This window comes from Microvirga mediterraneensis, from assembly GCF_013520865.1.
Classification (GTDB): domain Bacteria; phylum Pseudomonadota; class Alphaproteobacteria; order Rhizobiales; family Beijerinckiaceae; genus Microvirga; species Microvirga mediterraneensis.
The window spans coordinates 172193-256001 of the sequence record NZ_JACDXJ010000003.1 but is presented as its reverse complement, the minus strand read 5'-3'; the positions used below and the strand labels follow the sequence as shown (position 1 = coordinate 256001).

Sequence of the window (83809 nt, the reverse complement as noted above, 5' to 3'; positions counted from 1 at the left end):
TCTTTTCGGCTACATTGAGGGCTACTACAATCGGCAGCGCATTCACTCGGCCCTCGGGTATCTCACACCCGAAGAAGCTGAGAGAAAAGCGAGCTAACCCGGTGTCCACTCAATCGCGGGAAGATCACCTTTCCAAGCCGGAACACGATGTTATTTGAAGAGTTGAAAAAGCTTAACGATAGTCCAAGGTTCATTTCGTGAATGATGAAAGCTTGCTCTCGGCAGCGACTGAACGGGATCAATCCGCAGAAATCGCTGCCGTAGTGGCCAAACATGCGGCAGATGCTATCTTCCTCATGGATGCCGCCGGAAGGATCACGTTCGCGAACCCCGCTGCCGAACGGATGTTTGGCTGGACGCAAAGCGAGCTCCTTGAGCGAAATCTTCATGATGCACTTCACCATCACTACCCTGACGGACGGCCTTACCCCAAGGAAGAGTGCCCGGTAGCCCAAAGCTATAGAGCCGGGGAACCCCTCACAGGGCATGAAGACGTGTTCTTCCGCAAGGATGGCTCCCCGATCGATGTCTCCTGCTCCAACGCACCTATCGTGCGGAATGGAGTCGTTACCGGAAGCGTTCTGACGATCCAGGATATCTCCGCGCGGAAAGCGGCCGAGGAAGCTCTCGCTGAATCCGAAGCTCGCTTTCGTGCTTTGGCTGAGGTGATCCCGCAGTTGGTCTGGTCCACGCGACCCGATGGTTATTGCGATTACCTCAACGCCAAATGGGCTGAATACACCGGAGTGCCCGTAGAGCGTCATTATGGGACAGGATGGCTCGACGTGGTCCACCCTGCTGACCGGGATCCGACGTCTAAAGCCTGGGCTTTGTTCGTCCAAGGGTCTGCGCCCTATGACATCGAGTACCGGCTTCGGAGCAAAGATGGTGATTACCAGTGGTTCCAGGCGCGTGCGTCGGCCCAACGGAACGAAGAGGGCGAGATTGTCCGCATCTTTGGGACAAGTACCAACATCTCAGACCTGAAAGCCGCAGAAGAACGTCAACATCTGATGACGCGGGAGCTTCACCATCGGGTGAAGAACACCCTCGCCACGGTGCAGGCCATCATTGGCTCGACCGCCAGGCAGGCGACCAGCATTGAGGAGTTCTACCACCGCGTGACCGACCGTATCGTTTCCTTGGCCCGAACGCATACCATGCTCGTGAACAACGAGTGGGGTGGAGCGACAGTCGAAGACCTGTTCCGCGCGGAGCTGGCGGCCTACGATGAGGCTCCCAAAGGGAGGGTCCAGCTGGAGGGGCCGCGGGTCAAGCTGTCCGCAGAAGTTGCGCTTGCTCTGGGTATGGCGGCCCACGAGCTGACGACCAATGCGGTGAAGTACGGTGCGTTGTCAACGCCCTACGGCAGGGTGAAGGTCAGATGGTCCCTTAAGGAGGGGCACGATCATTGCTTGGTCCTGGAGTGGATTGAAAGCGGCGGACCTCCCGTGCACGAGCCCGCGCGCAAAGGCTTTGGGACCTTGCTACTGGAGCGGGTGCTTGGACGTCAGCTCAATGGTCACGTTAAGATAGACTACGCTCCGGAAGGCGTGCATGTCTGGGTCGAGGCCCCGCTATTGTCAGGCCCGTCCCCTGAGCCAGACGCAGCGAGCTCCCGTCGGCGCGTTCGTGACGTCTAGCCTGTCTCTCTGGTCGGAGCTCCCCACCTATCGACGTCTCGGCGGACCAGCGAACTCTTGCCGTTTCGCGCCTTGCAGCGCCTGTGGTGGCTTTTTTCCGACGCAAGCAGTCAGGAGCATTGATCCGGACTGGTTCAGGACGCTTCTCACCCAAGCTTGCCTCTGGCAGCTTTTGCTCCCTGCCTCTGACGAATTCGCCTAGACGAAGGCGATACCGACCGATGGCCAACGGTGCTGGGTGGCCTCGGTTGCGAAGCTGAACCTGTTCAGCTTCTCGGCTCCCGGCTTCTAGGTTAGCGTTTCAGAAGGCGCGGAACCCGGCACCTCAGGAGTTGGTTTACTGCCCACCCTCCGTGGAGCCGTGTGATGGACCTCTGGCAGTTGATCACCAACGACCACGCCAACGTTGCCGACCTGTGCAGCGCTATCCTCCGTGCCCTGCCGAACGGCAGCGTCAGAAGCCGCGACAGGCTAGTCGACGAGCTCGACAGCGAACTCCGGCGGCACTTCGAGGCTGAGGAGGAAAGCCTGTTCGACGCCCTCGAAGACCATGACAGAACCCGCCGCCTGATCGATGAGCTGGAAGACGAGCACGAGGAGATCGAGCGCCGGCTCGCCGAGCTTGTCCGCGTGCCGGACAAGGGCTCCCAGAACTGGACCCTTGATTTCCGCAGCTTGGCGACCTTGCTCGAGGAGCATTTCCGACGGGAGGAGGACGAACTCCTGCCCGACGCGCGCGAGATCCTGAGTGAGGAGCAGGTTTGGGAACTCCGGCATGAGTTCGCCGAGGAGAAGATCGAGCATTTGCGCAGGCACCATCGCCAGGGGAGTGCCGCCTCATCCGGCCTGCTGCTGGGGGTTCTGGTCGGCGCGGCAGCCGGCGCGCTCGCCTTCGCGGCCTGGCGCTCCGGCTTCACCAGGGCATCTGAAAGAAGCCCTGTGGAGCGGCAGCGTCACTTGTCGTGGTACTCGAATGTGAAGCTTCGGTCACGCATGAATCGCGCCGAGCGGCTCCGTAACCCGGCTCTCAAATGAGACGTGCCGCGACGGATGCTCGCCTTCTGCACCCGCGGAGGTCTGACAGTCCCTGCAACCGATAGGTAACGCACATCCTGCCGCGGGAACGAAGCTTGTTTGCGGGGGTATGCTGCGGGCAGGTCTCTAATACGGCTGGCCTGAGTACGTTGCTCGTTTTCGGGAGATGTAGTGGTGACGAACGGAGAACCTCGAGATGAGCGAAACAGCGGTTGTGACAAACTTGTTCATTCCATGGGGAGCGGCTAGTGGCGTGATGCCTCCCGTAGCCTCAAGCCCGCACCTCAAGTCTTGACATAGATCGCGTATCTCCTCTGTCTCGAAATCAGCTTTCAGACTTTTAGAAAACTCGTCTCTAATTCTGCCGATGGTGTCACAGTCTTCATATTCTTCTTTTGAAATCAGGCCCAGAGCATAGGCCAGGCTCGCTCTGGCCGAGAATGTTGCGAGCGGCCCCCTTGGATCATCAGTGAGCCCGTTTGCGACCGCATCTTCGATGAGAAAGGCCTTCAGGCAGGTGGCGAGCTGGTCGTGAAGGATGTTAGCAGCGAAGAATACTTTGCCTCGCGGACTCTCCCCATTTACCGCCGTTAGATAGGCGTTGCGGTTGGCGAGATAGAGCCTGTCCAAGTTCATGGCGTCCATCTTCAGAGTTGTCTGGCTGTCGTCGTTGCGTCAGCGCGATGTCCATCGCAACTTGTCTGCACAGCCATGTTTCCCTTCTGGAACAGATGCACGATGGCCCCGAGCCCGTCCTGATGAAACCTGACGCCAGACGATAATGAAAAGCGGCGCGTCAGGTGTGGAGTTCCTCATTTTTGCCAGGGGCTCTCCGCATTCCCGCAGGGCCGCACCAGTTGCCGTACAACCCGCCGCCAAGATGCCAGGTGCAGCCCAGACGGTTACGTCGCGTCCGAGGAGCTTCTAGGGTGAGGTTGAGCTGGGAACCCGCAGCCAACGTCCAAGTTTGGTTGTCATGGTTACGAGAGGACCCGCTGCGCTCTTCCCTGACTGAACCGTAAGGATCCTGGGGGGGTGCCCTCCGCGCACTTCAGTTGTGGCCTTCCGCAGCCTGATTGGCGACCTGGCTTGATCTGTTTGACCGAGAGGGGAGACGGTGGCAATGGATGTCCAGCAGCAGCGTGCGCATCCGAACCCCTACACGGACTTCGAAACGCTCCCTCTCGGCGGCATGTGGCGCAAGGGCCGATCCGAAACGGTCAACCGGGACCTGAACCCCTATACAGGCGGCGTGCTGGCGGAGATCCCACAGGCCAGCCCGGACGATCTCGACATCGCTTATTTCGGGGCCGCCAAGGCGCAGGTCGACTGGGCCGCCCGCCTGCCGGCCGAACGGGCCGAGGTGATGCGGCGGGCCGCCCGGGGGATGGAGGCCCGCCGAGAGGAGATCGTCTCCTGGCTCATCCGGGAGTCGGGCAGCACCCGGATCAAGGCCACCCTCGAATGGGAGGCGGTGCATGCCGGCATGCTCGAGGCCGCCTCGGTACCCTACCTCGTCGAGGGCCGGATCCTTCCCGCCGACGTGCCTGGCAAGGAGAGCCGGGTCTACCGCAAGCCGGTTGGCGTCGTAGCCGTGATCAGCCCGTGGAACTGGCCGATGCAGCTGACGAACCGTTCTCTCGCGCCCGCCCTGGCGGTCGGTAATGCCGTCGTGGTCAAGCCGGCGAGCGACACGCCGGTGACAGGCGGTCTGCTTCTGGCCAGGATCTTTGAGGAGGCCGGTCTTCCTGAAGGGGTGCTCAGTGTGGTCGTGGGCGCCGGGAGTGAGATCGGAGATGCCTTCGTCCAACACTCTGTGCCGCGCGTCATCTCGTTCACGGGCTCCACGCCCGTGGGCCGGAGCATCATGCGCCTCGCGGCCGAAGCCCCGATCCTCAAGCGGCTTGATCTCGAGTTGGGCGGCAACAGCCCCTTCGTCGTGCTGGACGATGCCGATCTCGACCAAGCCGTCGAGGCGGCGGTGTTCGGCAAGTTCCTGCATCAGGGCCAGATCTGCATGATCGCCAACCGCTTCATCGTGGACGAGCTTGTCTATGAGGAGTTTCTGGACCGCTTCGTGGAGCGGGTGAAGGGGCTTCGCGTCGGCGATCCGGACCAGCCGGACACGATGATCGGACCAATCATCAACCAGCGCCAGCTCGAAGGCCTGCAGGATCGCATCGTAGAAGCACGGGCGTCAGGTGTCCGCCAGGTGATGGGAGGCAAGCCCGACGGGCTTCTCATGCCGCCGCATGTCTTTGCCGATGTCGCGAGCGAGATGCCGGTCGCCCAGGAGGAACTGTTCGGGCCCATCGCGCCAGTCATTCAGGCGCAAGGGGAGAGGGATGCCCTCCTGATCGCAAACGATACGGACTACGGGTTGTCAAGCTGCGTCTTCACGCGGGATGTCGAGCGCGGGGTGCGTTTCGCCCAGCGGATGCAGACGGGCATGGCCCACGTCAACGATCAGCCCGTGAACGATTTGCCGTTCAACCCGTTCGGCGGCGAGAAGAACTCCGGCATCGGCCGCTTCAACGGGAGGTGGGCTGTTGAGGCGTTCACCACGGATCATTGGATCACCGTCCAGCATGCGCCACGGCCTTTCCCGTCCGATGCCCAAGCGATCAAGGGGCCTTGGGCCGGAGGGTGATGGTCCGGGCAGCCCTCCAAACGCCGTCCCCGCGGTTCACGTCCCATTCGGCGACCGGCGCCCGTGTGAGCTTGAGTCTAGGCGGAGGGGCTGGGACACGCTTGGGTGAGTGACATAACCGGTGCGCAGGAGAGATGGATCGTGACACCTGAATGGGTCTCCGCCTGGGCAAATCTTATGATGGGCCTGTCGGCCGTCGTGGCGGGTTGGGCTGGCATCCGGGGGCTTAATGCCTGGCGCGCGGAAACGGTCGGTCGACGCAAGACCGAGCTTGCCGAGGAGGTGCTGGCGCAGTTCTATCGCGCCAGGGACGTCCTGACATGGGCGCGCTTTCCCGCATCCGAGGACGATGAGGATGAGGGGCGGGATGAGGTTCGCGCCGGCTCGGGAGCCGATGACGACGAGCTTGAACGGAGCGAGATCTTCACCCCCGTCGACCGGCTGACGAAGGAGAGCCAAGTGTTCTCCGAGCTTCAGGCCAGCCGCTACCGTTTCATGGCCTATTTCGGGGAGGAGGCCGCACGGCCCTTCGAGGAGATCAGGGCCATCCACACCGAGGTCATCGACTCGGCCCACAATCTGATCCGCACCTACGGCGAGGATCCGACGGGCTCGGAAGAGGCAGAACGCGGCCGATGGGAAGCAGCCATCGGCTGGGGCGAAGGGGAGGGGGATCCGCTCAAGAAACGGCTCGACTCGGCCGTGAAGGCCATCGAGCAGACATGCCGTCCCCTGATCGAGGAGCGCCACAAGAAGCGCCGCAACGGCCTGTTTTGACGGTTTCACAACGTGCCCGGGCCCGGTTCGGGTTTGGACCTAATCCCAGTCGAGGCCCTGCTATAAGGCGCCGGCGTCCCCAACCGTCAGGGCAAGGGCGGCCGATCAGGGGACCCATTTCACGCATGTCCCCTGGATCCGGTCGGCCACAGCCCTCATGGCGGCGTCGAGATCGGGATACGGGCCCTCGTTGACCCCGGTCAGCGGATCAGTCGCCGCATCGATGTAGAGCAGCTGGTTGTCCTCCTGTTCAATCGTGCCGAGGAGCAGGTCCTTCGGATCGCGGGCGTAGATGTCCCATCGTCCAATGGTGCCCCGGCTCACGAAGACGAGCGCGTCCATCCTTTTCCTCCGCTTCGAGCTGGCAACATGGTGCCAACCTGAACCTTACCAAAAGCAGGTCCCATTGTAGCCGCCCCTTAGGAGCCAACCCTGTGATCCTTGGCCTAAGAACTGGCGTCGCCCAAGGGTAATGCCGCCTGGAACCGTCGGCCGCCGTCCGTGGTTGGATCGCCTGCCAAGCTCTTCGCGAGCGGCTTTTCGACTCAAGGATTTCGCTTGCCATGACCGCCATCACTCCACCACCCCAGGGGCGCCCGAATGGACAAGGCCCATCCATGTTGTCGACGGTCGGAGCCGCCGTTCTGGGCTGGGCGCTGATCAGGCTTGTCATCGGCGGATCGCCCGGAAACCGAGCGACAGCCAAGCCCCTAGCGCGGCAGGCTGAGCGCACGTCCGAAGGACAGGCAGCCGGGTTCGGGGGCAAGGCCCATGCTCCTAGGGAGGCTGCGGACGAGAAGGGGCGCGGTCGCGAGGCCAACACCCCGACCCAGATCCCGAGCCTCGGCTGGAAGGACATCCTGTGGCGGACCTACGAGGAGTTCAGCCAAGACAGGATCATGTCGGTCGCTGCTGGCGTGACCTACTACGCCCTGCTGGCCATTTTCCCCGCCATTGCCGCGCTGGTGTCGATCTACGGCCTGTTTGCTGACCCAGTGACCATCCAGGACCATCTCAATGCCCTCTCGGGCGTGCTGCCGGGCGGCGCCATGGAGATCATCGGCGAGCAGGTGAAGCGCATCGCCTCGGCGGGCGGAGGCAAGCTGGGGCTCAGCTTCATCATCGGCCTCGTAATCTCACTCTGGAGTGCCAATGCCGGCATGAAGGCGGTCTTCGACGCCCTCAACATCGTCTACGACGAGGAGGAGAAACGCAGCTTCCTGTGGTTGAATGCCCAGTCCCTCACGTTCACGCTCGCCGCCATCGCGTTCGTGCTTGTCGCACTGGCCGGCATTGTCGTGCTGCCGGTCGTGCTCGACTTCGTCGGCTTGGGCGCGGCCGTTGAGTGGCTTCTCTCCCTGGCCCGCTGGCCAATCCTCCTGGCCGTGGTGGTTGCGGGATTGGCGGTGCTCTACCGCTATGGGCCAAGCCGCGACAAGGCCGAGTGGAAATGGGTGACGCCCGGCGGCATCGTGGCGGCGGTGCTATGGCTTGCCGGCTCGATGCTGTTCTCGTGGTATGTCTCGAACTTCGGCAGCTACAACGAGACCTACGGCTCGCTCGGCGCCGCCATCGGCTTCATGACCTGGATCTGGCTGTCGAGCGTCATCGTGCTGCTGGGCGCCGAGATCAACGCCGAGATGGAGCACCAGACGGCGCAGGACACGACGGAGGGTCCGCCCCAGCCGCTGGGCACCCGCGGAGCCCAGATGGCCGACAACATCGGACCCGCCAAGGCTTAGAGGTAGCGTAACCGAAGCCGCGAGGGCGAGGGCACACGAAGCCCGTCTCGGTGTTTATTCGTGGTGCTCCGGGAGGCCGGTTTGGAATTCCGTGTTCATTACAGGCCACCCGGCAGCTGCCGCACCTTGTCGGTGATCGTCGATGCCGACACGCGCGAAGAGGCCGAGTATGTGGCCGCCATCCAGTATGAGTTCCCGTCCGGCACCAAGGTGATCGAGGCCAATCCCTACAATGTCCATGGCCTCGTCAGGACAGAGCCGAAGCTTGATCTCTATTCGGAGGTTCGGCGTCGGATCAACGATGGCTACTACGATGAGTGGCCTCTGACACTCGACGAACGGTCCCGTCGAAGGCACCAGTTCTCCAACGAGGTGGCTGCGATCTTTGGCACTAGGAAAGGCCATGACCACCTGTTCGAGACAGCCGAACGGCTGGCGCGCCAGTTCCTGGCGCGCGGCGATCAGGCTGGAAGTTCCTCTGATCCAGATCGTCGCGCAATAAGTTCCGGCTGACCGGCAAGACCACCATTGCAGGACACGTCGTGGACCAGCATGCCCGGCTCAACTTGCTTGACTGGTATCAGCAGCTGAAGCTCGTCGCTGATCACGTCGTGGCGGCACCGGTTCACGGGGATCCAATGGAGATCGTGCGGCCGATCGATAACCGGGTGGGTGCGCGCATCCGGCGGCAGGCCAGGCGCGACGCGGCGGCCAAAGCTCTGTTCGACGCGATGCTGCATCGGCTGTTGGACTGGGAGGGGCGGCCCGTCGCACCGGATTGGGCAATGCAGCCCGAGGCCATCAAGGACGTGTTCAGGCGGAAAGTGCAGGCTACCCATGGACATTGAAACGATCCAGACCAGCATTGTCGAGTTCGTGCGGCAGAACCAGTCCTGGGCGCCTTTCATCGTCGCTGCGCTGGCGTTCGGCGAGTCGGTCGCCTTCCTGTCGCTGTTTGTGCCCGCCACTGTAATCCTGATTGCGATCAGCGCCTTCATTGGGGTGGCCGACCTGGAGTTCTGGCCGCTCTGGCTCGGCGCGGCCATTGGGGCAGCCACCGGCGACGTGGTGTCCTATACGCTCGGCCGGCGCTTCAAGACGTCCATCTACAGGATCTGGCCGCTCTCAACCCACCCGCAGCTTGTTGGCAAGGGTGAGCGCTTTTTCTGCCGACACGGCATTTGGGGCGTGTTCATCGGCCGCTTCTTCGGTCCGGCGCGGGCTGTGGTTCCCCTGGTCGCGGGCGTTTTCGGCATGCAGTTGCCGCTGTTCATGGCAGTGAACGTCGCCTCGGCCCTCATCTGGGCGTTCGCTCTCCTTGCACCGGGAGCAGGGCTGTCGGAGTATCTCGGTTGGTGACCAGACCCGAAGCCAACGGAGGTGACTTATTCTGCCGCTGTGCCTTCATGCTCCCTAACCGCGGCGTCCTTCCGGTCCTGGTCGCGCACAAGCCAGTGCACTGAGCCCAGCGCCAGGATGGCCGCGGCCAAGCCGATGATGGTGAGCGGCTCGGTCTTGGTCGCGTCCAGGATGATGAACTTGCGCACGAGCGCCAACAAGGCGATCAGCACCACCGTGCGCACCTGCACGATGCTTTCCTTGCGGTGCAGGACGCCGATGATCGAGTGGTTGAACTCCAGGGCGATCAGCACGGTGAAGATCATGCCGAAGATCGCCTGGAACACGCCGGTCTCGGCCGGGTCGAGCAGCCCGAACAGCACCAACATGAGGATGCGGAACGTCAGGTTCACGAGCGCCGCCGCGATCACAAGGCTGATCAGGCCGGTCAGGACGAGCGAGACGACCTGCTCGAAGCGCTCGTAGGTGCTCAGGCCCGGCCACGCCTCACGGGTTTCGCGCAGGGCGTGGTCCACGGCCGCGGCGGCCCGGCCGGTGCCCATCGGCGAGCGGGGATCGGTCCCGTTGGTGCTGGGGTGATCCCCCTCTTCAGATGGTTGCATAATGCGCGGTCCGTCTGCTCAGGTGCTGGCGCCGCCCGGGGTGTTGTCCGGCGTTCCGCCACCCTGTCCACCCTGACCGCTCCCGCCTTCTGTGGGGCCATGCCCACCTTGGGCGCTCTGGCCTCCGGCCCCGCGGGCCTGAACCTGAATGCGGCGGGAGCGCTCCTGCTGGGCCGTCTTCGGCAGGGTCACGGTGAGCACCCCGTTCTCGAAGTGCGCCTGCACCTGTTCCGGGTTGATCGGGAAGGGCAGGCGCACGGAGCGTTGGAAGGTGCCGTAGGAGCGCTCGACGAAATGGAAGTTCTCCTTTTCGTTCTTCTGCTCGAACTTCTTCTCGCCCCGGATGGTGAGCACGTCGTCGTCGAGGCTCACATCGATGTCCTGTTCGGTGACGCCGGGCAGTTCCGCGGTGATGCGGATCTCGTTCTCGGTTTCCGACACATTCATGCTGGCGTTGACGAAGTTGCCGACACCGCCTTGGCTTTGCCCTCCGGCGGCAGGCAACCCCGTACCGCGCAGCACGTCGTCGAACAGGCGGTTCATTTCGCGGTGAAGCGACAGGAAGGGATCGTTCCCGCCCAGCAAGCCAAACCCGGTGCGGGAGGGTGTGAGGGGATTGCGGGCCATTCTCGTATCCTCCTTTCAGAGATGGATCACGCCGTCACGGCGACGAAGAGATACTGACCATCGCGCTTCACGCGCAGCAGGACCGGTTTCTTGTCTTTCTGCGCTTGCGACCAGGCTTGCGCAACATCCGCCGGCCGGGTCACGTCACGGTTGTTGACCGAGACTATCACGTCGCCTGGACGGATGCCGTTCTCGGCCGCCGGGCTGTTAGGCGCCACCTGCTGGACAAGCACTCCTGTGGCGTCTGAGCCCAATCGGCGACGTGCCTCTTCGTCGATCGGGGCTAAAGCGACGCCAAGCCGCTTGCCCTCCGCCTCCGAGCCTTGCTGAGCGTCCCCCTGGGCCGCTTGCTCTTCCTGACGCTGGCCCACGGCCACCGTGATCTCCTGCGTGTTGCCGCCCCGCACCACCGTCAGGCGCGCCTGCGTGCCGGGCTTCAGGCCGGCAACCGTGCGTGTGAGATCCCGACCGCTCTCGACGGCCTGGTCTCCGATGCGGGTGATCACGTCGCCGGACTTGATCCCGGCTTTCTCAGCAGGACCGCCCGGTTCCACGGAGGCAACCAGCACGCCCTTGTCGTCCGGCCGCCCGAGCGCCTGGGCAATCGCAGGGGTGATCTCCTGCAGCCGCAGGCCGACATAGCCGCGCTCGACGCGGCCCGTGCGGATGAGTTGCTCGGCCACAGTCTGCGCCGTTCTGGAGGGCACGGCAAAGCCGATGCCGATGTTGGCCCCCACGGGCGAGAAGATGGCGGTGTTGACGCCGATCACCTCGCCGCGGGCGTTGAACAGCGGCCCGCCCGAGTTGCCGCGGTTGATGGCGGCATCGGTCTGGATGTAGTCGTCCAAGGGACCGGACTGGATGTCACGCGAGCGGGCCGACACGACGCCCACCGTGACGGTGCCGCCCAAGCCGAAGGGGCTGCCGATGGCGATCACCCACGAGCCAGGCTCGGCCGCGTCCGAGTTGCCCCAGGTGGTCACGGCCATGTTGGGCTGAGGCTCGATCTTCAGCACGGCGATGTCGGTGGCCGGATCCCGCCCCACCAGCTTTGCGGGAACCGGGCTGTTCTCACCGAACGCGACATGGATGTCGTCGGCATCCTCGATGACGTGGTTGTTGGTCACGATGTAGCCATCCGCACTGATCACGAACCCTGACCCGAGGCCCTGTCTAGGTTGCTGCCGCTCAGGGCTGGAGCGCTCCTCGAAAAAGCGGCGGAAAAGCTCAGGCAGATCCTGATCGTCTGGTGTGGATTGCGCCCGCTGCTGCCGCTCTTCCACTCGCTGCTTCGTCGTGACCGCGACGACCGAAGGCATCTTCTGTTTGACAATGGCGGTGAAATCCGTCGGCACCTGCTGTGCGAGGGCAGGGACGGGAGCGGCGGAAGCGAGGAGAAGCAGAGCTCCTCCGATCACATTGGCCCGGAGGCGGACGGGCAATCTGCTGTCATGCGTCATGGAAACCTCGTGGCGGTCGGGTTGGCCTGCATCGGCGTTGAAGGCTCGGAGTGAATGCCGTGTCAGGCATCCGGTTCCTCCTCTCCCTCCTGGAGTAGGATCGCGGTCTCCCGGACCCGGATTGCGTTGATCTGAACCTGCGTGCTCTGCGCCCCTTCCTTGAAGACGACTTGCGCTGACGAAGCCTCTCGCAGCGTAGCCGTGATCGTTGCAGGAGCGGCTCGAACGTCCGCAGATCCATCTGTTGCCTTCCTGTGGATCTCATCGGAAACGGCATCTCTCGGGGAATCGGGACGGCTGATTCGGTCGGACGCCGGCGCGGAGGAACGTCCTGGCCCTAAGCCTTCAAAGCCCTCCAAGACATCCAGCAGATCATTAAGCGCCGCATCTGAGATGAGTTCATCGTCGTCCACTCGGATCCCCTCGGCCGCAGAAGTGCGGTCCATCGGGGTGATCTCAGGTCCGAACCATTGCGGCGGAGCAAAGTGTCCGGCCTGATCCTCATTGTCGAACTCGATGACGATACGACCCGGCTCCGACGCGGTTCCAACCCTGTCAATCAGGATCTCGCGTCCGGCGACGACCATCCGCGAGCGCTCGTAGGCGATCCTTCCCTCAGCCACATCCAGGAGCGCGTCCGCGTGCCCGGGCGGCACCGGGCTGCGGTTCACTCTCGGCCATGGCTGGGCTACGCCATGAACCAGATCAAGACGACCAACGTCATTCTCCACCTGCACGCTCAGAATCTGGCCCGACCGCGTGCGGAAGGATCCTTCCACCACGCGGGCCGTCCCGCGCTCCCGATGGATCAACCGTGCCAGCGAAGACGCGAGCAGGTAACACCGAATGATCATGGCTCACCATGTCCCGTCTGCCATCGACGGGATCAAGTCCCGGCCGGGTAAAAGGTTCATCCACTCGAGATAGCCAGTTTCGAGGCCGGAACCGGGGCTCGCATCCTTCCGTTGATCCTCGCCTTCAGACCGAGGAGCGACGCAATGGAGTTCTGGCACCTGATCGCGAACGATCATGCCAATATCGTGAGCCTTCATAAGGATATCCTCCGCGCGATCCCGGGCGCTGGTGTCAGGAGCCGCGACCGACTGTTCGATGAACTCGACGGCGAGCTCCGGCGACATATCGAGGCTGAGGAGGACAGCCTCTATGACGCTCTCGAGGATGATAAGCGGGCGAAGCGCCTGATCGATGAGCTCGAAGATGAGCACAAGCAGATTAAGAAGCAGCTCAGGCACCTTTCCCGGATCGGTGACAAGAGCAGCCGAGAATGGACCCAGCAGTTCGAGGATTTCACCTACCTGCTTGATCGCCATTTTCATCGGGAGCAGCACGAGCTGCAGCCGTTGGCACGCGAGGTCCTGAACCCGGAAGCGATCCGAGCGATACGCCATGTATTCGCGGAGGAGAAGATCGAGGAGTTTCGCAAGAGACGGCATGGCGCCTTAGGCGATCTCCCATCCGGCCTGATGGTGGGGGCGCTTGCCAGCGCAGCTGCCGGAGCGCTCGCATTCATAGCGTGGCGCAGCGGCTCCTTGCAGAGGCTCCCCGCGGCTCGTCCAGCGCAGCGTCTCCTGTCCCGCCTGCCGGTGACGAACCGGCTCTCGGGCCTCTTCAGTCGCGGGGGGCGAGCTGTCCGGATCCATGGCCCCGATGTGTTGAGGGATGTCGCACGACGCACGCGCACGCCCGTTCAGGATATCTCGTCGCGCCTGCAGCTTCCTCTTGGGACAACCTACTCGCTCGTGGCGGCCCTTGAACGCCAAGGCTTGGTGCGCGTGTTCAGACCCGAAGAGACCGGACGTGGCCGTATTGTTGAAATCACCACTCAGGGGCGCGAGCGAGCTGCGCGCTCGCGCCAGAGCTCCTGGTGAGACCCATGCATCCAAGCCGAACGTCACATCACGAACAAGCTCCAAGTACGTTTCGCTCGGCTGCAGCCGACCAGCAGATTTCCGTGGCCCTGCTTGGAGGACCTTGCTGTCGTTACAGGCGCGACGGGACGGCTGCCACCATCCATCCATTAGGTGTCGGATCATATTGGGATCGGACGAACTTCAGCGTTGCCGGAAGGAGGAGTGATGATTGATCTCGGCAGAGGCACAATCTCAGGGCTTGTTGCCGCAGGTGTCGTGTCCGCGGTCATCGTGCTTGGTTGGACGGTCGGCGTCTTCCCTGAGCCGGACCCGCTCCTCATCACCAATGGAATTGTCATTCAGCCCATCGGGTTGAGTTGGGTCATCCACTTCGGGGTGGGAACATTTCTCTGGGGCATGTTGTTTGCGCTTTTAAGCCCTATCCTCCCTGGTCCCTCTTGGGGCAAGGGTGCACTGTTTGGAGCCATCATTTGGTGCGTGGGCTTAGCTGGGGCTTGGTACGTCGAGCCGAGTGCGTATGCTCCGATCAACATAGGTTCCCTTGCGCTTCACCTGCTTTTCGGCGTTGTGCTCGGGAGGACATATGGGGCTCTTTATGACCCGAGCAGTCGGCGTGCTCCGGATGTCCTGACCTATTGATCGATCTGCCGCCCCGCTTCCCATGAACCCCATCTGAAGTTTCCCTACACATCTGGTAGCCTCGTCGGGCAACTTTGATGCCTCTGTGATTTCGCAAGACACGCCGGGATCCGGTGAATCCATACGTGGTGGTCGCAGCGTTTGTTAGTTCTGACCATGAGCTCGGTGATGTGATGATGGCCTCGAACGTTCTCATTGCTGTTGGTGCCAGCGCGGCTGCCGGCGCCGCTACCGGGCTCGGGGCCCTGCCTCTGCTGCTGGTCAAGCGCATCTCCCCGAGAACCGAGGACGCTATGCTCGGCTTCGCGGCTGGCGTGATGACAGCGGCTGCGTTCTTCTCGCTGCTCCTGCCCGGGCTTGATGCCGCCCGCGCCCAGATCGAGGGACAAGTCGCCCCTGTCGCAAGCGTTGCGGCAGCGCTTCTCGCGGGCGCGGTGGTGATCGGACTGATTGAATGGTACGCACCGCACGAGCACTTCATTCATGGGCGTCAGGGCCGGTCAACTGCCGATCTCAAGCGCGTCTGGCTGTTTGTCATCGCGATTACGCTCCACAACGTGCCTGAGGGGCTCGCGGTCGGCGTCGGCTTCGGCGGGAACGATATGGCCCAGGCTGCCTCGCTCGCCATCGCGATCAGAACTCAAAACCTGCCCGAGGGACTGGCCGTGGCAGGATCACTGCTGACCTTGGGCTATTCGCGGCTGGCATCTGTAGCCCTTGCGCTTGGAACCGGCCTCGTCGAACCTCTCGGCGGGCTTTTGGGCGTGACTGCCGTTACCTTTGCCGGGCCGATTCTGCCCTGGGGGATGGGTTTCTCGGCTGGTGCGATGCTGTTCGTCATCAGCCATGAGATCATTCCCGAAACCCATCGACGTGGGCACGAGAGACTTGCAACAGGCGGCTTTATGCTGGGGCTTCCGACCATGATGATCCTGGACGTCGCCTTCGCGTGAGCCAGCACTGACATAAACTCCTGTCTCTCACCAAGGCCGTTCCAGATTGAAGGCCAGACCATTCGCCTGATCCTCAAGCATTGGACTTGAAAGTGGATCCATTTGTGGGACGAACGCTCCCTCGTCAAGGAGCACATCCTTCAGGGCGGCCCTTCCGGTCCGCACGAAGCGCCAGGTGGCCCGAAGGCCGTCGCGGGAAAGCCCCGCCACACGGCGGAGCATTTCTTTTGGCTTTAGGCAAAGCCGCCGATCAGTAGCAGGTGGTCACCCGGCGGACGATCCACCCCTCACTTTCCACGAACAGGCGTTTGCGGGAAATGTCGCAGGACGCATCGTCAGGCGATTTCGTCTCGATTGACGATGTGGTCTCCACATCCGAAGCTGCGACCACGGTTGCGGGCTCCTTGCCGGGCTTGGCCGCCACGCGGTGCCCCGCATCAACAGCATCCGTGCGTTCCGCAGCCAGACCGAAGCCGATCGCAACAGCTAGAACAGCCATGATCCTGAGAGCGCCGCCGAGCGGCGAAATTCGTCTACGAGCAGAAGCCCCTGAGGCCTTCATCACACCCACTCCATGATCAGGTTTCCCTACCAATTCCGAGGTCAGAGGTTGGTTTCGGTGGGCCAAGACACATAAATTTTCACAGGTGTGTGGAACTCGCGTCCACCTTACGGACTGCTACCTGCTTCGCCCAAACAGTTGAAAGCAGGCCCTTGGAGTCCACAAAGACGCCGCCAACAGGATGCCTGAAATGTGCGCGACTACATTGGTCCCCGTGATCCCAAGCAGGCGAGTGGGTCAATAAACGAGAAGCAGGGCCAGATAGGTCGCTCCAAGGCAGCCTGCCGGCATGGCGAGCACAGTGACGGCTCTGACGATATCGGCTCCGGCCTGTCCCATCAGGAGCACGATGGCCGTCATGCTGCCAGGCCCTGCGATGGGCGGTATGCCGAGCGGAAAGACGGCGACGTCCCCGGGCTGCTTGGCTTCCTGCCTCTCGCCGGCTGTAATCGAGGCCAGGCCTGATGGATGCGCAAAGACCAGATCGACGGACAGGAGCATGAGCAAGGCTCCTCCGGGGATCCGGAACGCTGGAAGGGAGACGTGGAGCCAATCGAGCAGACCGTTTCCAAGAAGAGCAAAGATCAGCAGGACGAAACCTGCAACCAGCACCCCGCTCAAGGAAAGACGTCGCCTTTCCGGGGCCGGACACCCGCAGTAAGCACAGCGAAGACCGCTGCAATCTCAACCGGACCGATCGTCACGAACAGAAGCACAAGGGCCGAGGCGGCAGTGTCCAACATTGCATGATCCTTCCAAGCTGACACATTGGAGAAGGAGGATTTGGCCGTGCGCTTACGTGGACCACGCGAGCAGTATGCTGGCGCAGGTGTCTGCCCAAAGGACACGTCTGTCGCGACTGCATCAGTGCGTGCGAAATCACATGTGTTGAGCCTCACCCTGTTTTTCGGGCCTGCCGGACAGATCGGCCGCCGGCGTGGCTCTGGGTTGCGACCTGCTGCCCGGCACCCAGCCAGTGGGCAGCCTGACCTCGTCTTCGGGCTTGCGCGCGCGTGCGCAAGAGAGATAGGGCGATTGCGCCGCCAATCAGGATGGCCGTGACGAGCAGCGCGGCCTCTGTAGGAATGACCTTGCCGCCGTAGAGATGATTGACCGTCATCTTGGCGCCGACCAGCACGAGGATGAGCGACAGCGCGTATTTAAGATAAACGAACCGCTTCACGATCCCGGCGAGCGCGAAGTAGAGCGCCCGCAGCCCGAGGATCGCCATCACATTGGATGTGTAGACGATGAACGGGTCCTGCGTGATCGCCAGGATCGCCGGGATGGGGTCGACCGCGAACACCAAGTCGGTGAACTCGACCATCACCAGCACGAGGAACAGCGGCGTCACATAGAGCGCGCCGTCGCGCCGGACCAGAAAGGTGGCTCCTTCGTAGTCCTCGGTGACCGGCAAACGGCGGAGAAGCTTGAGGACCGTGTTGTTGTGGAGGTCCGGCGTCCCCTCGGCCGCGAACAGCATTCGGATCCCGGTGATGACCAGAAAGGCGCCGAAAACAAGCGTCATCCAGGCGAACGCATGGAGGAGCTGAACGCCGACGAAGACGAGCACGGCGCGGAGCGCCAGAGCGCCGAGCACGCCCCAGAACAGCACCCGGTGCTGGTAGGCGGCGGGAACCCCGAAGTTGGAGAAGATCAGGACGAAGACGAAGATGTTGTCGATGGAGAGCGACTTCTCGATGAAGTAGCCGGTCAGGAACTCGACGCTAGCCTGCCCGCCGAGGAACCAGTACACCCCGCCGGCAAACAGGAGAGCGAGGACGAGGTAGCCGAGGCTCAGCCACAGGGCCTCCCCGACACCGATGGCGCGCGCCTCCCAGTGCAGGACGCCGAGGTCGAGCACGAGAAGCGCTACCACGAGAACAGCGAATGCGCTTCATAACCAAAGGTCCGCACCCGGCATTGACTCCTCCGCCACTCGCGATCCAATCACGGGCTGCTCAGGATGCTTAACGACCAAGCGGAGGCCAGGTTCGGCTCCTTGTTCAGGGCAGAGGGCGGGCGGTCCGAGAGCGGATTGCGGCGTATTCGGCCGGAAGCTCCAAGCCGATTTATGCGTTCTCCAGCGCGATCGCCGCCGGGAACTGCCCGTGACGGGTGCCCGTTGGTACTCGCATCAGTTCGACGGAACAGTCGGATGGAGCTTTGGCAGCTGAGCACGAGCGACCATGCCGACGTTGCCGACCCGTGCGGCGCCATCCTCCGTGCCTTGCCGAACGGCAGCGTCAGAAGCCGCGACATGCTAGTCGACCAGCTCGCCGGCGCGGTCCGGCGGCGTTTTGAGGCGCTCGAGGACCATGACAGGACTCTCCTCCTAATCGACAAGCTCGAAGAACGCCGGACCCCGCCGGAAGGAAATTCCTTCCCGTGGAACGATCACCCTGGTGTTGGCTCAAAGTCCAGGAGATGCCAATGACCGCCACCCAAACGACCACCCAGGATTGGCAGAAGATCAAGGCCGGAGACAAGGACGCGTTCCGGCGCCTTGTCGAGCCATACCTTGCCGAACTCCGCAAGGCCGCCGAACACGAGATCACCTATCACGTCTGCGTCGGTGATCTGGGCACCGGATCAGTCAGCCCCGACGACCTCGTGGCCGAGGTCCTGCTCAAGGCTTGGGACGAGCGACAGCGCAAACCCGAAACCCTCGACCTCAAGGCTTGGCTGTTTGGGCTGTTGCATCGGACCGCTGACAGGTTGGTGAGCGAGCAAAAGGGCACGGGAGATCTGGTGCGCGTTTCGCTGGACGCGCCTCCCAGTGATGGTGGTGCCGCACCCGGATGGCGGCAGCCCGACGACTTCGAGAGCTGGGAGGACGTTATCCCCGATCCGCGCACATCCGCGGACGAGATGATCGCCGCTGTCGAGGGGCAGCCCGGCTCCCTGTCAGAGCCGGCGCGCCGCATCTTGGTCATGCACGATCGCCACGGCATCTCGATCCAACAGGTGGCTTTCGTCACAGGCACTTCGGTTGCCAGGGCGCAGGAGTTTCTTCTCGAGGCAAGGCACAAGATCCAGGGTTGACGATCCTCGCAGCTCGCAGAGGAACCTATCGCGAAAGGAGGCTCCCAGGCCGAGCCGCAACTATCACGGCCCATCAAATGTCCTCAAGACGAAGGACAATCTTGTGTTCAATAGTCTCCGGGTCGACAGCCGACAGAACATGTTCGATTTGCCCGATCCGTGCCGAAATGCCGGTTGCCGCGAACCCGGCAATGGGATCGATGTGCACGATGTCCCCCTTGTTCATGGCAGCGAATGGGGTTGCCGCGTCAACCGTGAACAACGCGCCCCCGTCGGACCCATAGACGTCGAGAACGAACCTTACCTCTCGCATCGAGTTTTCCCTTCCCGGTCATATTTTCGCATGGCCTCACAGGATGAGGGACGGGCATGGCGAACAGAAGTCGGACAATGGAAGCGACCCTGATCCCAGGCGATGGCATCGGCCCCGAGATCACTGAAGCCGTCCTGCAGGTCCTGGAGGCTCTCGGGGCCCCGTTCGTGTGGGACGTGCAGCAGGCTGGCACGACTGCCGTCGAGGCAGGCCTCGACCCCTTGCCCGACGCCACGCTGGAGAGCATCCGGCGAACGGGACTTGCCCTCAAGGGGCCCCTGACGACCCCTTCGAGCGGCGGCTATCGCTCGGTCACGGTGCGGATGCGCGAGGCATTCGACCTTTACGCCAACGTCCGTCCGGGCAAGACCATCATACCCGGCCGGTACGACAACGTCGACATCATCCTGGTGCGGGAGAACCTGGAAGGTCTCTATGTCGGGCGCGAGCACTACATCGGCGTCGGCGCCGACCCCCACGCGGTTGGCGTGGGCATTGGCATCAACACGAAGGAAGAAGCCCACCGGGTCATCCGGTACGCTTTCGATCTCGCCGTCCGTCTCGGGCGTAAGCGGGTCACTGTCGTCCACAAGGCCAACATCCTCAAGATCCTGTCGGGCGTCTTCCTCGAGGCGGCGCAGGAGGTCGCCCGGGACTATCACGGCCGGGTGACCCTCGACGAGAGCATCGTGGACGCCTGCGCCATGCAGCTCGTCATGGCGCCGGAGCGCTTCGACGTGATCGTCACCACCAACCTGTTTGGCGACATCCTCTCGGACCTGATCGCCGGCCTTGTCGGCGGACTGGGGCTGGCGCCAGGAGCCAACATCGGCGACAAGGCGGCGATCTTCGAGGCGGTCCACGGATCGGCGCCGGACATCGCTGGCAAGGGAGTCGCCAACCCGACGGCGCTCCTGATGGCGGTCGGCATGATGCTGGATCATGTCGGAGAAACCGCAAAGGCGAACCACCTTCGCGCTGCCATCCTGGCCACCCTGCAGGCGGGAGAAAAGACGCGCGATCTGGGAGGCTCGCTCCGCACGCCCGAATTCGCGCAGGCAATCATACGGAGTCTTCAGAAGCCGCGACGTTGCCAGGGATGATGGGGCTCAGGAAGCAGTGCTCGGAAAGGAGCGGTGTCCCGTCATGTGAAGGGTTGAGGACTGGCCTATGAGCGATAGGACGATCGCAGCGCTGTTCGATGAGTTCGAAACCGCGGCTGCTGCGGTGAGACACCTCGAGCGGAACGGTCCGCGCCAAATCGAGGTCAGCATCATCGCGAACAATCAGGATGAGCGCTCCTCACAGGCGATGACACGCTTAGCGAACAGCAGCGACGACAAGGACGATGTCGGGACTACCGTCGGCGCCATTCTGGGTGGAAGTGCCGGCCTCTTGGCTGGATTGGCGCTGATGTTGCTTCCTGGGGTAGGCCCTGTACTCGGAGCAGGTGCCGTCCTGACTCCTCTCATCGGAGGCGGCGCTGGCGCTGCCTTCGGTGCTCTTGCTGGCTCGCTCGTGGATGCAGGCATCGGTGTGGATTGGGCAAAGGCCTATGAGGAAGGCGTCCGGCGCGGCGGCACCCTGGTTGTGGTGCGGACCAGCGAGGACAACGTCGAGGAGGTCGTCCAACTCTTGGATCAAGCTGGTGCCATCGACATGGATGAGCGGATCGCTGTCTGGCGAGGGATGGGCTGGACTGGTGCACCGGCAGAGGAGAGGTCGCGCGAGCGTGGACCCGAGTAGCCGAGTTTGCCAGCCTCCCGTTTTCCTCCTTCTGGCCGGATGCGGATTAGCCGTAAAGGAACAATCTCGAACCTGAACGTTTGGTCCAGGATCAGCCCAGACTGCGCCGGCTTGTGTAAATCTGTGTTCCTGTTTTCCGGGGTGATGAACAGGTATTCCGGAGTGCAGGCCGCGGCCTTCTGGAGCCTCGCCAGCGATCAAGGCTACACTTGCAGGCGTCAGCGTGCTGATGCTACGATCCATTGAGCTCGTAACCAGCGCGCTCAAGTCACACAGGTCGCCCGGGATGATGAAGTCGATGACTTGGCGCTTGCTGGAGGATCCCTCAAGCAATGAAATGTGCCAGCGTAGTTGGGACAAACGCCTCTGCAGTGACTTATTCCATGCCACGGCACCGCGAACCTACTCGTCTGCCGATGGTCCGCAACAGCCCGTTCCGTGAAGTCCGGTTCGTGGAGACAGTGCAATCAGGAACGGAGAAGAGGGGCAGATAGATCTTTAGCTGTTAGTGCCACGAGGGCCTTCAGCAAGTCTTCACGCCTTGTCGGCTTTTCAAGCCAGGGCACGCCCCGGAGTTCACAGGGCATGTCATGCCTGCGCGGGTACCCGGAATAGATGAGGAAGGGAATCTCACGTCGGTTCAGCTCCCCTGCCAGCTCTGTGGCAGGGCCGTCCTTGAGAATGTAATCGAGAATGGCGATGTCCGCCATACCGGCATCTAACCAGGTGCGTGCCTCGGCCATAGAGCCCACTGTCTGGACGACCATGCCGGTATCCGCAAGGTAGGTCTCAATCGACATAGCAATGAGCGCTTGGTCTTCGATGATGAGGCAGCAGGGCTGATCTGCCGTTTCTTGGCTCATGATCTCACCGCAATAGCAGGGGAGAGGGGTTGGCGTTCACCTACGCTGACCTGAGCCGTTTTTGGGGTGGCCAGTAAGGACTCTCCCACCGGCGGTGACCGGTGAGGGAGCTCTTCACCATAAGATCAGGCGTTTAGGCATAGTTGGGCTGCGGATTGATGCCGAGAGATTTGAAAAGAACCAACCCACAATTGTGACAATGCTCCTTTCGCAGGGCTGCAGCCTTCACTCAGGTTAAACGAGGCAGGAATTTCTGGCTGCCTCACGCCAAGGGCCACAATAACGCCGACCATACCCTCGCGCCCAATGATGCCGATCTGAAACTTGCCGTCATTGGCATTGGTGCCGACGGACGGGTAGCCCACTTCCGGGAAGTAGACACTCTCGATGAGTTCGTTGGGCTCGATCAGCACACGGCGCAGCTCAAACTCGACCCGCTCCAGATGCGGCTGAAACGCCACAAAGTCCTCGCGCGGGAGAGCGGCGAGCAACTGATTGCGAACGGAGGATTGCTGAGGAGCGGACACGGCTCTCTCCCGCTTGGAGCGGGAGCACAGTCGTGTCTCGCAGCCGTCTACGCCCGATCAAATCGGGAGACGATAACCATTGTCCGGGAACGACAAGGGGCATTGATGATAGGTACCGTTGTTCGATGTGATCCGTGCGTCATCTCCTTCTTCAATTGGCAAGCTAAGGCATTCAATCCGTTCACGACGATCCGCTTCCAGATCGCTCAGCTTCGATGGCAGCGGTGAGCGGCTCCAATTCGGCGGGGCCCTCGTATCCAAGGCCGTTGATGAAGAACGTCGGCGTGCTGGTCACGCCGCTCCGCAAGCCCCCGGTGAAGTCAGTGTGGATTTTGACGGCGAAGCGCTTCCCGATCAGCGCCTCCTGGATCTCGTTCTCGGGCAGAGCCAATTGGCGCGCCAGAGTGACCGGGAGCAATCCGGTCAAATGCTCCTGATTGGCGTACAGGAGGTCATGCATTTCCCAGAACCGGCCATGCGCCGCAGCAAGTTCCGCGACTTCCGCCGCCCGCTCGGCATTCGGATAGCCCTCGAGAAGGGCGAAGTGCCGGTACACAAAGACGATCTCCGGTCCGAAATGCTCTAAGATCGCCTTGACGATGGGGTGGGCCGCCCCGCAACGCCGGCACTCGTAGTTGCCGTATTCCACGAGCTTGAGCGGGGCGCCCTCGCGACCCTGGAGATGATCCTCACCCGTGATGGGAATAGCCAATGCGGCCATAGCGTCTCCTTTCCCTTCACAGTTGCTCCGGCTCGTCGGCCATCGACGGCGTGCGGGCTGGGAGGCCTCGGGCGAAGCCTTCCAGCCGCAGGCGCTTAGAAGTCCATGCCGCCCATGCCGCCGCCCGGCATGGCGGGAGCCGCTTCCTTCTTCGGCAGCTCGGCCACCATGGCCTCCGTTGTGATGAGAAGACCCGCCACCGACGACGCATCCTGCAGCGCCGTCCGGACCACCTTCGCCGGATCGATGATGCCGGCCCGGACGAGATCGCCGTACTCCTCGGCCTGCGCGTCAAACCCGAAGGTCGGCGAATCGTTGTCGGTGATCTTGCCGACCACGATCGAGCCCTCGACGCCGGCGTTCTCGGCGATCTGGCGGATCGGGGCCTCCAGCGCCCGCAACACGATGTTGATGCCAGCTTGCACGTCGGCGTTGTCGCTGGTGAGCTTGGCAACCGCGGCCTTGGCGCGCAGGAGAGCCGTGCCGCCGCCCGGCACGATGCCTTCCTCGACAGCCGCCTTGGTGGCGTGCATGGCGTCGTCCACGCGATCCTTCTTCTCCTTGACCTCGACCTCGGTCGCGCCGCCGACGCGGATCACCGCAACGCCGCCTGCGAGCTTGGCGAGACGCTCCTGCAGCTTCTCACGGTCGTAGTCCGAGGTGGTCTCCTCGATCTGCGCCTTGATTTGCTGGATCCGTGCCTCGATGTCCTTCTTCGAACCGGCGCCGTCGATGATTGTGGTGTTCTCCTTCTCGACCCGTACGCGCTTGGCGCGGCCGAGCATTGGCAGGGTGACGTTCTCGAGCTTGATGCCGAGGTCTTCGGAGATCACCTGGCCGGCGGTTACGACGGCGATGTCCTCGAGCATGGCCTTGCGACGGTCGCCGAAGCCCGGAGCCTTCACGGCCGCGACCTTGAGACCGCCCCGCAGTTTGTTGACCACGAGGGTGGCGAGCGCCTCGCCCTCAATGTCCTCGGCGATGATGAGCAACGGACGGCCACTCTGCACCACCGCCTCGAGGATCGGCAGCATGGCTTGCAATGAAGAGAGCTTCTTCTCGTGGATGAGGATGTAGGGATCCTCGAGCTCCGCGATCATCTTTTCGGCGTTGGTGACGAAGTACGGCGAGAGATAACCGCGGTCGAACTGCATGCCTTCCACGACGCTCAGTTCGGTCTCGGCGGTCTTGGCCTCCTCAACCGTGATCACACCCTCGTTGCCGACCCGCTGCATGGCCTCCGCCAGCATGCGGCCGACCTCGGCGTCGCCGTTGGCCGAGATGGTGCCGATCTGGGCTACCTCGTCCGTTGACTTGATCTTCTTGGCGCGGGCTTGGATGTCCTTGATGGCCTCGGAAACAGCGAGATCGACCCCACGCTTGATGTCCATGGGGTTCATGCCGGCGGCCACAGCCTTGGCGCCCTCGCGGACGATGGCCTGGGCGAGAACGGTGGCCGTGGTGGTGCCATCCCCGGCCACGTCGTTGGTCTTGCTCGCTACTTCACGCACCATCTGGGCGCCCATGTTCTCGAACTTGTCGGCGAGCTCGATCTCCTTGGCGACGGTGACGCCGTCCTTGGTGATGCGCGGAGCCCCGAAGCTCTTCTCGATCACCACGTTGCGGCCCTTCGGACCCAGCGTGACCTTCACCGCATCGGCCAGAATGTCGACGCCCCGCAGCATCTTTTCACGCGCACTCGCCGCAAATTTTACCTCTTTGGCAGCCATGGACAGTGCCTCCTCAAATTTAGAGAAACAGCATTCGGGGGGCGAGGATCATCCGACCACGCCTAGGATGTCGGACTCCTTCATGATGAGGAGGTCCTCGCCATCGATGCGCACCTCGGTGCCGGACCACTTGCCGAACAGGACGCGATCGCCGGCCTTGACGTCGAGGGGGGCAACCTTGCCGCTCTCGTCGCGGGCGCCTGGGCCAACGGCGACGACCTCTCCCTGCTGGGGCTTTTCCTTGGCAGTGTCCGGGATGATGATGCCGCCGGCCGTCTTCTCCTCAGCCTCGACACGACGGATCACGACACGGTCATGGAGCGGTCTGAACCTCATGATGCGGCTCCTTGGACAGGGGTGGCGCTTGTGTCACTGGACGTCGGATTGGTGGTTTCAGGCGCGGTGCTGGTGCTGCCGGGCATCGACACGTTGGAGCCTGACAGGGCAGCCTGTAGCCGGGCCTCCTGATCAGGCGAGAGTGAGGAGCGCAGAACCCGTCCGCGGAATCGCTTCAGCTCCTCCAGCACCTTCTCCGGCTGCACCTTGCGGAGGAGGACGAACAGTGCCGAGCTGTTGGGCTGGAGGGTTTCGCCAATCGAGCGGATGAACTCGTCGTCGATGCCGTAGTCGGCGAGCTTGCCAGACAGCGCTCCGGCTCCGGCCCCCAAGGCGGCCCCGGTCGCCATCCCGAGCAGGGGGTTCAAGAACAGCAGGCCGACGAGCGAGCCCCACATGGCGCCCCAGAGGCTGCCTGAGGCGGCGCCGACACCCACCAAGTCGACGCTCTGCTTCAGCCGCAGCTTGCCGTCGGGACCGCGGATCGCCACCACCGCGTCCTCCAGGTCGACGAGGTATTCTTTCTGCAGGCGCGCCAGTTCGGTCAGGGCGCGATCCGCTTCGTTCGGATCGTCGAAGCCAACCACAATCAGTTCTGCCATGGGTATCCTCCTCTCAAAATGCCGGCATGGCGCCAGCGTCAGCGGCTCTGGGTGCTCTCAAACTTGAACTCGGGGGCGGGATGGACCGTCTCGGGCTGGCGTTGATTTATGGCGGCGTGATAGGGCCGGGGCGCTTGTCTCATGCACCGCTCTGACCACCTTGGCCGCTCTCGCCTCCTGCGCCACCGGTGCTGCCGGAAGCGTCCTGACCTCCTTGGGCGCTCTGGCCTCCGGCCCCGCGGGCCTGAACCTGAATGCGGCGGGAGCGCTCCTGCTGGGCCGTCTTCGGCAGGGGCACGGGGAGCACCCCGTTCTCGAAGTGCGCCTGCACCTGTTCCGGGTTGATCGGGAAGGGCAGGCGCACGGAGCGTTGGAAGGTGCCGTAGGAGCGCTCGACGAAATGGAAGTTCTCCTTTTCGTTCTTCTGCTCGAACTTCTTCTCGCCCCGGATGGTGAGCACGTCGTCGTCGAGGCTCACATCGATGTCCTGTTCGGTGACGCCGGGCAGTTCCGCGGTGATGCGGATCTCGTTCTCGGTTTCCGACACATTCATGCTGGCGTTGACGAAGTTGCCGACACCGCCTTGGCTTTGCCCTCCGGCGGCAGGCAACCCCGTACCGCGCAGCACGTCGTCGAACAGGCGGTTCATTTCGCGGTGAAGCGACAGGAAGGGATCGTTCCCGCCCAGCAAGCCAAACCCGGTGCGGGAGGGCGTTAGCGGATTACGGGCCATGATCAGTTCCTCTTGCTTTGAAAGATGGATGCTTGGTTCCTATCGGATGGCGGCTCCCGTCCATACGGGCGGATCTGAAGCGGGAAACGATTCGAGCAATGCCTCCTCAACGAGGTCGATGGCGTCGTTGTCGCTCTCCGCGTCTCCTCCGCTTGAGTTCAGCTGCGGCCGGTTCTCACCGTCCCGGCCCTGACTGCCTCCCGCCATTTCGTCGATCCGCGCTCGGGCGGCTTCGGTCACCGCCGGCCCGGCATAGGGTGCAGCCCGCTGGACCGCCTCAGCGAGGTCGTATCGGAACCGGTCGGCATAGGACTTGAGCATCAGCCGCCGCGGTGGCGGCTCCTCGACCCGGTATCGCCAACCATGCCGCTCGGCGAACCCGATGGCGCTCTGCAGGTCCGGGAAGGTCAGCCGGATTGTGGCGAAGGGATCATCGCCTGCGGTCCAGCCCATCAGGGGCTCGATGGTGGGAGCCGAGCTGCGCTCGAACTCCAGCACCCATCCCTTGCGGGGTGGACCCGACGACGTCGCGGAGCGTCCGGGCTGATGGATGCGCGCAAGTGGAAGCTCCCCGCCCGCGGGCGACGACGTGCCGGGAAGGATCGGCGCTGCCCGCGAGAGATTGTGATCCCGACTGATGGATGCCTCAGCCATGGGTGCTCACTCCAGAGTTCGCTGTCCTAATGCTCGTCCGGTGCCTTACTCAGCGGCCGTCCGACTTTCATCGTCGGCCCCGCGCTGGGCCTCACGCTCCACCTCGGCAGCATTGCTATGGCCGGCTGTGGCCTCGCTGTCGGCCTGTGCTTCACCTTCCACCTTCGGCTGCGGCTCCAGCGTGACCTTCTGCTCGTGGTTGTCCCACCGCGCGATCACCCGGTCGCCCTCGTGCACCTCGTTCGCCAGCATGGCGCGGGCGAGCTGGGTCTCCAGCTCCGAGCGGATCAGGCGCCGCAACTCGCGGGCGCCGAATTCCGGCCGGAAGCCCGCCGCCGCCAGGTGGTCGACAAGACTGCCGTCGATGACGAGCTCGACGCCCTGGCCGTGCGCCGTGCGCTTCACCCGCTCCAGCTGCAGCTCCACAATGGACCGGATCTCGCCGCGGGCGAGGGCATGGAAGACGATGATTTCGTCGATGCGGTTGATGAACTCCGGCCGGAAATGGCCGCGCAGCACGTCCATCAGCTCGCGCTTGAGGCGGGCCTGATCGTCTTCCGCGGTGCCGCGCACGTTCAGGTGGCGCTGGATGATGTCGGAGCCGAGGTTCGACGTGGCGATCAGGATCGTGTTGGTGAAATCAACCACACGCCCTTTGCCGTCGGTGAGACGCCCATCGTCGAACACCTGCAGCAGCACGTTGTAGACGTCCGGGTGCGCCTTCTCGATCTCGTCCAGCAGCACCACCGAGTACGGCCGCCGGCGCACACGCTCGGTGAGCTGCCCGCCTTCCTCGTAGCCCACATAGCCGGGAGGCGCGCCGATCAGCCGGGCCACCGCATGGCGCTCCATGTACTCGGACATGTCGAGGCGGATCATGGCGTCCTCCTCGCCGAACACTGTCTCGGCAAGCGCCTTGGCCAGCTCCGTCTTGCCGACGCCTGTGGGGCCGAGGAACAGGAAGGTCGCGATGGGGCGGCGGCCTTCGCGCAAGCCAGCCCGGGCGAGGCGCACGGCGTCGCTCACGGCCCTGACGGCCTCCTCCTGACCGATCACCCGCTGGTGCAGTCGCTCCTCCATCTTCACGAGGCGCTGGCGCTCCTCGGTGGTGAGCTCGTTGACCGGCACGCCCGTGAGCTTGGACACCACCTGCGCGATGTGCTCGGTGGTGACCTCCGCCGAAGCAGAACCGCGCTCGCGCCGCCAGCGTTCGGTTGCCTCTTGCAGCTCTTTGTTGCGGGCATCGTGCTCGGCCTGGATCTGCGAGGCCCGGTCGAACTGCTTGCGCGAGGCGGCGTAGTCTTGCTCGCGCTTGAGCTGGCGCACCTCCGCCTCCAGCTCCTGCACGTCGACCGGCCGGGCGGTGGTCGAGATCTTCACCCGTGCCGCTGCCTGGTCGATCAGGTCGATAGCCTTGTCGGGCAGGAAGCGGCCGGTGATGTAGCGGTCGGACAGTTCGGCCGCCGCGATGATCGCCTCGTCAGTGATGGTGACCTTGTGGTGCGCCTCCAGGGTGTCGCGCAGGCCGCGCAGGATCATGATCGTCTGAGAAACCGTTGGTTCCGGCACGAACACCGGCTGGAAGCGGCGTTCCAGGGCCGCGTCCTTCTCGATGTGCTTCTGGTATTCGTTGAGGGTGGTGGCGCCGATCAGGTTGAGCTCGCCGCGCGCGAGCGCCGGCTTGAACACATTGGCGATGTCGAGCCCGCCTTCGCCGCCGCCCTGGCCGGCGCCGACGATGGTGTGGATCTCGTCGATGAACAGGATCAGCTCGTCCTCGCGCTCGGTGACCTCCTTCAGGATCTGCTGCACGCGCTCCTCGAACTCGCCGCGGTACTTGGAGCCGGCCACCATGGAGTTGATCGAGAGCTCGACCAGCCGCTTGTTGCGCAGCGCCTCCGGCACCTCGCCGGCCACCATACGCTGGGCCAGGCCCTCGACGATGGCGGTCTTGCCGACGCCCGGCTCGCCGATGAGCACCGGGTTGTTCTTCTTGCGCCGCGCCAGCACCTCGATGGTGGTCTCGATCTCGCGGGCGCGTCCGATCACCGGATCGAGCTTGCCCTCGCGGGCGAGCTGGGTGAGATCGCGGGCATACTTGTCGAGGTTGGGAGTGTTCGTCGGCGTGTCGACCCGGCCCTCCTCGGCGCCCCGGCCCACCACCTTGGTGACCTGCTGGCGAATGGCCTGGGGCGTGAGCCCGTAGCGGCGCAGCACATCGGCCGCGATGCCTTCCCCCTCCTCGGCAAGCCCGATGAGAAGGTGCTCGGGGCCGACATAGGAATGGCCGAACTCGCCTGAGACGGAAAAGGCGCGGGAGAGCGCGTCCTTCACGCGGGGCGAGACGCCGATCTCGCCGCCCTCCTCGGGGTTGAAGTCACCCCGCCGGCTTTCCTGCACAATCTGGTTGCGCAGGTCGTCGAGGGAGACCTTGAACTGATCCAGGATGGTGCGGACGACATCGCTCTCGGTGAGCGCCAGGAGCAGGTGCTCGGTGTCGACCTCGCGGCGGCCGAAGTCGCCGGCGCGTTGCGCGGCAGCCTGGAGGATCTCCTCGGCGTGCCCGCTCAGGCGGTCCGCAACGCCCGCCGCCGCCCCGCGGCCCCGGGCCCGTCCGCGGCCGGACCGCACCGGGATGGGGGTGCCACCATCGCCCGTGTCGGGAGCCTCCTCAGTGCGGCCCCGGGCGCTGCTGAGCGGGCTCTCGCCGAAGAAGTCGCCGCCGAAGAAGTCGTCGAACAGGCTGCCGCGGCCGCCGAAGAGGGATTCGAGCGGTGAGCTCGGCCGCTGCTGGCGGGCAAGGCGACGGTAATCGACGTCGCACAGCTCCATGTTCTGCCGCTGGCCGTTGCTCACCACCTGGGCCCGAACGGTCGCAGGCCGTACTCCACAGACGTCGCACAATCCGTTCGCCATGATTGCCGCTCCCTCATCACGCTTTCGTGTGCCAACTGAATTGCTGGGAGTTGGTTTTGTTTCAGCGTGGCCGATGAAAAAATGCAAAAACCTCGTTTGTACGGTTTCGTACGTTGGTCGGATCGATGCCCGCCCGGCTTAGCAGCATGCCTCATGATTCAGGCATAACACCGCAACTCCACTCTGCTGATTTCAGCAGCGGCTGGACGTTCAATCGGAAGCTGCATGGTAGCGGCCACTTTGGATCGCATCGAATCCCACGGCAGTCAGCTCCACCGTCTCGGCATCGGGGGCGACGAGATAGCCTGCATCCTTCAGCTCAGAGATGGCGACCGTAACGGCCGGGTCCGTGCCGAGGCGATGATCGAGGGTGGTGATCAGCATGCGGGCGCCGGGCCGGCGGTGCGTTTCCCGGAATAGATCCAGAATCTCGCAGGCGATCTCGCTCAAGTTCATCGCTCCAAACCTTTTCGTCGCGGTTGCAACTCATCAGATCATGGTGACGCCGAATGGTAAGGCCATCGATCACGCTGGGCTGTTAGGCTGATCAAGGTAATGAACCCAGAACGTGATCAGGGTCATCGTCAGCACCACGAAGCCTGCCGTAACATGGATGCCCGCCGCATTCTTGATCTCGCTGAAGCCGAGGATCCAGGGAGCCAGAAGCGCGCAGGCTCCCAGCGCGATACTGGCCCAGCCTTGCCAGTCTCCAACGTCAACCACGCGGGTGGCGGTTACGGCTCCCAACAAGAGCCCGAGGACAACTGCACTCCAGGTCGCGGCCGAAGTATCCGAGTAGCGAAACGTCCAGGGAGAGACGATCAGCATCACGGCAAGCACCGCGTCGACTGTCTCGACGATGGTCCACTCATGATGGGAAGAATTCCGATGGTGGCTTGACCTTTCGCGATCATAGATCTTTGGGCTGAAGTTCATGCTCTCACCTCCGTTGTTCAAAGCATGATGTCAGGCATCGCCCGACTCGGAACGTTTCAGGGATCGGATCTGCGATGACAGCTCGGCCGATCCACTCCCATCAGCCATCTGGGCTGCTTGCTCGAGCGCCTCGTTCCAGACGGCCCGGGCCTCGGTCGTCGCGTCGAGAAGCGCGGAGACATCCACTGGGCCGGTGCGCGTCGGGATCCACGCCGGTGGATCGCTGGCCGGGAAGGATTCTAGGCTTGCCTCTTCGACAGGATCGATATCATCAGGTCTTGGATCGTTGGGCTGCATGGTGCTCTCCTTCGATCGAATTTCAGGCGCGCCCCGCCGCTGCCGTCTCCTTTCGCATTGATCGGCCCGGCTACCATCAGCTGGTTCAACGCCGAACTCCCGGGATCTTGGCAGGTAATTTCCGTAGCGTTCGCGACCAACAAACGCGTATGAGGGCCAACTTGGATCCACGTGTCTCGCAATAAAGACAATCACGAACAAAACGGCGTGCCTGCGCATTGACAGGGTTCCTGTTCCAACTGGTTCTGTGCCGGGGCGCTCCCGACGCCAAGGCGGGAGACCCGCGCCCGGGCAGGGACCGCAACCCTGAGGCATGCTCGGCCATGCGTGATCCTGCAGACTGGATGCTCTCGGAAGCGATTCAAGCCCTCGCTCGCGCCGAGCGCCTGCACCGGCAAATGTTCCAGCCGCCTTCGGCCACGCGCCGGCCAGCCTGGGAGCCACCCGTCGATGTTCTGGAGACGGAGCAGGAGGTTCTCATTCTCATCGCCCTGCCGGGCGTGGCGCCGGACCAGGTCGAGGCAGTGATCGAGGATGGAACCCTTGTCGTCTCCGGCCGCCGGGTTCTGCCGCCCCAGCTCCGCACCGCTGTCATCCACCGGTTGGAGCTGCCGCAGGGTCGGTTCGAGCGCCGCATCCCGCTGCCTCCCGGTCGCTACGACGCCGTCCTGCGTGTCGCCGGTGATGGTTGCCTGATCATCAGCCTCCGCAAAGTGTCCTGAGGAGAGTCCGCCATGACTGGCCCACATGATCTCCCGTGTGATCTCCCGCGTGCGCCCGAGGACGGCACCAGCCTCGGTGCGGACAACTCCACCAGCGGTCTTCCTCCGGATGGTCTCCTGATCGTGCCCGTGCGCAACACCGTGCTGTTCCCGGGAACCGTGTTTCCGATTGCCCTTGGCCGCGAGCGCTCCATCGCGGCGGCCCAGCAGGCGGTGAGGGAGGAGCAGCAGATCGGTCTTCTGATGCAGCGGGATGCGGAGATCGCCGAGCCCACTGCGCTTGATCTGCATCGGACCGGCACGATCGCCAATGTCCTGCGCTACGTGAACGCGCCCGACGGCACGCACCACGTCGTTCTTCAGGGCATGCAGCGCTTCCGGGTCACCGAGTTCGTGAAGGAGCGGCCGTTCATCGTGGGCCGGATCCTCCGCATTGAGGAGCCGGCAATCCTGACCCCTGAGATCGAAGCCCGCTTCCTTCATTTGCGGCAGCAGGCCCTTGAGGCGCTACAGCTTTTGCCGCAGGTGCCGCCCGAACTGGTTGGAACCGTGCAGGCTGCGGCCACGCCTGGAGTTTTGGCGGACCTCGTCGCCGCCTATCTCGACGTTAGCGCGGATCAGAAGCAGGAGCTTCTGGAAACCATTGATCTCACCGCGAGGCTGGATCGGGTCTCCCGCCTGCTGGCCCAGCGGATCGAAGTCCTTCGCTTGACGCAGGAAATCGGCCGGCAGACACGGGCGACCCTGGACGAGCGCCAGCGCGAGGTGATCCTGCGCGAGCAGATGGCGGCGATCCAGCGCCAGCTGGGAGAGGGCGACGGGCGTGCCCAGGAGGTCCAGGAACTCACCGAGAAGATTGCGAAAGCCGCCATGCCGCCGGAGGTTGAGGAGCAGGCCCGCCGCGAGCTGCACCGCTACGAGCGCATGCCGGAAGGCGCCATGGAGGCCGGAATGATCCGGACCTACCTCGATTGGCTCGTCGAACTGCCCTGGAGCCTGCCTGAGGAGCAACCCATCGATATCGCGGAGGCCCGCCGCATCCTCGACGAGGACCACTTCGGGCTGGAAAAGATCAAGCAGCGCATCGTCGAGTACCTCGCCGTGCGCAAGCTCGCGCCCAACGGCAAGGCGCCGATCCTGTGCTTTGCCGGTCCGCCCGGCGTCGGCAAGACCTCGCTCGGGCAGTCGATTGCCCGCGCCATGGGGCGGCCCTTCGTGCGGGTCAGCCTCGGCGGCGTCCACGACGAGGCGGAGATCCGCGGCCACCGCCGCACCTATGTGGGCGCGCTGCCCGGCAACATCATCCAGGGGATCCGGAAAGCCGGCGCCCGCGATTGCGTGATGATGCTGGACGAGATCGACAAGATGGGGCGCGGCGTCCAGGGCGATCCCTCGGCCGCCATGCTGGAGGTGCTCGATCCGGAGCAGAATTCCACGTTCCGCGACAACTACCTGGGCGTGCCCTTCGACCTCTCGCGCGTGGTGTTCATCGCCACCGCCAACATGCTGGACGCCATCCCGGGTCCGCTGCGCGACCGGATGGAGATCATCACGCTTGCCGGCTACACCGAGGATGAGAAGCTTCAGATTGCCCGGCGCTACCTGGTCCGGCGCCAGCTGGAGGCGAACGGGCTCAATCCCGAGCAGGCCGAGATCAGCGACGAGGCCCTGCGCCGGATCATCCGGGACTACACCCGCGAGGCCGGCGTCCGGAATCTGGAGCGCGAAGTCGGCCGGGCGTTGCGGCACGCTGCAGTCCGAATTGCTGAGGGCAGCACGGAGCATGTGGCCATCGATGCCGACGACCTTGCGGCGATCCTGGGACCGGCGCGCTTCGAGGACGAGGTCGCCATGCGCACCAGCGTGCCGGGCGTGGCCACCGGCCTGGCCTGGACGCCGGTGGGCGGCGACATCCTGTTCATCGAGGCCAGCCGGGCGCCGGGCAAGGGCGGGCTCATCCTCACCGGCCAGCTCGGTGACGTCATGCGCGAGAGCGCGCAGGCGGCGATGACCCTTGTGAAGAGTCGGGCCGCCTCGTTCGGCATCGCGCCGGAGGTGTTCGAGAGGAACGATATTCACATCCACGTGCCGGCCGGAGCCACGCCGAAGGATGGGCCGAGCGCCGGTGTCGCGATGTTCACGGCGCTGGTGTCGCTTCTCACGAACCGGACCGTCCGTAGCGATACGGCGATGACGGGTGAGATCAGCCTGCGCGGGCTCGTGCTGCCTGTGGGCGGGATCAAGGAGAAGGTCACGGCGGCCGCCCGGGCGGGTCTCACCCGGGTCATGCTGCCCGCCCGCAACCGCCGGGATTTTGAGGACATCCCGGAGGATGCACGGGCCCGGCTGGAATTCATCTGGCTAGAGCGGGTCGACGATGCCATTGCAGCAGCCTTGGAGGACAGGCCCGCCAACGTGCCGGAGGCCGCGGAGTAGCTGTGCGCCTGAACCAAGCACATTACAGCGTTATTGAGAATAGAAGGCAGCGAACCAGTGATGTCGATCCGCTGAACTGCACAGGCGGTTTTCTTCAAGGAGAGAGATGACGAACGCTCCTCACGGCCTGGGAGCTTGCTAACCAGCCAACGGGGGCCGGTCCCCACCGGATCTCTGACGTGGGAGGTATTCAACGGTCTGCTGCGTGCGGACGGGCTGAGGATAAAGACCCATCAGCTCCAGCACGTTGCCGGGCAGGTCCGTGCTCACCTTAAGTCCCAGGGATTGCGCTTCGGTGGGCGCAATCGGGTAATCGTGCGTCCACTCGCCCCGGCTCAGGCGGTCGGCGATCTGGTCGGCCTGTTCCTTTGGAAGATGCTCCTGCAGGAGTTCGCTCACAGCTGCTCTGATTTGAGCAACTGCCTTGCGACCGACGTCAGCCAGCATCAAGGTCTGGTCGTCAACTTCGGCGATCGGCTTATCCTCTGCGGCGCGGATGATGGAGGCCGCCGGGAACCCATTGATCTGTGGGTCGACGGGACTGAGCACTGCGTGCGGGCACATGACGATCTCGTCCGCGGCAAGCGCGATCAGTGTCCCGCCTGACATGGCAAGGTGCGGAACGAACACAGTTGTCTTGGCCTTATGGAGCTTGAGTGCGCGCGCGATCTGGAGCGAGGCCACAACAAGGCCGCCAGGGGTATGAAGCACGAGATCGAGAGGTGTATCGGGATCCGTCATATGGATTGCCCGCATGACCTGCTCGGCGTCGTTCACGTCAATGTAGCGCATCAGTGGGAAGCCAAGCAGGCGCATCGTTTCCTGACGATGCACCAGAAGGATCACACGCGAGCCCCGCTTCTTCTCGATCTCGGCGATCTTGCGCTGACGCATCGCTCCCAGCATCCGCTGACTGATCACAGGCTGCAGGGAAACCAGAGCGATAAAAATCCAGAAGAGGTCGATGGCGCTCATCGCTCAGAACCTCCGTGGGAGCGACCGTTGACCAGCCGGCCCATAGCCTAACACGCCTTCATCGGGATAGAAGTGACGGTAGCTCGGACGCGGTCGGTGGATCACCGGAGCCAGCAGAATGCCAGCCACGAAACCGCCGATATGAGCCCACCAAGCAACGCCACCAGCCTCGGGCATCATCAACCCAGCCGTGCCCTGCAAAACCTGCATGAAAAACCAGAAAGCAATGTAGAGGAGCGCAGGCAGCTCGAAGAAGAACGGGATAAAGAAGATAGGAACCAGCAGGACAATCCAAGAGCGTGGGAACAAGCGCGCATAAGCTCCGGTTACGCCGGCGATCGCACCCGAGGCTCCAACAGCCGGTATGGTCGACCCAGCATTAACAAAGGCGTGGGCAAAACTAGCCGCCAGACCGCAGGCGAGATAGAATGCGAGATAGCGCCCGTGCCCTAGCCGGTCCTCCACGGCGCCGCCGAATAGCCACAGCGTCCACATGTTCAGGATGAGATGCAGCCAGCCTCCGTGCAGGAACATGGTTGTCAAAAACGGCAGGTAATTATCCGGTGGGAGCCCGATCTGCATGGCCCATCCCGGATCCGTGTAGCGGGCGGGCACAAGACCGTAGAAATAGATGAAAACCTCCTCTGCTCCCGGCGGCAGCGTCGTCTGGAACAGGAACACGAAACTGTTGACGGCGATCAGGCCGTATGTCCCCCAAGGAGGATAGCGGGTCGGTACAGAGGTGCGAACGGGGACCATAGTTGAGACCGAACGCAAAGCGGCTCATGCATGTTCCTGACGCGGTGGGCTGTTCCACTGCTGCTGAGTGCGTCAACCGAACGTCTTGAAGACTTGCCCTTGGCTGCATGCCGGCCAAAGCCCACTTCGAACCAAGTTCAAGACACGCTCACCGCAACGATCTCATTGCTGGCGGTCGCGCCCGATGGCCAAATGCACGTCAGCGCGCCGATGGAGATAATCGATCCTTCGAAACGACGACGGAAATCTCGCTCGGTAGGTTGGACAAAGGTCGCCAACGCAACCATCGCGGCAAGGAGGCTGCCAACAGGCAAAGTCAAGATAAGAAAAAGCCGGAATAGGGTCTGCACGGAGGTTTCTGCTCACTTCCATATGATACACTAACCTAAGGCAGGCCATCGCGAATTGGAGCGCCACGGCTGCTCCAGAAAGATCTCATAGTTAAGGGCCGATCACCGTTTCTGTTCCCGCAACGATCCAAAGACTTCTGGCGTGATCCTCCCGAAATACGGTTGCACCAACTCGGATCGCGAGCGCTTCTCCAGCGCCGGCTGTGGCGCCTCGGAAGTCGAAGCTAAGCTGGCGTCTCGTGATTTCACTATCCGCTGGGTTCAGCCACGTTCTTGATCAGGTCGATGAGCATTCCCGGTCTTTGCAGAATCCCGTTGGCTCGCAGTTAAAGCAGAACATCCGTCCAGAGCTCGGACGGATCGGGCTCCGGATCGTGCGTGGCGAACTCGGCCGCCTCGTTGACGATCTCGCGCACCCGGCTGTCGATGGCCTTCAACTCGTCTTCCGACAGCTTCCAGCGCTCCAGCAGACGGCGGCGGGACTGCTCGATCGGATCGTGCTCCTCGCGCATGCGGGCCACTTCGTCCTTCGTGCGGTATTTCGCCGGATCGGACATGGAATGGCCGCGATAGCGGTAGGTCTGCATCTCGAGGATGTACGGCCCCTTGCCTGAGCGGGCATGCTCGATAGCACGTTGGCCGGCAGCATAGACCGCCCGGACATCCATGCCGTCCACCTGCTCGCCGGGAATGCCGAAGGACACGCCGCGCTTGGAGAAATCGGTCTGGGCCGAGGCGCGGCTCACTGACGTTCCCATGGCGTAGCGGTTGTTCTCGATCACGTAGACCACGGGCAGCTTCCAGAGCTGCGCCATGTTGAAGCTCTCGTAGACCTGGCCCTGATTGGCCGCGCCGTCGCCGAAATAGGTGAGGCAGACATTGCCGTTCTCGCGGTAGTGGTTGGCGAACGCAATGCCGGTGCCCAGCGACACCTGTGCGCCGACGATGCCATGGCCGCCATAGAAGTGCTTCTCCTTGGAGAACATGTGCATGGAGCCGCCCTTGCCCTTTGACACACCACCACGCCGCCCCGTGAGTTCGGCCATGATGCCTTTCGGATCCATGCCGCAGGCGAGCATGTGGCCGTGATCCCGGTAGCCGGTAATCACCTGGTCACCCTCTTTCGTCGCCATCTGCATGCCGACGACGACCGCTTCCTGGCCGATATAGAGGTGGCAGAAGCCGCCGATCAGGCCCATGCCGTACATCTGGCCGGACTTCTCCTCGAAGCGCCGGATCAGAAGCATGTCCTCGTAGGCGGACAGGTCCTGCTCCCGGGTGAATGAGGGCTGCTCGGCCGCGACGTCCTTTGACCACTTTGGCACGCGCCGCTTCGCACGTTCTGTCCGCTCCGCCACCACTGCCATGGATTCCTCCGCTGTCGTTCAGATACGTGGCGAATGCTGCCGGTCTACCCGTTCTCGTTGCGGTTACCCACGAGAGCCAGCAGGAACTGGAACATGTTGATGAAGTCCAGGTACAGCGTCAGGGCGCCGAACACGGAGACCTTGGCGGCGGCTTCGGTATCGAAGTTGCCGTACAGGTACATCTCCTTCAGCTTCTGCGTATCGTAGGCCGTGAGGCCGGCGAAGATCAGCACGCCGATCACGGAGATGCCGAACTGCAGCATGCTCGATGCCACGAAGATGTTCACGATCGAGGCCAGGATCAGGCCGACGAGGCCCATCATCAGGAACGAGCCCATGCCCGACAGGCTGCGGTTCGTGGTGTAGCCCCACAGGGACAGCGAGCCGAAGGCCGCCGCCGTGATGAAGAACACCTGCACGACGCTCGCACCGGTGTAGCGGATGAGAAGCGTCGAGAGCGAAGCACCCATCACCGCCGCGAAGGCGAAGAAGGTGGTGCGGGCAGAAGCCGCCGACATCCGGTCCATCCGGAACGAGAAGAAGAAGATGAAAGCCAAAGGCGCCAGCGCCACGACCCACATCAGGGGCGAGCCATACAGGGTCGCCCCGAACTGGGTCAGGCCGATACCGCCCATCCGGGCGACCGCTTGCGACGGATCGCTCGTGGTGGCCAGCATGTTGATGCCAAGCGCGACCAGGGCCGAGATGGCAAGGCCCAGGACCATGTTGTTGTAGACGCCGAGCATGAAGGCGCGCAGGCCTTGATCGACCTGAGCCGCCGTCCGGGCAAAGCCGGTGCCATAGGCGTGTTGGTTTTGCTCATATGGGCGCATGATCATCCCCGTTCCGCTTGAACCAAGTCGAACATCAAACTAACAATCCAGGATTGGCCTTGGTTCATGATCGCTTCAAATTCGCTCTGGCTGGTCGAGCCGCGGCACCGCACGGGGCGGCCGGCGTTAGATCACCATGGATCAGCCGATTAAATCCCTTCACCCGCTACCGGCGCGCGAGTCCAGCGTGGTTGCCGCCGCCGCATACGCGGGCGGGCGCCGGGTGGCCGAAATCATGGTGGAGGAGGCCGGGGAGTGGTCCCGCCGTCCGGGCCATGTGGTCTGGATCGGCCTGCACGAGCCCAGCTTGGAGCTGCTGCGGCGGCTTCAGGCGGAATTCGGCCTGCATGACCTAGCTATCGAGGATGCGCTCAAGGCGCACCAGCGGCCCAAGCTTGAACAATACGGCGACGCTCTCTTCGTTGTCGCCAGGACGGCTCAGATGCTCGACGGCCGGATTTCCTTTGGCGAGACCCACCTGTTCGTCGGGCACGGCTATGTGGTGACGGTCCGCCACGGCGCCTCGACATCCTACACGCCGGTGCGCGAGCGTTGCGAGGCCTCTCCGAAGGCCCTGTTGGAAGGCGAAGACTTCATCCTCTATGCCATCCTCGACTTCATCGTCGACAACTACATGCCCGTGATCGAGACCATCCAGGCGGAGGTGGAGGAGATCGAGGACTGCATCCTGGCCGAGACCTCCACCCAATCCCATGTGCGCCGCCTGTACCAGCTCCGTCGCGATCTCCTGCGCCTGCGCAACGCCGCCGTCCCGCTGGTGGAGGTCTGCCGGCGCCTGGAGCAGCCGGGTCTGCCGGGGATCAATGCGTCGATGCAGCCGCTCTTTCGGGACGTCTCGGACCACATCCGCCGGGTGCAGGAGGAGATCGAGTCCTTGCGCGAGGTGCTGGCCTTCGCGTTCGAGACCAGTCTGATGACGGGCCAGGCGCAGCAGACCGAGATCACGCGCAAGCTCGCCGCCTGGGCCGCCATCCTGGCAGTGCCGACGGCGGTGGCCGGCATCTACGGCATGAACTTCGAGCACATGCCGGAGCTGCAATGGCGATACGGTTACCTCCTGGTTCTCGTAATGATCGGAGCCTTCTGCTCCGTCCTGTACTGGCGCTTCCGCCGGAATCACTGGCTCTGATCATCGGCCCTTTCAGGGCGCGTTCCGGCTGCATCCATTAGGCGACCCAGGAAACCCGTCTCTGCACCGCTTGGGCAGATCACGTCCGCCCGAACCGTGAAGGTGTCAGGGTCGGTCCGCTCCGGGGCCGGGGCGTCGTAGATGATCAACAGGGCCCCGGGGCCAGCCTCAGGCCAGAGCTCAAGCCCCTCCGGATGATCGACGTGCAGCTGGTAGGGCAGTTCGGCCACGGTTTCGATGCGGCCAGGGGCAATCACGCCCGACGCATCGTCATGAACCGCGTCACGCCAGCGGAGGACGAAGGCAGGCCCCTCCAGCGACATGGTAGGGCCAACCAGCAGGAGAAGGTCGTCACCGTCGAGCCGCATGTCCCGGATCCCCAAACCCCGGGTGTCGAGCAGGTGCTTGCGGTAGCGCCGGTCGCCGTCGACCCTGCGGGCCTTCAGCCGGCTTTCGGCTTTTGCTTTGATCTGCAGATCGAGAACGACAGCATGGCCACGGAGGACGGGACCACGTAAGCCGAGCCAAACCCGGTTGCCGCTCACAGCCAAGCCTTCGACATCCAAGCCGTTCTCTTTCGAGGGAATGCTCACGAACGGCCCAAGGTGCGGGTCACCACCAAGCCACTTGGCCAAGGCGCTCCGCTTCTTGCCGAGCTTGAACCAAGCGGACGACCGCCCGCCATCTGATCGGACGGGCACGAACAGCCCTGGAGCCTCCTCAGCGAGCGGGACCCGGCCCAGAAAGTAGCGATTGGGCTCGTGCTGGATCCGCTCCATGCGTTGGAGGGCGTGCTCGCGGTCTCCGTCATCCTTCCGGGGTTTGCACCGCTTCAGGGAGTGCGAGCCAACAATCCAGAGGAAGCCATTGGCAGCGCACAACCCCTCAATGTCCATCTCACCGTCAGGCCCGGCGGGCAAGTCGACCAGATCTGAGAGGGCGAAGTGCCGGTGCTCGCCGAAGCAGCCATCGTCCAGCCGCTGGAGGCGCTCGACGCTTGCGGTCTCATCGCAGGCCAGAAAGAGGCACTCGCCGATCCGGGTGACGGCAGAGAGGTCCTTGTGGAGCGGGTCGTCCACATGCCGCAGCGGCCTCCAGTCGGAAAAGGTGAGGGCAATCTGAGCGATGGATGTCACAGGGTTGGTGTCGTGCACAGCGGATCCTCGAACGCGGGCGAAACTGGGAAGTCAACGCGCAAGGCCGGCTTGCTGCCCAGGACTTTTCCAGCCGGACCCGCGGAGTTGCTTGACGAATGAACCTTTGCGCGCGCCTGCCTGTTTTCGCTTGATCCTGGAAAGAAGCTAGCTCGTTGTCTTGGAGATAGGTTCGGAGAGCCCTCATGGCGAAGTCGGACGCGCAAGAGCACGTTGGGCCGGATGCTCCCCATGCCGGCGCCGGGAAGCCTCCAGCCGGCAAGGTACCGCCCATTCCTCCTGCGGGCCCCCACGATGCTCCGGAACCCATAGATCCGCTTGCAACGCCTGGCACGGGCGTGCTGCCGCCCATTGCCCCGGAGGACGACATTGATGTCGTCAGCAGCTAGCCAGGGATCCGTGAGCGAGCCTAATTCCTGACCTTGGGCTTTGCCCTCATTTCGTGGCGGAGGTATCGACGCCATCCCTCGCGCCGTCGCACCGCCATGGGTTCGTCGTACTCGCTCGGCAACACCACCGGCACGAACAGGCAGACGCTCTGCGTCGGCAACACCTCGCGCCACTGGGACAGAAGTTTCTTGTAGGCTTCCCCGACGGGCCGGACGTTGCGGGCGAGGTCGTACAGCCCGCGCGGGTTCACCCGGCCCCGCTGCTCGCGAAGAGCGACGTCCCAGTCGATCTGGTCGGTGAGCGAGTACCATGTGAAGCCGACGATGGGCACACGGTTGTTGCGCCCGCGTAGGACGTTGGCCCACTGCTTCCACAGCCAGTCGACCGCCTCGTCTCCCTCCGGGCCCTGGTCGAAGTTGGTCTCGGTGTGCATGACCGGCAGGCCATAGCGGTCGTGGTACTGGCGCGTGATCTCGTCATAGCCGAACACCTCGCCGGCGGGCCGGATCTGCCCGCCGGGGTCCACCCGGTGCTCGTTGGTGTGGTAGAAGTCGTTGCCCATGATGCAGTGGTGGCGCAGGGTGTTGTCGAGAAAGAAGTGGTATTCCTCCCGCGTCATGCCGTTATCGAGCAGGAACTCGTGCATCTCCGAATTGACCGGGCGGCCGTAGTTCAGGTCGAGCGAGAGGAACCGCCGGGCGTTCTGGATCTCCGCGGGCTTGATCGCCTGCGGGTGTTCGGCGTGGAAATACTCGGTCGACTCGCTCTGGATGAAGATCGCGTCGGGCCGCTCCTCCAGGATGGCGTGCATGGCCAGCACGTTCGCCTTGACGAGGTGCTTGAGGGCGGTGACGAAGCCATGGTCGCTTTTCAGCTGCTCGTTCCAGTACCCGGTCGCCGCCGAGAACGTGGCGCAGATGAACATCTCGTTGACGGGGGTGTAGAGCTGGACCCACGGGAAGCGGCGCGCGAAGGCGCCGGCGTATTCCGCAAACAGCGCTGGGAAATCGGGGTTCTGGAAGTTGCCGATCCAGTCCGGCACACCGAAATGGCACAGGTCGACGATGGGAACGATGTCGCGCTCCTTCAGCCGGGCGAACGTCAGGTCGGTGAACTCCCAAGCGTACCGGCCCTGGCCGAGGAAGGTCTGGTACAAGGGCGGGCCATAGCGCAGGAAGCGGATACCGAGCTCGTCGAGGAGGTCGAAATCCCGCTCCCTGAAGAAATAATGGCCGCACTCCTCCATCTGGTCGCGGCGCACCCGGCCGTTCTGGATGGTGGGATAGCTGTTCTCGATGCCGGTCGCGAACAGGAACAAGGGAATCCTGGTTGGCTGCCGGTCGGCACGCACCTCACGCGAGGGGCTACGGGTGACATCCGTCATAGGCTTCTCCCCTGTGGAACGCGGAAATCGCAAAACCTGAGCGATCGGCTCCAAGAAGACGGTCTAAGGCGAGTGGCGGCGGCGCGCCGCCAACGAAACCGGAACGCGCCGCCCCGCTCGGTGACTTGCGTCCTGACACGCGGCCCCGCCTCAAGCCATGTCCGTGTCGTTCAATGTGACATCAGTACCGGCAGGGTCATGGTCTCGAGCACCTCACGAGTGGCCCCGCCCAGGATGAATTCGCGCATGCGGGAGTGCCCATAGCCTCCCATCACCATCAGATCGGCTTGTGCGTCAAACGCGTGCGACAGCAGCGTGCTCGCAATACCGCCGGCCCTAGGAAGCCCGCGGAACTGCGCAGCGACGCCGTGGCGCTCCAGGTGGCGGACCATCTGCTGGCCGGAGGCTTCAGCCTCGCTCGGCTCGTCAGCGACCGTGAGAATCTCGACCTGTTTGGCTCGGGCCAGAAACGGCATCGCATCGCCAAGCGCACGTGCCGCCGTGGCGCTGCCGTCCCAGGCGATCAACACTGTCTCGAGCCGGAACGGCGTGAGCGCCACATATGGGACAATCAGGGCAGGCCGGCCGGACTCGAACAGAACCGATTCCGCCATGATCTCCCGGTCGTTTTGTGCGTCCGGGTTCGGCTGTTCGATCACCGCAAGATCGAAGCGGCGTGCCAGAGGACCAAGCGCTCGGCCTGGCAAGCCAAGCGTGACCTCGATGACCTCCGTCTCGGCCGTAATGCCGAGCGCCCGGCTCGTTGTGGCGAACGCCTCAAGGGTCTGACGCGCCTCCTCCCGTGTGGCTTCAATCACCGATGTCAGCAGGGGGATGGATGCTTCCGGCCAGGTGACGCTCGTGATCGGGTCGTGCACGAGCATAGTGGCGGTAAGGTGCGCCTTAAACAGGGCCGCCAGCGAAGTCGCATACGGGCCCACTGTCCTGGAACTGGTGTCGAGCACAACGACGATGTCTTTGATGGCCATTGGAGCGTCCCCTCCCATCGTGTCGGTATATGATTATGATTGTATCGCTTCATCAGTTCCCATCGACACGCCCCTCGGAGCTGCCGGCACGACTGCTCAACGAGGTTCGGAGTGCCGGCGGCCATTTCCGCCTCCCGCATTAGCCCTATTGCTACCTTCTCGGGTCTATGGCAGAGGGGCACCCGATCGCAGCCCCATGTGCCTGAAGGCGGGCCCGTGGGGCTGCCATGACGTAGGTCCTAGTTCCTGTCGCGCTTCAATGCGCCATCAATACCGGCAACGTCATCGCTTCAAGAACGCCTCGGGTGGCTCCGCCAAGCATCCGTTCGCGCAAGCGAGAATGCCCATAGCCGCCCATCACCATCAGGTCAGCCGCGGCGTGAGAGGCATGCGAGAGAAGGGTGCTCGCAACATCATCCGCGATCGGAAGCCTGTGAAACGCTGCCTCTACCCCATGGCGGGCCAAATGACGAACAATCCGCGGACTGGATCCGGCGGTTTTGTCGACGGCATCAACCGCTGTGACGAGCTCAACCCGCCGGGCGCGTGCAAGGAACGGAATGGCGTCGCCCACAGCCCTTGCGGCCGTCGCGCTCCCGTCCCAGGCAACCAGCACGTTTTCCAGTTTGCCCAAGACGCCCTCCTTGGAAGGGACCACAAGCACGGGGCGCCCGGAGGCGAACAGGACGGCCTCGATCATGCTTCGCCTCTCGTCGGGGAGGTCGGGGTCGGGCTGCTCGGCAACGATCAAGTCGAAGTTGCGGGCCAGCGGACCGAGCGCGCGATCGGCCGTACCAGATGCCTCGGTGAACACCTCCGTTTCCACTCTGGCTCCGGAACGTCGGAAAGAGGTTGCGAACTCTTCCAACATCTGAAGGATTGCGTGTCTCGCTTCCTCGAGGGCGGGTATGAGGAACGCGGCGCCGTCATCGAGGAAGCCACCGCTTGTCCCTGGATCCGGAGCCAAAGCGGCAGCCGTGACATGCGCGTCGAACGCAGTGGCGAGCAAAGCTGCATACTGCTTGGCTTGGTTGGATCTCTCATCAAGCAGGACAAGAACATCCTTGAACGCCATGGGCGCCGTCCATTGCCGTAGAGGCGAGCCCACGTATCACGGGCTCACCAAAGTTGGTCCGCAAATCAGCGATCCCTCGCTGCCTCTCAACGGCTCGACAGACCAAATGGCTGTCGTCTGGAACCTTATCCACCCTGCTGGAGGCGTGTGGCCAAGAGTTGCTTGGCGCGGTCGGCCCGTTGCTTCTCCTGCTGCTGGACTTCCCGGAAAAAGTTGGCGAGATCCTGATCGCTTCCAGCGTCGCTGGCGTACTTCTCGTAGGTCTCCGCCCCCTGGAGGGCGTGATACAGGACGCTGATAAGGTTATAGGTGGGGTCGTTGGTGCCGGTTTTGTCTGCCATGGATGAGCCTCCTCTGTTAACAAAGGCACTGACGTTAACAAAGGCACTGACGCAAAACCCGAGGGGAAGGTTCCCTTGCGCCCCGATAGCCGCGTTCGCCTCGCTCGGTCGACAGCCTGTAGCCGGGAGCTCAGCCGATATCAGAGCGTTTCCTAGGCTTTGACACTCAGCCGTTAACACACACGGAGACAAAGTCCTGATCGCATGCTCCCACATGACGACTACCCGAAGGCTTCTGACAGTCCGGCGGCGATCCGCCCAGCAGTCTGCGCCACCTCAGCCATAGGCGGCGCAGGAGTATGCCCTACCTCCTAACATAAGGGATCAACATCAGGGTGCACGGTCAGCATCCAATCCGCTCGGTTTCGCCGCACGGCTCCGCTCATGAATTTTCCGGCAGGCCCGAACGCACCTCGCTGAGTGTCTCATCTTTTGGGCGGGAAGCGACGTTCAGGCCGGCATTGTCCACCGGGGCGGGGCTGAGAAGGGTCCGAACTTGGTTGATGCGGTCTTCGACATCCTGCGGCGGCATTCCAAGAGCCCGGAGCAGGTGCTCGGCGAGGCCGAGCCCGGCGGCAAGGTTCTCCGGCAGGGCGTGGGTCGCGCCGACCTCCAGCAGCCTTCGCACTGATGTCGTGTCGGTGGTGCTGACGATGACTGGCAGCGCATGGTTCAGGTGCCGGACCCGGTGGACCAGCCGCTCCAAGGCGGACGGGCTGTCCAACGTGGCCACCACGGCCTTGGCCCGGTCGAAGCCTGCGGCGCGGAGTATGACGGGCCGGGTTGCGTCCCCGAAGACGACGTGATGCCCCTGCGCGCGTGCCTTCCTCAATCGATCCATGTCATGCTCGACGGCAACATATGGGATGCCGCCGATGTCCAGTACCCTGGCGACCAAGCATCCGACCCGTCCGCATCCGCACAGGATGACATGCCCGGACAGGGTGTCGCCGACTTCCGCCAGGGCGGCTTCGTCCGGGTGGGGCAAGGCCTGCGGCGAACCAAGGCCGACCCCGCGGGCCAAGCGCCCATTCCATTGGATCAGAAGCGGGGCCAGCGCCATGCTGAGCACGACGGTGACCAGAACCACTTGGCCTGTCCCCGCCGGTAAAAGCCCAATCGCGAGCGCCTGCGTCATCAACAGAAGGGCGAACTCGCCGCCATGCGCCAACACCACGCCGCCCCGGAACGCCGCGGGTGCCGTCCAGCCGGCGGCCCGGGCCGCGCCAAACACGATGGCCGCCTTCAAACCAACAAGGGCTGCCAGGGCGACGATGACGGAGAGCGGATGGGTGAGGATCGTCCGCGGATCGACGGCCATGCCCACCGTGATGAAGAACAGACCTAGGAGCACGTCCCGGAACGGGCGGATCTCGTCCTCGACCTGATGCCGGAAGTCGCTCTCGCCGATGATCATGCCGACCAGGAAGGCCCCTATCGGCAGGGACAACCCAACCTCCTCGGCCCCGAAGGCGGACAGCAGGACGAGCGAGAGGACGCCGAGCAGGAAGACCTCGTTCGAACGGGTGCGCGCCAGCATCTCGAAGAACCGAGCCAAGGTGCGTCGCGCCAGCAGGGCAATGGCCAGAAAGATGACCACCGCAAGAACAGCCCGGCCTGCCGCCAAGGCAGGACTTGCCTCGCCGCGCCCGCTCAAGGCGTCGGTGAGGATGAGGAACGGCAGCGTGGCGAGATCCTGGAACAGGAGAATGCCCAGAGCCAGGCGTCCGTGTTGGGTGTTCAGCTCCTCCTGGTCCGAGAGCTGCTTGGCCGCGATGGCCGTGGACGACATGGCAATGGCCCCGCCAATCAGAACGCCGGCGCCCCAGCCGAGGCCCGCCACCCACGCCAGGATGCCACCAGCCAGTGTCGTGAGAGCAACCTGCAGGCTGCCCATGCCGAATACGAGCGAGCGCGCCGCCAACATGCGTGGCAGGGAGAATTCCAGCCCGATGATAAACATCAGGAGCACGACCCCGAGCTCGCCGAGAAACCGCACTCCCTCCGTCGCGGGCAGGAGCCCCAGCCCATGCGGCCCGATCAGAACGCCGGCGAGCAGGTAACCAGTGACAGGCGAGAAGCGGAGGCGAACCAGGGTCGTCACCACAGCGAACGACGCCACCACAATCACCAGCATCTCGAACAACAGCCGCTCGGCCATGACCGCATCTCCCGACCACCGTGCACCGAAGAACGCGCGGGGGCAGAGGAAGATCACTGGATAAGAAGATGTGTTAGACCGACGACATGATCTGCCCGTCCTGGGTGTTGATGGCCGTGTTCAGCGCATCGCTGGTACCTTTAGGGTCGGCAGCCGCAGCACGAAGGTGCTCGTGGCGGAACTCCAGCATTGTATGTGCAACTTGGTCGTCGGCGTGCGCTCAAATTCAGATCCAACACCGTGCACCAGTAATTCGCTTGGAACTTTGATGAATCGATTCGGGAGCCGATGAGCAAAGCTGGCTCGGGTGAGGGTCAGCCATCGCGTCTCAAGTTCAGCCCCTGGTTCAAGCCGACGGATGCGAGCAGGCCAAGGCGGTGCTAGCCGAGTTGGCTGTGACCGAAACGGCCTGCAAACTCGCTTTCGATGGCCGGCCAGGCACGATGATCCCGTTGCCGATCGCAACCCACCCCAGCCCGTGTGAGTGGCTGCAAAGTTACATGGTGGGCTTCTGGGTCCTTACCCAACTGCTCTTGCTTCAACTTGAAGCACAAACGCCCGCCGGGCGGCGGGCGAAGCAATTGCTGGAGATGACTTGATTTACGCGACAGCCGAGCGATGCGCGATAGCATCGATCTCAGAACGGGAGAGACCAATGTCGTCGAGTTCACGGTCGGTGAGACCGGAAAGCTCGCGAAGCGTTTCGCGGTACCGCCGATAAGCGCGGAGTTTGGACAGAAGAATCGTTACGAACATGATGATCCTGAGTGTTTAACCGGCCCATGCGGCCGGCAATTTCGTACTTTGCTTGTTTGCAATCAAACATATAAGAACGGGAAGTGAGCTCTGAAACAGACGAAAGAGAAGCTCAGATATGCAATTGGTGCATATCTAGCGTATGTGAAGATCGAACCGTTCTTCTGAGGGAATGCTTTGTTTGCAAAATTGCACATTAAGCAGAGGCGTCCGGGATGCCGAGAATGTCGATCTCGGCGGCTGATTGCCGATAAGCTCGGCTATCGGGTAGCTTTGCATGGTGGATGGCCGCCATCACCTGACTCTGCCGCCACAACACGTTCCCGCCTCCAGGGAGGGTCGCGAACCCTGAGGGAGAACGGCGTCGTCGGTGCTCAGTTTGCGGTCAATTAGCAAGCCTCAGCTCAGAACCCGACCGCCTAGGCCGCCTGACCCCAGTCATAAGGTGAGCGAAAATCTTCGCCCTCTGTTCGCTCCTCAGAGGGGTGAATTCCGTAAGGATCAATCGTACTGGGCTCAACTCGGGGGCAGTGGGCGAGGGCGGGAGCCACTGTCGATGGCGACAAACGTGAAGACCGCTTCCGTCACCTTGATCTGTTCGTCGCCATCACGGGAGCGGCGCCAAGCTTCAACCTGGAACTTCATGGAGGTGCGGCCCGTGGAAATCAGGTCGGCGTAAACTGAGACCTCGTCACCGACATGCACTGGAGTGTGAAATACCATTCCATCCACTGCAACGGTTACGCAGCGTCCCCGAGCGCGCCGTGCAGCCGCATTGCCGGCGGCAAGGTCCATCTGCGACATCAGCCAACCGCCGAAGATGTCTCCAGCAGGGTTGGTGTCCGAGGGCATGGCAATTGTTCGGATGACGGGCAAACGCGCATGCATCTCTTCTGACGTCATCCCTAGCTCCCTACGGTCCTGTCGGACCTTTAACCATGATGGCCAGCCATCCGGTCGGTCCCTTGCAGGATGATGGAAGGGACCGGCGTTGGCAATTTGGGCCAGGGCTCCGGATAGCCATCCAATGAAGCTGTCCACCCGACGTCGCACAATTATCTACGACCACCCCGTCTGTTTCGGATGGAGAGAAGAAGAACAATCGAACACGACCAATGGATGTGATTGGCCAGTAAGGTACCACCGCCATGGCTCTGATCGAACCAGGATTGCTGCCTCACGTTGACCCGGTCTGAGGGCTCGTCCTGGTGGTCGAGCCGCTGTGGGGAACCTCGATGGACAAGAGCAAGCAGTTCAACACCTGGTACTGGATCGCCGCCATCCTGGGCATCCTGCTGATCCAGTACGTCTTCAGCACGGCCCAGCAGATCGCGCCTATTCCCTACAGCCAGTTCCAGGAGCTGCTCCGGGGCGGCAAGGTGGCCGAGATCGGCATCTCCGACCGCTTCATCCAGGGGCGGCTGAAGGAGCCTCTGCCTGGCGGCCAGACGCGGTTCGCGACGACCCGCGTTGACCCGGACTTTGCCCAAGAGCTGCAGCAATACGGCGTCACCTATACTGGACAGATCGAAAGCACGCTGTTCCGCGACATCCTCTCCTGGGTTCTGCCTGTCCTGATCTTCTTCGGGATTTGGGCCTTCCTCATGCGCCGCATGGCTGGGGCGGGCGGCCTTGGCGGAGGCCTGATGCAGATCGGCAAGAGCAAGGCCAAGGTCTATGTCGAAGCCGACACCGGCGTACGCTTCGAGGACGTGGCCGGTGTCGATGAGGCCAAGGACGAGTTGCGGGAGGTCGTCGAGTTCCTCAGAAACCCGGAGCAGTACGGCCGGCTTGGCGGGCGCATGCCGAAGGGCGTGCTCCTGGTCGGCCCGCCGGGCACCGGCAAGACGCTGCTCGCCAAGGCGGTGGCCGGCGAAGCGAAGGTGCCGTTCTTCTCCATCTCCGGCTCGGAGTTCGTCGAGATGTTCGTCGGCGTCGGTGCCGCGCGTGTGCGCGACCTGTTCCAGCAGGCCCGCGAAAAGGCGCCGGCCATCATCTTCATCGACGAGCTCGACGCCCTTGGCCGCGCCCGCGGCATGGGCGGCCTGGCCGGAGGCCATGACGAGAAGGAGCAAACGCTCAACCAGCTTCTTGTCGAACTCGATGGCTTCGACTCCCGCACCGGCCTGGTGCTGCTCGGCGCCACCAACCGGCCCGAGATCCTGGACCCGGCGCTGCTGCGCGCCGGGCGCTTCGACCGCCAGGTGCTGGTGGACCGGCCCGACAAGAAGGGCCGCATCCAAATCCTCCAGGTGCACATGCGCAAGGCGAAGCTGGCCCCGGATGTGGATGCCGAAAAGGTGGCGGCGCTCACCCCTGGCTTCACAGGTGCGGATCTGGCCAACCTCGTGAACGAGGCCGCGCTCTTGGCCACCCGGCGCGGAGCGGACGCCGTGACCATGGCGGACTTCAACAACGCCATCGAGCGCATCGTCGCCGGGTTGGAGAAACGCAACCGGCTCCTGAACCCGAAGGAGCGCGAGGTGGTGGCGTACCATGAAATGGGCCATGCGCTCGTCGCCCTGGCGCTCCCCGGCGTGGACCCGGTGCACAAGGTGTCGATCATCCCGCGCGGCGTCGGGGCGCTGGGCTACACGATCCAGCGGCCCACCGAAGATCGCTTCCTGATGACCCGCGAGGAGCTGGAGAACAAGATGGCGGTGCTGCTCGGCGGGCGCGCCGCCGAGCTGATCGTCTTCAACCATCTCTCCACCGGCGCGTCGGATGACCTGGTGCGTGTGACTGACATCGCCCGCTCGATGGTGACCCGCTATGGCATGTCGGAAAAGCTCGGGAATGTTGCCCTGGAAAAGGATGAGCGATCATTCCTGAGCCCGAACCCGCTCGGCAATGGCGCACGCGAACGCTCCTACTCGGATGAGACCGCGGCTGCGATTGACGACGAGGTGCGGGCCATTGTGGACCAGGTGTTCGAGCAGACTGTCGCGCTCCTGCGGGAGAGGCGGGATGTCCTGGAGCGGACGGCCCGGCGCCTGCTGGAGAAGGAAACTTTGGACGAGGGTGAGTTGCAGGAACTTGTCGCAAGCTCATTCCCTAAAGCGGGGGAAACCAACGTTGAGGTCGAGCGCCATCGGTCCCCGGACCGCGCCGTCGTAAGCGCTGAAAGGTCGTAAGTGGGAAGTCTCCAGACCCGCCGGATGTGCGGGGCGTGCTTGCAAGCTATCGACATGGGGGTGGAACAGTATGGACGAGCAGTGGGTCAGAGGTCTGCGACCTGGATCGATCTCCTTCGTGCTTGAACGAAGAGCGCGGCGCTATAGGGAACAACATAAGGCGAGCTGTCGGCAGTTTACGCTCAAATGGCAGCGAGGAGCCAATGGACCCGATCCGCCAGGCCACGGCTGTGAACGGCTTGGTGATCAGCTCCACGCCTTCATCCAAACGGCCATGGTGGATGATGGCATTGCGCGTGTAGCCCGTGGTGAACAGCACCTTCAACCTCGACGAGATCTTGAGAGCTTCGTCAGCCACTTTGCGGCCGTTCATCCGCCCGGCCCGCACGACATCTGTGAACAGAAGAGCGATCTCTTCCTTGTGCCGCTCCAGCAGCCTGAGGCCACTCGGCCCGTCCTCAGCCACGATCACATGGTAGCCGGCGTCCTCTAGGGCTGTGACCGCGAAGTCACGCACCAGCGGATTGTCCTCGACGACGAGCAGCGCAGACGACGCGGGCTGGCGGCGCCCTTCTTGTGCGAGCTTGGCGCCAATGAAGGGGCACCGACCTTCTGCGGAGCAGATGGTATGTAGACCAGGCGTATCTGCCGACCGAGCAGCGGGGCGCTGGCGCTTACACGATGATGGCGGTTCCCAAATCATGAAAGATGGGGCATTTGTCGGCTTCCATATCAGCGCGTCGCCGAAATGCCACAAGACGAAATCCCGGCCCTCATGCCGCGCATCCCAGGCCACCAATTCGTCCTCTATGGCGATGCGTGTTCGGGAGTGCCTGGCGCTCTTCATGAGACCACGTTCGCCTCCGTCAACGCGGTGATCCGGAGGCTACGGCCGCAGCCGGAGTTCATCCTCTTCCCCGGCGACGAGATCATCGGCCTCACGGCCGACGCCGACGCGCTGCGGGCGCAATGGCGGCACTGGCTCGACCACGAGATGGGCTGGCTCAATCGCGCGACCACCCCGCTCTTGCACACTACCGGAAATCATACGGCTTACGACGCCATGAGCGAGGATGTGTTCCGGGAGATGCTTGACCTGCCCCGGAACGGACCGCCCGGGCAGGAGGGGCTGTCGTACTGGGTGCGCCGCGGCGACCTGCTGCTGGTCTTCGTCCATACCCTCTGGACCGGGCTGGGGGGCGAGGGGCACGTCGAGACCGAGTGGCTGGAGAGCGTGCTGCGCCAGCATGCCGACGCCCGGCACAAGCTCGTTCTGGGCCACCATCCGGTTTACCCAGTCAACGGGTTCTCCGGACCGTACCAGCGCGAGATCGGCCCAGAGCACGCCGGACGCTTCTGGGATATCCTGGTGGAGGCGGATGTGCTCGCTTATGTCTGCAGCCACATCCTGGCCTTCGACGTGCAGGTGCATCGAGGCGTGCTCCAGATCTGCACGGCAGGAGCGGGAACGGCCCATCGCATGCCCGAAGGCGTCGAGTATCTCCACTGCGTGCAGGCGGCTCTCGACGATGACGGACTGCGTTATCAGGTCCTGGACACGGACGGGCGCGCGCGTGAGCGCCTGGAATGGCCGATGGCACCGTTCTCCGCCCGACGGTGGCGGGAACTTGCCAGAGGAGAGGAGGAGGCCCCCGTCACCGGACGGCTGGGCCAGGGCCGCAGGATTGAGGTCCGGTTCCGGGGACGCGCGGCAGCCGACACGGTTAGCTCGGCGCAGACGCTTCTTTCCGCCTTCTCGCCTGGAAGCATCGCTCCGGTATGGATCGGGTTGCAAGGACCGCGGCAGACATTGACCCTGATCATGGGGCGCGAGCCCGGGCGCAGCCCGCATTACTGGATCGGTCCTAACATTCCAACCGGGGAGGACTTCGACGTTCATCTCGCGATCAACCCCGACATGGGGCCCGGCGGCGTTCTGTGCCGCCCTTGGAGCGAGGGCCGCTGGACGTCGCTTGCGGCAGCCTCTGCGACAGGGCTGGAGACGCTCCACTGGCCGGAACGGTGGAGTGTCGGATATGGGCAGCATGGTAGCCAGGACCGCCGCTTCGCCGGACCGGACCTAAGGGTCATGGTCGCCATCACTTAAATCCACGCAGGACCAGGACGGTCACTGCACCAGAAAGAGGAGCTCCGATGCGGTCGGGCCTGATAGACGAGGTGACGGCGATCATGCGCCAGGCCGCGGCGGATGTGATGCTGCCTCGCTTCCGAAGGCTGGTAGATGGCCAGATCGAGGAGAAAACGCCCGGTGAGGTCGTCACCATCGCGGACCGAGAGGCCGAGCAGATCATTAGCCCCCAGCTGGCCACCCTCCTCCCAAGCTCCCGGGTCGTCGGCGAGGAGGCCGTAGCGATGAACCCGAAGCTCATCGACGGGCTTGATGAAGGCACGGTCTGGCTGGTTGACCCACTCGATGGAACGGCAAATTTCGTGGCTGGATCGCCAGCCTTCTCGGTGATGGTTGCGCTCCTGCAGGAAGGACAGACGATCGTCTCCTGGCTGCTAGACCCGGCCAGCGGTCAACTGTCAGTAGCGGCTCGTGGCAGCGGTGCGTTCATTGACGGAGTCCGGGTTCGAACGCCGACAGTGCCCTTGCCGCCACAGGAGTGTCGCGGCTCCGTGCTCACACGGTTCCAGCCTGAAGAATTGAAGGAGCAGGTGACGGTGAGGTCAGCCGAGCTCGCGGCGATCCTACCAGGAGCCAAATGCGCCGGCATCGACTACCCCGCAGTCATCACAGGGGCTCAGAACTTCCTGATGTTCTGGCGGCTCCTGCCATGGGACCATGCGCCTGGTGCCTTCCTCGTCGAAGAGGCAGGTGGCTACGTCGCGCGCCTCGATGGCTCGGAGTATCGGCCGTCGGATCAACGCCCAGGCTTGCTGGTCGCCCAGAACCGCGATGTCTGGCACACCGTCAGGAACGCCCTCCTGCAAGCCGCATGAAAACCCTTCCACATGCAGGGAAGCCTCCAAGATGTCAGGCTGCCATCCAACCGCATGCCGGAGGCCAAAGTGACCCGACGGCTCGCCGAGTTCATCCTGTCGCTGCCCGGTTCGGGCGCGATGGCGAGTGCCGCGATCGACGGGCCGGCGTTAAGGTCGGCGACGCCGTCACCTTCGACGTCGGGGGTATATCAATGCGAAGCTTCTGGACCTGATCATTCTGTTTGGGCCGACAGTGAACCGGCCTCCGCATAAACTGGCGGCTCACTTGCGAGCGGCCATGAGATCGTGGGTGAGGACGGTAAGCTTGCCGATCAGCGATGCCATGTCGCCTGGATCGCACGACCACTGGGTCCCAATGGCTGACCCATCAGCGGACACGGACACGACGGCGAGCGAACGCAGCTTGCCCTCGCGAGCGAGACGCAGATGCTCCTGCAGCAGGTCGACCATCGATGCGGTGTTCTCATCGGCGGGTGGTGTGGTAACCGGGTGGAGCTTGGTCACCGAACCCCGCTGGCCAATGTGCGTGTCATTCATGGTGCACCCCTTAACAAATTCCTGTCTCGTTGCAGCCTTCCCGTCGGCTGAAGATGCGCACTAGACATGAACCAAGTGTCAACACTAGGCCAGGACTGCAAAATCGTCAGTCCTGTCGCCTTTCGACAACACTCGACCGAGAAGCTGAGCAGTTATTACTTCGCAATTCTGCAAATTGGGGTGATCACTACCCGAACTCGGAATGGCACAATGAGAACTTGTTGAGCTACGAGAACACATCTTCAGGGAACTTCATGCTTTCCATGCTCGGTCGATAAATCGGAACGGTCTCGCTTGGCTGGAGACGAAGCGCCACTGCTGTCCGCGCGTTCGAACCAGCCCCCGCCTGACGCGTTACCTGCCCAACCGAAGCTTCTCTTCAATGGCTGCCGTGACGATCCAGGGGCATACCCAATCCGACGCTACGGAGCGTGGCAGGAACCGCATCCTCGCCGCTCTTCCCCAAGACGTCTTGTCCGCTCTGATGGAGCGGGCAAGCATCGTTCCATTAGCTCGCGGGCGAGTACTGCAAGAGGTAGGCGAGCCGGTGCGGGAAGCTCTATTCCCGCATAGCGGCGTCATCGCCCTGATCGCGCCAATGGGTGACGGGCGCGCCGTCGAAACCGCAGCCGTCGGATCGGAAGGGTACCTTGGCTTCTGGGCAGTCCTGGGCAGCGATGACCGGGCGCTCTGCCGCGCCCTCGTTCAGGTGCCAGGGACCGCAACCCGCTTGTCGATCGACAGCCTTCTGGAGATCAGCCGAACGTACGTTCCGCTCGCTGACTTGTTGCTGCGATTCAGCAAGGTGCTCCTCACGCAGTCCATCCAAGCGGCCGCGTGCAACGATCTCCACACCCTCGAGGCCCGCTGCGCCCGCTGTTTGCTCCATGCGCATGACCGCGCAGTCCAGGAAGAGACGGTCCAGATGTCCCAGGCTCGTCTCGCTCTCATGCTGGGCGCGCGCCGACAAACTTTGAGTGGAGTGACCAAGTCCCTTCAGACACGCGGCATCGTCCGGCTGGAGCCGGGGTGCATCAGGGTGCTCGACCGGGCTGGCCTCGAGGCGGCGTCATGCGAATGCTATAGGATCGTGCGCGAGGCTTACGGGACCCTTCTAGGAGAGCATGAGGAGTTGTGGGGCAAACTGGTAACGGGTTGATTGTACAAGGTTTCAAGCCAGACTAAACAAGGTTGCGGGACACCTTCCTTTGCCAAAGCGCACCCCGTCCAATCCTGGGCCTCCTGATCCTTCTCCAACTCCGGAGATCCTGCAGTTCAAGGTTTGGCTGCTCGGCATCAGCCCCATGATCTGGCGGCGGGTTCAGGTGCCAGCCAGCATGACCCTGCGTGAGCTGCACGGCGTCATCCAGGTGGCCATGGGCTGGGAGGGCATTCACCTGTTCCAGTTCACGCTCCGGGCCAGACGGTTCGGCTCCATGGAGGTGGCGACCCGGTCTCCGGATGTTGCACTCTCCGAGCTTCGCCTCCACCAAGGAACCCGTTTCCGCTATGAGTACGACCTCAACGGTCCCTGGGAGCACGAGGTACGCCTCGAGAGCCGGCATGAGGCTGACCCTAAGAGTAGCTATCCCATTTGTCTGGACGGGGATGGATCCTGCCCGCCGGAGGATTGCGGCGGGGTGGCCGGTTTTCTGGCCCGGCGTGAGGCCTGGACCACTCCAGAAGCTGGTTATGATCTCGCTGTCCTGGCCGGTTTCATTGATCAGCTTGCGTTGAAGCGGAGCACAGGCAGGTCCATCGACGCTGAGGAGATCAACGACGTTCAGGAGGCTCTGGAGCGCCTTGAAGGACGCCAAGGATGGCAGGGCAACCCATTCTCCCGCAAGGACGTCAACGCTCGGCTAAGCAGGGCCGAGTATCTGGACCTCATGCATCAACAGTGGTGAGGCCATAGTCCCGTTGATCTGAAGACGGTGCTTGAGCCCTCCCGCGAGAGTACGGAGGGGCCATGCAGGTCAAGATCATGCTTCAGATCGTCGCCGACGACGGTAACATCCGCACCACAGAGGAGGTCGCAGACCTGACGAAGGTCACCGAGGGAGCCGAAGATCTGGGCCTGTCACTGGCCGAGAGCAAGGCTCTGCTGGCGGCCGCTCAGCAGCGGATCGTCGAGGCTCAGGTCAATGGCTGGCTCGCGACCCACCGCCACTGCAAGGTCACTGGTCGGAAGCTCCGGTGCAAGGGCAGTTACCCGATCACCTTCCGGACCTTGTTCGGCGATGTCCAGCTGAAGAGCCCACGCTTCTACGTTCCCAAAGAGCGCCAGACCAACGGGCCAGCGACGATCTCGCCGTTAACGCAGTTGCTCCCTGACCATATTGCGCCGGAGCGCCTGTACCTCGAGACCCGCTGGGCCTCGCTTGTCTCCTATGCGGCAGCCGCCGATCTCCTAGCCGACGTGCTTCCTATCGGAGGTGGCGTCAACGCGACAACCGTACGGCAGCATGTGCTCCGCGCCGCCGAGCGAATGGAGGACGATCTTGCTGAGCAGCGGACCTCATTTACCGAGGGCACAGATCCTCGCGACTGGGAGGATCTGTCGGTCCCCGAGGGTCGGATGGTCATCGGCCTGGACGGCGGCTATATCCGCGATTGGCGCGACAGAAAGCGGAACTTCGAGCTCATCGTCGGCCGGTCCATACCCGAAGAAGGGGAGGCGCGGTACATCGGCTTCGTCCACGGCTATGATCGCAAGCCGCAGCGCCGCATCATCGACCATCTCAGGCGCCAGGGCTTCCAGGCCGATCAGGATCTGACCTTTATCACTGACGGCGGGGAGGAGGTCCGCACCCTCGCTGAGCGGATCAGCCCGTGCAGCGAGCACGTCCTCGACTGGTTCCACATCACCATGCGGATCTCGGTTCTGCGCCAGTTTGCTCAGGGACTGGTGCGCCATGACAAGGACGATGGGGTGGCGGCTCTCGATGAGCTGCGCCGGATCAAGTGGTTCCTCTGGCACGGCAACACCTATCGAGCCCGCGAGGCCATCGATGATCTGCTCCTCGATCTCGAAGCTCTCGACAGTCGCTATCCTAACCTGCGCAAGTTCAGGACAGCGATGCGGGAATTCCAGATCTACATCGCCAGCAACGAGCCCAGCCTGATCAACTATGGCGAGCGCTATCGGTCCGGCGAGCGGATCTCTTCAGCCTTTGTCGAGGCGACGGTGAATGCGGTGATCAGCAAACGTTTTGCCAAGAAGCAGCAGATGCAGTGGAGCCGGCGCGGGGCTCATTTGCTCCTGCAAACGCGGACCAAGACCCTGGATGGCTCACTGCGTGCCGCATTCGAGCACTGGTATCCTGGCATGATGAACGACAACGCCAAGGACCACGGACAGGCCGCCGCTTAACTGCCCCACGCTTCCTCATGCTCTCCGAGCACCCGCAGCAGCTCGGCTTTCCGCCGGGCCAGGCGGGCGAGCAGTTCGTCGAGGTCCTTGTAGCCCGTGCGCTGGCCAAAGATGCGGTTGAACTGTCGCCGGAATAACGCCTCGGCGCCCGGTGAGGGACTCTGCTTCCACAGCTTCAGACCGCGGTAAAAGCACCAGATTGCCTGGCGGACCAATTCCACCGCCTGGGCCTGCTTGGGCGAGGTCGGCATCAGCTTCTCGAGGTGGCGCTCGGCATGAACCCAGCACAGGGCGTGCGTGGCAACGCGGAACTGGCCGGCATCGTCAGAGACCACGACCGTGTTTGCCATCCGCCCGTGGTGCCGGATCGCACCCCAAGTGGCAGCCGCGTTCAGCAGCTGGAGCAGAGGCCGGTCGAAGATGTTGATCGAGCACCGTGCCAGATGCTGCCACCATTCGATCTGCGAGCAGAACACTTGGCCCTGGAGCTTCGCTAACCGGGCGATCACGGCGGCCTCGACAGGCTGTGCGCGCAGATAGTCCAGCGCGGCCTCGTTGATGACGTAGTCCTCACGGCCAGCCCGCAGCAGCGACAGGAAGTTCAGGCGCGATTTCGACCGGCTGGTGCGAAAGACCGTAAAGCGTTCGCCGCCGATCTGCGTGGTCACCCCAGGGCAGCGGGCATGCCGCGCACCGGTGTCATCGACGGTGATGTAAGGGGACGAGACCAGGCCCGCTTCCAGGACCGCGTGGTCCTCCTGTTCGAACGGCTCCAGATCCGAGGTGAGCAGGCGCACCACCTCTCGCTTGGAGATCGACAGGCCGATCCCGTTCAGAAGATCGGTGAGCCGCTCGGTGGTGACCTGGCCTTGCGTGTGCAGGGCGAGGCAGAACCGTCGCACGCCGGGCCCGAACCCGCCGGCAATCCCCGCCGGCAGCGGCGCGATGATGGTCTGGCCCTGGGGCGTCACCCAGCGTTCCCGCCTGTAGCGCACGATCTCGGCAGCCAACACGAGATCCCGGCGCACCACCGTCTTGTAGCCTTTGAAGCGCGAGCCGGGCGGAACCTCGACCCGGATCGTGATTTCGCGGGTCACCTGATCCCGTTTGGCGCCGCGGCCTGGGCGGCCCGGACTGGTGGGCCGCGGCTGGGTGGCTTTCTCCATGCCAGAGGGTTTGAACGGCGGGCGCGGCGGCAGGTGCTTGAGCCGGGCGATCTCGTCCTTCAGGGCCTGGTTGTCGAGGCGCAGGTTGCTGTTGTCGAGGCGCAGTTGCTCAACCTCTTGCTCCAGTCGATCAATCTTGCCGGCCAGATCCGAGACCAGCTCGCGCAGGGCCTTCTGAGACAGCGGCTTGTTGGAACCACCGGGCGAGGTCATGCCGAGATTGAATCATGAATGTCCAGTCGGAGGAATCCCTCGCCCCCCAAACTGCCCCAGTTACTGTTCGAGAGCAGGGGACGCTATGACGACGAGGACTTCGCGCCGCTCGTGCCAAAGACCTACGACCTGCCGGAGCTGCCGTGGTCCCTGGCCGGAAAACTGGAGCGGACCGCCGTCGCCGTCATGCACCTCGACGCGCGGCTGACGGCGTCTGGGCTCTCCGCCGGCTGGCAGTCCCGCTGCGACATGATCGAAGCGACCCGGGCGCTAATCCTCGACGGCCACTTCGTCGACATCGGCGACGTGGTGCTGCACGACGCCGGCATGGACGTGCGCAGCCCGACCCACGAGCTCACCCGCGCGGCGGCGGCGCTGCGGGCCCGGCGCATGGTGCTCGCCCGCAAAGCGCCCTGGCCTCTGTCCATCGACGGCCTGTCGGCCCTGCGGGGATTGATGCTCGGCTCCCCAGAGGTCGAACCTCTGGGGAAGGATAGGGGGGCCGGGGCCGAGGATGGGCCGGTCCATGACGACGAGGATCCGCTGGCGAGCCACCTTGCGGAGATCGATGCCATCCTGGCCCGCACCACCAAGACGCTCGCGGGCGAAACGCCGATTCCGAAGCGCCGATCGCACCTGGTCTACGACCCGGAGGTCGACGAGGCCGAGAACGAGGACCTCTGGCTCGACGTGGTCAAGCGCACCGAGAAGTGGCCCGCGATCGCGGCGGCCGCCATCGCCTGGGACGCCTGGACGGGCCTCGGCATGTATCACCGCCAGCCCTGGCTCGGCCTCATCATGGCCGGGGCGATCCTGCGGGCGAGGGGACTGACCACGCACCTCCTGCCGCTCGTCTCCGGCTACAAGGCCTCGCGCTATCGGCTCCAGGGGAGGGAAGGGGGCGTCGAGAAGGTCGAGGCCTTCGCCCGGATCGTTGACGAGGCGGTGGACCAAGGCGAGAAGGACATGCAGCGGCTGGCGCTGGCGCGCGAGACGATGCTGCGACGGGCGAAGGACTGCCGGAGCAACTCGCGGCTGCCGCAGCTCATCGAGCTGTTCCTGTCGCGGCCGCTCGTATCGGGGGCGATCGCATCGAAACTGATCGGGGTCACGCCGAAGGCGGTCGACCTCATGTTGGCGCAGCTCGGAGGAGCCCTGCCGAGAGAGCTCACGGGGAGGCGGCGCTACCGCGCATGGGGCATCGTCTAAGGAATGCCGGACAGCAAACCGCCCATACCCACGTGGAGCTAAGGGCAAGGTACCGCCTGCCAAGGAGACCTTCACACTGCCACGCTTAACGACTCAGATTGACCCGAAGGCGATCCTCTGGCTTCCAAAGCGTTCCCGCGCCCTGGCCATCCAGAATAAACTCCTGTGTTAGCACGACCTTGAGGCATCTCACGGCGGCTCGTCGCGCACCGCAGCCCGATGAGCTCACGGGATTGCCGCTTAAGCTGGTACGATAGGCGATAGAACGTTTCGCAACTGGTGCTGGAGTTCCAAAGAAATGGGCCGCTAAGGTCTCGATATCCTGCTCGAGTGCCCGCCAGTATGGTGCGCCCAGTGGCTATATCATGAACGCATAAACCCCATACGAATTTATATTTGCCGACCTAGGCAAGGCCGTTAATGATCCCAGTCCTTACAGGGGTTCTAAAAACAAAGAAACCATATCTCCCTGTATCAGGATCAGAACCATAGAGGGACGAATGAAACATCTGCGCACTCTATTTTTACTTGGCGCGACAGCGCTCAGCTCACCCGCACTGGCTCAACAGACGCTCTATTTCGCCGGGTACTCCGGCGACTTTCAGACGATGTTCGAGAAGGAAATAATCCCTGAATTTCAGGCCAAGCATAACGTCAAGGTTGTGTACGTAGCGGGCAATTCCAGCGAGGTCCTCGCGAAGCTGCAGGCGCAGAAGGGCAATCAAGAGATAAACGTCATTCTGGTCGACAACGGGCCGATGCAACAGGCCATCCAGTTTGGATTTTGCGACAAGGTGACCGAAGCACCGGTTTACAAGGACATCTACGATGTCGCGAGCGCTGCCACTTTCGGGGGGCGTGCAGTCGGCGTCGGTTTGGTGGCGACCGGCATTGCGTACAACAAGGACAGCTTCGAAAAGAACGGCTGGGCGCCTCCTACCTCATGGAACGACCTCACTGACCCAAAGTTCGAGCAGCGTGTCGCCTCGAATCCGATTTCGGGCACCTATGGTCTCAACATGCTGTTGATGTTCGCCCGCCTCAATGGCGGCGGCGAGAAAAACATCGAGCCGGGCTTCAAGGCCGTCCGGGAAAAGCTTGTTCCGAATGTGCTGAGTTGGTCATCGTCGAATGCGCAGCTCGCCCAAATGTTTCAGAATGGCGACATCGATGTTGCCGTCTGGGGAAGCAGCCGAGCGATTGCGCTGAAGCAAACCGGCTTTCCAGTCGAGTTCGCCTATCCGAAGGAGGGAGCCCCGGCAATCGTAGCCTCAGCCTGTGCCGTTGCCGATAACAAGTTGCCAGAGGCGTCTCAGGCACTCCTGCAGTATCTAGCATCGCCAGACGTTCAAGTGAAATTGGCTACGCAAGGCTTCGGGCCAACAAATCGCCAGACAAAGCTAGAGGGTACGCTGGCAGCGGAACTGCCCTATGGCGAGGAAAAGCTGTCGAAGTTGATCAACGTGGACTGGCCGGTCATCAATCCGCAACGCGCCGAGTGGACCAATCAGTGGAACCGCACGGTCGAAAGATGAGCGCAGCTCGCCATGAGATCGCTGCAGTCCAAGAGAGCATAAGCCTTATCCGATGAGTAAGTTGTCACTACGTGGACTTTCGAAAACCTATGGCGGCGATTTCCAAGCCGTTCGCCGCCTAGATCTAGACGTGGAAAGCGGAGAGTTCCTTTCGCTTTTAGGTCCCTCCGGATGCGGCAAGACCACAACGTTGCAGATGGTTGCGGGCTTCGTGCCCCCAACCGCCGGCACCATCGTGCTTGAAGGACAGGATATGACCTACGTCGCGCCGGAAAAGCGCGACATGGGGATTGTCTTCCAAAGCTACGCGCTGTTCCCGCATATGACGGTATCACAGAACGTCGGCTTTGGCCTGGAGATGCGCAAGATAAAAGGCGCGCAACTGCGGGATCGCATTGAGGAAGCCCTCGCGATGGTGCGCCTGTCCGGCCTCGAAGGCCGGTACCCTCGTGAGTTATCCGGAGGGCAACGTCAAAGGGTCGCGATAGCGCGCGTGCTGGCGATACGTCCGCGCGTCATGCTGTTGGACGAACCCATGTCCAACCTTGACGCCAAGCTCCGCAGCGAAATGCATGTCGAACTTCGCGCGCTGCAGCGCCGCCTCGGGATCACGACCATCCTTGTGACGCACGATCAACTCGAAGCGATGACGATGAGCGATAGGATTGCCGTCATGTCGAACGGCGGCATTGCCGAGCTGGGTAGTCCCCAAGACGTCTATGACGCACCGGTCTCGGAGTTTGCATTCAGATTTCTCGGGCAGACGAACGTCATCACGGGAAAGATCTCCTCAAGGAATGATCGCACCGCATCCGTGAGCGTTGGACCGATTTCCTTCCCAGCCGACATTGGCAGGGATCATGTCGGCGCCGATGTTAAGCTGTTCGTTCGTCCCGAGCGTCTCCGTATCGGGGCTGTCGACGAGTGCAACGTCAAGGGACGCGTAATGACGCGCCTCTTTCTTGGCGGCGTATGGTTCTATGAGATCGACAGCGACATCGGGCAACTGCGCGTTACCACGCCAAATCAGGGTACCGTACAGCCCATGGAGGGCGAAATCGTTGGGATACGCTGGAACGACGGCGATCTGCAGGTCATCGCTCCAGAGGTGGCACATGACTGATAAGACGCTCCGCGCGGCCGGTACGCCTTGGCTCCTCTCCCTGCCGGCCCTTGCATTGTTTCTGGGGTTATTGGTCGTACCGCTGGCGCTGACTGCAATTCTCTCGTTCAATGTTTTCGACGGCATGCGCGGTGTGCAGCCTGACTATACCCTCGGTAGCTACATCGAAATTCTGTCCGACGGCTATTACCATGAATTATTTCTGCGCACCGGCGCGATGTCGCTAGGCGTTACACTCATTTGCATCATCGTTGGGGTGCCTGAAACGCTGATCCTGGCCAAGATGCGACCGGCTTGGCAGGGAACGTTCTTCGTCGTCATTCTCGGACCCTTGCTCATTTCCGTGGTCGTCCGCACACTCGGATGGTCAATCCTGCTCGGCCGCCAGGGAATGGTGAACTCCACTCTTCTCTCCCTCGGTCTGATCGATCGTCCAACGCAGCTGATGTTCACCATGACGGGAGTCATCATCGTCCTGACGCATGTGCTCATGCCGTTCATGATCATTGCGGTCTGGACTGCCATGCAAAAGCTCGATGGTCAGGTCGCCCATGCCGCGAGGTCTCTTGGCGCGGGGCCGGGAACGACCTTCCGCCGCATCATCCTTCCGCAATTGATGCCCGGCATACTCTCCGGCGCGATCATCGTATTCACCTTGGCCGCGTCGGCATTCGCGACGCCAGCCATCATCGGCGGCAGGAGAGTGAAGGTCGTCACTACGGCCATCTACGACGAGTTTCTGAGTTCGCTGAACTGGCCGCTGGGAGCCGCTATCGCAATGCTGCTGCTGCTCGGCATCGTCTTCGTCGTCATCGGAAGCAATCGGTTCGTTGAGCGGCGATTCAAGCAGGTGTTCGCATGAGGAACCGGGAGATGGAACGGAATGGGCCGGTTGCGTTGGCATTCCACACCCTGTTCACGATTTTCATAATTGCACCGCTCATTGTGGTGGTCTTGGTCTCGTTCTCGGACAAAGGATACGTCTCCATGCCGTTCGACGGTGCCTCCTTACGGTGGTACCTCGCCATTCTCAAAGCGCCCGAATTGATCGCTGCGTTTTGGTTGTCGATCTGGCTGGGCCTCGGATCGGCGACGCTGGCTACGGTGATTGCCATTCCTGCCGCTCTCGCCATCGCAAGGCACCGGTTCTTTGGTCGAGACGGATTGATGGCGTTCCTCATGTCGCCGCTGATGATTCCACATGTTGTGATGGGCGTTGCATTCCTGCGGTTCTTCTCGATCATGGGGTGGACAGGATCGTTCGTCGGCCTGCTTCTGGTTCACGCGCTCATAGTGGTGCCTTTCTCCCTGCGGCTGACGCTGGCCGCCGTGGCCGGTCTGGAACGCGACGCCGAACTTGCCGCCAGATCGCTTGGTGCATCGCGCTTCGTAGCCTTCCGGCGAATTCTCCTGCCGTTGATCCTGCCAGGAGTAGCTGGTGGATGGGTCTTGGCCTTCATCCAGAGTTTTGACGAAGTCACGATGACGATCTTCGTCGCAACGCCGGGGACAACGACACTTCCGGTCGCGCTGTATCACCGCGTGGCACTTCTGACAGATCCCGTCACGACGTCCGTATCGACGATCATGATCGTCGGGACGATGGCTCTGATGTTTGTCCTGGACCGGATAGTCGGCCTCGACAAAGTCTTGATCGGGAAAAAGTAGGGCGAGTTTTCAGCCTGTAGTTCCTCGCCTCGCGGCGAGAGGGCAGGGCAGTTGCGCCCAAATTTAGGAACCAGCAGACCCATGGACCAGAGGGTACGATGAGCAATCAGCAGATGACCGTGGTGGGGGGCGGCCTTGTCGGGGCGGCGATCGCCTACGGAGCGGCACGGGCCGGCTTGCGCGTTCGCGTCCTTGACGGAGGAGATGTCGCCTTTCGAGCCTCCCGAGGCAATTTTGGGCTCGTCTGGGTGTCAAGCAAGGGCCCTAAGATGCCGCGCTATGCGCGTTGGAGCCGTGATGCCGCGAAACTATGGCCGGCCCTGCATGAGGAGCTCCAGAACCTGACGGGCGTGGACTCCGGGTTGCAGCAGCCGGGGGGCTTCTGGCTAGGCTTCAGCGACGCGGATGTTAAGGCGCGGGCCATCTTGCTGGAAAAGATTGACCGCGAGGTTGGGGACATCCCCTTTCAGATGATGAGCCCATCCGAGCTCAGGCAATATCTGCCAGGGCTTGGTCCCGCTGTCGTGGGCGGCAGCTACTGTCCGCTCGACGGCCATGCAAATCCGCTGATGCTGCTCCGCGGTCTGTATGCGGGTCTGCGTCAACGAGGCGCCGACGTGATCACCGGAGTTGACGTCACGGACGTTCGATACGATCCCGGTAACGGCGTGTTCGAGGCTATAGCGAGCGATGGTCAGAGCTGGAAAAGCGATCGGCTCGTTCTTGCCGCAGGTCTCGGCAATGCGCGTCTGTCGCCGCAAGTCGGATTGCATGCGCCTGTCACATCAACCCGAGGGCAGGTTCTGATCTCGGAACGCCTCAAGCCGTTTCTCAACTACCCTACGAACAAGCTCAGGCAAACCCGCGAAGGCAGTGTGCAGATCGGTTCGACGAGTGAAGACGTCGGGCTGGATGACGGCACGACGACCGAGAAAATCGAAGGGCTGGCTCGCCGCGCGGTCGCGACTTTTCCTGCGCTGGCGCGGGCGCGCTTGGTCCGCGCCTGGGGCGCCCTGCGGCCGCTGACGCCTGATGGCTATCCGATCTACCAAGCCTCGTCGTCATGTCCGGGCGCATATGTAGCCACAAGTCATAGCGGCGTCTCGCTGGCGGCCGCGCATAGCCTTGTGATCGGCCCTTGGATGGGCGGGCTCACGGAAGCCCCGCCTGATTTCGACGTCTTCAAGGGTGACAGGTTCTCGGACCCAAACGCGAAGTTTTCCCATGACCATTAAACCACTGTTCTCGATTCCTCGATCCTTGGGACTGGAAACGGTCACGATCACATTCGAGGGAAACAGTTTCACGGTGCCGGCCGGCATCAGTGTTGCGGCGGCCCTGTTGGCTGGCGGCGTGCGTGACTTTCGCTCGAGCGTCGTCGGCCAGGTTCCGCGAGCACCTTACTGCATGATGGGTGTCTGTTTCGAATGCCTCGTCGAGATCGACGGTGTTCCCGCAAGGCAGAGCTGCCTTGTCCCGGTACGGGATGGAATGCAGGTGAAGCGACAGGTCGGTGCCGTGGACTTGGGCGATTTGAGTTCGGAGAACAATCATGAGTGACGCCGTGGCAGACCTCGTCATCATCGGCGCTGGCTCTGCCGGCATGGCTGCGGCATGCGAGGCTCGAAAGCTCGATTTGTCCGTTGTCTTGCTCGACGAGCAAGCGGCCGTTGGGGGGCAGATCTATCGCAATATCGAATCAGCGCCGGCCGACCGCCTCAACGTGTTGGGGAAGGACTACGCGGCTGGCTTGAGCTTGGCTGCGGAGTTCCGCGCCAGCGGAACGCAATATATCGACGGCGCCGTTGTCTGGAACGTAACTCCCGACGGCGTTGTCGACTATATCACGAACAGCGGGGCCCATCAGGTTGTCGGCAAGCATGTCCTGCTTGCCAGCGGCGCCATGGAGCGGCCTTTCCCGATCCCCGGCTGGACCTTGCCGGGGGTGATGGGCGCTGGCGCGGGGCAGATCCTCCTAAAGTCTTCAGGTGCCCTGCCGACCGAACCGGTCGTGCTCGCCGGTTGCGGTCCGTTGCTGTATCTGCTGGCCTGGCAGTATCTGCGTGCCGGTGTAAAGATCGAGGCGCTGGTTGATACCACTAACCTCTCCGTCAGCTTGCACGCCTTGCGCCATGTGATTGGCGCAACGATGGGTTGGCGAGACCTCGCCAAGGGAATCAAGTTGCTTGCAGCCCTGCGGCGGCATGGCGTCCCGGTCTTTTCCGGCGCCAGCCACCTTTCGATCGAGGGTGAAAGCCGCGTCGAGGGGCTTTCCTTCAAGCATCGGGGCAGGCGGGTTCGCGTCCCGGCATCGCTGCTGCTGCTGCATCAAGGCGTCGTTCCCAATACACAGCTCAGCTGGTCGATCGGCGCGGAGCATAGCTGGAATGCGGAGCAGCTGTGCTGGCAGCCGGTCACGGATCCGTGGGGACGGTTGGGGGCAACGGCCATCTATGTCGCCGGAGACAGCCGGGCCATTGTAGGGGCACAGGCATCGGCGGTGCAGGGTCGGCTGGCCGCCCTTGCGATCGGCGAGCGGCTCGGCGTCGTGACGGATATTGCGCGACGCGCAGCGCCGCTTCAGCGCCAGTTCAAACGCTACACATATATCAGGCCGTTCCTGGACATCCTCTACCGGCCCAGAAACGAGAACCGAATTCCGCAAGAAGACAACGTCGTGGTTTGCCGATGTGAGGAGGTAACCGCCGGCCAAATACGCCGTTACGTCGAACTTGGTTGCCTTGGCCCTAATCAAACCAAGGCATTTGGTCGCTGCGGAATGGGTCCGTGCCAAGGGCGGCTCTGCGGCCTCACCGTCACCGAAATCATTGCTCAAGCGCGGAGCGTCGAACCTGATGCGGTCGGATATTACCGCATCCGTCCGCCGATCAAACCTGTCATGCTTGGCGATTTCCTTGAATAGACCGGCGAATTTCAGACACGAACACCAACAAACAGCAGAAAGGACAGACAATGAGCAATATCGTACGCATCGAGACCGACAAGCGCCGCAGCCGTGCCGTGGTTTATAATGGAATGGTCTTTGTAGGCGGTATGACCGCCGATGACCGCAGCCAGGATATCAAGGGACAAACGAAGCAGACGCTTGAAAAAATCGAGAAGTTTCTCGCTGAAGCCGGCACTGACAAGAGTCGTCTCCTGACCGCACAGATCTGGATCAAGGACCTCGCCAGGGATTTCGATGGTATGAATGAGGTCTGGAACGAGTGGACCGCGCCGAATGCAGCCCCGACCCGAGCGACGTCTCAATGCGAGATGGGAGCGCCTGACGTGCTGGTGGAGATCATCGTAACCGCGGCTCTGCCGGAGTAGGCGGGGCGTGCGATCATAAATGCGAGCCGGTTCACGCGGCTCTAAAAGCGTCCGAAACGATGAACTAGATCTACAAAACCGATCTCGAACCTGGTCAGCAGAGGCAAGATCGGGCGCTGTTCCGTTTCGTAGTGGAATTGGCAACCTATCCGAGGTATCTCGGTTGGTGCCAGTTCCACCACGTGCGCGTGGCCTTGCGTCTCCAAACACGGCCCTGACGCAGACTTTTCGTGCCGCCGGGCGCCTGCATCGACGCGATGCATCAGACCGGCAACGGCATGAGCGAGATATCAAGGAAGCCTTGACCGGTGGCCTGGCTGTCAGCCGAAGCGACCACGCAAGCGCCTATGGTCATAGTCGCGAAGACTGCAATGTCGGCAGCCAGGCTCTGCTGGAAGAGCGTCCGCTCAAAGCCTGGATATCCACTTGAAGGAGAAGGTGCGGCTTGTCGATATTGCCGAACTTGGACCTTTCCGGTCAAAAAATGAACTCGCCAAATCTCACGGCCTGCTCGTACAATATTTCCCCGTCGACGATTGACCACGTCCATACAACAAGCTCCGCGATGATAAAGCTCAGCCATTTCGAGGCATTCAACGCCGTGATGCTGACAGGCTCCATGACTGCGGCAGCCACCATGATGCACACCTCACAGCCCAATATCAGCCGGTCGATTTCACGGCTCGAGAAGCTGACCGGCCTCAAGCTGTTCGAGAGAGTTCCGGGGAAACTTCTTCCGACAGCGGACGCTCGTGCGCTATTCGAGGAAGTCCAGCGCAGTTTCATAGGGCTGCAGAGATTGGCGGAGGCGGCCAGCCGCATTCAAAGATCGGGCAGCGGTGTTCTGCGTCTCGGAGCGGTGCAAGCTCTGTCGCTTTCTTTGATCCCGCGGGCCATTAAGCTTTTCAGCGAGGCATTTCCGCAAGTCGCCCTGTCGATCCACACTGCGCATTCAAACGTACTATCGCAATGGGTCAGGGAGCATTCCTGCGACTTGGCTGTTGTTTCATATCCCGGCGAGGAAGAGACGGTTGAGACAGAACAACTGTACACGACAGACGGCGTTTGCATCATGCCGAAATCTCATCGGTTATCATCGAAAGAGATCATCACTCCGCACGACTTGGCGGGCGAACGGTTTATTACCTCGGCACGCGGCGAGCCGGTTCGCCTCGCCTTGGACAGGATTTTCCTGGAGGCAAACGTGGAGGTGTTGAACACGATCGAAACGCCCTACAGCTCGATAACCTGTTCTCTCGTCATGCAGGATGTGGGCATCGCCGTGGTCGATCCGTTTGTTGCACGTGGATACCTGCATGGCGGATTGGTCGCGCGCCCATTCTCCCCGGCACCGCGCCATAGCGCTTTCATGATATTCCCGCGGGGAAAACCGCGTGGTCGCCCTGCCGATAATTTTGCTGAGATCCTCAGAAGCTTGGTGGCAGAGGAAAAGGACAATATCCGCAAGGTGCTTCTGGCGGACCGTTGAAGGATTCGTTTGCGTGATGCGCTTATTGCAGAGCCGCAGCGCCTGCTAGACAAGAGAGCCTCTGTCACCGCTCGCTCAAAAACAATGAACTCGTGGCGTCGCATGAGGTTCACCCCCCGTCCGATAGGTAGAGTTATCCATCTACGGCAATGCAATCATTTATGCGTTTACGGTCTAAACGCGTTTTCGAGCCGCACATAACCCCCTCTGTCAAGAGTCCTTAGCGGTGATCCAAATTCGAGGCATGCCCCTTTTTCACATCAGAACCTTCAAATATCAGGCGGCCTGATCACAGCGCGTATAGCGAAGCTTGATTCAATACGAGACACTCCAGGCAGGCGCGATAGAACGTCCTTATGAATACGCTCGTAGCTAGCGGTATCCGGTACCGTGACACGCAGCAGGTAGTCTGACCCACCTGTCATCAGATAACATTCCCGAATATCTGGACATTGACAGGCAGCCTTCTCGAACCGCCTCAAATATTCATCCGTCTGCCGCTCAAGTGAGATTTGAACGATAACAACCGTCTCTGCCGAAGCGGACCGATCGTTGATCAAGGCCGTATAGCCTCGGATCGTACCACGACCCTCCAGAATCCGGAGCCGTCTCAGGCAGGCGGATGCGGACAGCCCGACTTTTTGTGCGAGGTCAGCATTCTTTATCCGGCCGTCGGCACGCAGTATTCGGATGATCTGCTCATCAACTCTGTCCATAGGCGCTTTCGAATTTTCTGCGAATAGTTCATACGTTGAAACTAATTTTGACGTCAATTCCGCGTTAGCTGCGACTCTTAGGCAGGATATTCATCGATAATTGCGACACAGTCATCATGCCAATGATGCAGTTTAGAGATGTCACTTCACGCCTCGTCCAATCAGATATGCGGCTTGTCGCCCATAGGCATACTCGATGCCAATTGCGCGAGTGCCAAACCTACGATCGATCTCAGCGCGATTTTGGAGAACTATCGGTTCTTTCGACAACAAGTCCTAGCCGCCGCTTGCGCTGCTGTCGTTAAGGCCAATACCTATGGCTCGGGTGTTGAAGAGATTGCGACCAGGACTTCGATGCTCACGCGGATGCCGGCACGATCGGCTACAAACCGCTCGCCGGTTTGGGTTCCCGCTACCACAGTCAGTACATCCATTCTTGAGGGTCACACCATGCGCGTTCTCGTTCTCGGCAGCGGCGTTGTCGGCGTCACGTCAGCCTACTATCTTGCCAAGCAGGGTCACGAGGTGACGGTGGTGGACCGCCAGCCCGCCGCCGGCATGGAGACGAGCTTTGCCAATGCCGGACAGGTCTCCCCCGGCTACTCGGCGCCGTGGGCTGCTCCGGGCATTCCGATCAAGGCCATGAAGTGGCTCCTGATGAAGCACCGGCCGCTGGTGCTCTGGCCCCGTACCGAGCTGCGCCTCTGGGGCTGGCTCGCCCATATGCTGGCCAACTGCACCGAGGAGGCCTACCGGCGCAACAAGAGCCGGATGGTCAGCTTGGCTGAGTACAGCCGGGACTGCCTGCGCGAGCTGCGGCAGGAGACCGGTATCACCTATGACCATCGGGAGCAGGGCCTGCTCCAGCTCTTCCGCACGCAAAAGCAGCTTGACGGGATCGGGGAGGACACGGCTGTTCTTGATGCCTATGGCGTGCCTTATGAGATCCTGGATCCTGCAGGATGCATCGGCGTGGAACCGGCCCTGCGCCTGGTAAAGAGCAAGGTCGCCGGCGGCCTGCGTCTTCTCGGTGACGAGACCGGGGATGCCCACCTGTTTACCCAGCGGCTTGCCGTGATCGCTGAGCAACTGGGCGTGCGGTTCCGCTACGGCACCTCTGTCCGAAAGCTGCTCACCGACGGCGACCGGATCTCCGGCGTGCAGGTCAACGGGGGCGAGGTGCTCACTGCCGACACCTATGTAGCCGCCATGGGCAGTTACACGCCGCAACTGGTGAAGCCGCTCGGTATCCACCTGCCGGTCTATCCGGTGAAGGGCTACTCATTGACGATGCTGGTCACCGATAGGGATGCCGCCCCCGTCTCGACCGTGATGGACGAGACCTACAAGATTGGGATCACCCGCCTGGGTGATCGGATCCGTGTCGGTGGCACAGCAGAACTCGCCGGGTTCAGCCAGCGGCTGCGCGGGCCGCGGCGAGCGACGCTGGAGCACTCCGTCACGGACCTGTTCCCGCAGGGCGGGGACGTCAAGCAGGCCAGCTTCTGGACCGGGTTGCGGCCAATGACGCCGGACGGCACGCCGGTGGTCGGTCCAACCCAGTACAGGAACCTGTACACGAACACCGGTCATGGCACCTTAGGCTGGACCATGGCCTGCGGCTCTGGGTGTGTGCTCGCCGACCTGATCTCTGGCCGAATTCCGGAGGTATCGCACAAGGATTTCGCAGCGGACCGTTACAAGATCGAATGGCGCTTCCAGGCGGCTTAGGTCTGCTGCTTCGATTATAGAGACGGCTTGGATAGTCTTGAACAATCCCGGAGCCTGGCTGGGCTATTCAAGCCTATCCATGACCGCCGGTGTTTCAACTGCACCCAAGCCGGATCAATAATTGAGCAGGCGAAGAAGCACCGAGCTAGCTCACGTCGATATGGTGCGGGCTGGTAAGGACCAACTCTGGCGGAGAATAGGCGCGAGCGCCTTGCAAGATGCGTTGGCGTCAATCCGGGTCTGCAATAAACCTTCGCGAAGGCTTACCGACTATTCTCAACCATCCGTCCGGCCAACGCCGACTTCGTGCGCGAATCCGTTCCAGCGAAGATCTCGTCGTTGTATCGCGCTCGAAAGCGTCAACTGAGCTCGTCGAAGATCCTGTCCTGGGCGTCGCGCAATCCCGAGTGGCCGGAGACCCTCAAAGCGGCGGTGAGCCAACCAGCAGCGTTCGCGATGACAGTCGACGCGATGGCGACTGCCATTGCGGAAGTAACGCCTTAGCCTGTCGGGGCGCGCCATTCATCGTGGCGCGCCCCGCCGTATGCGTGGGAAAGATCCTAGAGCTAATTCCATAATGTTAATTATGCGAACACCTATAGGTCATTTGGTCATGTCAACGACGTGATCGACCTACCCCTTTGAGGGCTTGGCGCCGGTCCCTGACAGTCGTACCATCAGGTGTCAACGACGCGGATGACGGCCCATGCACCTGCAGCGCATCGTCCTCCCGAGCGGCCACGTCACCTGGACCGCCTATGACGGTGACGCCATCGTCACCGAGATCCGCGAGTTCGTCATCTACCTGGAGGCGCGCCATCACGCCCCGAGCACCGTTGCCCACTATGCCCGGCACGTGGTCCGGCTCGGCAACTATCTCGCGGCCATGGGCAAGAGCTTCCGCGAGATCACACCCTTGGACCTCGACTGCTTCATTCCCGGGGTGATCCGCCATGGCCCAATCCTGGATCTGAAGACCGCCTTGAACATCATCCCGCTGCGCCCGGAACCCGTGGACGTTTCCACTAGCCTGCACAACCAGATCCTGTTTGCAATCAAAGCCTTCTACACCTTTCTGGACATGCGCCACGCCGCGCTGATCTTTGGCGCCGGCGAGAGGCCGCGAACCTATCATCCTGACGCTTACAAGCCTTTCCTGGCCCATATCACGCAGCGGAAGCCGCGACGCCGCACCGAGAGCCGGTCGGACCATCAGGCCCAGGCGGCATCCGCAAAGCGGGCAGTCGACCACCGGATGAAGCCGGAGCAGGTTCTGAAGATCATTGAGGCGGCCAGCCTCATGCGCGATGCCTTCCTGGTCGTGCTCCTGTACACGACCGGCATTCGGATCGGCGAGGCGCGGGGCCTGCTGCACGAGGACTTCCGGTTGGAGGAGAACATCATCTGGGTCACGCCCCGCCTTCACGAGAACAAAGCGCGCGTCAAATACGCCAAGGCGCGGCCGATCCCGGTGCTCGACTTTGTGATGAAGATGTACGAGGACTATATCGCCAGCGACGAATACCTTCCGGCCTTCGAGGCCGGCACGAGTTATGTGTTCTGCAACATCGCCAAAGCGCAAATCGGCCGCGGGCTGTCTGAGAGCAACGTCTACGACATTCAAAAGCGTCTGGTCCGGAACTCGGGCATTGCGTTCACCTGGCACATGTTCCGCCACACCCACGCCAGCGAAGCGATCGCTCAAGGCTATAGCCTGCTTGATGTCGCTGACCGCCTCGGGCATGCCAGCCCGCAGACGACCAATGCGATTTACAAGCACCTGTTCAATGCCGAGTACAAGAAGCTGCAGATCAAGAACCACGCGGAGGTCGAAGAGCGCCTGAATGACTTGCGGCGTATCGGCCTGGCGGAGGAGAAACTCAAATGGCTCTGAAGCTCGCCCGAAGCTACGACCCAGACGTCGCCTATCTCGGGAGCCTGCGGGTCTTTCTGACCGCCCTGCACCCTGCCCTGCTCGAACGAGACCTGTGGGGCTTCCATACGCTTCGGGAATGCTTTGGGATCGATGCCGGATCCGCGTTATACGCGCCGGACGGTTATGGCGAGGCGCGGAACGCTCAAATCCTCCGCGACGCCCAGGAGATCGAGCCCAAGAGTGGCCGCGTCGAGAGAAACACCCATGGAGGACGGGGCAGAAAAGGCCGCCCCGCATCGATTATCCGACAGCGCGGTCAAACGCTGCCCGATAAGTTGCTGGGTGGCATCGGTTTCGACTTCGTCGATGTGCCGGAGCCCTACAAGACGGAACTCAAGGCGTTTTTTGCCTGGCGCCTGTCACGGCCACAGAGCCGGCACTATCGCTGGTACACGCGAGCGGTCCAGTTAATCCCCTTCTGTGCTGACCTTGCATCCACTCATGCACCCGCGGTCCGCCACCTGATCGACTTCGGGCACCCCATCGAGAGCGGTTCAGGCAGCGGAAGCACGCCCCTTCGGAACCTGTTCGAGAATTGGCTGGCAGAGAGGGAATACTCGGTTCGCCCCACGAAGAGCAAATGGCGTCGGGACGCCACGATCCATGAGACAGCCTATGGGCCCGTGGCCAGTGCCGTGGCCAACGTCTTGGTGTTCACCCTCATCCTCCTGCGCGAGAAGGCCAAGCCGGTGGAGGCCAGAGACCTGGTTCTTCTGGAGGATGTTTATCCCGCGGATGACGTTCCGGTGACGCGGTCCAAAGCTCCCTATCTCAGCTTCTTCCGCATTCAACTTCCGTGGCTGCGTAACGTGGCACGGCGCTATGTTCTCAACAAAATCGAGCACAAGGAGCTCTCGCCGCGCACTCTGCCATCCTATCTTGCTTCTCTCGGGCAGATCGAAGCATGCCTGTACAGCCTTCATTCCCCGCCTCGCCCTGAACACATCACACAGGAGTTCATCGAGCATACGTTCCTGTCATGGGGAAACGAGCGGGGATTTACCGGGCAGAACTGGTATACGGATCCGCTCAACATGATCCAATGGGCCTCCGCCTACCTCCCGGAATACCGCTGGCGCCGCCTTGTCTTCGATAAGAGAAACGTTCGCAAGGTTCGCAGCTATCATCCCCGGACGCATGAATATGAACGTAATCTCGAAGGCGCGATGGTGCCCGAGGAGGTCATTGAGCAGATCTTCCTGAGGTTCGACTCCCTGACGGTTGTCTGCAAACGTCTTCTGATCATCGCCCGCTACACGGGCATGCGGTCCATCGACCTGCATGCCCTTGCGTTCGACTGCCTGGACCCGGATGCGGACGACGCGGACTTCATGCTGCTGACCTTCTATCAATCCAAGGTCAAGCGCTGGAACACCAAGCCGCTGCACAAGAACGATGCCGCCCATGCTCTGGTCATCCAGGCCATCCAGGAGCAGCAGGACGACGTCCGGAGGGCATGGGGCCGCAAGACACAATACCTGTTCCCGAACAGACTCGGCGATGCCGAGGTCCATCTCAGTCCTGGCCACACCCGGGACGTGATCGCGAAGTGGATCATCCGCCAAGGCATTCGTGACAAGGACGGCAGCATCTATAGGTTCGGCTGGCATGATCTGCGCCATTTTTACGGCACCGAGCTGGCGTTGGCCGGCTATGACATCATGATGATCCAGATGGAACTGGGCCATGCCTCGGCCGATATGAGTCTGATCTATGTCAACCAGCGTTTGAAACTGAAGAAGAAGGCCGTGCTCGAAAAGGGTGGCGGCAAGTTCATCTCCATCAAGGGCGAGGTCGACGACAAGGTTGCCGAACTGGCGCTGCGCAAGGATGCTACTCTGGCGGTTGATGTTCCGGGCGGCCTCTGCTCGCTCCCGGGCCAGATCGGCGAATGGTGTGAACACAACGGAGCCTGCTTCACATGCACGTACTTCCGGGCCGATATCGGGCAGTTGCCGTTCTTCGAGAAGGAAATGCGCACCATGGCTGCCAGCCTCACCCGCCTCAGAGGCGAGGTGGAAGCCTTTGAGCAGGACGGCCATCGGCGCATGGCTGAAATCGGTCGAAAGCGGATGGACCGGACGCAGCAGGGAATTGCAAACATCAAGACCATCATCAGGACGATCAAGGCGGAGGGGACCTACAGTGGCCGGACGCGAAAATACCAGCGGGCTGCTTGCGGCAGCCCAGCAGCGGAGTGTGACCAAGCGGCGTGCGGTCGAGGAGATCCTGGGCACCATGCGCCAGAACGGTGAGGTCATCTCGTTCAAGACCGTCGCCGAGCGCGCCAATGTTAGCCGCGAGTATCTTTATCGCCAGTTCAAGGAGGTGATCCAGCAACTGCGCACGGCGGCGCTTCAGCAGGTTGTGACGATCGATGGCGAGGAGGTCCGGGTTCGCTCGGCCGGCCGTGCCGCAACGATCGAGGTAGCGCTGCGCCACAAGATCAAGCGGCTGGAATCGGAGCTGGCCGAGGTGCGTCAGCAGAAAATGGAGCTGGATCGCCGTTATGAGCGCGCGCTCGGCGAAGCGGAGGAATGGCGCAGCCGGCATCAGCGCGCCGTGACCGAACTCCTTGAGGTGCGCAGCCGATTGACAAGTTATGGGTCGTCATGAGCCATGACGGGCGAAGCCGTCACGGCTTGGAAACCGGAGGCCGCCGGCACGCGGAGCGGTCAAGAAGGCCCGCAGGGCCCCGCCGGAGGCGGCAGGCCGCAGGCCTGTTCTTGACAGCGAGCATGGCGGAGGCACCTCGTTCGCGCCGCCCGTGGATGACATGTCAATCAGGTCTAAATGCCTGCTGAACCTGAAGATTTATAGAACACCTCCAGGTAAATGCGAAATGTTATCTCGTCCTATTATAGTCGTGATCGGCAGTAATCGCGAGCTACAAGCCAAGCCCTTCCTCTACCAGCTCATGGAATGAAATAAGAGCCTCGACAGAAACTTTCCATAGTTTCCAATGTTTACCAAGTTGACATGTCAAGTAGGAGTGCTCACCTTGTGAGCAGGAGGAGCTTATGGCCCAGATCCGCAATTCTCAGAGGAAAGGCCGGCAACAGGTGCGGCGTTACTCAAAGTCTGCGCCCGAGGCTCCAGTCCACCCTTACAAGGTGGTGGGCGATCCCGCACGTGCTATTACTGAGATGAGGAACCTGCCAGACGGGGTATCAGTCGCTCTCATTCCGTCTACTACCGCGGTGGAACAGGAGCTGCGGCGGCTTGGATCTGGAAGGATTCAGCGCCTTCCCGGTCTGGTGATCAAAGCTAAAGGCCACGGTAGTGTCTGGAGACGGGTAAAGCCCGGTCCATCTGAACGGAAGAGCGCCATTGATGCGTCAGCCTTCGAGCCCAGCTCGCGCGCCAAAGCTCTCCTGAAAGGCGTGCAGATTGCCCAGAACGATCTGAAGGAGTCCGGTGGCGCCTACGATCTAGATCAAGTTCGGGTCTTGATGAACGGCATCTCACGGCAGATGGTGGATCGCAAGGTCCGGGAGGGCAGTTTGCTGGCCGTACCGGGTCCGAGCAACCGGCGTGCCTACCCAACGGTGCAGTTCACCTCTGACGGCACCGTCGTGCCGGGTTTGAAGGCTGTGCAGGATGCTATTCCAACAGACAACCCTTGGGCTGTGCTGAACTTTCTTGTTCGTCCCGATCCGCGCCTGAACGGACGCAAGCCGATTGATCTCCTCAAAGCTGGCGAGATTGAGTTGGTTATCGACGCTGCCCAGCGCATGGGTCAGCAAGGATCGTGACGGCACCATTGCCGCCATCGGATCTTGCTCTCCGGGATCCGATCCTCATCACCCTTGAGGCTGGCGAGATACTCCACCGGTTCTTCACGGCAGCATATGATCCAATCCATTTCGATCGCAGCCAGCATGGCCGCCTCAATGCGCCTGATGGGTCGTATGGTGTCCTCTACACGGCCGAGGACGCGCGTGGCGCTTTTGCTGAGACCTTTCTCCGAGAACCAGGGCGCACTCTCATTCCGTCCGATCTGCTTGCAAGGAAGGCCTATGTGCGACTGCGAGTGACCCGTCCACTCGTGCTGATCAAGCTTGGGGGACCTGGTCTGGCTCGATTGGGAGCCACAGCGGAGATCGTGCATGGTGGTCTTCCATATGACGTTCCGCAAGCCTGGTCAGCGGCTCTTCGCAAGCATCCCATCCGAGCGGACGGCATTGCCTATTACGCCCGTCATGACGACGAGGCCCTTTGCTATGCAATCTATGATCATGAACCCTTGGCCATAGAAGAAGAGCGTCGAGATACCAGTTTGGATGAGAACTGGTTCTGGGACCTTGCTGAGCCCTATGGAGTCGGTCTGTCTCCATAAGGATTAACTGATTTGTGCTTGAGCGAAAGACCGGTAACCTTTGTGTCTAGCGTTGATGAGCACACCCTTCTTCATCATGGCTAAGAGGCTGGTGAGCAATTATCTTTCCTTTCGCGTGAGACGCCGCAGAAGGATGCGGCTCATGGCGAGATAGAGCAGCATCTCGCCGGTCTCGACGAGCCGCTCATAATCCTTGGCGAGGCGCCGATTGGTGGTGAGCCAACTGATCGTTCGCTCTACCACCCATCGGCGTGCGAGTACTTGAAAGCCGCTCGGGCGCGTCGGCGGCTCCGCGTCAGCCCGCATCCAGACGCCGCCGGACCACCAGTGTTGTGGGATCGACAGCTTCCAGCCCAGTACTTTGCACAGCCAATCCTTCAGCCCACGATAGGCGGTGTCGGCCCACATCAGCTTGATGGCCGGGAAGAGATGCTGCAGGCCCTCCAGCAGGAGTTCGGCCCCTGCACGGTCATGGATGTCGGCGGGCTGCACCTTGTTCTTCAACAGATTGCCTTGCGTATCAACGAGCAGAGTAAGCATCCGAGGAGCCACGCGGACTTTGAGTGTCGCGCGTAATCCGATTTGTTGTATGATGGTGGATGTTCAGGCGGCCTGCTGTGGCGTGGAGGCCTCGCCCTGGCGCAATCTCTTCCATTCCCATGGCAGCATTTCATCGAGGCGTGAGATCGGCAGGTTGGCGATCCGAGCGAGGATATCGGCGAGCCATGCCTTCGGGTCGACATCGTTGAGACGGGCCGTCATGATCAGCGTCAGCATGACGGCGGCCCGGTCGGCGCCACGATCAGAACCGGCGAAGAGCCACGATTTTCTGCCGCAGGCGACACCACGCAATGCCCTTTCGGCGGCGTTGTTCGTGAGACAAATTCGGCCATCGTCGACAAAGCGGGAGAAGTCGGCCCAGCGCGAGAGCATGTAGTTGATCGGCTCGATCACCGGGGAGGATCGCGACAGATGACCCCGCTCCTGGCGCAGCCAGGCCTCCATCTCGTCGAGGAGCGGCTTGCTTTTCTCCTGCCGCACGGCGCGCCGCTCAGTCGCACTCCGGCCGTTGATCTCGCGCTCGATGGCAAACAGCGCATCCATGCGCCTGACCGCCTCCAGCGCAATCGGAGAGACCGGCCTGGCGTTCTGGCCGCACCGGGGATTGCGGGAGACATCGACCAGTTCGAAGAATTTCCTGCGGGCATGTGCGAAGCAGAAAGCGGCCGTGATCGGCGTTTGGTTCTTCGCCGGGTCGAACAGCGGATTAAAACCATTGTAGCAATCCGCCTGAAGCACGCCGCCGAACCCGGCCAGGTGTTTCTGCGGATGCTCGCCGCGCCGATCGCGGGAGGCGTAGTAGACCGCGGCCGGCGGTGCAGGTCCGCCAAACGGCTGGTCGTCCCGCACGTAAGTCCAGATCCGTCCGGTCGTGCACTTGTCCTTCGCCAGGAGCGGGATCGTGGTAGCGTCGCAGTGGAGCCGTTCGGCGTCAATCACATGGGGTTCGATCAGGGCGGAGATCGGCTGAAGCGCGGCGCTGACATGGCCGACCTGATCGGCCAGGGTCTGGGTCGACAGCGCGATGCCCTCGCATTGGAAGCGCGTGCTCTGGCGGTTCAGAGGGATATGCTGTCCGAACTTGTCGAACACGATCGTCGCCAGCAGATGCGGGCCGAGGAAGCCGCGCGGCGTGGCATGGAACGGCGCGGGAGCCTGGCTGATCGCCTCGCAATCCCGGCACGTAAACTTCTCCCGGACCGTCTCGATCACCTTGAAACGGCGCGGGATCTCCTCCAGCGTTTCCGTCACGTCCTCGCCCAGCTTCGATAGCCGTGCGCCGCCACAGCACCCGCAGACCGTCGGCGCCTCAACCACGACGCGTTCACGCTCAATGTCCTGCGGAAAGGGCTTGCGCACCGGGCGCTTGCGGGTGAAGGCGCGCACGGTCTGTGCTTTCGCCGCCGCAGCCTCAGCCGCCAGTTCATCCTCGGTCGCCGCCGTCACCAGCTCTTCGAGCTGCAATTCCAGCTGGTCGATCAGCCGTTGGGTGCGCTCACGGCGTGGGCCATGCTTCTCACGTTCCAGCTTTCCGATCTGCAGCTGCAGATACGCGATCAGCGCTTCCGTGCTGGACAGCCTCGCCTTCGCATTGGTGGCATCGGCAACCGCCGCATCCCGCTCGGCCTCGCTGCGCAGCCGTGCCTCGCGCTCAGCTAGCAGCGCGGCCTGGGCGCTGGCAAGGTCCGAAGGCAGGGAGAACGGTGCCGATGACATGACACCATTGAACCAGATTTCCCAGCAACTTCAATGGCAAAACAGGCTCACACCCGTGTCGGACGCCAGGTTTCCTGAGGGGCACGCCAGTCAATTCCGGACAGCAAGTAAGACAGCTGCGCCGGCGAGATCGTCACGACGCCATCGGCCGCTGACGGCCAGATGAACCTGCCGCGCTCAAGGCGCTTCGTGAACAGGCATGCGCCCAGGGAGTCATGCCAAATCACTTTGGTCAGAGCGCCGCGACGGCCCCGAAAGCAAAATAAATGACCGCTGAGCGGGGCATGCTTCAAGACTTCCTGCACCTGCAGGGCCCACGCTGGAAAGCCCCGTCTCATGTCAGTATAGCCCGTCGCCAGCCATACCCGAACGCCGGTTGGGATTGGGATCATCGCAGCGCCTCAAGACCCCGGATGATCCGCAGCAGCGCATCGACATCGACATCCCGGTCGACGATCACATGCCGCCCGTTCGCGGTGACAACGTCCATCCGACCGAGGCCGCTTGGGGGATACGGCACCGGTGCCGTCGGCGAAGGCTCCAAGGGCGCGCGAGCGTCCGGAACGACCAGGGCGGGCACAAACCCATCCCATGAACCAGCGCCAAGCCGTCCTTCTCTATGAGCCTTGCGCCAGCTGTTCAATTGAAAGCGGGTGATCCCGTGCCGGCGCGCCGTGGCCGACACCTGCTTTGGCCCGCGATAGCTCTCGGCCACAATTGCCAGCTTGGCTTCATCGCTGAACCGGCGACGGCGGCCCGTGTCGACCACATCCAGGCGGCTGACCGGCTCACGATCCCTGATAATGTCCATGGCTACAACACCGTCCATATCGACGTCGATATAGCCAGTGCTCTTCCAAATGCCTCAATTCTACAAGACGGCCCAGCTCGGATGCGTACCGAGCAGATGACGCTTGCGGCCCTTGATCTTCTTGCCGCCATCGTACCCACGGGGTCCGCCCATCTCAGAGGTCTTGATCGATTGGCTGTCGATGATCGCCGCTGTTGGCTGAGGATTGCGGCCGATTCTACAGCGATAGCTCTCGCGCAGAACCTGGGTCACGTGCTCCCAGGTGCCATCCTCGCGCCACTGCGCATAGTGATAGAAAACGGTGCACCGCGGCGGATACTCATGCGGCAGCAGCCGCCACTGCGCTCCGGTGCGCAGCAGATAGAAGATGGCATCGACGATGCGCCGGAGCGGATAGGTCTGTCGCCGTCCCGCTGGATGGCTGCGAGGGACAAGGGGCGCGAGCAACGCCCATTCGGCATCAGTGAGATCGCTGGCGTAGCAACTGGCATCCATGGCAGGGCTCCCGGATCGTCAAACAGCCCATATCCGCAGCAGCGGCCAGCACAAACCTATGGTGAATCAAACACTTGGATCGAGCAATAAAATTGCTCACCAGCCTCTAAGCTCAGCTATCGGGCTAACACCAGCTATGTAATCAGCCCAATCCCTTCCCTCTTTGCCTTCAAGGAGTTACGACAAATCTTGTCTGAGCAGCTCCCTTCGCAGTTTGGCGGTTCCACTTACACTGTCGAGCCACCATTCAGCCCAGGAGGACCATTGACCCAACAGCGCACCTTGTGACCAGCTTCCTCCATCAATGGGGGCATCTCGAGCTTACACCGATCGATAACAAGAGGACATCTTGGGTGAAAATGGCACCCCGTCGGAGGGTTGATTGGGTTCGGCACGCCTCCCTCCAGCACAACGTCTGGCTGCTCAACCGAGGGGTCAGGAACGGGCACTGCTGCTAGCAATGCCTGTGTATAGGGGTGCCGAGGTGATCTGTAGAGCTCAGTCGTAGGAGCCTCTTCGACCACTCGCCCAAGATACATAACAGCAACCCGATCGCTCACGTGCTCAACAACGCGGAGATCATGTGAAATGAAGAGGTAAGATACACCAAAGGCTCGCTGCAGATCGTCAATAAGATTCAATATCTGTGACTGGATTGATACGTCGAGCGCTGAACCCGGCTCGTCGCAAACGATCACTCTTGGTTCAAGAGCGAAGGCACGTGCAATGCCGATCCGCTGTCGCTGCCCGCCACTAAACTGATGAGGGTAACGGCTATAGTGCTCAGGGCGGAGGCCAACGATCTCGAGCAGATCCATCACCCGTTTGCGTCGACTGACAGAATCCCCGACATTATGAACAATAAGCGGCTCACTGATTGTATCGCCAATTGTCTTCCTCGGGTTTAGTGATGAGAATGGATTCTGGAAGACCATCTGAATCTTACGGCGGACCTCCTTTAGCTCCCCTTCGGGTAGCTGTGAGATATTTCGCCCATCAAAAACAATATCCCCTGCTGTCGGCTCATCAAGGCGGACGAGCATGCGCCCGAGTGTCGACTTACCGCAGCCGCTCTCACCAACGAGGCCTAGAGTTTCACCTGCTCTAAGCGTTAGATCAACACCGTCGACAGCTTTGACGTAACGGTCGCTTCTTCGGAACAGCCCTCCGGGCAGCGGAAAATGCCGCTTTAGCCCTGTTGCAACGAGCAGGGGCTCATCCCCGACCCGTCCATGCATTGTGCTCTCGCTCGGCGAGCTCACCTCACCTTTAATAACTGTGCCAACCGGGCTTGTTGGATCGTAGGTCAACGAGCGCTCTCCCGTTAGTGCTTCTGCTCAAGGTGAAGCCAGCACCGAACTTTCTGCTCACTGCCAGCAAGAGGGCCGAGCACAGGGCGAACCAAGGGTGGCTCCTCTTTCCGGCAGTGTCCATAGACGTGAGGACAGCGGTCTGCGAAGCGACAGCCAGCTGGCAATTTGGCTAGGTTGGGCACGATCCCAGGAACCGTGTTAAGACGGCGCCGCTCCCCACCAGCCCGCGATTTTGGAATAGA

General features: G+C 62.3%; 84 protein-coding genes and 4 pseudogenes (1 of these 88 only partly in view). 42 read left to right on the top strand and 46 right to left on the bottom strand.

What is annotated here, in order from left to right; genetic code table 11:
- The 3 genes and pseudogenes from H0S73_RS26305 to H0S73_RS24975 all read left to right on the top strand — a co-directional run.
- Positions 1-97: pseudogene (locus H0S73_RS26305) on the top strand (IS3 family transposase); the annotation flags it as partial.
- A gap of 100 nt (positions 98-197) precedes the next feature.
- A complete protein-coding gene (locus tag H0S73_RS24980) occupies positions 198-1643 on the top strand; it encodes a PAS domain S-box protein (protein WP_181054903.1) in 1446 nt (481 codons plus the stop codon).
- 366 nt (positions 1644-2009) lie between these two features.
- On the top strand, positions 2010-2678 hold the full coding sequence (locus H0S73_RS24975) for a hemerythrin domain-containing protein (protein ID WP_181054902.1): 669 nt from the start codon (positions 2010-2012) through the stop codon (positions 2676-2678).
- 126 nt (positions 2679-2804) lie between these two features.
- Here the strand turns inward: H0S73_RS24975 and H0S73_RS24970 are convergent, their stop codons facing one another.
- Positions 2805-3314 (bottom strand): MltR family transcriptional regulator, encoded by a 510-nt coding sequence (locus H0S73_RS24970; protein WP_181054901.1) that lies wholly within the window; start codon positions 3312-3314, stop codon positions 2805-2807.
- 487 nt (positions 3315-3801) lie between these two features.
- On the opposite strand from H0S73_RS24970, the gene H0S73_RS24965 reads away from it, so the two are divergent.
- Both H0S73_RS24965 and H0S73_RS24960 read left to right on the top strand, forming a co-directional pair.
- A complete protein-coding gene (locus H0S73_RS24965) occupies positions 3802-5328 on the top strand; it encodes an aldehyde dehydrogenase family protein (RefSeq protein ID WP_181054900.1) in 1527 nt (508 codons plus the stop codon).
- A 141-nt stretch (positions 5329-5469) separates the two neighbouring features.
- The gene (locus H0S73_RS24960) at positions 5470-6105 is read left to right on the top strand and encodes a hypothetical protein (protein ID WP_181054899.1); all 636 of its coding nucleotides are present in this window, start codon (positions 5470-5472) and stop codon (positions 6103-6105) included.
- Positions 6106-6210: 105 nt separating this feature from the next.
- On the opposite strand, the gene H0S73_RS24955 is transcribed toward H0S73_RS24960, so the two are convergent.
- Positions 6211-6447 (bottom strand): hypothetical protein, encoded by a 237-nt coding sequence (locus tag H0S73_RS24955; protein WP_181054898.1) that lies wholly within the window; start codon positions 6445-6447, stop codon positions 6211-6213.
- Positions 6448-6677: 230 nt separating this feature from the next.
- On the opposite strand from H0S73_RS24955, the gene H0S73_RS24950 reads away from it, so the two are divergent.
- The 4 genes from H0S73_RS24950 (at position 6678) to H0S73_RS24935 (ending at position 9206) form a co-directional block, all read left to right on the top strand.
- Positions 6678-7847, top strand: a complete 1170-nt coding sequence (locus tag H0S73_RS24950) for a YihY/virulence factor BrkB family protein (RefSeq protein ID WP_425488250.1) — start codon at positions 6678-6680, stop codon at positions 7845-7847.
- Between the two features lie 81 nt (positions 7848-7928).
- Positions 7929-8360 (top strand): hypothetical protein, encoded by a 432-nt coding sequence (locus H0S73_RS24945; protein WP_181054896.1) that lies wholly within the window; start codon positions 7929-7931, stop codon positions 8358-8360.
- A gap of 29 nt (positions 8361-8389) precedes the next feature.
- Positions 8390-8695: a hypothetical protein gene (locus H0S73_RS24940; protein WP_181054895.1), complete on the top strand. Its 306-nt coding sequence runs from the start codon at positions 8390-8392 to the stop codon at positions 8693-8695.
- Entirely contained in the window at positions 8685-9206 is a 522-nt protein-coding gene (locus tag H0S73_RS24935; protein WP_091136475.1) for a DedA family protein, read from the top strand. Before H0S73_RS24940 ends, H0S73_RS24935 begins: the two co-directional genes overlap by 11 nt.
- 26 nt (positions 9207-9232) lie before the next feature.
- Here H0S73_RS24935 and H0S73_RS24930 read toward each other — a convergent pair whose 3' ends face one another.
- The 4 genes from H0S73_RS24930 to H0S73_RS24915 form a co-directional block, all read right to left on the bottom strand.
- Positions 9233-9748, bottom strand: a complete 516-nt coding sequence (locus H0S73_RS24930) for a phosphate-starvation-inducible PsiE family protein (RefSeq protein ID WP_246389498.1) — start codon at positions 9746-9748, stop codon at positions 9233-9235.
- A 78-nt stretch (positions 9749-9826) separates the two neighbouring features.
- The gene (locus tag H0S73_RS24925; RefSeq protein ID WP_181054893.1) at positions 9827-10435 is read right to left on the bottom strand and encodes an Hsp20/alpha crystallin family protein; all 609 of its coding nucleotides are present in this window, start codon (positions 10433-10435) and stop codon (positions 9827-9829) included.
- A 26-nt stretch (positions 10436-10461) separates the two neighbouring features.
- Entirely contained in the window at positions 10462-11895 is a 1434-nt protein-coding gene (locus H0S73_RS24920; protein ID WP_181054892.1) for a Do family serine endopeptidase, read from the bottom strand.
- A gap of 62 nt (positions 11896-11957) precedes the next feature.
- Positions 11958-12749, bottom strand: a complete 792-nt coding sequence (locus H0S73_RS24915; protein WP_181054891.1) for a CYTH domain-containing protein — start codon at positions 12747-12749, stop codon at positions 11958-11960.
- A gap of 144 nt (positions 12750-12893) precedes the next feature.
- Here H0S73_RS24915 and H0S73_RS26460 point away from each other — a divergent pair.
- From H0S73_RS26460 to H0S73_RS24900, 4 genes and pseudogenes are all read left to right on the top strand, one after another.
- Positions 12894-13202 (top strand): annotated as a pseudogene (locus H0S73_RS26460) (hemerythrin domain-containing protein); the annotation flags it as partial.
- 54 nt (positions 13203-13256) lie between these two features.
- Positions 13257-13784, top strand: coding sequence for a helix-turn-helix domain-containing protein (locus H0S73_RS25990; protein WP_246389467.1), 528 nt, complete (start codon positions 13257-13259; stop codon positions 13782-13784).
- A 207-nt stretch (positions 13785-13991) separates the two neighbouring features.
- Complete coding sequence (locus tag H0S73_RS24905; RefSeq protein WP_181054890.1) at positions 13992-14426, top strand: DUF6789 family protein; 435 nt, start codon at positions 13992-13994, stop codon at positions 14424-14426.
- 125 nt (positions 14427-14551) lie between these two features.
- Positions 14552-15379, top strand: a complete 828-nt coding sequence (locus H0S73_RS24900; RefSeq protein ID WP_343058501.1) for a ZIP family metal transporter — start codon at positions 14552-14554, stop codon at positions 15377-15379.
- A 250-nt stretch (positions 15380-15629) separates the two neighbouring features.
- Here the strand turns inward: H0S73_RS24900 and H0S73_RS24895 are convergent, their stop codons facing one another.
- The 3 genes and pseudogenes from H0S73_RS24895 to H0S73_RS24885 form a co-directional block, all read right to left on the bottom strand.
- Positions 15630-15878: a hypothetical protein gene (locus tag H0S73_RS24895; protein ID WP_181054925.1), complete on the bottom strand. Its 249-nt coding sequence runs from the start codon at positions 15876-15878 to the stop codon at positions 15630-15632.
- Between the two features lie 300 nt (positions 15879-16178).
- Positions 16179-16553 (bottom strand): MarC family protein, encoded by a 375-nt coding sequence (locus H0S73_RS25575; protein WP_202050063.1) that lies wholly within the window; start codon positions 16551-16553, stop codon positions 16179-16181.
- Between the two features lie 283 nt (positions 16554-16836).
- Positions 16837-17823, bottom strand: a pseudogene (locus H0S73_RS24885) (TerC family protein); the annotation flags it as partial.
- Positions 17824-18374: 551 nt separating this feature from the next.
- Between H0S73_RS24885 and H0S73_RS24880 the strand changes: the two are divergent.
- Positions 18375-18986, top strand: a complete 612-nt coding sequence (locus tag H0S73_RS24880; RefSeq protein ID WP_181054889.1) for an RNA polymerase sigma factor — start codon at positions 18375-18377, stop codon at positions 18984-18986.
- A gap of 73 nt (positions 18987-19059) precedes the next feature.
- On the opposite strand, the gene H0S73_RS24875 is transcribed toward H0S73_RS24880, so the two are convergent.
- Complete coding sequence (locus tag H0S73_RS24875) at positions 19060-19248, bottom strand: hypothetical protein (RefSeq protein ID WP_181054888.1); 189 nt, start codon at positions 19246-19248, stop codon at positions 19060-19062.
- Positions 19249-19376: 128 nt separating this feature from the next.
- Here H0S73_RS24875 and H0S73_RS24870 point away from each other — a divergent pair, with 128 nt between their 5' ends.
- Both H0S73_RS24870 and H0S73_RS24865 read left to right on the top strand, forming a co-directional pair.
- Positions 19377-20402, top strand: coding sequence for an isocitrate/isopropylmalate dehydrogenase family protein (locus H0S73_RS24870; RefSeq protein WP_246389463.1), 1026 nt, complete (start codon positions 19377-19379; stop codon positions 20400-20402).
- Between the two features lie 67 nt (positions 20403-20469).
- A complete protein-coding gene (locus H0S73_RS24865; RefSeq protein ID WP_181054886.1) occupies positions 20470-21045 on the top strand; it encodes a DUF1269 domain-containing protein in 576 nt (191 codons plus the stop codon).
- Positions 21046-21512: 467 nt separating this feature from the next.
- On the opposite strand, the gene H0S73_RS24860 is transcribed toward H0S73_RS24865, so the two are convergent.
- The 12 genes from H0S73_RS24860 to H0S73_RS24805 form a co-directional block, all read right to left on the bottom strand.
- Positions 21513-21908: a response regulator gene (locus H0S73_RS24860; RefSeq protein ID WP_181054885.1), complete on the bottom strand. Its 396-nt coding sequence runs from the start codon at positions 21906-21908 to the stop codon at positions 21513-21515.
- 125 nt (positions 21909-22033) lie between these two features.
- Positions 22034-22435 (bottom strand): Crp/Fnr family transcriptional regulator, encoded by a 402-nt coding sequence (locus tag H0S73_RS24855; protein ID WP_181054884.1) that lies wholly within the window; start codon positions 22433-22435, stop codon positions 22034-22036.
- A gap of 181 nt (positions 22436-22616) precedes the next feature.
- Complete coding sequence (locus tag H0S73_RS24850) at positions 22617-23156, bottom strand: DsbA family protein (protein ID WP_181054883.1); 540 nt, start codon at positions 23154-23156, stop codon at positions 22617-22619.
- Between the two features lie 95 nt (positions 23157-23251).
- Positions 23252-24886, bottom strand: a complete 1635-nt coding sequence (groL, locus tag H0S73_RS24845) for a chaperonin GroEL (protein ID WP_181054882.1) — start codon at positions 24884-24886, stop codon at positions 23252-23254.
- Between the two features lie 48 nt (positions 24887-24934).
- Positions 24935-25222, bottom strand: coding sequence for a co-chaperone GroES (gene groES, locus H0S73_RS24840; protein ID WP_181054881.1), 288 nt, complete (start codon positions 25220-25222; stop codon positions 24935-24937).
- The gene (locus H0S73_RS24835; RefSeq protein WP_181054880.1) at positions 25219-25824 is read right to left on the bottom strand and encodes a DUF1269 domain-containing protein; all 606 of its coding nucleotides are present in this window, start codon (positions 25822-25824) and stop codon (positions 25219-25221) included. Before H0S73_RS24835 ends, groES begins: the two co-directional genes overlap by 4 nt.
- 139 nt (positions 25825-25963) lie before the next feature.
- Positions 25964-26557 carry an Hsp20/alpha crystallin family protein gene (locus tag H0S73_RS24830; protein WP_181054879.1) on the bottom strand — a complete coding sequence of 198 codons (594 nt, stop codon included), beginning with the start codon at positions 26555-26557 and terminating at the stop codon, positions 25964-25966.
- Between the two features lie 39 nt (positions 26558-26596).
- Positions 26597-27211, bottom strand: coding sequence for an ETC complex I subunit (locus H0S73_RS24825; RefSeq protein ID WP_181054878.1), 615 nt, complete (start codon positions 27209-27211; stop codon positions 26597-26599).
- A gap of 45 nt (positions 27212-27256) precedes the next feature.
- Positions 27257-30127, bottom strand: a complete 2871-nt coding sequence (locus tag H0S73_RS24820) for an ATP-dependent Clp protease ATP-binding subunit (protein ID WP_181054877.1) — start codon at positions 30125-30127, stop codon at positions 27257-27259.
- Between the two features lie 210 nt (positions 30128-30337).
- Positions 30338-30583, bottom strand: a complete 246-nt coding sequence (locus H0S73_RS24815) for a hypothetical protein (protein ID WP_181054876.1) — start codon at positions 30581-30583, stop codon at positions 30338-30340.
- A gap of 69 nt (positions 30584-30652) precedes the next feature.
- The gene (locus H0S73_RS24810) at positions 30653-31063 is read right to left on the bottom strand and encodes an SPW repeat protein (RefSeq protein WP_181054875.1); all 411 of its coding nucleotides are present in this window, start codon (positions 31061-31063) and stop codon (positions 30653-30655) included.
- 30 nt (positions 31064-31093) lie between these two features.
- Entirely contained in the window at positions 31094-31360 is a 267-nt protein-coding gene (locus H0S73_RS24805; protein ID WP_181054874.1) for a hypothetical protein, read from the bottom strand.
- A gap of 323 nt (positions 31361-31683) precedes the next feature.
- Here H0S73_RS24805 and H0S73_RS24800 point away from each other — a divergent pair, with 323 nt between their 5' ends.
- The gene (locus tag H0S73_RS24800; protein WP_246389461.1) at positions 31684-32082 is read left to right on the top strand and encodes an Hsp20/alpha crystallin family protein; all 399 of its coding nucleotides are present in this window, start codon (positions 31684-31686) and stop codon (positions 32080-32082) included.
- Positions 32083-32094: 12 nt separating this feature from the next.
- Positions 32095-34518, top strand: a complete 2424-nt coding sequence (gene lon, locus H0S73_RS24795) for an endopeptidase La (RefSeq protein WP_181054873.1) — start codon at positions 32095-32097, stop codon at positions 34516-34518.
- A 138-nt stretch (positions 34519-34656) separates the two neighbouring features.
- On the opposite strand, the gene H0S73_RS24790 is transcribed toward lon, so the two are convergent.
- From H0S73_RS24790 to H0S73_RS24770, 5 genes are all read right to left on the bottom strand, one after another.
- A complete protein-coding gene (locus tag H0S73_RS24790) occupies positions 34657-35493 on the bottom strand; it encodes an SDH family Clp fold serine proteinase (RefSeq protein ID WP_181054872.1) in 837 nt (278 codons plus the stop codon).
- Between the two features lie 3 nt (positions 35494-35496).
- Complete coding sequence (locus H0S73_RS24785; protein WP_181054871.1) at positions 35497-36252, bottom strand: rhomboid family intramembrane serine protease; 756 nt, start codon at positions 36250-36252, stop codon at positions 35497-35499.
- Positions 36253-36389: 137 nt separating this feature from the next.
- On the bottom strand, positions 36390-36602 hold the full coding sequence (locus H0S73_RS25570) for a histidine kinase (protein ID WP_202050062.1): 213 nt from the start codon (positions 36600-36602) through the stop codon (positions 36390-36392).
- 326 nt (positions 36603-36928) lie between these two features.
- Entirely contained in the window at positions 36929-37969 is a 1041-nt protein-coding gene (pdhA, locus tag H0S73_RS24775; RefSeq protein WP_181054870.1) for a pyruvate dehydrogenase (acetyl-transferring) E1 component subunit alpha, read from the bottom strand.
- A gap of 44 nt (positions 37970-38013) precedes the next feature.
- Entirely contained in the window at positions 38014-38802 is a 789-nt protein-coding gene (locus H0S73_RS24770; protein WP_181054869.1) for a Bax inhibitor-1/YccA family protein, read from the bottom strand.
- A gap of 136 nt (positions 38803-38938) precedes the next feature.
- Here H0S73_RS24770 and corA point away from each other — a divergent pair, with 136 nt between their 5' ends.
- Positions 38939-39952, top strand: a complete 1014-nt coding sequence (gene corA / locus H0S73_RS24765; protein ID WP_181054868.1) for a magnesium/cobalt transporter CorA — start codon at positions 38939-38941, stop codon at positions 39950-39952.
- On the opposite strand, the gene H0S73_RS24760 is transcribed toward corA, so the two are convergent.
- The 8 genes from H0S73_RS24760 to H0S73_RS24725 all read right to left on the bottom strand — a co-directional run bounded on the left by H0S73_RS24760 (position 39940) and on the right by H0S73_RS24725 (position 49105).
- Positions 39940-41106 carry a DUF3616 domain-containing protein gene (locus tag H0S73_RS24760; RefSeq protein ID WP_202050061.1) on the bottom strand — a complete coding sequence of 389 codons (1167 nt, stop codon included), beginning with the start codon at positions 41104-41106 and terminating at the stop codon, positions 39940-39942. The two genes, corA and H0S73_RS24760, sit on opposite strands and share 13 nt — an antisense overlap.
- A gap of 409 nt (positions 41107-41515) precedes the next feature.
- A complete protein-coding gene (locus tag H0S73_RS24755) occupies positions 41516-42880 on the bottom strand; it encodes a family 1 glycosylhydrolase (RefSeq protein ID WP_181054867.1) in 1365 nt (454 codons plus the stop codon).
- Between the two features lie 170 nt (positions 42881-43050).
- On the bottom strand, positions 43051-43869 hold the full coding sequence (locus H0S73_RS24750; RefSeq protein WP_181054866.1) for a universal stress protein: 819 nt from the start codon (positions 43867-43869) through the stop codon (positions 43051-43053).
- A gap of 256 nt (positions 43870-44125) precedes the next feature.
- Positions 44126-44944, bottom strand: coding sequence for a universal stress protein (locus H0S73_RS24745; RefSeq protein WP_181054865.1), 819 nt, complete (start codon positions 44942-44944; stop codon positions 44126-44128).
- 125 nt (positions 44945-45069) lie between these two features.
- Positions 45070-45285, bottom strand: a complete 216-nt coding sequence (locus H0S73_RS24740; RefSeq protein WP_181054864.1) for a hypothetical protein — start codon at positions 45283-45285, stop codon at positions 45070-45072.
- 382 nt (positions 45286-45667) lie between these two features.
- Positions 45668-47446 carry a cation:proton antiporter gene (locus H0S73_RS24735; RefSeq protein ID WP_181054863.1) on the bottom strand — a complete coding sequence of 593 codons (1779 nt, stop codon included), beginning with the start codon at positions 47444-47446 and terminating at the stop codon, positions 45668-45670.
- Between the two features lie 600 nt (positions 47447-48046).
- Positions 48047-48202, bottom strand: a complete 156-nt coding sequence (locus tag H0S73_RS24730; RefSeq protein WP_181054862.1) for a DUF1127 domain-containing protein — start codon at positions 48200-48202, stop codon at positions 48047-48049.
- 516 nt (positions 48203-48718) lie between these two features.
- Complete coding sequence (locus tag H0S73_RS24725) at positions 48719-49105, bottom strand: acyl-CoA thioesterase (RefSeq protein ID WP_181054861.1); 387 nt, start codon at positions 49103-49105, stop codon at positions 48719-48721.
- A 332-nt stretch (positions 49106-49437) separates the two neighbouring features.
- Here H0S73_RS24725 and ftsH point away from each other — a divergent pair, with 332 nt between their 5' ends.
- Positions 49438-51336 carry an ATP-dependent zinc metalloprotease FtsH gene (gene ftsH / locus H0S73_RS24720; protein ID WP_181054860.1) on the top strand — a complete coding sequence of 633 codons (1899 nt, stop codon included), beginning with the start codon at positions 49438-49440 and terminating at the stop codon, positions 51334-51336.
- A gap of 46 nt (positions 51337-51382) precedes the next feature.
- On the opposite strand, the gene H0S73_RS24715 is transcribed toward ftsH, so the two are convergent.
- On the bottom strand, positions 51383-52132 hold the full coding sequence (locus H0S73_RS24715) for a response regulator (protein ID WP_343058499.1): 750 nt from the start codon (positions 52130-52132) through the stop codon (positions 51383-51385).
- On the opposite strand from H0S73_RS24715, the gene H0S73_RS24710 reads away from it, so the two are divergent.
- On the top strand, positions 52112-53443 hold the full coding sequence (locus H0S73_RS24710; RefSeq protein WP_246389459.1) for a metallophosphoesterase family protein: 1332 nt from the start codon (positions 52112-52114) through the stop codon (positions 53441-53443). The two genes, H0S73_RS24715 and H0S73_RS24710, sit on opposite strands and share 21 nt — an antisense overlap.
- Positions 53444-53490: 47 nt before the next feature.
- Entirely contained in the window at positions 53491-54300 is an 810-nt protein-coding gene (locus H0S73_RS24705) for an inositol monophosphatase family protein (RefSeq protein ID WP_181054857.1), read from the top strand.
- A 264-nt stretch (positions 54301-54564) separates the two neighbouring features.
- On the opposite strand, the gene H0S73_RS24700 is transcribed toward H0S73_RS24705, so the two are convergent.
- The gene (locus H0S73_RS24700; RefSeq protein ID WP_181054856.1) at positions 54565-54840 is read right to left on the bottom strand and encodes a hypothetical protein; all 276 of its coding nucleotides are present in this window, start codon (positions 54838-54840) and stop codon (positions 54565-54567) included.
- A 547-nt stretch (positions 54841-55387) separates the two neighbouring features.
- Between H0S73_RS24700 and H0S73_RS24695 the strand changes: the two genes are divergently transcribed.
- The 3 genes from H0S73_RS24695 (at position 55388) to H0S73_RS24685 (ending at position 58213) form a co-directional block, all read left to right on the top strand.
- The gene (locus H0S73_RS24695) at positions 55388-55999 is read left to right on the top strand and encodes a helix-turn-helix domain-containing protein (RefSeq protein ID WP_181054855.1); all 612 of its coding nucleotides are present in this window, start codon (positions 55388-55390) and stop codon (positions 55997-55999) included.
- A 49-nt stretch (positions 56000-56048) separates the two neighbouring features.
- Positions 56049-56747, top strand: coding sequence for a plasmid pRiA4b ORF-3 family protein (locus tag H0S73_RS24690; protein WP_181054854.1), 699 nt, complete (start codon positions 56049-56051; stop codon positions 56745-56747).
- A 62-nt stretch (positions 56748-56809) separates the two neighbouring features.
- Positions 56810-58213 carry an ISKra4 family transposase gene (locus H0S73_RS24685; protein ID WP_181054853.1) on the top strand — a complete coding sequence of 468 codons (1404 nt, stop codon included), beginning with the start codon at positions 56810-56812 and terminating at the stop codon, positions 58211-58213.
- On the opposite strand, the gene H0S73_RS24680 is transcribed toward H0S73_RS24685, so the two are convergent.
- Complete coding sequence (locus tag H0S73_RS24680; protein WP_246389457.1) at positions 58210-59592, bottom strand: transposase; 1383 nt, start codon at positions 59590-59592, stop codon at positions 58210-58212. The two genes, H0S73_RS24685 and H0S73_RS24680, sit on opposite strands and share 4 nt — an antisense overlap.
- 18 nt (positions 59593-59610) lie before the next feature.
- Here H0S73_RS24680 and H0S73_RS24675 point away from each other — a divergent pair, with 18 nt between their 5' ends.
- From H0S73_RS24675 to H0S73_RS24630, 10 genes are all read left to right on the top strand, one after another.
- Positions 59611-60801: an RHE_PE00001 family protein gene (locus H0S73_RS24675; protein ID WP_246389454.1), complete on the top strand. Its 1191-nt coding sequence runs from the start codon at positions 59611-59613 to the stop codon at positions 60799-60801.
- A 500-nt stretch (positions 60802-61301) separates the two neighbouring features.
- Positions 61302-62336, top strand: coding sequence for an ABC transporter substrate-binding protein (locus H0S73_RS24670; RefSeq protein ID WP_181054852.1), 1035 nt, complete (start codon positions 61302-61304; stop codon positions 62334-62336).
- A 52-nt stretch (positions 62337-62388) separates the two neighbouring features.
- Positions 62389-63459, top strand: a complete 1071-nt coding sequence (locus tag H0S73_RS24665; protein WP_181054851.1) for an ABC transporter ATP-binding protein — start codon at positions 62389-62391, stop codon at positions 63457-63459.
- Positions 63452-64321 carry an ABC transporter permease gene (locus H0S73_RS24660; protein ID WP_181054850.1) on the top strand — a complete coding sequence of 290 codons (870 nt, stop codon included), beginning with the start codon at positions 63452-63454 and terminating at the stop codon, positions 64319-64321. Before H0S73_RS24665 ends, H0S73_RS24660 begins: the two co-directional genes overlap by 8 nt.
- A gap of 11 nt (positions 64322-64332) precedes the next feature.
- Entirely contained in the window at positions 64333-65127 is a 795-nt protein-coding gene (locus tag H0S73_RS24655; RefSeq protein ID WP_181054849.1) for an ABC transporter permease, read from the top strand.
- Positions 65128-65225: 98 nt separating this feature from the next.
- Positions 65226-66362, top strand: coding sequence for an NAD(P)/FAD-dependent oxidoreductase (locus H0S73_RS24650; RefSeq protein ID WP_181054848.1), 1137 nt, complete (start codon positions 65226-65228; stop codon positions 66360-66362).
- 25 nt (positions 66363-66387) lie between these two features.
- Entirely contained in the window at positions 66388-66687 is a 300-nt protein-coding gene (locus H0S73_RS24645) for a (2Fe-2S)-binding protein (protein WP_246389453.1), read from the top strand.
- Positions 66680-68050: an FAD/NAD(P)-dependent oxidoreductase gene (locus tag H0S73_RS24640; protein ID WP_181054846.1), complete on the top strand. Its 1371-nt coding sequence runs from the start codon at positions 66680-66682 to the stop codon at positions 68048-68050. The genes H0S73_RS24645 and H0S73_RS24640 overlap by 8 nt, the downstream gene beginning before the upstream one ends.
- A gap of 50 nt (positions 68051-68100) precedes the next feature.
- Positions 68101-68460 (top strand): RidA family protein, encoded by a 360-nt coding sequence (locus tag H0S73_RS24635; protein ID WP_181054845.1) that lies wholly within the window; start codon positions 68101-68103, stop codon positions 68458-68460.
- 445 nt (positions 68461-68905) lie between these two features.
- Positions 68906-69949, top strand: a complete 1044-nt coding sequence (locus tag H0S73_RS24630) for a LysR substrate-binding domain-containing protein (RefSeq protein ID WP_181054844.1) — start codon at positions 68906-68908, stop codon at positions 69947-69949.
- A gap of 269 nt (positions 69950-70218) precedes the next feature.
- On the opposite strand, the gene H0S73_RS24625 is transcribed toward H0S73_RS24630, so the two are convergent.
- Entirely contained in the window at positions 70219-70665 is a 447-nt protein-coding gene (locus H0S73_RS24625) for an Lrp/AsnC family transcriptional regulator (RefSeq protein WP_181054843.1), read from the bottom strand.
- A gap of 138 nt (positions 70666-70803) precedes the next feature.
- On the opposite strand from H0S73_RS24625, the pseudogene H0S73_RS24620 reads away from it, so the two are divergent.
- The 7 genes and pseudogenes from H0S73_RS24620 to H0S73_RS24590 form a co-directional block, all read left to right on the top strand.
- Positions 70804-70998, top strand: a pseudogene (locus H0S73_RS24620) (alanine racemase); the annotation flags it as partial.
- A gap of 117 nt (positions 70999-71115) precedes the next feature.
- Positions 71116-72396, top strand: a complete 1281-nt coding sequence (locus tag H0S73_RS24615; RefSeq protein ID WP_181054919.1) for a D-amino acid dehydrogenase — start codon at positions 71116-71118, stop codon at positions 72394-72396.
- 706 nt (positions 72397-73102) lie between these two features.
- On the top strand, positions 73103-74290 hold the full coding sequence (locus tag H0S73_RS24610; RefSeq protein ID WP_181054842.1) for a tyrosine-type recombinase/integrase: 1188 nt from the start codon (positions 73103-73105) through the stop codon (positions 74288-74290).
- Complete coding sequence (locus tag H0S73_RS24605) at positions 74281-76587, top strand: tyrosine-type recombinase/integrase (protein ID WP_181054633.1); 2307 nt, start codon at positions 74281-74283, stop codon at positions 76585-76587. The genes H0S73_RS24610 and H0S73_RS24605 overlap by 10 nt, the downstream gene beginning before the upstream one ends.
- Positions 76478-76948, top strand: a complete 471-nt coding sequence (locus H0S73_RS24600) for a DUF6262 family protein (RefSeq protein ID WP_343058484.1) — start codon at positions 76478-76480, stop codon at positions 76946-76948. Before H0S73_RS24605 ends, H0S73_RS24600 begins: the two co-directional genes overlap by 110 nt.
- 404 nt (positions 76949-77352) lie before the next feature.
- Positions 77353-78087, top strand: a complete 735-nt coding sequence (locus H0S73_RS24595; protein ID WP_181054841.1) for a hypothetical protein — start codon at positions 77353-77355, stop codon at positions 78085-78087.
- Positions 78084-78671, top strand: a complete 588-nt coding sequence (locus H0S73_RS24590; RefSeq protein ID WP_181054840.1) for an RES domain-containing protein — start codon at positions 78084-78086, stop codon at positions 78669-78671. The genes H0S73_RS24595 and H0S73_RS24590 overlap by 4 nt, the downstream gene beginning before the upstream one ends.
- Before the next feature lie 99 nt (positions 78672-78770).
- Here H0S73_RS24590 and H0S73_RS24585 read toward each other — a convergent pair whose 3' ends face one another.
- The 7 genes from H0S73_RS24585 to H0S73_RS24555 all read right to left on the bottom strand — a co-directional run.
- Positions 78771-79211, bottom strand: coding sequence for a transposase (locus tag H0S73_RS24585; protein ID WP_425488248.1), 441 nt, complete (start codon positions 79209-79211; stop codon positions 78771-78773).
- A 63-nt stretch (positions 79212-79274) separates the two neighbouring features.
- Positions 79275-80948, bottom strand: a complete 1674-nt coding sequence (gene tnpC, locus H0S73_RS24580; RefSeq protein WP_181054839.1) for an IS66 family transposase — start codon at positions 80946-80948, stop codon at positions 79275-79277.
- A 47-nt stretch (positions 80949-80995) separates the two neighbouring features.
- Positions 80996-81340, bottom strand: a complete 345-nt coding sequence (gene tnpB / locus H0S73_RS24575; RefSeq protein ID WP_181054838.1) for an IS66 family insertion sequence element accessory protein TnpB — start codon at positions 81338-81340, stop codon at positions 80996-80998.
- Positions 81337-81759: an IS66-like element accessory protein TnpA gene (gene tnpA / locus H0S73_RS24570; RefSeq protein ID WP_181054385.1), complete on the bottom strand. Its 423-nt coding sequence runs from the start codon at positions 81757-81759 to the stop codon at positions 81337-81339. The genes tnpB and tnpA overlap by 4 nt, the downstream gene beginning before the upstream one ends.
- Before the next feature lie 60 nt (positions 81760-81819).
- Positions 81820-82254: an IS5 family transposase gene (locus tag H0S73_RS24565; RefSeq protein ID WP_246389451.1), complete on the bottom strand. Its 435-nt coding sequence runs from the start codon at positions 82252-82254 to the stop codon at positions 81820-81822.
- 227 nt (positions 82255-82481) lie between these two features.
- On the bottom strand, positions 82482-83492 hold the full coding sequence (locus tag H0S73_RS24560; RefSeq protein WP_181054918.1) for an ABC transporter ATP-binding protein: 1011 nt from the start codon (positions 83490-83492) through the stop codon (positions 82482-82484).
- Positions 83493-83578: 86 nt separating this feature from the next.
- A protein-coding gene (locus H0S73_RS24555) for an ABC transporter ATP-binding protein (RefSeq protein WP_246389449.1) crosses the window boundary here: on the bottom strand, positions 83579-83809 show its 3' portion. The gene runs 831 nt beyond the window's last position; only the last 231 of its 1062 coding nucleotides appear in the window; its start codon lies beyond the right edge, outside the window; it ends in the stop codon at positions 83579-83581.

Bases quoted from the DNA above. Each gene is read 5' to 3' on its own strand.
- H0S73_RS24970 (WP_181054901.1), bottom strand. From the start codon at position 3,314: ATGAACTTGGACAGGCTCTATCTCGCCAACCGCAACGCCTATCTAACG.
- H0S73_RS24705 (WP_181054857.1), top strand. From the start codon at position 53,491: ATGCGGTCGGGCCTGATAGACGAGGTGACGGCGATCATGCGCCAGGCC.
- H0S73_RS24615 (WP_181054919.1), top strand. From the start codon at position 71,116: ATGCGCGTTCTCGTTCTCGGCAGCGGCGTTGTCGGCGTCACGTCAGCC.
- H0S73_RS24790 (WP_181054872.1), bottom strand. From the start codon at position 35,493: ATGAGCGCCATCGACCTCTTCTGGATTTTTATCGCTCTGGTTTCCCTG.
- H0S73_RS24680 (WP_246389457.1), bottom strand. From the start codon at position 59,592: ATGACCTCGCCCGGTGGTTCCAACAAGCCGCTGTCTCAGAAGGCCCTG.
- groES (WP_181054881.1), bottom strand. From the start codon at position 25,222: ATGAGGTTCAGACCGCTCCATGACCGTGTCGTGATCCGTCGTGTCGAG.
- H0S73_RS24595 (WP_181054841.1), top strand. From the start codon at position 77,353: ATGGCCCAGATCCGCAATTCTCAGAGGAAAGGCCGGCAACAGGTGCGG.
- H0S73_RS24810 (WP_181054875.1), bottom strand. From the start codon at position 31,063: ATGAACTTCAGCCCAAAGATCTATGATCGCGAAAGGTCAAGCCACCAT.
- H0S73_RS24670 (WP_181054852.1), top strand. From the start codon at position 61,302: ATGAAACATCTGCGCACTCTATTTTTACTTGGCGCGACAGCGCTCAGC.
- H0S73_RS24560 (WP_181054918.1), bottom strand. From the start codon at position 83,492: ATGCATGGACGGGTCGGGGATGAGCCCCTGCTCGTTGCAACAGGGCTA.
- H0S73_RS24820 (WP_181054877.1), bottom strand. From the start codon at position 30,127: ATGGCGAACGGATTGTGCGACGTCTGTGGAGTACGGCCTGCGACCGTT.
- H0S73_RS24965 (WP_181054900.1), top strand. From the start codon at position 3,802: ATGGATGTCCAGCAGCAGCGTGCGCATCCGAACCCCTACACGGACTTC.
- H0S73_RS24815 (WP_181054876.1), bottom strand. From the start codon at position 30,583: ATGAACTTGAGCGAGATCGCCTGCGAGATTCTGGATCTATTCCGGGAA.
- H0S73_RS24870 (WP_246389463.1), top strand. From the start codon at position 19,377: ATGGAAGCGACCCTGATCCCAGGCGATGGCATCGGCCCCGAGATCACT.
- H0S73_RS24825 (WP_181054878.1), bottom strand. From the start codon at position 27,211: ATGGCTGAGGCATCCATCAGTCGGGATCACAATCTCTCGCGGGCAGCG.
- H0S73_RS24605 (WP_181054633.1), top strand. From the start codon at position 74,281: ATGGCTCTGAAGCTCGCCCGAAGCTACGACCCAGACGTCGCCTATCTC.
- H0S73_RS24700 (WP_181054856.1), bottom strand. From the start codon at position 54,840: ATGAATGACACGCACATTGGCCAGCGGGGTTCGGTGACCAAGCTCCAC.
- H0S73_RS24585 (WP_425488248.1), bottom strand. From the start codon at position 79,211: ATGCTTACTCTGCTCGTTGATACGCAAGGCAATCTGTTGAAGAACAAG.
- H0S73_RS24640 (WP_181054846.1), top strand. From the start codon at position 66,680: ATGAGTGACGCCGTGGCAGACCTCGTCATCATCGGCGCTGGCTCTGCC.
- H0S73_RS24800 (WP_246389461.1), top strand. From the start codon at position 31,684: ATGCGTGATCCTGCAGACTGGATGCTCTCGGAAGCGATTCAAGCCCTC.
- H0S73_RS24835 (WP_181054880.1), bottom strand. From the start codon at position 25,824: ATGGCAGAACTGATTGTGGTTGGCTTCGACGATCCGAACGAAGCGGAT.
- H0S73_RS24880 (WP_181054889.1), top strand. From the start codon at position 18,375: ATGACCGCCACCCAAACGACCACCCAGGATTGGCAGAAGATCAAGGCC.
- H0S73_RS24865 (WP_181054886.1), top strand. From the start codon at position 20,470: ATGAGCGATAGGACGATCGCAGCGCTGTTCGATGAGTTCGAAACCGCG.
- H0S73_RS24935 (WP_091136475.1), top strand. From the start codon at position 8,685: ATGGACATTGAAACGATCCAGACCAGCATTGTCGAGTTCGTGCGGCAG.
- H0S73_RS24685 (WP_181054853.1), top strand. From the start codon at position 56,810: ATGCAGGTCAAGATCATGCTTCAGATCGTCGCCGACGACGGTAACATC.
- H0S73_RS24655 (WP_181054849.1), top strand. From the start codon at position 64,333: ATGGAACGGAATGGGCCGGTTGCGTTGGCATTCCACACCCTGTTCACG.
- H0S73_RS24905 (WP_181054890.1), top strand. From the start codon at position 13,992: ATGATTGATCTCGGCAGAGGCACAATCTCAGGGCTTGTTGCCGCAGGT.
- H0S73_RS24750 (WP_181054866.1), bottom strand. From the start codon at position 43,869: ATGGCCATCAAAGACATCGTCGTTGTGCTCGACACCAGTTCCAGGACA.
- pdhA (WP_181054870.1), bottom strand. From the start codon at position 37,969: ATGGCAGTGGTGGCGGAGCGGACAGAACGTGCGAAGCGGCGCGTGCCA.
- H0S73_RS24895 (WP_181054925.1), bottom strand. From the start codon at position 15,878: ATGGCTGTTCTAGCTGTTGCGATCGGCTTCGGTCTGGCTGCGGAACGC.
- H0S73_RS24625 (WP_181054843.1), bottom strand. From the start codon at position 70,665: ATGGACAGAGTTGATGAGCAGATCATCCGAATACTGCGTGCCGACGGC.
- H0S73_RS24660 (WP_181054850.1), top strand. From the start codon at position 63,452: ATGACTGATAAGACGCTCCGCGCGGCCGGTACGCCTTGGCTCCTCTCC.
- tnpA (WP_181054385.1), bottom strand. From the start codon at position 81,759: ATGGACATTATCAGGGATCGTGAGCCGGTCAGCCGCCTGGATGTGGTC.
- H0S73_RS24830 (WP_181054879.1), bottom strand. From the start codon at position 26,557: ATGGCCCGTAATCCGCTAACGCCCTCCCGCACCGGGTTTGGCTTGCTG.
- H0S73_RS24850 (WP_181054883.1), bottom strand. From the start codon at position 23,156: ATGGCCGCATTGGCTATTCCCATCACGGGTGAGGATCATCTCCAGGGT.
- H0S73_RS24860 (WP_181054885.1), bottom strand. From the start codon at position 21,908: ATGAGCCAAGAAACGGCAGATCAGCCCTGCTGCCTCATCATCGAAGAC.
- H0S73_RS24975 (WP_181054902.1), top strand. From the start codon at position 2,010: ATGGACCTCTGGCAGTTGATCACCAACGACCACGCCAACGTTGCCGAC.
- H0S73_RS24925 (WP_181054893.1), bottom strand. From the start codon at position 10,435: ATGGCCCGCAATCCCCTCACACCCTCCCGCACCGGGTTTGGCTTGCTG.
- corA (WP_181054868.1), top strand. From the start codon at position 38,939: ATGGATCAGCCGATTAAATCCCTTCACCCGCTACCGGCGCGCGAGTCC.
- H0S73_RS24915 (WP_181054891.1), bottom strand. From the start codon at position 12,749: ATGATCATTCGGTGTTACCTGCTCGCGTCTTCGCTGGCACGGTTGATC.
- H0S73_RS24740 (WP_181054864.1), bottom strand. From the start codon at position 45,285: ATGGCAGACAAAACCGGCACCAACGACCCCACCTATAACCTTATCAGC.
- H0S73_RS24955 (WP_181054898.1), bottom strand. From the start codon at position 6,447: ATGGACGCGCTCGTCTTCGTGAGCCGGGGCACCATTGGACGATGGGAC.
- H0S73_RS24665 (WP_181054851.1), top strand. From the start codon at position 62,389: ATGAGTAAGTTGTCACTACGTGGACTTTCGAAAACCTATGGCGGCGAT.
- H0S73_RS24675 (WP_246389454.1), top strand. From the start codon at position 59,611: ATGTCCAGTCGGAGGAATCCCTCGCCCCCCAAACTGCCCCAGTTACTG.
- lon (WP_181054873.1), top strand. From the start codon at position 32,095: ATGACTGGCCCACATGATCTCCCGTGTGATCTCCCGCGTGCGCCCGAG.
- H0S73_RS24785 (WP_181054871.1), bottom strand. From the start codon at position 36,252: ATGGTCCCCGTTCGCACCTCTGTACCGACCCGCTATCCTCCTTGGGGG.
- tnpC (WP_181054839.1), bottom strand. From the start codon at position 80,948: ATGTCATCGGCACCGTTCTCCCTGCCTTCGGACCTTGCCAGCGCCCAG.
- H0S73_RS24730 (WP_181054862.1), bottom strand. From the start codon at position 48,202: ATGTTCGTAACGATTCTTCTGTCCAAACTCCGCGCTTATCGGCGGTAC.
- H0S73_RS24635 (WP_181054845.1), top strand. From the start codon at position 68,101: ATGAGCAATATCGTACGCATCGAGACCGACAAGCGCCGCAGCCGTGCC.
- H0S73_RS24920 (WP_181054892.1), bottom strand. From the start codon at position 11,895: ATGACGCATGACAGCAGATTGCCCGTCCGCCTCCGGGCCAATGTGATC.
- H0S73_RS24610 (WP_181054842.1), top strand. From the start codon at position 73,103: ATGCACCTGCAGCGCATCGTCCTCCCGAGCGGCCACGTCACCTGGACC.
- H0S73_RS24770 (WP_181054869.1), bottom strand. From the start codon at position 38,802: ATGCGCCCATATGAGCAAAACCAACACGCCTATGGCACCGGCTTTGCC.
- H0S73_RS24735 (WP_181054863.1), bottom strand. From the start codon at position 47,446: ATGGCCGAGCGGCTGTTGTTCGAGATGCTGGTGATTGTGGTGGCGTCG.
- H0S73_RS24565 (WP_246389451.1), bottom strand. From the start codon at position 82,254: ATGGATGCCAGTTGCTACGCCAGCGATCTCACTGATGCCGAATGGGCG.
- groL (WP_181054882.1), bottom strand. From the start codon at position 24,886: ATGGCTGCCAAAGAGGTAAAATTTGCGGCGAGTGCGCGTGAAAAGATG.
- H0S73_RS24745 (WP_181054865.1), bottom strand. From the start codon at position 44,944: ATGGCGTTCAAGGATGTTCTTGTCCTGCTTGATGAGAGATCCAACCAA.
- H0S73_RS24755 (WP_181054867.1), bottom strand. From the start codon at position 42,880: ATGACGGATGTCACCCGTAGCCCCTCGCGTGAGGTGCGTGCCGACCGG.
- tnpB (WP_181054838.1), bottom strand. From the start codon at position 81,340: ATGATCCCAATCCCAACCGGCGTTCGGGTATGGCTGGCGACGGGCTAT.
- H0S73_RS24710 (WP_246389459.1), top strand. From the start codon at position 52,112: ATGCCGCGCATCCCAGGCCACCAATTCGTCCTCTATGGCGATGCGTGT.
- H0S73_RS24650 (WP_181054848.1), top strand. From the start codon at position 65,226: ATGAGCAATCAGCAGATGACCGTGGTGGGGGGCGGCCTTGTCGGGGCG.
- H0S73_RS24805 (WP_181054874.1), bottom strand. From the start codon at position 31,360: ATGCAGCCCAACGATCCAAGACCTGATGATATCGATCCTGTCGAAGAG.
- ftsH (WP_181054860.1), top strand. From the start codon at position 49,438: ATGGACAAGAGCAAGCAGTTCAACACCTGGTACTGGATCGCCGCCATC.
- H0S73_RS24725 (WP_181054861.1), bottom strand. From the start codon at position 49,105: ATGACGTCAGAAGAGATGCATGCGCGTTTGCCCGTCATCCGAACAATT.
- H0S73_RS24930 (WP_246389498.1), bottom strand. From the start codon at position 9,748: ATGGGCACCGGCCGGGCCGCCGCGGCCGTGGACCACGCCCTGCGCGAA.